Genomic DNA, 110,122 nt, shown 5'->3' with positions numbered 1-110,122 from the left:
CCGCATAACCCCAACCACCCCAAACCCGACAGGGGCGCCTTGACGAAGGACATAGAGGCACCCCCCCCCGCGCGGGTGTCGGCACGCGCAACCCCTGGCCCGGCGAGGGACGCAGCCCGCCGGGAGGATCACCCGATTGTGTCCTTCCGGTCCGCGCCCACGGGCCCCTCCCCTCGTACACAGGTCGCCGCCCGGCGCTGCCGCCGGTACAGCACTGACGCCTTCCCACGTCGTCGCTGTGCGGGGATGCGCCTGTGCGTTCCCGCACCGTGCCGCTGCGGCCGGCGGCGCGTCATGCTCTCGCCGGCGTCAAGACCGTCCAGCGCCACCGGGCGAACCTGCTGCGCGAGCTCGGCCTGCGGGACCGTCCGGAACTGACCCGGTACGCGGTCAGGGCCGGTCTGATCGAGCCCTGAGGGGCGCAGCGGTGCCGGCACCCGGGGCCGCTGCGAGGACCTCGCGGGCCACCTCCTACACTCGGTGCCTGCTCTCGGCCGCGGTCGGCGCGGACACGAGGCCACCTGCGAAAGGATCTGTTCCGGATGAGCTCCGCAGACCGTACCGAGGCCCCGATCTACGCGGACCTGGTGGACGAGCGCGGCGACGTGCCCGCCGACGCCCGCCGCACCGCCGAGGAGACCCTGCGGGAGATGGGCCGCGTCATGGACTTCAGCGACGTCTTCGCGGGCCGCTAGACCTGTCCGGCCGGTCGTCCCGTGCGGTCGGCGGGCCGGTCACAGTCCGTTCAGCAGCCGCAGCAGCGGCTGTGGCACCCCGGCGAGGTCGAGTTCCTCGACGAGCGTCCGCCCGTAGTGGATCTTGCGACCGCTGGTCGTGCCGAGGAAGCGCCGGAGCTGCCTGTCGACGGGCCGCTCCCGCTGGGCGGGCTGCTTCTGGAACGTACGGAACGACCGTAGATCGCCCTGCGCGGCGAGCACCCGCTCCATGCCGACCGGGCCCAGGGCCCGGATGAGCTCGTCCTCGAGATCGGCGACGCACACCTGGAAACCGCGGCGTTCCAGCGCGTCGCGATCCGGATGAGGACCCAGACCTGCCCGCTCCAGGGCACGGCGGAAGAAAACCTCCTCGGCGGCGTCGCACAGTCCCGCCGGCTCGGCGTCGAGCCCCCGCGGCCCGAGCAGGCCCAGGAAGCGGCCGATGCTCGTCGCGCCGCCCATCGCAACGACCGAGACGCCCTGGGAGCCGAGGTCCCGGCCCAGGCGCAGCGCCAGCGCCTCGATCGCGGCCCGGTCGCTGTCGCCCTCGACCAGCACGATCTTGCGCAGCCCGACGCTGTGGGCCAGCCCGCGCGCCGCGTCAGCCGCCGCGGCGGCACCACGTCCGCCGGCCGCCCACGCGGCGAACGCCGATCCGAAGCGCTCCATGCTCATGACCCCTCCATCGCGCCGGAGCCTACGGGAGGCGGCACGGCGGGCCCACCGGATTACCGGCTGCTCCGGCGGATCACGAGCCTCCGGGGCCGTGGAGGCCGCCGCAGGGCAGGGCCCTGTCGAGAGGGGAGCGATCACGGGATATCTTGATGTCGAGCAATGTTGCAGACGTGGAGAGCGGAGCACCCGGTGACTGACTCGACCATCATTTACACGCACACTGACGAGGCGCCCGCCCTGGCGACGTACTCGTTCCTGCCTGTGATCCAGGCGTACGCATCGACGGCCGGTGTCACCGTGGAGACCCGTGACATCTCGCTCGCGGGACGGATCATCTCGCAGTTCCCCGAGTACCTCGAAGAGGGACAGCGCATCGACGACGCCCTCGCCGAGCTCGGAGCCCTGGCCAAGACGCCGGGCGCCAACATCATCAAGCTGCCCAACATCTCGGCCTCGATCCCGCAGCTGAAGGCCGCCGTCGCCGAGCTGCAGGAGCAGGGCTACGCGCTGCCGGCCTACCCGGACGACCCGAAGACCGACGAGGAGCGCGACATCCGCGCCCGTTACGACAAGGTCAAGGGCAGCGCCGTCAACCCCGTCCTGCGCGAGGGCAACTCCGACCGCCGCGCCCCCGCCTCGGTCAAGAACTACGCCAAGGCGCACCCGCACCGCATGGGCGCCTGGAGCACCGACTCCAAGACGAACGTCGCCACCATGGGCGCCGACGACTTCCGCTCCACCGAGAAGTCCGCGGTGATCGGCGAGGCCGGTTCGCTGCGCATCGAGCTCAAGGGCGACGACGGCTCCACCACCGTGCTGCGCGAGTCGGTTCCGGTGCTCGCCGGCGAGGTCGTCGACGCGTCCGTCATGCGCGTGGCCGCCCTTCGCGAGTTCCTCACGCAGCAGGTCGCCCGCGCCAAGGCAGAGGACGTGTTGTTCTCCGTGCACCTGAAGGCCACGATGATGAAGGTCTCCGACCCGATCATCTTCGGCCACGTCGTACGGGCCTTCTTCCCGAAGACCTTCGCGCAGTACGGCGAGTCGCTCGCCAAGGCCGGCCTCACCCCGAACGACGGACTCGGCGGCATTTACAAGGGCCTCGAGTCGCTCGCCGACGGCGCCGAGATCAAGGCTTCGTTCGACGCCGAGCTGGCCGAGGGGCCGGCCCTCGCGATGGTCGACTCCGACCGTGGCATCACCAACCTGCATGTGCCGTCCGACGTCATCGTCGACGCGTCCATGCCGGCGATGATCCGCACCTCCGGCCACATGTGGGGCCCGGACGGCCAGGAGGCCGACACCGTCGCCGTCCTCCCGGACAGCAGCTACGCCGGTGTCTACCAGGTCGTCATCGACGACTGCCGCGCCAACGGCGCCTTCGACCCGTCCACCATGGGCTCGGTGCCGAACGTCGGCCTGATGGCGCAGAAGGCCGAGGAGTACGGCAGCCACGACAAGACCTTCGAGGTCCCGGTCACCGGCACCGTGCGGGTCGTCGACGGCGCCGGCAACGCCGTGCTGGAGCAGGTCGTCAGCGCCGGTGACATCTTCCGCATGTGCCAGACCAAGGACGCGCCCATCAAGGACTGGGTCAAGCTCGCGGTCACCCGCGCCCGCGCGACCGGTGACCCGGCCGTCTTCTGGCTCGACGAGGGCCGCGCGCACGACGCGCAGCTGATCGAGAAGGTCAAGGCGTACCTGCCCGAGCACGATACCGAGGGCCTCGAGATCAAGATCCTCTCGCCGGTCGAGGCGACCGCGTTCTCCCTGGAGCGCATCCGCCGGGGCGAGAACACGATCTCCGTCACCGGCAACGTGCTGCGTGACTACCTGACGGACCTGTTCCCCATCCTTGAGCTCGGCACCAGCGCCAAGATGCTCTCGGTCGTCCCGCTGATGAACGGCGGCGGCCTGTTCGAGACCGGCGCCGGCGGCTCCGCGCCGAAGCACGTCCAGCAGCTCGTCAAGGAGAACTACCTCCGCTGGGACAGCCTCGGCGAGTTCCTCGCGCTGGCCGTGAGCTTCGAGCACCTCGCGACGACCACCGGCAACGCCCGTGCCAAGGTCCTCGCCGACACGCTCGACCGCGCCACCGGCACCTTCCTCAACGAGGACAAGTCGCCGAGCCGCAAGCTGGGCGGCATCGACAACCGCGGCAGCCACTTCTACCTGGCCCTGTACTGGGCCCAGGAGCTGGCAGCGCAGACCGACGACACGCAGCTCGCGAAGGCGTTCGAGTCGCTCGCCAGGACGCTCGGCGAGCAGGAGCGGACCATCGTCGACGAGCTGATCGCCGTGCAGGGCTCGCCGGCCGACATCGGCGGCTACTACCAGCCCGACGTCACCAAGGCGGCGGCCGTGATGCGCCCGTCGAAGACCTTCAACCAGGCTCTGTCCACCCTGGCCTGACAGGGCGGCGGGCAGCCGCCCGTCTCGGCACCGCCCCGGCCGGCACTCGTGCCCGGCCGGGGCGGTTTTCGTGCGCGTCGGGAACACCGCGGGGCTGTGCGGCAGTTGCCATGGGACATGAGCCGGGTCGGCACCCGCCGGCCCCGGCGGCCGACCGCGTACGAAGGAGGAATCTGTGGCACTCACCCGTGATGACCGCGAGAAGTTCCTGGCGGAGCCGCTCGTCGCCGCGCTGGCTGTCGACGCGATCGAGGACGGCCGGGCGCCGCTCATGGTGCCGATCTGGTACCAGTACGAACCCGGCGGCGACATCTGGATCATGACCGGCAGGAACTCCCGCAAGGCGGCGGCGATCCGGGCCGCCGGGCGGTTCGCCCTCATGGTCGACCGCCTCGAGCCGACGGTCCGCTACGTCTCGGTCGAGGGCCCGGTCGTCGACACGGTCCAGGCCACCCGGGAGCAACTGGTGGAGCTCTCGGCCCGCTATCTCGAGCCGGGGAAGGTGGAGGCGTACGTCGACTTCCTCTGGAACGACGACAGCGACCAGGTGGTCATCCGGATGCGGCCGCAGCGCTGGATCAGCTCGGATCTGGGCGAGGCCTGAGCGATATGCAGCGGCGGGCGGTGCCGGCCGGCACCGCCCGCCGAAGGCCGTGTGATCCTCGCTCTCAGTCGCGTCGGACCATCGGCGGTCCGACGTAGCGCGAGCCGGAGAGGCCGAGCGTCGCGTCGTACGCCAGCTTGTAGTCACCGTTCTCGTCGTGCGCCTGGAGGGCGTCGGAGACGGCGTAACGCAGCGCCTTGTCGCCCTTGGCCATGCCGATCCCGTACGGCTCCTCGGTGAACGGCTGGCCTACGACCTTCAGCTTGTCCGGGTACTGGGCCGCGTAGCCCTTGAGGATCGCGTCGTCCGTGGTCACCGCGTCGACCTCGCCGGCGAGCAGCCGCTGGACGCACTCGGTGTACTTGGGCGTCTCGACCGTCCGTGTGTTGTACTCCGGCTTCTTGATCTCCCGCAGCGCCGTGGAGCCCTTGGCCGAGCAGACCGTCTTGCCCTCCAGCGAGAACGGACCGGCGATCGTCCGGTCGTCCTCGCGGATCAGCAGGTCGGCACCGGCCATGTAGTAGGGGCCGGCGAACGCGACCTTCTTCTTGCGCTCCTCGTTGATCGTGTACGTCCCGACGTACAGATCGACCTCTCCGCTGGAGAGCGCGGCCTCGCGGACGCCCGTGTCCACCGTCTTGAACTCGATCTGCCGGGCGGAGAAGCCGAGATCGGCGGCGATCATCTTGGCGATCTCGATGTCGAAGCCGGAGCGCTCTCCGTTCTCGTTCTCGAAGCCGAGGAACGGCTGGTCGTTCTTGGCGCCGATGACGAGCTTGCCGGCCTTCTTCGCCTTCTCCCATGTCGGTGAGTCGATGTCGACGTCCGTGGCGACCTTGTACGTCGGCAGCCGGGGCAGGTCCTTGGCGTTCACCGTGCGGGTCGGCCCACCGCCGGCGCCCTCGGAGTCGCCGGCGCACCCGGTTGCGGTGAGGGCGGCGGCGAGCGCGGTGATCACCGCGGCAGCGGCGGACTGGTAGGCCTTCATGGTGCGACATCCTTCACTCGATTTTGCGAGGAGGGTAAGGAGTCGATGTGCTAAAAGTCATTACATCTGAGCGGAACTTGAGCATCACATTCCGGAAACGACGCCAGATGCGGGGCGTACCCGGCGGGGGTTGCCGGATACGCCCGAATGGTGTCAGCGGACCTGGAAGGTCCGGGTGGTGCCGGTGAAGGCGGTGATCCTGCCGAACAGGCTCCTGGAGTCGCCGAAGTGCACGATCCGGTACGTGCCGACCGGCGTCCCCGGGGCCACCTGCCAGGTGATGACCGCCTTGGACGTGCCCGTCACGCCGTCCAGCCGTACCCAGCGGTACTTGGTGTCCCAGTCGCCGTCGTCCAGGTGGCGGACCCACTCGCCGTCCACCTGCCGCTGCACCTCGAGGAAGGTCCCGTTGCGGTGCAGATCGTTCTTCGGGTGACCGGTCACGAACTCGGCCGTGACGGTGGACCCCGCCCCGTACGACTCGGCGGGCTGCGACAGGACGTCGCCGAACTGCCTGCCCGCCGGCGGGTTGTCCATCACCACGCCGGTCTGCAGGGACGTCTGCCGGCCGGAGTGGTCGGGCGGCGTGGGGCCGCCGTCGATCGGTGTGCCGTCCCTCAGGGAGGCCGCGACCGCGGCGAACTCCTGCTGGTGGGCGGGGAGCGTGTACCTGCCGAAGAGGGTTGAACCGCCCTCGTACTGCTGCAGGTCGTACTCCTCCGGCGTCGTCACATACTGGCTGTAGGCGTTGGCGTAGCCCTGCATCAGCACGTTCTCCAGCGGTACGTCGAGCTCCTCGGCGACCGAGCGGCGGATGCGCAGGCCTGAGACGATCGTGTACTCGGCGGGTCCTGCCACCAGGTGGAACTGGCCGATCTTGACGATCTGCACCGGCAGGACCGTCGGAGTCGTCGGCGTCACCGCGTTGACCAGCCCCGTGGGTACCAGGTTCGCCTTCGGGTACTGGCAGCTCACCAGCCACTCGGGCGGGTCGATGTCGAACGGCTCCAGCAGCCTGGCCACCGGGCTGTTCATGCCCTCCGTGAACCCGGGGATCGCCGGCCCGTCCTCCACACTGCCGGCGAGCGTCGAGGCGCCGACCACGGCCGGGCAGGTGCGGTGCTCCTTGCCGTCCGGCGTGTACTTCCCGTCGACGGTCACCTTCTCCATGTGCACGTACCGCAGCCGCGAGTCCACGCTGCCGCTCACCGGGGTCGCCGCCGCGTCGTGGATCCGCTGCGCCGCCCGGAACTGCCGGTCGCCGATGATGCGGGTGTTCTCGAACTCGTCCTCCGTCGGGCCGGAGCCGGGCTTGAGGTTCAGATTGGGCGACATGTCACCGGCGTTGGTGTTGGGGAACGCCGCGACGAAGCCCTTCCGGTCCTCCAGGTAGCGCACGCCCTTGGCGTCGTGCTCCCACTCGTACGCCGCATAGCCCTTGTTGTCCGCACTGAGCAGTGTGTTCGTGTTGGTGAGCGACGTGTTGTGCGTGGCGAACCAGCTGATGGCCCCGATGTCGGTGCCGCCCTGCCGGAAGCGGAGCACGGTCACCGCGGGGTCGATGGCATCGGGGAAGGTTGCCCTGTCGCGGGCGGGGTTCCGCTCGAACGCGGTCCGTGAGCGGTTGACGCTCGCGTTCTTCAACTCGCCTCTGCCGAGGGTGATCGTGCCCGGTTCCAGGTCGTCGTGGGCCTCGGTCACGGACTCGACGATGCCGTCGACGATCGCCCGGTACGTGTCCTTCTGGAAACCCAGCGAGGCCAGGTTGTAGGCGAGGTGGTGGGAGTGGCCGCCGGAGCCGGCGTGCGTATGGGTCGCGGACAGCAGCACGTTCTGCTCGTTGTAGAGCGAGCCGTAGCGCTGCCCGAGCTTCGCGATGACGCCCTGCCGCACGGACTGGAAGATCATGGCCAGGTCGGCGTTGACGTACACGACCCGCTTCCCGTTCGCCCGGTCGGCCACGATGAACGCCCGCGAGCGCTGCCGCTGATGGATGCCGGTCGCCTTCTGCTCGAAGCTCGAGTAGCCCATCATGCCGACCTCGGCGGCCTCTCCGGTCACATCCGAGATGCCCCGGCCGACGAGATACGTCGTGGACCCGGACGCCGCCGCCGTCCCGGCCGCCGCGCCGGCCGGGACGGCTCCCGGTACGGCCGCCAGGGTCAGCGCGCCCAGCGACCCCGCGAGCAGCAGGGAGACCGCCTTGGACCTGGTTGTGGGGAACCGCATGCCTTCTCCTCGTACGCCCTCGTACCCGTGACAGGTGTGACCGAAGGTAACCGCGGTGGGCGGCAGAGGAAGAGGACCCGACCGGCCAGTAACGGGACTTCAGCGGCCACCGGCCCTGTCCTCCCGCCGCCGCAGTCCCTACAGTGACCGCCCGGAGGTGAGGCAATGGCGCGGCACGAACCCGGACCCACCCCGCCCACGGAGGGCCCGTCGAGTGCACCGCTCACCGCACGGCTCGCCGACCCGCGCCACGGGTCCGCGACCATCACCCCTCACCTCCTGCGATACCTCACCCTGGTGGCCGCCGAACGCGGGCACGACCTCGGCCCGGCCCTGCGCCGCGCGGGACTCAGCGAGGCCGCCCTGAGCGCGGTCGGCCAGCGGGTGTCCTACCGGCAGGGCAGCTCCGTGATCAGGGAGGCGATACGGGACCTCGGCGATCCCGCGCTCGGCCTGGCGGTGGGGCGCCGGCAGCGGGTGACCGCATGGGGACTGGTCGGTCTGGGCCTCCAGGCCAGCCCCTCCCTCCACGACGCCCTGCGCCTCGGCGTCCGGCACCACGGCGTCACCGGGTCCATGCTCGACTACCGCTTCGAGACCGTGCCGGCCGGCGCCGCGATCCTCGCGACCGCCCGCTACACCGACTCCGGACTGCGGGCGTTCCTCCTCGAAGAGGCCTTCGGCAGCATCGTCGCCCTGATCAGGGACGCCTGGCACGAAGAGTTCACGCCGCACTCGGTCGCCGTACGGCACCCCCGCCCCTCGTACGGGGAGGAGTACGAGCGCTGGTTCCGCTGCCCCGTCACCTTCGACGCGCCCGACGACCGGCTCGTCTTCGCCGCCGAGACCCTGGAGCGCCCGCTGCCCGGCGCCGACCCGTACACCCTTGCCCAGGTCACAGGGCTCCTCGACGCGGCCCGTGCCCAAGGACGGGAACGGCAGGACCTGGTACAGGGGTTGGAGGTCTCCGTCGCCCGCGCGCTGCCCCATGTGCCGCCGCTGGGCCGGCAGGCGCTGGAGCGCGGTATGAGCGAACGGACACTGCGCAGACGACTCGCCGAGCACGGCACCAGTTACGAGGCGCTCGTCGACTCGGTCCGGCTGGTACGGGCCGAGGAGCTGATGCTGACCAGCGACCTGCCCCTGCACAGGATCGCGCGCATGCTCGGCTTCAGCGACGCCCGGACCCTGCGCCGTGCGGTGGCCCGGTGGTTCGGCACCAACCCCTCCGCGATGCGCGGCTCCACGGCTCGCAGGCGGTGAGGCGACGGCGCAGCACGTGCGTTCGCCGGTGGTCCGGCCCCCGCCGCCTCCGCGACCCGCGGACTCGTGGTGGAACACCTGGCCGGACGGGACTTCGACGGCCTCGTCGACACCACGGAGCCCGTCGCCGGCGAAGTGGTCGGCAGCGCCCCGCGCCACGGCGCCGGCCCGGAGAGCCAGGTCTGCTGCGCCCGAGCGCCGTCCTGCGGGAACCAGCAGCGGCCGTACGCCGTGGTACCGGCGGAGACGTACCGGGACGAGGGGAGTTCACCGTGGCCGCGAGCGCCGTGCGGATCGAGGGAAGCAGTCTGCTGCTGGGCGGGGGAGTGCGGGTCCGCTTCATCAGGACGCTTCGCCTGCCGGAATCGGGCACGCATCCACTGCCGCCGGGGCTCGGCGAGTTCCCGGTGCGGCGCGTCGAGGACCACCTGGACGCCGTGCCGCCGCAGATGCGCGAGCGCGGCGGCGTGATGCTGCCCGTCCATCTGCGCGAGGCGATGTGGCTCAGCTTCGCCGGCAGCGGCGAGCCGGCCGCCCTTCAGGTCGGCGTCGGCAAGGTGTGCGCCGTCTCCGGCGAGCCGTGGCGCGGCACCCTGACGCGCACGCCACAGAACTATGTGGTGCTGCCCCGCCAGCCGTGGCTGGACGGCATCAACTCCGGCAAGGGCACGGTCCGTCAGTTCGTCGCCGTGCCCATGGGGATGGGCGCCACCGTCGAGGGTCAGCTCACCGGCGAGGAGACCTGGGGCGGCGTACAGCTGCAGGCGTTCGGACTCTGCGCCGCGGCGCTGGACGCCTGGCGCGAGGAGGAGCGGGCCCGCGCCGAGCGTGCCGCTTCCACCGCGTGGGCGGGCGGACCGCCTGCCCACGCGGTGGCCTTCGGAGCCGCGCCGCCGGCGCCCGGGTCGGCGCCGTCCGCGCCCGGGGGAACGCCGCGTGCCCGGTCGGCGGCGATGGGCCTCGGTGTGGGCGGCTCCATGCGCCAGGAGGTCTACCGCGACGAAAGGCGCTTCACCGACTGGGCCGAGGAGCCCTGCGGCCGGGTCTTCGTGCACCTGGTCACCCCACCGGAGTGGCGCCGTATCACCGGGGAGGACGCACCCCCGTCGCCCGCCGACCGCGCCGCCTACACCCGGGCGGGCCTGCCCTGGTACGACTACTACGACGAGAGCGCCGCCGACCTGGCGCCGGCCGATCCCCTCAGCGACGTGCGGCCGGTCGGCGACTGGCTCGGCGACGACCACACCCCGTGGCAGCCACCGGCCCCCGGGCAGGTCCTGTCGCTCGGCGACGCGCCCGAGCCGGGGCAGGCGGTCACGGACGGCGACTGGTGATCCGCCGCCGTCCGTGGCCCCGGGCCGCCCGGGCCGGTGGCGGGTGTCAGGGTAGTTGGGCGAACGGCGACAGGAACGCCCGTGCGCCAGGCGTGTCCAGACGGTACGTCACGTTGGTGGCGTAGCAGGGCGTGTCACCGGTGATGGTCGTGGACACCAGGGTGCGCTCGCCGTCCAGGACGGCGAAGTTCGGGCCGCCGGAGTCGCCGTAGCATGCGCCGCCGTTGCCCTGAGGGGCGGTCATGGCGAGTCGCACCCAGGACTCGTTGAGGGCGTCGAAGGAGACGGGCGCCTTCATCCGGACGCCGCCGCCGGTGTGCGTGTGGCCGCCCGGTCCGCGGGCGGCCTCCCGGGTGCCGTAACCGGCGACCGTGAACGGCGTGTCGTTCAGACCCTGCGGCCCGAGCGCGTCGAGCGCCCCCGCTTCGGGCAGCGCTGCGGGCGTGAACGTCCAGCGGGCGCGCACCTGTGCGGCGGGCAGTTCCACGACGGAGATGTCGTGGGTGTCCGCCGCAGGGCCCGGGTACCCGGGATGGCTGTGCGCGGTGCCCCGGACGCCCACGGCGTCCGCCACGGCCCCGGGGTCGCCGGGATGCTGCGCGGCGGCCTTGTCGAGGCCGGCCTGCACGTCCTGGTCGAGGGAGACGTAGAACTTCACGTTCTCCGGCCAGTCGGTGGTGCAGTGCGCGGCGGTGAGGAACGTGTCCGCGTCGATCATCGTTCCGGAGCAGACCCAGTCCACCCGGTCGGGTGTGGCCGCATCGCCGTCGGCGTCCCAGGTGGCGACGAGCGCACCGACCTCGGTCCGTTCGGGCGCGGGCGCCGCGTTGTACGAGTTGATCGCCGACGACGGCAGGGCCGCGCAGAGGACGAGGGCGCAGGCGGCGGCGGTGACGCCGGTCAGACGTATGGGTACGGCAGTCAAGGGAAACCCTTCGGTGTCACGGTACGGGACTCTGCTGTGCGGTGATCGACAGTGAAGCGTCCCGCGAACGGCGCGGCAAGAGCCCGGACGCCCGCAGCGGAGCCCGGAACGGAAAAGTGCGAGCGCTCGACCTCCGCACCGCACCGCACGCGGGCCGGGCGGGACCCGGCGCGGTGGCCGCCCTGGTGAGACTCCCGGCGTGGGTGATGGCCCGGATCGTCTTCGGTGCGGCAACCCCCGTGGCATACCGGCGGCTTGAAGGACAGACTGGGCCGCCGCACGAAGCAGGTGCGGACCGAAGCCGCGGCCGTCCGGCTTCCTCACGGGGAGCCGGGCTACAGAAGCGTCTCGGGACCCGGTCCGCCGAGCAGCGGGGGCAGGGTCTGCTCCGTCCAGACCGTCTTGCCCTCCCGCGTGTGCCGGGTGCCCCATCGTGCCGTGAGCTGCGCGACCAACAGCAGTCCCCGCCCGCCCTCGTCGGTGCTGCGGGCCCGCCGCAGGTGCGGCGAGGTGCTGCTCGGGTCGGAGACCTCGCAGATGAGCCGCTGATGGTGGATCAGCCGCAGGGTCACGGGCCCGCCCGCGTACCGGTAGGCGTTGGTGACCAGTTCACTGACGATCAGCTCCGTGGAGAACGCCATGTCCGCAAGCCCCCACGCCGCCAGCTGCTCAGCGGTGAGATGCCTGGCCCGGGAGGGCGCCGTCGGCTCGGCGGGCAGCTCCCAGGTGGCGACCAGCTCGGGCGCCAGGGTGAGCGTCTGCGCCAGCAGCAGCGCGACGTCGTCGGTCGGCCGGGCGGGCAGCAGTTCGTCGACCACCGCTTGTGCCATCTCCTCCACCGGCCGGCCCGGACCGGCCAGCGTCGCGCACAGTTTGGAGAGACCGGCCTCCATGTCCTGCTGGGCGACGTCCAGCAGTCCGTTGGTGTAGAGAGCGAGCACGCTGCCCTCCGCCAGCGTCAGCTCCGCCGCCTCGAAGGGCAGCCCGCCCAGGCCCAGCGGTGGTCCCGCGGGCAGGTCCGTGATGCTCACCTCGCCCTCCGGTGTCACCACGGCTGGCGGCGGATGGCCGGCACGGGCGACGGCACAATGGCGGGTCACCGGGTCGTACACGGCGTACAGACACGTCGCGCCCACCACCTGCTCGCCCGGGGCGCCTTCGATGTCCTCCTCCTGCTCCCCGGCGAGACGGGTCACCAGATCGTCGAGGTGGGACAGCACCTCGTCGGGCTCGAGATCGAGGTCGGCGAGCGTGTGGACCGCGGTACGCAGGCGGCCCATGGTGGCCGCGGCGTTGATGCCGTGCCCGACGACGTCGCCGACGACGAGGGCGACGCGGGCGCCGGAGAGCGGTATGACGTCGAACCAGTCCCCGCCGACCCCGGTCGCACCGCCGGCGGGCATGTACCGGTGGGCGACGACGACCGCCGGGTGCGCGGGCAGCTCGCGCGGCAGCAGCCGCCGCTGCAGAGCCAGTGCCGCCCGGTGCTGCTGAGTGAAGCGGCGGGCGTTGTCCAGGGAGACCGCGGCCCGGGACGCCAGCTCGCCGGCCAGGGTGAGGTCGTCGTCCTCGAACGGCTCCGGCAGCCGGGAGCGCCACAGACTCACGAACCCGAGGACCAGCCCGCGCGCCGTCAGCGGGACCACCATCAGCGAGTGGACGGCGTGGGCCGCCTCCGGCACCTCGTCTCCCGGGGCGGTGACCCTGTCCGAGATGTCGATGAACGGCTCCAGCACCGGACGCCCGGTCGCGAGGCACCGCGCCTGCGGCGACTCCTTCGGGAACGAGTTGACCGTACCCACCGGGAACAGCAGATGCTCCGTCTCCGGCGTGACGCTTCGGTACGCCGTCCTGCGGACCGGTCCGACGCCCCCGTCCGCGACCGGTTCCTCACCGCGGCTGATCGCCTCCAGCAGATCCACGGACACACAGTCCGCCAGCCCGGGCACAGCTGCCTGCACCAGCTCCTGCGCCGTCGTCTGCACGTCCAGGGTGGTACCGATGGTGGCGCCGGCCTCCGTGAGCAGAGCGAGCCGGCGGCGGGCCTGATGGCCGTCGGTGACGTCCTCGACCAGCTGCGTCACCCCCAGCACCCGGCCGGCCGAGTCCTCCATGCGGAAGGCGGACACGGAGACGTACCGCTCCTTGCCCGATGCGCCGGGCACCCGACACGGCTGCTCCGTGAAGATCATCGGTGTGCCGGTGCGCAGCACCTCACGCAGCCCCATGTCCACGGTCTCCGCGTCCGCGCGGATGAGGAAGTCGCCGATGCGATGTCCGCGGGCCTGCTCGGTGCTGACACCGCCGAGGCGTGCGATCGCCCGGTTGATCCGCAGGATGTTCAGCTCGGGGTCGTGCACCGACAGGCCGATCGGCGATCTGCGGAAAAGCCCGTCCAACACCGAGCGGTCGATCTCCCACTGCACCACCTCCTCCGCAGGCGCGGCCACGAGGTACCACTCGCGGATCCCTTCGTCCCGCGTCACCTGGCGGACCCGGATGCCGAAGCCCCGCCTGTGGCCGTCACGTGCCCGTACGGGCACGACCCCGAACCAGCCCCGCTGCCGGACACAGGCCGCACTGGCCGCCAGGACGAGGTCCTGGTCGGCAGGGTCCACCAGCAGCTCCACCGCCCGGTGGCCGAGCACCTCCTCGGCCGAATAGCCGACGAGGGTGCGGGCACGTTCACTCCAGCCGGTCACCAGGCCGTGCCGGTCCAGCACCACGGAGGCGGCTCGACCGTGCGAGTACGGGTCCTCCGGGCTCTCACTGATCAGGGTCACGGATCCGGTCATCGGTCCTATCCTCCGCCCGGTCCTGCGGGCACGCGAGCGATGAGTTCCGGCAGGCACGGCGGTCACAACCGGGACGGCAGGCGAAACGCCGCCACCGACCACGTCAGGAGCGCACCATGCCGCGCATCACCCCCAACCTCTGGTTCGACACCGAGGGCCAGGAGGCAGCCGAGTTCTACGTCTCGGTGTTCCCGAACTCGCGGATCAAGCACATCTCGTACTACGGCGAGGCGGGCCCGAGGCCGGCCGGCACCGTGCTGACCGTCGACTTCGTCCTCGACGGCCAGGAGTACACCGCGATCAACGGCGGCCCCGAGTTCACCTTCAACGAGGCGATCTCCCTGCTGATCAACTGCAAGGACCAGGAGGAGGTCGACCACTACTGGAACAAGCTGGGTGAGGGCGGACAGGAAGGCCCCTGCGGCTGGCTGAAGGACCAGTACGGTCTGTCCTGGCAGGTCGTCCCCGCAGCGCTGGGGGAGCTCCTGGAGGACGAGGACCAGGGGCGGGCCCAGCGCGCCATGTCGGCCATGCTGGGCATGAAGAAGATCGATGTGGCGGCTCTCCACGAGGCCGCCGACCGCGTGTGACCCTTGAGCCCTACTCCGCGGGAGGTGAGGGGAACACGTAGAGGACCTGTGGCTCGTCCCATTCGACGAAGGTGTCCTCCACCGTGGCCCCGAGGCCCTCGAGCAGCCGCCGGGACCGGAGATTGGCCTGCTGCGTCAGGGCGACCACTCCGGGCGCGCTCGAGGGGGACCCGTCCCGCGCCCAGGTCACGGCTGCGGCGACGGCCTCGCGGCCGTAGCCCCGGCCCCAGTGCTCGGGGAGCAGTTGGTACGAGACCTCGGTCCTGCCGTCCCTGGCCCCGGGTTCCACCGTCACCAGGCCGACGACCGCCTGGTCCGCCTGCCGTACCACGGCGAAGGCGCCTGGGGCGCCGACGCACCGCTTCTCGCGGATGCGGACGACGTTGCGGTCGACCGGCCCGCCGAGGTGCCGTCGCACCTCGGGGTCGGTCCACAGGCGGGCGATCGCCCCTACGTCCGCGGCGGCGACGGGACGCAGCGCCAGGCGGCGGGTCGCAAGGGCGGCGGGCCAGACGGTGGAGCCGGGTGCGGAAGCCATGACGGCGATCATGACACGGGCCGGTGCGGCCACGGGTGCGGCCGGGCCGGGCGGCGGCCCTCGCACCCGCCGCCGGTCAACGTCCCGCGCACCGCACCGCACCGACTGACACGGCCGGGACGCGATGCGACCCTGGAAGCGGCACGGTGTCCGGCGGGGGAGGGACCGTAAGGAGCCCGGTGGATCTGGAGAGCACCCTCGACGAGCTGTACGCGCTACGGCCCCAGGAGTTCACCGCGGCCCGCAACGAACGTGCGGCGCAGGCACGCCGGGCCGGCGACCGTGAACTGGCCGACCGGATTCGTGCACTGCGCAAGCCGACCATATCCGCGTGGGCCGGCAACCTGCTGGTACGCCGGGAGCCGGAGAAGATCCAGCCGCTGATCAGCCTCGGCGAAGGACTGCGCGACGCCCACCGCAACCTCGACGGCGAGCAGCTGCGCGAGCTCGGCAGACAGCAGCACCTCCTGGTCGGGGCGCTGGCCCGGGAAGCCCGGCAGCTGGCGGCGGAGGCCGGACAGGTGGTCGGCGAGTCCGCTCTCCAGGAGATCGAGGCCACTCTGCACGCGGTGCTGGCGGACCCGGACGCCGCGCGCCGCTGGGCCGCCGGGCACCTCCACAAGCCGCTCAGCGCCCCCGTCGGCTTCGTCGGTCTCGATGCCGGCGCCGGTGTCACGCCGAAGCCGGCCCCGTCGCCCGGGCCACCCGAGCCGGCGGAGCGGCGCCACCGCAAGGAGGGCCCTGACCGGCGGCGCCGCGAGAAGCTCGACCGTGCCGGACGGGACGCCGAGGAGGCCGAGCAGCAGGCCCGGGAAAGCGAACAGGCGCGTGAAGAGGCGGTGTCGGCGCTCGAGCGGTCGAAGGCCGAATACGACGACGCGCGTGAGCGGGTGGACGCGCTGGCCCGGGAGCTGGAGGAGGCGAAGGCGCGGCAGCGGCGGGCGGAGCGCGGGCTGCACGAGGCGCGGGACCGGGCGGGGGAGGCGGACCGGACCGCCCGGGACGCGCGGCGCCGTGCGCACAGGACGGCCGCGGTGGTGGAACGGTTGTCGGCCGGCGACAGCTGAGACCGCCCTACGTCGCGGGCCCGGTCCGCCACGCCTCTCCGATGCTTCGCATCAGCGGCGGGTACACGAACACGTGCCGGAACGGGGCGATGGCAGCCATATAGGCCCTTCCGAACGGGCCGTTCGGCTTCACCAGAACCGCCATCTGACCCCGGTGGCCCCCGGCGCCGTCCGGTACCCAGCTCAGGTGCATCACCCCGTGCACCGTGCTGTTCGCCATTTCGGCCGCCCACTCGTCGTTCGTCAGATACACCGGCCGGAAGGGCAGCCGTTCGAACTCCGGGCCGGACGGGCCGTCGCGCAGGTCGTCCGGCAAGCGGTCGCGCAGCGTCGGCACCCGGGAGCCGAGGCCGGCGCCCGGTGAGTCCCAGCCGAGCAGCGCCCCGAGCTTCCAGCGGATGGCGAAGAGGGCACGGGCGACCGGGGAGGGGTTGTTCGCCGTGTCGCCCCCGGCCGTCCGTTGCACCAGGCGCGGGAAGTCGTCGGGGCCTCCCGGCGTCGGCAGCGCCCAGACGTCGTAGACGCGGAAGTCGGGCGCGATCTCGTGGATCCGCCAGGGCCGGGAGGTGTGCGCGGTGTTCGGGAGCTTCATTCGTGGACCTCCACCTGGTCGGTGACGTGCCCCGGGCGTGGGCACGGGCGCCGGGTCAGTCCCGCCCGGCCGGGCCCGGATCCCTGTCGGTACCAGTGATCCGCACCGAAAAGTCTGCCCGACGCCACGGTGCGGGACGTCGGCCCGCAGGCTGATCCCGTCCTCCCCCGCGCGGGCGAGAACGGCCCGCGGGACGGGTGCGACGCCGTACGGCCGCACGGGGCGCCCCCTTCGGTGGAGCGCCCAGCGGGTTCGCCGCCAGTGCCTTCGCCGTGGCGAACGGATCGGCCGCCATCCTGCGGCCCGTTCTGGAGGCACCGGCACACCGGGCGCCGGGCCGATCGGGTGAGACGGCGAGGTTTCCGCCGGCGCCCCACGGTTACCCAGGACAGGCCGGTACAGCGGCGCAACACGGCACAGTCAGGAGCGGAACACCGATGGCCAGTACGAAAGTGTCCGACCACATCCTCCGGCGGTTGCGCGAGTGGGACGTGACCCATGTCTTCTCCTACGCGGGGGACGGCATCAACGGGCTGCTCGCGGCCTGGGGGCGGGCCGGTAACCGACCGAAGTTCGTCCAGTCCCGCCACGAGGAGATGTCGGCCCTCCAGGCCGTCGGATACGCGAAGTTCTCCGGCAAGGTCGGCGTCTGCGCAGCCACTTCCGGCCCGGGCGCCATCCACCTGCTCAACGGGCTCTACGACGCGAAACTCGACCACGTCCCGGTGGTCGCGATCGTCGGGCAGACCAACCGCAGTGCCATGGGCGGCTCGTACCAGCAGGAGGTGGACCTGCACACCCTCTACAAGGACGTCGCCTCCGACTTCTGCGAAACCGCGATGGTCCCCGAGCAGCTGCCCAACCTCATCGACCGTGCGATGCGCACCGCCTACGCCCGGCGCACCGTGACGGCCGTCATCGTCCCTGCCGACGTGCAGGAACTGGATTACAGTCCGCCGAAGCACGCCTTCAAGATGGTCCCCTCCAGCATGGGCATCGGACGGTACGCACCCGTGCCCGTCGACGAGGACCTCGAACGTGCCGCCGAAGTCCTCAACGCGGGCGAGAAAGTGGCCGTCCTCCTGGGCCAGGGCGCGCGCGGCGCCCGGGCCGAGGTCGAACGGCTCGCCGACGTCCTCGGCGCCGGGGTCGCCAAGGCCCTGCTCGGCAAGGACGTCCTCCCCGACGACCTGCCGTATGTGACCGGCTCGATCGGATTGCTCGGCACCCGCCCCTCGTACGAACTGATGCAGGGCTGCGACACCCTGCTGGTGATCGGCTCCAGCTTCCCGTACACCCAGTTCATGCCCGAGTTCGACCAGGCCAGGGCCGTGCAGATCGACATCGACCCGCACATGATCGGCCTGCGCTACCCGTTCGAGGTGAATCTCGTCGGCGACGCCCGCGAAACCCTGAGGCGGCTCCTTCCTCGCCTGCACCGCAAGGAGAGCCGTACCTGGCGCGACGAGATCGAGCAGAGCGTCGACCGCTGGTGGGAGGTCATGCAGCGCAGGGCGGCCGTCGACGCCGACCCGATCAACCCCGAGTACGTGGTCCACGCGCTCGACGGGCTGCTGCCGGACGACGCCGTCGTCACCGCGGACTCCGGTTCCGCCGCGAACTGGTACGCCCGGCACCTGCGGCTGCGGGGCCGGATGCGCGGCTCCCTGTCGGGGACGCTCGCCACCATGGGCCCCGGTGTCCCGTATGCCATCGGCGCCAAGTTCGCCCACCCCGACCGGCCCGCGATCGCCCTCGTCGGCGACGGCGCCATGCAGATGAACGGCATGATGGAGCTGGTCACGGCCGCGAAGTACCGGAGCGAGTGGTCCGACCCGCGGCTGATCGTGGCCGTGCTCAACAACGGCGACCTCAACCAGGTCACCTGGGAGATGCGCGCCATGTCCGGCGCACCGCAGTTCGAGGAGTCGCAGCACATCCCCGACGTGCCGTATGCCGAGATCGCCGAACGTATCGGCCTGCGGGGCGTCCGGGTCGAGAAGCCCAAGCATGTCGAAAGCGCCTGGGAGCAGGCGCTCGCCGCCGACCGGCCCTTCGTCATCGACTTCCGCACCGACCCGGCCGTCCCGCCGATCCCCCCGCACGCCTCGCTCGACCAGATCGAGTCCGCGGCGGCGGCGATCCTGCGTGGCGACAGCGACCGCGGCTCGATGATCAAGCAGGGCTTCAAGGCGAAGGTGCAGGACTTCCTCCCCGGCACCCGCCACCGCGCGGACCGTCCGGGTGCCACGAACGACAGCGCCGACGACGAGAGGTGACGCCGCCTCTTCGCGCGCCGCGCGACGGGGCCGGCCCACGCAACGCCTGGCCGTCTCCGACGGCGGCCACCCACCGGTGACCCATGTCTCTCCTTGCGAGGGGCACCGGACCGGTGCATCCGGCGCGCTCCTGCCGGAACCTGCGCTTCCCCTGCTCGCACGCCGGCGGCGCCCGGGGGATTCTGGGGACATGACCACCACCACGATCGGAGCGGAGGAGGAGTTCTTCCTCGTCAGGACCGACAGCCGGACCGTCGAACCCGCGGGCAGCCGTGTCGTGGCACGCGCTCGCCGAACCGTCGGGGACCTGGTCTCCGGCGAGTTCCACGAAGGCCAGCTCGAGGTGCGGACCCCGCCGTGCGACGACACCGGCGAACTGCTGCGGCAGCTGACCGCCCTACGGACGGCGGCGGGCGACGCCTGCGGCGCGGACTCGCTCGGCCCGTGCGCCACGGGCACGCCCGTCCTCGGCGGCGCAGGAGCCCGCGTCCTGGGCGACCACCCTCGTTACCGGGCCGGGGTCCGCCAGTTCGGGACCATGCTCGACGACTTCACCATCTGCTCCGCGCATGTCCATGTGCATGTGCCGGAACGGGAGGTAGCCGTGCTGGCCGCGAACCATCTGCGCCCCTGGCTGCCCCTGCTGGTGGCCATGAGCGCCAACTCGCCGTTCTTCGAGGGCCGTGACACGGGCTACGCGAGCTGGCGGATCGTCATCCGCGGCCGCTTCCCCGCGCTGAGCGCCCCGCCGTACGTCGCCTCGCTCGCCCACTACGAACGGCTGACGACGGCACTTCAGGAGTCGGAGGCGCTGCTGGACGCGAGTCTCCCCTTCTGGGACGTGCGGCCCAATCCACGGGTGCCGACGCTGGAGATCCGGGTCATGGACGTCCCGGCGGACGCCGCGGACACCGCCGCGCTGACCGCCCTCGTCAGAGCACTGGTCGTCTGCGCGGTCGAGCGGGTACGGGACGGCGACGCCGGGCCGCGCACCTGTGGCGAGCTGCTGCGCGCCGCCTACTGGCGTGCGGCGCGCGACGGCTGGCCGGGCAGCGGCCCGGACGCGCTCACCGGACGGATCCTGCCGTTCGGCACGCAGGCGCAGCGCCTGCTCGACCACGTACGGCCGCAACTGGAGCTGTACGGCGACCTCCAGCGGGTGGACGCATTTCTGCGGCGGCTGACCCGGTACGGCTGCGGTGCGCAGCGGCAGCGGACCTCGTGGGCACGCCGGTCACGCCTGACCGACGTCGTCGACGATCTCCTCGCCGTGACGGCCGGCAGGGGCGGCGTCAGCCCGGCGTGAGGGTGGTCACCAGGACGTCGCGGCGGGCCGGGGCGTCGTCGTGGACCGGCCTGATGGGCGACACACCGTGCAAGGTGCCCCGGTCGTCGGACAGCAGCAGGCTCGCCGGTTCTTCGAGCGTCACCGACAGCACCTCTGCCCCCTCGGGGCTGTACACCGTGCTCTCACCGCCCCTGGCGTTGTCGCGGCCGACGAGCAGCGAGGAGACCAGTGTGACGCCGTCCCGGTGCCTGCCCTCCGGCGTGGGCTCCCCGCCGCCGTCCGCCGTGGTGAGGACCCGGAAGGGATGCACCTTGACGCTCCACCACTCGGCGGCGTCCAACGCGTCGGCCACCCGGCCGAGCAGCGCGAGGACGGAGAGCAGGACCGGATCGGTGACGAAGGCATCGGTCAGCGGCTCGAAATGACGGTCCACCGTCTCGTACAGCGGATTGGTGTTGTCGGGCTGGACGAACACCGTGTGCGGCAGCAGTCTCAGGACCCCGGTCGCGGGCGCGAGGGAGAAGTGGCCGTAGCGGCGCAGTCTGTGGGTACCGCGCCGGGCCGCGTAGGCGTCCTGCGACAGGTCCTCCCAGTGGGCCGCGAAGCGCGCCCAGGCGGCCGCGTCGGCGCCGGTCCAGGCCAGCACGTCGGCCGCCGGCATCAAGTGCACTCCCTCGCCGGCCAGCGCGGTGCGGGCCGCCTCCACGGCGGGCCACACCGCGGCGGCCCGCCCGGGCGCCGGTTCGGGGAAGTCGGGGTGGGGATACATGGTCGGCCGCCGCCCTTTCTCCGGTGGTGCTCGGGTCTGTGACCGGTGCCATCATCGACCGGCCCCGCACGGGTCGCACCCGCGCGCACGGCCGTGCTTCCCGGGCCGCCGCTCATGATTGGCTTCCGCAGGTCGGGGAACCCGCCGATCTGTGCCGCCCGGCGGACGGATTTCCGGTGTCACGGCATCCGGCACCAGGACGCGGCATCCGGCTCCGACGGTGAGGAGTGGTCCCATGAGCGAGCAGACGCCCTCGCAGGCCGAGGGCGAGCGACCGGAGGACGAGATCGGCCCCAACTTCGCCCGTACGACTCCGTCGCAGGCGGAGGGGGAACGGGAAGAGGAGAGCGAGCCGGTGCAGGAGGAGAGGACTGGTCCCGACCGGCGCGGTCCCAAGAGCTGACGTTCTTGGCGCGCCTTCCGCACCGGAGACGGAGGCCGTGGCGGAAGGCCCGAGGGCGGCCGTCCTGCTGCACGTACACGGCGTGTCGCGTGGAGTCAGGTGTTGTGCGTGGCGCCCGCGGCCGGCTCCGGGCGTCGCCGCAGGGCGGAGCCGGCGAGGAGCGCGGTCGCCCCGGCGCACAGCACGGCAGCCGCTCTCGCCCAGCCGACGGAAGCGCCCAGGCTGCTCTGCATCAGGTTCAATGTGCCCATGCCCGCCAGCGCGTGCAGGGCGATGACGCCGACCGCGAGTCCGGAGGCGGCCGCCCAGACCGGTGGGGTGTCCCGTAGGGCGAGCCAGACGGCGACGACCAGGCAGAGCGCCGTGACCGCCACCGAGAGCGTCTCGGCGTAGCCGCCGGACCGCAGACCGGCGACGTCGGCCGGCAAGTGGATGACACCGCACGCGAAGAGAACCAGTGCGGTGGGCCGGCGCAGCCCTGAACGCAGGGCCGGGGAGACGACGTGGCTGTCAGGGCCGTCGGCCAGGGCGCCGTTCAGTGCCGCGACGGGCCACGGCGACTTCTGCGACGGCTCGGCGGCGGCGACCGCGCCCGCCTCGTTGTCCAGCGCGGCGAAGGCGCCGGTCGGGGGCGCGTCCAGGGCGGCCTCCTGCGCCGCCGGACGCCGTTCGCCGGCGTCGGTTCCGATCATCTTCATGAGTGGCACGACGTCCTCGATCGGCCTGCCCACGGCGGCGGACCGCAGCGTCGTGTCGGCCTCGTGCAGCGGGTGCGGGTCGTTGAGAAGGGCGACCAGCTGCCGCACCTCCTCGAGCGGGCGGGAGACCGCCGCCGCCCGAAGGGCCAGGTCACCGGGGCTGTCGACCTCGCCGGTGCGCGTGAGCCGGCTCACCAGGGCCGCGACCTCCTCCACCGGGCGTTCGGTGGCGGCCGTCCACAGCAGCGTGTGTATGGGCTGCTCGCTGTCGTGCGGCGCCGCGTCCTCGGCCGGGTCGAGGGGAAGGGCAGCGTCGGTGTCGCCGGGGAGGGCCGCCCTGCCGCGGTCCGGCAGGGGCGTCGGCATCCGTGTCGGCGACTCCTTGCGGAGCGGACGCGGGTCCTCGATGGCGTCGCGTACGGGCGTCGGTTCCCCGGCGACCTCCGGCGCCGGCCCAGGGGCGCCGTGGTCGCGCACGGACACGGGCGCGTCGAACGGCCCGGGCGCGGGTGTCCGGCCCCCGTCCGGGCAACCGGAATGCGCCTCGCTCCCGCCGCCGGGCTGCGGCGTCCGCGGCCTCTCGGCCGGGGTACGGACGGGGGACGGCCTTTGTGCGGGGTCCGGCCCCGTCGTCTTCGGTCCGCTCATACCGACGCCCGTGCCCGTTCCCGTCTCGTGGACGGGGAACGGCTCCGAGTCCGGGCAGGGCGCCCCGGGCGCGGGGTGGACGGGGTCGAGGCCGGCGGGACCCGCCGGGGCGGCGGAGACCACTCCGAACGCCGGGAAGACGGGCGGATGCGGGGGAAGCGGCGGAATGGGCGGAACGGCGTGGGTGGGACAGGTCGAAGCGGCGAACCCCGCGTCAGGGCTCCTGCCGGGCGGCCGCGATCGGTCGTCCTGGCGGTCGGACGGGGAGGGGGCGCTGGGGTCGGTGGTCATGGCGCGGGCTCCGTTCGCGGAACATCCGGGTGGGCGTACACCGTGTCGTTCGTCGTGCGCCGCCTGAGCGCGCACATGTCGTTACATCTAATGGGCATGAAGTGACATTGCGCCATCCGGGAACGGCCGGGGCTGCTCCGCTCGACGGATTCCCGGACGGAGCAGCCAGGCCCAGGTCAGCAGCCGCCTTCCCCGCGTGATAGATCTCCGCGGACCGGGCACTCGCGTGTGGACGAGCGCCCCTTCCACGCGCTGGAGGACCCATGGCCGTGCATCATCAGCTGATCAGAAGGCCGCCCGACGCCGTGTGGTCGGTCCTGCGTGACCGGGACCGGTACAGCGACTGGGTCGTCGGCACCTCGGACAGTCGGCCCGCACACGGCCACTGGCCGGAGGTCGGCTCCGCCCTGCAGTACACCGTGCGGATCGGTCCCTGGACCCTGAACGGCCGGACCGTAGTGCGCCGGTGCGAGCAGCCGCGCGCGCTGGAACTCGAAGCAGAGAGTGGCAAGTTGGGCACCGCAAGGATCGCCATCGATGTCCGGCCCTGGGGCGAGGACACCCTGGTCATCGTCGACGAGCATCCGCTGACCGGCACCGGAGGAACCCTCCACAACACCGTGTTCGACGCGTTCCTCGTCGTGCGCCACCGCAGGATGCTCGATCGTCTGGCCGATGTCGTCGAGAGTTCAGGAGCCGGTGATGCCGGACGCAGTGGTGATCGGAGCAGGACCTAACGGTCTCGTCGCCGCCAACCTCCTGGCGGACGCGGGCTGGAGCGTCGAAGTCCTGGAGGAACAGCCGGAACCCGGCGGCGCCGTGCGCAGCGACCGGGGCGTCCACCCCGACTTCGTCAGCGATGTGTGCAGCTCCTTCTACCCGCTGGCGGCAGCCTCCCCGGTGCTCGCCGGCCTCGAGCTGTATCGGGAGGGGCTGCGCTGGAGCCATGCGCCCCGCGTGGTGGCCCATCCGCTCACCGACGGCCGGTGCGCCGTCCTCGAACGCCGCGCCGACGCCACCGCCGCCGGCCTGGACTCCTTCGCGCCCGGTGACGGCGCCGCCTGGCAGGACCTCTACGACGTGTGGGACCGGCTGCGTCCGGACATCCTGGACCTGCTGTTCACCCCCTTCCCGCCGGTGCTCCCCTCCCTGCGGCTGGCCGCCCGGCTGGGCGCCGGGGACGGGCTGCGCCTCGCGCGGACCCTGCTGCTTCCAGTACGGCGGCTGGGGGAGGAGGAGTTCGAGGCGGAGGCGGGCCGGCTGCTCCTCGCGGGCAACGCGCTGCATGCCGACCTCGCGCCCGAGGCCGCCGGCAGCGGTGGCTACGGCTGGCTGCTGTCCATGCTCGGCCAGAGCGACGGATTTCCCGTGCCCGTCGGCGGTGCCGGGATGCTGACCGAGGCACTGGTGCGCCGGCTCGAACACCGCCGCGGTGCGCTGCGATGCGGTGAACGGGCCGTCGAAGTCGTCGTGCGCGCGGGCCGTGCGGTGGCCGTACGGACGGCGGCGGGTGAGTCGGTGCCCGCCCGCCGGGCCGTGCTGGCCGACGTGTCGGTCCCGGCCCTGTACGGGGAGTTGGTGGACGAGCGGCATCTGCCGTCCCGGCTCCTGCGCGATCTGCACCGGTTCCAGTGGGACTTCGCCACCTGCAAGGTCGACTGGGCCCTGGACGGAGCTGTTCCGTGGACCGCGGGTGAGGCGTCCACCGCCGGCACCGTGCACCTGGCCGACGGCGTCGACGGGCTCACCCGGTTCGCCGCCCAGTTGGCGATGGGACAGGTCCCCGACCGGCCGTTCATGCTCTTCGGCCAGATGACCACTGCGGACGCCACCCGCTCACCCGCGGGCACCGAATCGGCCTGGGCCTATACCCACGTTCCCCACCGGATCAAGGGTGACGCGGGCGACGACGGGCTGACCGGCCGGTGGGACCGGCGCGAGCAGGAGGCCGTCGCCGACCGGATGGAGCAGGAAGTGGAGCGGTACGCTCCCGGATTCCGGACGCGGATCATGGCCCGCCGCATCCTTGCCCCGCCGACGCTCGAAGCCCTCGACGCCAATCTGAGCGGCGGAGCAGTCAACGGCGGTACGACAGCGTTCCATCAGCAGCTGCTCTTCCGGCCGATGCCGGGCACCGGGCGCCCCGAGACCCCCGTCGAGGGGCTCTATCTCGCGTCGGCCGGGGCACACCCCGGAGGCGGGGTGCACGGGGCGCCGGGTGCCAACGCGGCGCGCGCCGCGCTGCGGGTGCTGACCCCGGCCCGGCTGCTGGTCCGTACGCGGCGTGCCCTCGCGCGCCGGGACCGCGGCGGGAGGCCGGCGGACCCGGGCGCGCGGGAGCGGTGAGGTCAGCTGCCGCTGCCGTACGGCCGGGTGATGACTTCCATGCCATGGCCGGCCGGGTCGTTGAAGTACATGCCGCGGCCGCCGTCGTTGTGGTTGATCTCGCCGGGCCGCTTGCCGTGCGGGTCGGCGTAATACGTGATACCCGCGGCCTGGATGCGCCCGAAGACCTGGTCGAACTCGTCCTCGGAGATCAGGAACGCGTAGTGCTGCAGCGGGACGTCGTGATCGACGGTGGCGAAGTCCAGCGTGACGTTGTTGCTGAGGGTGAGGGGGATGAACGGGCCCCACTCCTGGCCGAGTTCGAGCCCCAGAATGTGGGCGAGGAATTCGGCGGACTTCCGGTTGTCCCTGGCCAGGACGATGGTGTGGTTCAACTCTACTGACACTGTGGAATGCCTCCGTAAGGCAAACTCACGGGCACCTCCATGCCTCACCCGGTCGGTGACCGACACGCGATGCCGTGCTCATGATCCTAGAGTGGCCCCTGATCGCTGTCACGTTCGATTTTCGGCCCGTCAGTCACGGGACGCCACGAAGCCCGGCTCCGGCGCCTCCCGGGCGGCAGGCCCGCGCTCCGACACCGCTGGGTCACCCCACGTGACCCGGTGACCGAGCCCGGCCGGCTCGCACGCGAGGACCCGGTTCCGCACCCGACGTCGGCCATAGCCGAGCCCGGAAGCTCCTGCCGAGCTCGCGGTGGAACGGGGTGTCGGTAGCGCCGGGTACCAGGCGTCGTGGACGGCAGCGGGACGGGGGTCGGTGAACCCTCGAAGACGGCCATGGCGGCAACCGCGGAGGACCCGGGGCGGCACATGCCTCACCTGATGCCGCCGGCTGTGCCGACGGGCGGCGCCGCACGGTGAGGAGTTCAATGGAGGCGCGGGGTCCACACGCCTGCCGCGTCCGCGGTCCGGACACGGAGCTCGGAGTCGCGACCTGGGAGTGATCGACGCGTGAGCACCAGCGGCCACATCGTGAGCACGGGAACGGCCACATCGTGAGCACGGGAACGGAGCGGCCGGAGGATTCGGCCGTGCTCGTGATCGACCACGACGGTGCGGTGCTCGCCTGCACCGACGGCGCCGTGGAGCTCACCGGACGGCCGGCGGCGGAACTGCAGGGCCGCACCGTGGAGGAGCTTCTGGCGGTCCCGGGCGCCTGGACCGAGCTGCGGAACCACACCCCGGCCCACCGCCCGCGCTCGATGCGTACGGCCTTACAGTGCGCCGACGGCCGCCGATGGGTCCAGCTCGACCTGCTGCCCGTGGAGGGTCTGCCGGCGGCGCGGTTCCTGCTGCGGCTCGTGCCGGCTGCCGTGGCGGACCGGCGGGACGAGAACGACGCGCTGCTCAGGGCTCTCTTCTCGCAGACCGGCGTCGGGCTCGCCGTCCACGACAGCGAACTGCGGCTGATCAGAGGCAACGCGCTGCCGAGCGACCCTCGGCCGTCCGCCGACCCCGCGGGCCGGCGGCTCGACGAGGTGCTGGTGCCGGAGGACGCGGTGTCGCTCGAGGCACAGCTGCGCCACGTCGTGACCACAGGCGAACCGCTGATCGACTTCGTCACGACGGCCCGGCTCGCCGAGGACCCGGACCGCGAACGGACCGTCTCCCTGTCCGCCCTGCGCATGGCCGGCCGGGACGGCGTCGTCCGCGGTGTCGCCGTGACCTTCACGGACGTGACCGAGCAGGAACGGGCCCGGCGGCGCTCGTCGCTCGTCGGCACGGCGGCGTCCGCGCTGGGCCGCTCCCTGGAGGTCGGACGCAATACGCAGGTGCTGGCCGATCTGCTCGTCCCGGCCTTCGCCGACCTGGCCTGCGTGGACATCACGGAGGCCGTGCTCGTCGGTGAGGAGCCCGGTGAGTTCGTGACCGGGGCGCCGCTGCGCCGGATCTCTGCCGTCGTCAAAGGCGGCGGGTGGCCGGACGAGCTGTATCCGCTGGGGTCCGTCATCCGCGTCAAGGCGTACGAGAGCGATCGTCTGCGCGGTGGTTCGGCCGTCATCGTGCCCGACATCGACGAGCTGCGGCCGAGGATCGCCAAGGACCCCGAGCGCCGCCGGCTGGTGCTGGCGCCGGGCGCCGTCTCCTACATGGTCGTGCCGCTGCAGGCCCGTGGCCATGTCCTCGGCGCGGTGTCGCTGTGGCGTTACCCGGACCAGCCGCCGTTCGACGCGCGTGACGCGGCCGTCGGGGAGGACATCTGCTCCCGCGCCGCGCTCGCCATCGACAACGCCCGGCGCTACACCCGCGAACGCCGCACGGCGGAGAGCCTCCAGCGCAGCCTGCTGCCCCGTCCGGTGCTCAAGGTGACGGCGGCGGAGACCGCAGGCATCTACGTGCCCGGCAGGTCCCTCGCCGGCACGGGCAGCAGCTGGTTCGACGTCATCACGCTCTCCTCGACCCGGGTCGCGTTCGTCGTCGGGAACGTACGGGGCCACGGCCTCAACGCCGCGGCCGTCATGGGCAGTCTGCGCACCGCCGTACGCACCCTCGCCGACCTGGACCCGCCGCCCGACGAACTGCTCACGCACCTGGACGATCTCGTCGTGCGGCTCGCCGACGACGAGCAGCAGAGCAGCGACTTCGACGGCACGGTCCGCGGCGCGACCTGTCTCTATGCCGTCTACGACCCGGTCACCGCGCGGGCGTCGATGGCCAGCGCGGGACATGCCGCGCCCGTGCTGGCCCGCGCCTCGGGGGAGGAGGTGGCCCGGGTGGAGCTGCCACCCGGGCCGGCGCTCGGCCTGGAGGGCGCGCCGTTCGAACCCCTCGACGTGGAGCTGGGGCCCCGGGACCTGCTGGCGTTCACTGCGGGATCGCTGTCACACGCCCCCGGTTCCGGCGCCGGCCACGTCCTCGAGTATCTGCGGAGCCGGCGCGGTACGGCAGCGGGCGGTACGGCAGCGGTGTCGGGCATCGGGCGGGAGATGCTGGCCCCCTTCCTCGCGCAGCCGCCCGACGACGACGCGGCGCTGCTGCTGGCGCGTGTGTCGGCCTCACCGGAAGGGTCGGTCGCCGCCTGGGAGCTCCCCGCCGACGTACGGATCGTCTCCGACGCACGGACCCTGGTGACGGAGCGGCTGGTGGAGTGGGGACTGGACGATCTCGTCTTCACCACCGAACTGATCGTCAGCGAGCTGCTCGCCAACGCCATCCGCTACGCAGGCGGGCCGGTGAGGGTACGGCTCATCAGGGACCAGCGGCTGGTCTGCGAGGTCTCGGACCCGAGCGAGACCCAGCCTCATCTGCGACGGGCGAGGCCGACCGACGAGGGCGGACGTGGACTGTTCCTGATCGCCCAGCTGACGCACCGGTGGGGGAGCCGGTACACGGCTTCAGGGAAGACCATCTGGACGGAGCAGCTGCTGCCCGACTAGGCGCCGCCAGAACCTGTCGGGACAGGGCCTTTCGTGGTCCACTTGTGGCACGGGGAGCGTGGCCGATGGACACGAGACACAGACACAGACGCGAATGCAGGGGTGCACGGCGACGGGGCGGCGCTGTGGTCGCCACGCTCGTCGCTGCCGTGCTGACCGCGTCCCTCTTCGGGTGCACCGGCCCAAAGCCGGGCCCCGAGGGGAGCACGCCACCGCCGTCCCGGCAGGGCACGTCGTTCTTCACCGGCCTGCCGGCACGGCAGGGGCCGGTCCTCGCCGTCAAGATCGACAACGTTCGTCCGGCGCGTCCCCACACCGGCCTCGGCGCGGCCGACATCGTGTACGTCGAGCAGGTCGAGTCCGGCCTCAGCCGGATACTGGCGGTCTTCTCCTCCCGGCTGCCGCAGCGGATCGGCCCCGTACGCAGCGCGCGCGAGTCCGACATCGCGCTGCTGCGGCAGTTCGGCCGGCCCGCGCTCGCCTACTCCGGCGCCCAGTCGGCGCTGAGGCCACTGATCGAGGCGGCTCCCATCGCCGCGCTGGCTCACGGTACGGCCCCCGAAGCGTTCGTCCGCTCCGACGACCGTCTGGCGCCCCACAATCTGTACCTCCGACCCGAACGTGCTCTCGCCGCCGCCCGCGACGTGAGCGACGCCTCGGACATCGGCATGCGCTTCGGCACCGCCCCCGACGGCGGCCGCCCACTCGACGAGCACACGGTGCGCTATCCCTCCGCCCGGTACACCTTCAGCTGGTCGCCCGAGCGGAAACGCTGGCTGGTGGCGATGGACGGGGCCGCCGCGCGGACCACGGACGGCGGTCCGCTCGCACCCGCGACGGTGGTCGTGCAGCACACCGAGGTCCGCCCTTCGCAGTTCCGCGACCGGTCGGGCAGCGTGTCCCCGTACACCGAGACGGTCGGCTCGGGTACGGCGCTGGTGCTGCGCGACGGCCGCGGCTACGACGCCCGGTGGCAGCGGGCGACCGCGGAGGGGGACACCGTCTTCACCGACGCGGCGGGGGAGCGGCTGAACTTCGCCCCCGGCCAGGTGTGGATCCTGCTCACGGCCCGCTGACCCTCCCGCACCGCGCGGAGGACAACGGCTGCCCGCTCGTCCAGACTCGTAGGAGAGAGGGGCGCTGCCCGGTTATGCCGGTCGCCTTGTGAGGACTGCCTCGTGCACGACGTGCCGTACTGGCTGTGGGTCGTCTTTGCCGCCGCGGTGCTTGTTTCGCTGGCGGTCGATCTGCTTGCTCACCGGCAGGCGCATGTCATCGGCTTCCGGGAGGCGGCGGCATGGAGCGGTGTGTGGGTCGGTCTGGCGCTGGTCTTCGGTGCTGTCGTCTTCCTCGTCGTCGGCACGCAGGCCGGGGTCGAGTACACCACCGCCTGGCTGCTGGAGAAGAGTCTGTCGGTGGACAACCTCTTCGTGTTCGCGCTGATCTTCGGGTACTTCAAGGTGCCCCGCGCCTACCAGCACCGTGTGCTCTTCCTCGGCGTGCTGGGGGCCCTGGTCTTCCGAGGCGTCTTCCTTGTTGCCGGAGTGGCCGTCGTCAGCCGCTTCACCGCAGTCCTGTACCTCTTCGCCGCGATCCTCTTCTACAGCACCTACAAGATCCTCAAAGAGGAGGAGGACAGCTTCGATCCCGGCAGGAGCATCGCCGTACGTCTGCTGCGCAGGGTCATGCCGGTGCGGAACTCGTACGCCGACGCGAAATTCTTCCTCAAGGAGGCCGGCCGGTACGTCGCCACGCCGCTGCTGGCCGTCGTGGCCGCGATCGAGGCGGCCGACCTGGTCTTCGCGGTCGACAGCGTGCCGGCCGTCCTGGCGGTCAGCAACGACGCCTTCATCGTCTACACGAGCAACGCGTTCGCCATCCTCGGACTGAGGGCGCTCTACTTCATGCTGGCCGGCCTGCTGGACCGCTTCCACTACCTGAGCAAGGGTCTCGCGCTGATCCTGTCGTTCATCGGCGTCAAGCTGATCCTGCAGGCCTCCCACGAGGTGATCAGCACGGCCGTCCCCGAGATTCCCTCGCCCATCAGCCTGGCTGTCATCGTCGTCGTTCTCACGGTGTCCGTCGCGCTCAGCGTGCTGCGGCCCGAGGCCGGAGACCGGGCGCCCGAGAAGGACGGCTGACGTCACACCAGTGTCACTGAAGCACCCCAGGTCGAGTTCAAAGGCATGCACAGCGGGCGCAAAGCGGGAGCGCGGCCCGGGGCCGGCGGGTGTGCCCGCAAAACAGCGATCAATCCCCTTGCGCGGAACTCGCACCGACGGGTGTGTGAGCCCCGGCAGGATCAGCGGGAGATGCGATCCTCGGAAAGGACGCATCCGCACGCCGTCGGCGCAGGGAGGCCTGACCGCATGTCAGAGAACCGGTCGCAGAGCAGGTCGCAGCAGAGGACGCGACAGCGGTCGCTCGGCAGCGGCTGGGCGAATCCGCTGAGGGACCCGCTCGACCGGCGGCTGCCCCGTATCGCCGGTCCCTCCGGGCTGGTGATCTTCGGCGTCACCGGTGACCTGTCGCGCAAGAAACTGATGCCCGCCGTGTACGACCTGGCCAACCGGGGGCTGCTGCCGCCGGGCTTCTCGCTCGTCGGCTTCGCCCGCCGGGAATGGCAGGACCAGGACTTCGCGGCGGAGGTCCACCAGGCCGTCAGGGACCATGCCCGCACCCCGTTCCGTGAGGAGGTCTGGCGTCAGCTCTCACAGGGAATGCGTTTCGTCCAGGGCGACTTCGGCGACGACGCCGCGTTCGAGCAGCTGAAGGCCACCGTCGAGGACCTCGACAAGGCTCAGGGCACCGGTGGCAATTTCGCCTTCTACCTCTCCGTACCACCGAAGTTCTTCCCTGAGGTCGTCCAGCAACTGAAGGACCACTCACTGTCAAACGCGCCCAAGGGGTCCTGGCGCCGGGCGGTCATCGAGAAGCCGTTCGGCCATGACCTGGAGAGCGCCCGCGACCTCAACGAGATCGTGCACGAGGTGTTCGCGCCGGACGAGGTCTTCCGTATCGACCACTATCTGGGCAAGGAGACCGTCCAGAACATCCTGGCGCTGCGGTTCGCCAACACGCTCTTCGAACCGATCTGGAACCGGTCGTACGTCGACCATGTGCAGATCACGATGGCCGAGGACATCGGCATCGGCGGCCGCGCCGGCTACTACGACGGCATCGGCGCCGCCCGTGACGTGATCCAGAACCACCTCCTCCAGCTGCTGGCGCTGACCGCGATGGAAGAGCCGGCCTCCTTCGACGCCGCCTCCCTCGTCACCGAGAAGCTCAAGGTCTTCAAGGCCGTCAAGGTCCCGGCGGACTTGGCCGGACACACCGTGCGGGCGCAGTACGCGGCCGACTGGCAGGGGGGCGAGAAGGTCCTCGGGTATCTCCAGGAGGAGGGCATCGCCCCCGACTCCCGGACCGACACCTACGCCGCGATCAAGCTGGAGATCGACAACCGCCGCTGGGCGGGGGTCCCCTTCTATCTGCGGACCGGCAAGCGGCTGGGCCGCCGCGTCACCGAGATCGCGGTCGTCTTCCAGCGCGCCCCGCACTCGCCGTTCGACTCCACCGCCACGGCGGAACTCGGCGAGAACGCGCTGGTCATCCGCGTCCAGCCGGACGAAGGCGTGACCGTGCGGTTCGGCTCCAAGGTGCCGGGTACATCGATGGAGCTGCGCGACGTGACGATGGACTTCGCCTACGGGGAGTCGTTCACGGAGTCCAGCCCCGAGGCGTACGAACGCCTCATCCTCGACGTGCTGCTGGGGGATGCCAATCTCTTCCCGCGGACCGAGGAGGTGGAGGAGTCCTGGCGGATCCTCGACCCCGTCGAGGAGTTCTGGGACCGCAGCGGCAGGCCGGCGCAGTACCCGGCCGGCACCTGGGGGCCCGCCGAAGCGGACGAAATGCTCGCACGAGACGGACGGAGCTGGCGAAGGCCATGAAGACCGACCTCACCGACACCACGGCCAGCAAGATCAACAAGGCGCTCGTCAGGGGACGTCGTGCGATCGGCACCCCGGCCGTCGGCATGGTGCTCACCCTGGTCATCGTCACCGACGAGGAGAACGCCTACGACGCGATCAAGGCAGCGGGAGACGCCTCCCGTGAACACCCCTCCCGCACCCTGGTCGTCATCAAGCGCCATGCCCGCTCGCCGCGGGAGCGCCACGAAACCCGCCTCGACGCCGAGGTACGCATCGGCAGCGACGCCGGAGCCGGCGAGACCGTGCTGCTGCGGCTCCACGGTGAACTCACCCACCGCGCCGACTCGGTGGTGCTTCCGCTGCTGCTGCCCGACGCCCCCGTCGTCGTCTGGTGGCCGGTGGACGCACCGCCCGTGCCCGCCAAGGACCCGCTGGGGGCGCTCGCCCAGCGGCGCATCACCGACGCGTACGCGGTGGAGCGGCCGATCGAGGAGCTCGACGCCCGCGCCGCCGGGTACGAGCCGGGTGACACCGACCTCGCCTGGACCAGACTCACGCCGTGGCGCTCCATGCTCGCCGCGGCGCTCGACCAGGCCCGTTCGGAGGTCGTCTCCGCCGTGGTCGAGAGCGAGGCCGACAACCCCAGCGCCGAACTGCTCGCCCGCTGGTTCTCCGACCGGCTGCAGGTGCCGGTCGAACAGGTCGTCACCGACGGGCCGGTCGTCACCGCCGTCCGGCTCCACACGGTGGACGGCGAGATCCACATCGACCGGCCGGAAGGGCCGGTGGCCCGGCTCAGCATCCCCGGGCAGCCCACCCGGGTCCTCGCGCTGAAAGTGCGCAGTACGGCCGAACTGATCGCCGAGGAACTGCGCCGGCTCGACCCGGACGAGGCATACGCCGCGGCACTTCGCGCCGAGATCACCGCACCTGCGCAGAGAGCGGCCGCGGACACCGCCTGAGGTAACGCTCCGCACTTGCGTGATTACTCGTCCCGGGGTGGAGTGCATTGTCGCTCCACCCCGGTGTGAAGGCTTTGTGAGGTGCCGTCAAGAAACCTCGACCTCCCGTGAATCTGCACACTCAATACTCATGCGGCACACGGTCTGCCCTCGCTGTCTTCCGTCCTGACCTGCCGGCATCTGCCTCTGTGCGGGAATGTCCACTTCGCCGTGAAGCGGCCGCGTGTCTTCTGTGCGCGCGAGTTTGACGGTCCGGTGAAGAAGGTGGCGTCAATTGATGCAGGGCCGTCCACGTGGGGGCAATTGGGTGCCGCTCTCCGCGTGGATCCGCTGTCCGGGATTGGCCGCCCAAGTGCCTCACATGCTTTGATCCTTCGCACCGCGGGATTCGAAGAAGGGTTCCTGGTCCGGGAATCCCCCCACGCCCGCCGGGCGGCCGGCCCACTCCTTTCGCGTGGCCGGTCGCAGCAATTCGCAGTATCCATCCGAAGGGAACTTTCATGAGCTTCGTCCCCACCCAGGAGATCTCCGACTCCGAGCTCGACAACGTGGCCGGCGGCCTCCACAGCCAGACCGTGGACAACGTCGTGGCCGCTGCGAACATCATCGCCCCGGTCTCCGAGACCGTCGCTACCGCCTCCGGTGTCGTCGCGGGTGCCACTGGCATCAACGCGGCCAGCATCGGCGGCCCGGTCTCCGGTGTCGTCGCGGGTCTGTAAGTCCTACGGCTCGCCGGCACCCCGCTCTGCCGGCATCGCCGAGCCGTGTGCCCCGGAGCCTGCCAGGTTCCGGGGCGCGCGGCCGCGCGCGGTTGACCGGTCATGCCGCGCGCCGAACTCCCCGTAGTCCTCGGCAGTTGAGGGAAGAGCAACGTGCAGTTCCGTAAGCAGGCCCTTTCCAAGCTGCAATCGCCGGAAGAAATCGACCTTCCGGTGCGTTTCGCCCGTCCGCAGGGCCAGCTCGTGCTGATCGTCACCGTGGTCGTGATGATCGCCGCGGGCGGGTGGGCCATGACGGGCACCGTGTCCTCCACGCTGGACGCACCCGGCATCCTCACCCACGCGCAGGGCAGTTACGTACTGCAGAGTCCGGTCGCCGGCCAGGTCACCGAGGTCCTCGCGGAGGAGGGCGAACTGGTCCGCGCCGACGCGCCCCTGTTGAAGGTCCGCACCGCACAGGGCGGGACCGTCGTCCGTACCGTCGCCGCCGGCCGGGTGACCGCGCTCGTCGCCACGATCGGGTCCGTCGTCACCCCCGGCTCGGACGTCGCGGCGGTCGAACGGATCGAGGAGGCGGACGACCCGCTGATGGCCGTGGTGTACGTGCCCGCCGAGCGCGGTTCGTCGGTACCCGTCGGCGCGAAGGTCGACCTCAGCGTCCAGTCCGTGGCGACCGAGCAGTACGGAGTCCTGCGCGGCCGCGTCACGTCCGTGGGCAGGACGGCGCAGACCCGGCAGCGGATCGCCGCCTTCCTCGGCAGCAGCCAGCTGGGCGAGCAGTTCTCGCAAGCCGGTCAGCCCGTTGCCGTTCTGGTCGAGCTGGAGCGTACGCAGAGCACCGAGTCCGGCTACCGGTGGTCGTCCTCCGAAGGGCCGCCGTACCCGCTCGAATCCATGACCCTGACCGGCGGTGCCGTCCACCTTGCAGAGCAGCGCCCGATCGATTGGCTGCTGCCGTGACACAGACGAACCACAACGCCCCTGTATCCGGAAGGCAGTTGCCGCCGGCAGCCGGCCGCGGCAGGCACCGGCCGGAGGCGGCGGCGCCGGGCGGACGGCGCGGGTCGCGCCGCGCCGCTCCGCCGCCCCGGCGCAGGCAGCAGCGGCGCGCCGGCAGGCCGGGCACCGTCCGCACGCCCACTGTGCTGCAGATGGAGGCCGTGGAGTGCGGTGCCGCCGCTCTCGCCATGGTCCTCTCCCACTACGGGCGCCATGTGCCGCTCGAGGAGCTCCGGATCGCCTGCGGCGTCTCCCGGGACGGTTCACGCGCCAGCAACGTGCTCAAAGCGGCCCGCAGTTACGGCCTCGCCGCCAAGGGCATGCAGATGGAGGCGACCGCCCTCGCCGAGGTGCAGCCGCCCGCCATCCTGTTCTGGGAGTTCAACCACTACGTCGTCTACGACGGCACGGGACGCCGGTTCGGCCGGCGCGGCGTCCACATCAACGACCCGGACAAGGGGCGCCGGTTCGTAGCCGCGGAGGACTTCGACACCAGCTTCACCGGTGTCGCCCTGGTCTTCGAACCCGACCGCAACTTCCGCAAGGGCGGCCGGAAGCCGGGCATCATGTCGGCCGTCCCGGCCCGGCTCCGCGGAACCACCGGCACCCTGTTCGCCGCCTTCCTGGCCAGTCTGCTCCTCGTCGCGGTCGGCGCGGCGGTCCCGGCGCTCAGCCGTACCTACATCGACATGTTCCTGATCGGCGGCCGAACGTCGCTGCTCGGGACGCTGTTCGCCGCCATGGCCGTGATGGTGGCGCTGACCGCCGTGCTCACCGGGCTGCAACAGGCGAACCTGCTGCGCGGGCGGATCATCTCCTCGACCCTGAGCAGCGCCAGGTTCCTTCGCCATCTGTTGCGGCTGCCCGTCACGTTCTTCGCGCAGCGCAGCCCGGCCGACCTGGTGCAGCGGCTGCAGTCCAACGACGCCGTGGCCGAGACCCTCGCCCGCGACCTGGCGGCGGCCGCCGTCGACGGCGTCGTGGTGATCCTCTACGCCGCGCTGCTGTGGAGCTACGACCCCCAGCTCACCGTGCTCGGCGTGCTCATCGCGCTGCTCAACGTCGTCGCGATGCGCATCGTCATCCGGCTGCGCTCCACACACACCCAGAAGCTGCGCGCCGACAGCGCCCGCCTCACCAACACCTCGTACACCGGCCTCCAGTTGATCGAGACCATGAAGGCGACCGGCGGAGAGAACGGCTTCTTCCGCCGCTGGGCGGGCCAGCACGCCACCACCCTGGACGTCCAGCAGCGCCTCGGCGTGCCCAGCGCGGTCCTGGCCGTCGTCGCGCCCACCCTCGCCACGCTCAACAGCGCCCTCATCCTCTGGATCGGCGGACTGCGGGCCGTCGAAGGCCATATATCGATCGGTCTCCTTGTCGCCTTCCAGGCGCTCGTGGCCCGCTTCACCGCCCCGATCACCCGGCTGAACGGAGTCGCGGGCCGGATCCAGGATTTCGCCGCGGACATGGCCCGCCTCAAGGACGTGGAGAGCTTCCCGGTCGACCCCCTCTACTCCCGCGACGAGCCCGACCCGAGCAGCCGTCGGCTCAAGGGCCATGTGACGCTCGAGAACATCACCTTCGGCTACAGCCCGCTCGACGCGCCGCTGCTGAGCGGTTTCTCCCTCAGCGTCGGGCCCGGCCGGCAGGTGGCCCTTGTCGGCGGCTCCGGCAGCGGCAAGTCGACCGTCTCCCGGCTGATATCGGGCCTCTACCGCCCCTGGGAGGGGACCATCCGCATCGACGGCCGGCTCCTCGAGGACATCCCCCGCGGCGCGCTCGCCGCGTCCGTCTCCTTCGTCGACCAGGACATCTTCCTCTTCGAGGGCACCGTCCGCGACAACGTGACCCTGTGGGACCCCTCCATCCCGGACGAGGCGGTCGAGGCCGCCCTGCGGGACGCGGCCGTCCACGACGTCGTGATGCGACGCCCCGACGGCATCCACAGCCGCGTCGAACAGGACGGCCGCAACTTCTCGGGCGGGCAGCGCCAGCGCCTCGAGATCGCCCGGGCGCTGGTGCGCCGGCCGAGCATCCTGGTGCTCGACGAGGTCACCAGCGCCCTTGACGCGGAGACCGAGCGGATCATCATCGACAACCTCCGTCGGCGCGGCTGCGCATGCGTCGTCATCGCCCACCGGCTGAGCACCGTGCGCGACAGCGACGAGATCGTGGTCCTCGACCATGGCGCCGTCGTCGAACGCGGCCGCCACGAGGAACTGGTCGCCGCGCAGGGGGCGTACGCCGAGCTGGTCAAGGAGCACTGACGTGTCGTCCGTTCACCCCCCGGCCACCGGCCACCAGCCTGCCTTCGCGCAGACCGACCCGGTGATCCACGCGCTCGGCGGCATGGGAACGCCCGTCGACTGCACCGGTCTGCGCAGTCTGCATCTGGAAGGGCCGCTGGTGCTGTGGCTCGTCGTGGGCGGGACGCTGGACCTGTTCGCCGTGGACGCGGCCGAGCAGGGCCACTGGCACTTCCTCGGCCGCCTCGACCCGGGCACCCTGCTCCTCGGCCCGGTCGAGGGCCCCCGGCACACACTGACCGGCCGGCCCTCGCAGGACTGCGTGCTGCGCCGGATCCCGCTGCGGGAGCTGTACGTGCCGGAGTACGCGGAGTACGCCGAGCCGTATCCGTCCGCGTATCAGGACCCGTACGGCCGCACGGCCACCTCCCAACTGGAGTACGCCTTCGGACTGGGTGTCGGTCGCGGCCTCGGGGTGCTGTTCGAGGCGCCGCTCGAGGGCCACTCGGCCGCCGAGACCATGGCCGACGACGACGTCCTGTGGATGCAGGTCGAGCCGGGCAGTGTTCAGTACGGCGCCACCTACAGCGCCGAGGCGGCGGGCGACCTGCTCGTCGAGGGCGCCATGTGGCAGCGCATGGTGAACCAGCAGTACCGGTTGCTGTCCGCGGTGGACGGCTGGATCGAGGAGCTGGAACGGGCCCACGAGGACCGGACCGCCGCCGGTATCAAGGCCGGCGCCGACGCCGGAGCCCGCGCCGACGAGGCGCTGCTCGCCTCCATCGGCAGACCGGACCGGGCCTCGCGCGGCCACGGGGGAGCGGACGGCGACGACACGCTCCTCGCGGTGTGCCGCCACGTCGCCCGCGCCGCCGGGGTCACCCTGGCCGACCCGCCGAAAGGCGGGCCCGCGGAGGACCGCGTGGGCCCCGTCGAACGCATCGCCGTCGCCTCCCGTGTCCGCACCCGTCCGGTCCGCCTCCAGGGCCACTGGTGGCGCACCGACGCCGGTCCGCTCGTCGGCCACCGGGCCGCCTCCGGAGCACCCGTCGCACTGATCTGGCGCCGTGGACGCTACGAGGCGGTCAACCCTCTCACCCGCTCCCGGACCCGGATCGGCAAGGAGAACGCCGGCGAGTTCGGGGAACGCGCCGTCATGTTCTACCGGCCGCTGCCCGAGCGGCCCGCGAGCGTCCGGGGGCTGGTGCGCTTCAGCCTCCGCGGCACCCGCATGGACGTGCGGAACCTGCTGCTCGGCGGCCTCGTCACCGTCGCCCTCGGCGCGCTCGTGCCCATCGCCACCGGACAGGTCCTCGGCGTGTACGTGCCCAAGGCGCAGACGGACCTGATCGTGCAGCTCTCGCTCGCCGTCATGATCACCGGCATCGTCACCGCCGCGTTCATGCTCTTGCAGAACCTGACCATCCTGCGGATGGAGGGACGTATCGAGAGCACCCTTCAACCCGCTGTCTGGGACCGGCTGCTGAGGCTGCCGACCAGGTTCTTCGCCGAGCGGTCGACCGGGGAACTGGCCAGCGCGGCCATGGGCATCTCCTCGATCCGCCGCGTCCTGTCCGGCATCGGCCCGGTGGCCCTGCAGTCCACCACCGTCGGTGCGATGAACGTCGGGCTGCTGCTCTGGTACAGCGTGCCGCTGGCTCTCGCCGCCATCGGCATGCTGCTCGTCATCGGCGCGGTGTTCCTCGGCATGGGGCTCTGGCAGGTCCGCTGGCAGCGCAGGCTGGTGGAACTGAGCAACAAGCTCAACAACCAGGCGTTCCAGACCCTGCGGGGCCTGCCGAAACTCAGGGTCGCGGCGGCGGAGAGCTTCGCGTACGCCGCCTGGGCACGGCGGTTCGCCCGCTCCCGCGAACTCCAGCAACGGGTGGGCCGCATCAAGAACCTGACCACCGTGCTGGACGCCGTCTACCTGCCGCTCTGCTCGCTCATCATGTTCATGCTGCTCGCCGGCCCGGCGCGCGGCTCGATGTCGGCGGGCGAGTTCCTCACCTTCAGCACCGCCGTCACCATGCTGCTGACCTCGGTCACCCAGCTCACCGGTGTGCTGGTGAGCGCGGCGGCCGCGCTGCCCATGTTCGAGCAGGTGCGCCCGATCCTGGACGAGGCACCGGAGGCGCGCGGGGGGAGCGCCCAGCCCGGCACGCTGTCCGGAGCCGTCGAGGCCAGGAAGCTGACCTTCCGTTACGCCGAGGACGGCCCGCCCGTCCTCGACGACGTGTCGCTCCAGGTGCGGCAGGGGGAGTTCGTGGCGATCGTCGGGCCCAGCGGATGCGGCAAGTCGACCCTGCTGCGGCTGCTCATCGGCTTCGACCGCCCCGCCTCCGGGACCGTCCTCTACGACGGCCAGGACCTGGCGGCCCTCGATCCCGCCGCCGTACGCCGGCAGTGCGGTGTGGTCCTCCAGAACGCGCAGCCCCTCACCGGGTCCATCCTCGACTGCATCTGCGGCGCGGAGACGTTCTCCCAGGAGGAGGTCTGGGAGGCCGCCGAGATGGCGGGCCTCGCGGAGGACATCAGGCGGATGCCGATGGGACTGCACACCCTGATCTCGTCCGGCGGCGCGATCTCGGGCGGCCAGCGCCAGCGGCTGATGATCGCCCAGGCGCTGGTGCGGCGGCCGCGCATCCTCTTCTTCGACGAGGCGACCAGCGCGCTGGACAACGAGACCCAGCGCGTCGTCATCGAGAGCACCCGCCGGCTGGACGCCACCCGCGTGGTGATCGCGCACCGGCTGTCCACCGTCATGGACGCGGACCGGGTGATCGTCATGGAGGAGGGCCGGGTCGTCGAGGAGGGCCGCCCCGCCGACCTCGTCGCGGACACGGCCGGACGCCTGCATGAACTGGTGCGGCGGCAGCTGGCGTGAGCGGAACGGGCAGCGCCCCGTCGGACGGGTTGGGCCTACCGCCTGCGGTGTGTGCCGCCGCCCGTGAGGAGCGCGTCGCCGACGAGCCTGGCGCCGCGGGCGAGGCGGCCGAGCTGCTCGAGTTCGACGGCGTATAGCCGGATCGTGTTCTCGATGACCGTCTCCGCCACGCCCAGTGTGGGCAGTTCCGTCCGGGACGTCTGCATTGCCACGCGTACCGCCCGTATCTCGTGCTGGAGTTGCAGCTGTGCGTGGCGGGCCAGCAGGACGGGGTGCCGGGTGAGCGTCGAGTAGCCGGCGTACCGGGCGGGAAGCAGATCGCGCAGCCAGCGGGCGGCGCTGCGCTCCCAGTCGTGACTGCCGGGGGACTTGACCTGGCAGGGCCAGTCCGGGCTCGCCGTGGAGAGGGGCTGGGACATCGTCGTCGCTCCGGATGGTGCCGATGAACTCTGATCGAGAGAGGTGCGGCGGTCCCGGCCCAGGGGTTGACCGGGACCGCCGAGGGCATCCGCGGCGGAATGCGGAGCCCGGATTGAACACCTTCGGACGGCGCGAGGAGGGAGCGCCGTCCCTGGGTGTCCGCTTTGAGGGGGCTCGGGTCTGGCCCCTCATGGCGACGGAGGACCCGGGTGCCACGAGTAGTAAATATATATACCGTCGAGTAAGCAAGGGTATGAAAAATTTCATGCACCGCCGGGCATGAAAAAGTCCGCTAAGAGACCGGTTCGAGCTGCAAAAGACAGGCGGATCAGTCGTCGATGAAGAAGTCGTGCTGATCGGCCACCTGCTCGTAGCCCTCGAGCCGCAACTGCGTCCGCCCCGGATCCGCGTCGGCCATCGCTTGCAGCACGGCGGCAGAGAGCACGCCGGGCGCCGCGTAGGAGTCGAAGACCAGCCGTGAGCCCGTCCCGGCCGTCAGCGTCACTTCGGCCTCCTCCACCAGTGGCCCGAGCGTCAGGTCGGTGATCAGCGCGACCCGCAGTCCGGTGCGGCGGGCGGCCCGCAGGGCCGCCAGCGTCTCGTTGGCGTGCCGCGGCATCGCGAAGGCCAGCACCCACGTCCCGCCGGCCGCGCGGGACTGCAGCAGCGCGTCGTAGGCCACGCTCCCGCCGCGGGTCACGAGCCGCACATCGGGGTGGATCCGGCGTGCGGCATAGGCGAAGTACTCCGCGAGCGACACCGAGATACGCAGGCCCAGGACCGTCAGGGGCACCGACAGCGCCAGCTCCCGTCCGATGTCGAGCACCCGGTCGGTGTCCGCGAGCACCCGCCGCAGGTTCTCCAGGTTCTGGATCTCGGCGTCGACGGCGGCCTGCAGCTCGTTCCGGCGGATCTCCGCCCGGCTCTCCGGAGACCCGGCGACCGCGCTGAGCGCGATCGGCTGCAGCGCCTCCCGCAGCGCCGGATAGCCGGTGTAGCCGAGGGACGTGGCGAACCGGGTCACCGACGGCTGGCTCACACCGACACGTTCCGCGAGGTCGGTGATCGACAGGAACGCCGCCTCCGGCAGATGGTCGATGATGTACTGGGCGATGCGCCGCTGACCGGGGGAGAGCCGGTGGCCGCCGAGCAGTGCGAGGACCCGCTCAGCGGGAGTGGGCTCCTGCTCCTCGGGCTGCCCGCCCGGGGTGATCGCGGCCGCCTGCGCACGTTCCTGCTGCCCTGATGGCACCGGTGTGCCCCCTTCTGTGTCAAGCCCGTGCTCAACATAGCCCACCTGTCGCGCCCGTCAGGCCCCTTGTCCGTACGGCAGGCGGCCCCGCGCCCGGCACTCGGGGGCCGCGCCCGTCAGGCCGCTTGTCCGTACGGCAGGCGGCCCCGCGCCCGGCACTCGGGGGCCGTGGCCGGACGGTTACGCAGCCCGTGCGGCAGGACCGGAGGAGATGCGGCCCCCGGCCGCCGGGGAGCATGCTGGCAGGGTGACCTGGTACGGCGAGGGCGGGCCCGGGCCGCCCGCCGAGCACGGTTCGGATCCCGTGGGCAGGGACGGGGGCGACCCGCAGTCGGACGAGCTCGCCATGGTCCTCGCCCAGGCGGAGGCCGGCGCCGTCGAGGCCGTCGGAGGGTTCGCGGGCGGCCTCTACCTGCGGTCCCGCGCACGGGAACAGCTGCACCTCGCGGTGATCGCGGGGCTTCCGCCCCAATTGTTCCGTCAGTGGTGGAACATGCATGTGAACCGCCCCTTCCCCCACTCGGACGTCTACCGCACCGGACAGCCCGTCTACCTCGGCGACGCCGAGGAGGCCATGCGCCGCTACCCGCAGCTCATGGCGGGCCTGCCCTTCCCCTTCGCGTCGCTCTACGTGCCGATCTCCCACGAGCGGGAATGCTTCGGCGTCCTTGCGGTGCTGCGCCCGGCCACCCCCGGCGTGCCGGTCTCCGACGCCGACCGGCGGCGTATCCACCAGGTGGGCACCCGGCTGGGCGCCACGCTGGCCGCCATGGTGGACCGACCGCGTATCGAATGGGACGCCGAACCACTCGCCGTGACCCTGCAGTCCCTGACCTCGCCGCCGCTTCGCATCGGTGCCTTCGACTGGAACCTCGAGGCAGGCACCGTGACCGGTGACGAAGGCTGGCGCGCCATCCTCGCAGTCCGGCCGGAGGACCTCCCGCTCACTGCGGACGCGGTGGCCGCGCGAATCGATCCGGAGGACGCGTACGGGCTGTGGGCACTCGGCCGCCGGTCGGCCGAGTCGGACCAGCCGGTGACCCGCAGAATGCGGCTGCAGGGAGCCGACGGCCGACCGCACCTGCTCGAACTCACCGGGCGTCGCAGACGGCCCTCCGACGAGGCGGGCGCCACGCATCTGACCGGCTACCTGATCGACCTCGGCGCCGGCCCGGTCGTCGCCGAATCCGCCGACCGGCTCCCGTTCGGTGTCTGTTCGCTCGACCGCCTCGGTCGCATCTCCTACCTGAACGACCACGCGGAGCGGCTCCTCGGACGGCAACGGGCCGATCTGATCGGACGCGCGCTGTGGGAAGCCGTCGACCTGTTCGGACCCGCGCACGAGGACCACTTCCGGGCCGCCATGCTGTCGCCCGACGCGGTCCACTTCATCGTCCGGCACACCGACGAATGGCTCTCCGTCACCCTCCATCCGGGCCTCGACGGGCTGACCGTCACCTTCAGCAGCAAGGAGCAGCCCGCCTACGCCCCCAGCTCCGCGGACAGTCCCGGAACCGGTGTCGGATCACCGGAGGACCGGACGGTCGCCCTGTACCGCCCGGTCGCCCTCGCCATCGCGCTGACCGAGGCGGTGACGGCCCGGCAGGTCTCCGCCGTGGTCACGGAGGAACTGTTGCCCGCCTTCGGTGGCCGCCAGCTGGCGATCTACCTGCTGAGCAATCGTCACCTCCACCTCGCCTGGGAAACCGGGTTCCCTCGAGGGTTCCTCAACCGTTTCGAGGGCGTGGGACTCGATGCGAAGCTGCCGGGCGTCGAGACCCTCACCACGGGCCGTCCGCTCTTCTTCGAGTCGATGCAGCATCTCGCCGGCGCCTACCCGGGCATCCCCCTCGACGCCCACGTCGGCGCCCGGGCCTTTCTGCCGCTGATCGCCTCCGGCCGCCCCGTCGGCTCGTGCATCCTCGGCTTCGACCAGCCACGCGACTTCAGCCCGGAGGAGCGCACGGTCCTCACCGCGCTCGCCGGACTCATCGCCCAGGCCCTCGAACGCGCCCAGCGCTACGACTCCGAGGCTGCGCTCGCACGGGGCCTCCAGGACGCACTCCTGCCGCACCGGCTGCCCGTGGTCGAACACCTCGACACCGTCGGCCGGTATCTCCCGGGCACCCAGGGCATGGAGGTCGGCGGTGACTGGTACGACGTCATCGACACCGGTCGGGGACCGGCCATCATCATCGGCGACGTACAGGGCCACGGGGTGCAGGCCGCCGCCACCATGGGGCAACTGCGCAGTGCCGTCAGGGCGCTTGCCGTCAGCGGTCACACCCCCGTGGAGGTGATGAGCGGGACCAACCGGCTGCTGATCGACCTCGATACCGGTCTGTTCGCCAGCTGCTGCTACATCGTCCTCGATCCGGCCACGGGCCGCGCCCAGGCGGTGCGCGCGGGCCACCCCCAGCCCTTGCTGCGGCACCCGGACGGGAGCACCGAAGTCCTCGACCTGTCCGGCGGCGTCGTTCTGGGCGTCGACGCAAATGCCCCCTATCCGGCCACCGAGCTGACCCTGGAGCCCGGTGCGGTGCTCGCCCTGTTCACCGACGGCCTCGTCGAACAGCCCGGGACGGACATCGACCTCGGCATCGAACGGCTGCGCCGCACGCTGGCCGACATGGGCCCCGTCCCCTTGGCGGACACCGCGGACCGGCTGATCAACGAGGCCTGTCAGACACCCGACCGCCCCGACGACATCGCCCTGCTGCTCGCGGCCCGCTGGTCGACACCGGCATGACCCGAAAGACAGGGACTAGCGTGGACGCATGCCCAGCCATCGCGCGCCCGCCCCGCCCCCAGGTCCGGCGGACGACGACTTCCCCGCCCGGACGGCCCCGGGCTGCACCGGTCTCGCCGAGCTCGACGCAGCGGTCGGCCGGTGCCGTGCCTGCCCGAGACTGGTTGTCTGGCGGGAACAGGTCGCCCGGGCCCGGCGGCCGGCGTTCGCCGACTGGGAGTACTGGGGCAGGCCGGTCCCCGGCTTCGGACCCGCCGACGCGTCGCTCGCGGTCGTCGGACTGGCGCCCGCCGCCCACGGCGGCAACCGCACCGGCCGGATGTTCACCGGCGACGACTCCGGCGACCTGCTCTTCGCCGCCCTGCACGCCGTCGGTCTCGCCTCGCAGCCGACGTCCACGCACCCCGGCGACGGCCTCGTCCTGAACGGCGTACGCGTCACCGCACCCGTCCACTGCGCCCCGCCGGAGAACCGGCCCACCCCCGACGAGCGGAACACCTGCCGCCCCTGGCTGGCACGGGAGTTGTCGCTGCTGACGGGACTGCGCGCCGTCGTCGTCCTCGGCGGCTTCGGATGGCAGGCGCTGCTGCCCGTCCTGGAAGCCGCCGGCCACCGGCTGCCGAGGCCGCGGCCCGTGTTCGGTCACGGCGCCCATGTCGTGCTGCCCGGGGACGACGACCGGTCCGCGCTGCATGTGCTCGGCTGCTACCACCCGAGCCGCCGCAACGTGTTCACCGGCCGGCTCACCCTTCCGATGCTCGTCGACGTGCTCCGGCACGCCGCGCGCGTCAGCGGCCTCAGCAGCTGATCGACCGTCAGCCGAGCGACTCCAACACCTTGTCCGGGGTGAGCGGCAGATTCCTGAGGCGGACGCCCGTCGCATGGCGCACCGCGTTGGCCACGGCCGCGGCGGTGCCGACGATGCCGATCTCCCCGATGCCCTTGCTGCCCATCGGGTTGAGATGCGGGTCGTCCTCCTCGATCCACTGCGCCTCGATCGACCGTACGTCGGCGCAGACGGGCACGTGGTACGAGGCCAGGTCGCACTCCGCGAAGTCCCCGAACCGCTCGTCCATCGTGCTGCCCTCCATCAGCGCCATCCCGATGCCCATCGTCATTCCGCCGATGAACTGCGAGCGTGCGGTACGGGCGTTGAGAATGCGGCCCGCCGCATACACCCCGAGCATCCGGCGCACCCCCACCTCGCCCGTCACCGTGTCCACCTGCACCTCGCAGAAGACGGCACCGAACGCGTGCCGGGCGTGGGCTGGCTCCGCGCCGGTCTCCTCCCTGGTGTCCGCCGTGACGGTCACACCCTCCGGCGGCAGTTCGCCGCTCAGATCCGCGAGGCGCCCGGCGAGCTGCGAACAGGCCTTGTGAACCGCCCAACCCCAGGACGCGGTACCGGACGAGCCGCCTGCCAGCGGGGCCTTCGGCAGATCCGAGCTGCCGATCTCGACGATGACCGACTCCAGCGGCACGTTCAGCGCCTGTGCCGCGATCTGTGCGAGTACGGTCCTCGCCCCGGTGCCGATGTCGGTGGCGTTGACCCGGATCCGGTGGACGCCGCCGGGGCCCGCGTGGGCCGAGGCGGAGGACGGGGCGATGTAGACGGGATAGGTGGCGGCCGCGACGCCGCTGCCGATCATCAGATCGCCCTCGCGGGTGACGCCCGGCCGGGGATCCCGGCGCTGCCAGCCGAAGAGGTCCTGGCCCCGGCGGAGGCATTCGCCGAGGTGCCTGCTGCTGAACGGCAGGCCCGAGTCCGGCTCGGTGTCCGGTTCGTTGCGCAGCCGCAGCTCGATTGGATCCAGTCCCGTGGCGACGGCGAGTTCGTCCATCGCACACTCCAGGGCGTACATGCCCGGTGTCTCGCCCGGGGCCCGCATCCATGACGGGGTCGGCACGTCGAGCGCGGTCACCCGGTGCACGGTGCGGCTGTTGGGGGAGACGTACATGACACGGGCCGGGACCGCGGCCTGCTCCACGAACTCCCTCACCCGCGAGGTCTGGGTGACCACCTCGTGGGCGAGGGCCGTCATCCTCCCGTCCGCGCCGGCGCCGAGCCGGACACGATGCAAGGTCGGCGCCCGGTGGCCGACGACCGCGGGCATCTGCCGCCGCGGCAGGGACACCTTGACGGGACGCCCCGTGTGCCGGGCGGCCATCGCGGCCAGCACCACCGGCGGCCGCGCCGTCCCCTTCGACCCGAAGCCGCCCCCGACGTGCTCCGACACCGCGGTGATCTGCTTCCTGTCCAACCCGAACAGCTGGGCCAGGGCGTCCCTGACGGAACCCGAGCCCTGGCTGGAGTCCCACACGGTCAGCCGGCCGTCGTGCCAGTGGGCCGTAGCGGCGTGCGGCTCCATCGGATGGTTGTGCAGCGCGGTGAGGTCGTACGCGGCGTCGACGCGGACGTCGGCCGAGTCGTACGCGCCGTCGAAGTCGCCGCGCTCGCGCACGGCCGGAAAGCCGCCGTTGACCTCCTCGGGTGTATAGAGCCCGGGATGCCGGTCGGTGAGCCGTAGGTCGTGCTCCTCGGTCTCGTAGTCGACACGCAGGGCGGCGGCCGCCGCCCGGGCGTTCTCGAGGGTGTCGGCCACGGCCAGGGCGATGTGCCAGCCGCGGTGCGGGACACGGTCGTCCTGCAGGAGCCGGAGCGTGGGATCGTCCGGCTCCCCGAGGCGGGGCGCGTTCTCGTGGGTGAGCACCGCGATCACGCCGGGCATGTCGAGCACGTCCGCCGTGCCGAGCGCCGTCACCCGGCCTCTGGCGACGGCCGCCGGCACCGGCCAGCCGTACGCGCAGCCCGACGGCGTGTGTTCGGCGGCGTACCGCGCATGGCCGGCCGCCTTCTCGCGGGCCTCCAGCCGTTCCGCGGGCGCACCCAGCACCGTGGTGGCCGTCCTGCTCATGACTGCTCCCCGGTGTCGTCGCCGGCCAGCCCGCTGAGAACGTCCACCGCGAGATTGCGTGCGAGCTGCACCTTGAACGCGTTGTCCCGCAACGGCTCCGCCGCCGCGAGCTCCGCCTCCGCCGCCTGCGCGAAGGTGGCCGGGGTGGCCGGCGCCCCCGCGAGCAGTTCCTCCGCCCGGCGGGCGCGCCAGGGCCGGTGGGCGAGACCGCCGAAGGCCAGCGCCGCGTGCCGGATCCGCCCGTCCTCGACCGCGAGGACCGCGGCGACGGAAACCAGGGCGAAGGCGTACGAGGCACGGTCGCGGGCCTTGCGGTACGCCGATCGGGCGCCGGGCGGCACCGGCGGCAGCTCCACGTTCGTGATCAGCTCGCCGACGCGGATCTCGGTGTCCACCTGAGGACGGTCACCCGGCAGCCGGTGGAAGTCGGTGACCGGCAGCGACCGGTCTCCGTCGGTGGAGTGCAGATGGACCGAGGCGTCGAACGCGGCGAGCGCCACGGCCATGTCAGAGGGGTGGGTGGCGACGCAGTGTTCCGAGTGGCCGAACACGGCGAGGTCGCGGTGGACCCCTTCCCTGGCCGGGCAACCGGTGCCCGGAGCGCGCTTGTTGCAGGGCTTGGAGATGTCCTGGAAGTAGGTGCAGCGTGTGCGCTGGAGGAGATTTCCGCCGGTGGTCGCCGCGTTGCGCAACTGGTCGGAGGCTCCGGAGAGCAGTGCCTGCGACAGCGCGAAGTAGCGCGTCCGCACCGCCGGATGGGCCGCGAGATCGCTGTTGCGCACGGCGGCGCCGATGAGGAGGCCGCCTCCCGGGACTCCCTCGACGGTGTCGAGCGGCAGCCGGCTCACATCGATGAGCACGTCCGGGGTCGCGACGCCGAGTTTCATCAGATCGACGAGGTTGGTGCCGCCCGCCAGGTACTGCGCGCCGGTGTGCGCGGCGAACGCGGCGACGGCTTCCGCGGCCGTGCCGGGTCGGACATAGGCGAAGGGCTTCACAGGGTCACGTCCTCGATGGCCGCCACGATGTTGGGGTACGCGCCGCAGCGGCACAGATTGCCGCTCATGCGCTCGCTGATCTCCTGGGGTGTCAGTTCCACGGGTCCCTCCGGCCGCTGCCGGCCGGTCACCAGGGAGGGCCGGCCGTCGGCCGCCTCCGCCAGCATCGCGACCGCGGAGCAGACCTGGCCGGGAGTGCAGTAGCCGCACTGGAGGGCGTCCCTGGCGACGAACGCCTCCTGCACGGGATGGAGTTCGCCGCCGGGTCCGAGTCCCTCGGCCGTGGTGATGTGCGCGTCGTCGTGGGACACGGCCGGCATCAGACAGCTGTTGACCCGCCGCCCGTCGGTGATGACGGTGCACGAGCCGCACTGGCCGTGGTCGCACCCCTTCTTCGGGCCCGTCAGATCCAGGTGCTCGCGCAGGGCGTCCAGGACGGTGGTGCGGTGGTCGAGTGTCAGGGTGTGCCTGACTCCGTTGACATGCAGGGTGACCGCGGACTGATGGGCGCCCTCCCCGGTCGGGGCGCCCGAGGTCTCCGGTCGGCTGGTTGCGTCCACGCCGCAGCCCTTCCGGTCGGGTGATGACGTTTTGCTCTACTTCCTACCAGCATGTGGAGGATCGCGCGGGTCGATGACTCAGGATCCGTCCACGCCGTCCGAGCCGTCGACGTGCCGCACTTCGAGGGGCCGGAGCGCCGGGCCGTTCAGTACCGAGCCGTCCACGGCGAACCTGGAGCCGTGGCAGGGGCAGTCCCAGCTGCGCTCCGCCTCGTTGAACGACACCAGGCACCCCAGATGGGTGCAGCGGGCCGACACCGCATGGCAGACGCCCTCGTCGTCGCGGTACACGGCGCAGCGCCGCCCGCCCAGACGCACGACCGCACCCGTCCCGGGGGCGATGTCGGACGCGGAGTCCACATGGGTGGTACGCAGCCGGTCCCCGACGAAGTGCCTGCCGACCTCCGCCTGCTGGGAGATCAGGGTCGGCGCCTCCCGCAGGGTGCTCCACAGCCGGCGCGGGTCGTACAGGTCCGTCCACGGGGGTCGCACGGCACAGATCAGGCCGGTCAGCAACCGCCCGGCCAGTACGCCGCCGCTCATGCCCCAGCCGCCGAAGCCGGTCGCCACATAGGTGTGCCGGGCACCCGGGTGGAAGGGACCGATCAGCGGCACGCGGTCGCTCGGGTCGTTGTCCTGCGCGGCCCAGCGGTACCTGGTCTCCTCCACGGCGAAATGCGTGTGCATCCACTCGTCGAGGCGTTCGATCCGCTCCGGGACGTCCGCCGTGCCGGGCGTGAAGTGCTCCCCGGTGACGATCAGCAGCCGGCGGCCGTCGCCCAGCGGTGCCGTCCGCACCGACCGTTTGTCGCCGTCCTCGGTGATGTACATGCCTGCCGGGTCGCGGTCGGTGGGCAGCGGCGCCGCCACCACCAGCTCGCGGCGCGGCGACATCCGGGCGAACAGCAGTGCCCGGTCGAAGACGGGGAAGTGCGTGGCGACGACGACGTCACGCGCAGTCACACGGAATCCGCTCTCCGTGGTGAGCCGGCAGGGTGTGCCCTCCTGCAGACCGGTCACCCTGGTCCGCTCATGGATGGTGTTGCCGTACGCGGTGAGGTCGTGGGCGAGAGCGAGGAGGTACTTACGCGGGTGGAACTGCGCCTGCTCCTCCACCCGCACCGCACCGGCGACCGGGAACGGCAGCCCGGTGTCCTCCACGTACGCCGCGTCCAGACCCGCCTCGGCCGCGGCCTCTGCCTCGCTCTTCAGTGAGGAGCGCTCGGCACCGTCCCGGGAGTAGACATAGGACGGGCCGCGCTCGAACTCGCACTCGATGCCGAGCGCGGAGGCGACCTCGGCGACGCGTTCCACGGCTGCCTGCTGGGACCGTGCGTAGAGCCGGGCGCCCTCTGTGCCCCTGGTCCGCCGCAGCCGGTCGTAGATCATGCCGTGCTGTGCCGTGACCTTCGCCGTCGTGAAGCCCGTCACGCCGGTCGCGATCCGGTCCGCCTCGAGCACCACCACCGACCGGCCGCCCTCACGGGTCAGTTCCCATGCCGTGCTCAGACCGGCGATCCCGCCGCCCACGACGGCCACGTCGACCTCGAGGTCGGTGGTCAGCGGAGGGTAGGAGGTGGTGTCGCTGGTGCGGATCCAGTGCGAGTCCGTCGTACGCGTGCGGGAGTGCGTTCCCTCGGCCACACGCGGAGAATGAGAGTCGTTCGACATGCCGTCCGAGTGCCCCGCAACCGGCCGCCGAAGCGTTCGCGGCCAAGCGGCTCGCCGAGTGACTGACGTGAGGCGGACGGGGTACTCGGAAGAACACATATCCGGCAGGCCAGGCACTTCGCCGGCACCGAGAACCAAGAGGAGGTGTCAGCCGTGGAGACCCGGTCCGACACCGAAAGGATCACCAGTCGCATCTCCGAGCAGGAACGGGTACGCACCTGCAGACCCGCCGTCGTGACGCGGGGAGAGTCCGACCGCCAGGGGGAGAACAACCCGGAGGCCAACATCGTCCGGGGCGAGGACTGAACCGAAGGCCCGACAGCGTACGGAGGTGCCAGCCATGGACGGACCCGGACTCTCCGAGCCGGAACGGCTGATCCTCGCCGAGATCGAACGGGATCTGCGCACCGACGAGTTCCTGGACCGTCGTCTGCGGACGATGAGTCCGGGGCCGCCGCTGGTGCGGGTCACCCACCGGTTCCGGTCGCATCTGCTCGCCGTCGGCGTCTGCGTGCTGGCGGCACTGACATGCGTCCTGCTGGTGATGGCGGCGTCCACCTCGGCACCCGGCCTCATCTGGGCGTTCGCCACCACCTGGGCACTGACCCTGGTCGGTCTGCTGCTGCTCGTCTGCCGCTGGTCCAAACGGCTGGCAGGCCGCCGCCGCGAGCGCGGGCCGGGCCGGGCCTGAACGGCGGCGGTCGATGGGGATAGCGCGCACCGGCCCGGGAGGGCGCCGCGAGAGCGATCAAGAACGCTTGAACCGACTGTGGGGAGAGCTGTTGCGCGAGGTGAGGGTCGCCCTCGCCGCCGTGCAGCTGCTCTTCGCCTTTTTGCTGGCCGTCGCGTTCACCCCGCTCTTCTCCGCCCTCGGCGATGGCGACCGCGCCATGTACGTGGCCTCCTTGATGCTGGGAGCGGCCGCGACCGGCGTGCTGATCGCACCCGTCGGCATTCACCGTATGGTCACCGGCCGTGGACTGAAGTACGAGGCGGCCAGGTGGGCCTCACGGCTCACCCTGGTGGGGCTGGCGCTGCTTCTGTGCATGGTGGCGCTCGCCCTGCTCCTCGTGCTGCGCAGTGTCGCGGCGCTCGGCGACACGACCGCGCTGGTCATGGCCGCTGCCGTCGTCGTCGGCCTCGCGCTCTGCTGGCTGGTGCCGGCGGCCGTGATACGCCACGGCAACGGTCCCGCACCCGAGAGCGGGCGGGATCCGAACGAGAGCGGGCGGGATCCGAGGAAGAGCCCTGCCGAGGGCTGAGTGTGCCCGGCCCCAGCGGGCCGGGCAGGGCTGAACGCCGCCGGCCCCAGTGCCGGCGGCGCTGCGGATCCCGGGGGGCCTCAGCCTCCGTGGCCGCCACTGCCGAAGGCGCCACCGCTCTCGTCGGAGTCACGCGGCGGCTTCTTCTCGGGCACCGGGCGCGACCCCATGTTTCCGTAACCGTGGAGTTCGTGAGGCGTCAGCCGGCCCGGGACCTCATGACCTTCGCTGATGTCGAAGTCGTCGGGTTCCAGACGGCTCTCGTAGTGGGTCTGGTGATCGGGGCGCCTCGGCTGCTCGTCCGCCTGCGGCGGCGCGTCACGCCGTCGGCGCGCGCCCACCTGCCAGACGATCCATACGAGCAGCACCAAAAGACCGATCACGATCAGGCCGAAGACAATGACCGCGGGTGCTCCCTCACCGGCCGCGAGGAGGGTCTCGACGTCCCCGGCCGGCTGGTTGAAAGTGACCATGCATACCGGGTACCCAATCTCACCGGTATATCCGCCGGTGGATCCCCGGGCGCCACGCCGCATGGAGTGGGTCCGCCTCGGGCGGCCCGCCCGGACCTGCGGACGGCGGGTCACTCCATGGCGGCTGCCAGGGCCGATGCCGGGCGGGCGGCGGGGCCGTTGGTCCCGATGCTGTGCAGGGCCTCGACGCGTGCGGAGACGGCTCGCGGGCCCACCGATCATCCGCGCGCCGGCAGCGGCGGCCGCCGGGCATGCCGCCCGCGCCTCGCGCCGCGCATGGCGCTACGCCGGACGGGTCCCTACCAGCCCGGACGTGAGCGGCGCCCGTGCGCATGCGGCCCATCCTGTGGGGCGAACCGCGCCGTCAGCTCGCGGGCGCGGTGCTCTCGCGCTCGATCAGCTCCGGCAGCGGCACCTGGACGGAGCGGGCCACGCCGCCGTCCAGCAGGGCGGTCGGCTCCCGGGCCGAGATCCGCCCGAAGACCACCGGGTCACGGGAGAGCGCGGTGAGGAACGCCCGACACGGTCGTCGAGCTCACCCACCGGGCCGAGGCCGGCCACGTCACCGTCGAACTCGTCGTCGCCACGGCCGAAACCGCCGCGCCGGGCGAGGCCCATCCGTACACGTATGTGCCGGTGGGCACCGCCGGCCCCGGCCGGGCCACCCGGACCGTGCGGCTGACCGGCCTCACCTGGACGGCGCACGCGCTCGGCGTACGGATCACCGGCGACGGCGGCCCGATTCGGTGGCGCCTCGGCGCGCCGGCCGTACGGCGCGGCGCCGCCTCCGCTCCCGCCGCCCCGGCCGCGCTGCGGGTCACCGACGTGACCGGGCAGGGCTGCGCTTCGCCTGGCAGGGTCCGGCCGGAGCCGTCCGCCACTGCACGCTGCACCGGGCTCCTGCCCGAAGGCAGCCGGCGCTTCCTCGCCGCGACCTGTCAGCGCGCCTTCTCCATACCGGACCTGGCGCCGAACAGGGCGAGCGCGCCGCACGGTTCGAAGTGCGCGTGGTGGGGGAGCTCTACACCGCGTCCACCCCCGCGACCGCCGTCCACCGCTGGTGACAACGCCCCCGAGAACCCGGAGCACCCCTCATGCATGACGACCGCACGCTCGTCGAAGGACGACTCAAGCGTGTCCTCGACGAACGCATCCGCCCCGCCGTGTATCCCGAGTCCGTGCCGCTCGACGTCGCCCTGTGGAACGCGCCGGGCGAGCCCGTCCCGGTCGAAGAGGGCATCGGCGCCGCGCCGGAGCCGGTCGCGGTGGGCGACATGTGGGGTGCTCCGTGGGGCACCAGCTGGTTCACCGTCACCGGGACGGTGCCAGAGGAGTGGGCCGGCCGCACGGTCGAGGCGATCCTCGACCTCGGATTCGACGAGAACATGCCCGGCTTCCAGTGCGAGGGCCTCGTCTACCGCCCCGACGGCACCCCGGTGAAGGGCCTCAACCCGCGCAACCAGTGGGTCCGCATCGGCGCGCCCGTCGAAGGCGGCGAGGAGGTGCGTCTGCACATCGAGGCCGCGTCCAACCCGGTGATCCTCGACTACCACCCCTTCCTGCCGACGCGGCTCGGCGACAAGGAGACGGCGGGCAGCGACCCGCAGTACCGGATCGCCCGCATGGACCTCGCCGTTCTCGACGAGAGCGTGTGGCAGCTCGTCCTCGACCTGGAGGTGCTGGGCGAGCTGATGCACGAGCTGCCCACCGACGGCGCCCGACGGCACCACATCCTGCGTGCCGTCGGCCGCGCCCTCGACCGGGTCGACCTGCAGGACGTGAACGGCACGGCGGCCGCCGCCCGCGCCGAGCTCTCCGGCGTCCTGACAACGCCGGCCGAGCCGTCCGCCCACCGCATCAGCGCGGTCGGGCACGCCCACATCGACTCGGCGTGGCTGTGGCCGCTGCGAGAGACGGTGCGCAAGGTCGCCCGTACGACCGCCAACATGACGGCCCTCCTGGAGGACGAGCCGGACTTCGTCTTCGCCATGTCACAGGCCCAGCAGTTCGCCTGGATCAAGGAACACCGCCCCGAGGTGTACGCGAAGGTGAAGAAGGCGGTCACCGACGGCAGATTCCTGCCGGCCGGTGGAATGTGGGTCGAATCGGACACCAACATGCCGGGTTCGGAGGCGATGGCGCGTCAATTCGTCCACGGCAAGCGGTTCTTCCTCGACGAGTTCGGCATCGAGAACGAGGAGGCATGGCTCCCCGACACCTTCGGATTCGCCGCCGGGCTGCCGCAGATCATCAAGGCCGCCGGCTCCAAGTGGCTGCTCACCCAGAAGATCTCCTGGTCGCAGACGAACAGGTTCCCCCATCACACCTTCCAGTGGGAGGGCATCGACGGCACCCGTATCTTCACCCACTTCCCGCCCGTCGACACCTACAACTGCTCCATGAAGGGCAGCGAGATCGCCCACGCGGCGAAGAACTTCAAGGACAAGGGGGTCGCCAGGCACTCGCTCGCACCCACCGGCTGGGGCGACGGCGGTGGCGGCACCACCCGCGAAATGGTCGCCAAGGCCGCCCGGCTGCGCGACCTCGAAGGCTCCGCCACCGTGACGTGGGAGACCCCCGGGGAGTTCTTCACCAAGGCGGAGGCCGAGTACCCCGGTCCGCCCGTATGGGTCGGCGAGCTCTATCTGGAGCTGCACCGCGCCACCCTCACCAGCCAGGCGAAGACCAAGCAGGGCAACCGGCGCAGCGAACACCTGCTGCGCGAGGCCGAACTGTGGGCCGCCACCGCCGCCGTGCGCACCGGACACCCCTACCCCTACGAGCCTTTGGACCGGATCTGGAAGACGGTGCTGCTGCACCAGTTCCACGACATCCTGCCCGGCTCCTCCATCGCCTGGGTGCACCGCGAGGCGCAGACGACATACGCCACGGTGGCCGAGGAGCTGAACGGGATCATCGGCTCCGCGCAGCGCGCCCTCGCCGGTGACCCGGCCGCCGGACGCGAGCTGGTGTTCAACGCCGCCCCGCACGAGCGGCACGGCGTCGCGGCCGGCGCCGCTGCCGCCCCCACCGACGGCGGCAGCGCCCAGCTGACCGAACGCGACGGCGGCGGCTTCGTCCTCGACAACGGACTCCTCCGGGTCGAGATCGACGCCCGCGGGCTGGTGGTCTCCGCGTACGACATCGGCGCCGAACGCGAGACCGTCGCGCCGGGGCAGGCCGCCAACCTCCTCCAGGTCCATCCCGACTTCCCCAACATGTGGGACGCCTGGGACGTCGACGAGTTCTACCGCAACACCGTCATCGACCTCACCGACGCCGACGAGGTCACCACCGCCGACTCCTCCGGCGCGGCGGTTCGCGTGACGCGCACCTTCGGCGACTCCAGGGTCACCCAACTGCTCACCCTGTCCGCCGGCGCCAAGCGCCTCGACATCGACACCGAGGTCGACTGGCACGAGACGGAGAAGTTCCTCAAGGCGTCCTTCCCGCTGGACGTCCACGCGGAGCGGTACGCCTCCGAGACCCAATTCGGCCACTTCCACCGGGCCACCCACACCAACACCAGCTGGGAGGCGGCCAAGTTCGAGGCGTGCAACCACCGATTCGTCCACATGGAGGAGCCCGGCTGGGGCGTCGCCCTGGTCAACGACTCGACGTACGGACACGACGTCACGCGCACCGTCCGTCCGACCGACTCGGGTACCACGACCACGCTGCGCGTGTCCCTGTTGCGGGCCCCGCGCTTCCCCGACCCCGAGACCGACCAGGGCGTCCACCGCTTCCGCCACGCCCTCGTACCGGGCGCCTCGATCGGCGACGCCGTACGGGAGGGCTACCGCGTCAACCTGCCGGAGCGCCGCGTCCCCGGTGATGCGGAGGTCACGCCGCTGGTGACCGTCGACAACGACGCCGTGGTCGTCAGCGCGGTGAAACTGGCCGACGACGGCAGTGGCGACGTCGTGGTGCGCCTCTACGAGTCGACGGGCGGCCGCGCACGCGCCCGGCTGACACCCGGTTTCACGGCTGCCTCGGTGGCGGCCACGGACCTGCTGGAGCGTCCGCTCACGGACGCCCGCCGGACCGAACTTCAGGCAGGGTGCGTGCAGTTGGCGCTGCGCCCGTTCGAGCTGGTCACGCTGCGCCTGGTCCGCGAGGCCTGACCGCAGGCGACGGACTGCCGGTCCGCCCCCTCCTCGAGGCGGACCGGCGGGCCGTCGCCGCTACCGGTGTCAGAGCCGGCAGTCCGTGAGCAGATCCCGCCCGTCGCCGGGCATGACCACCGTGTGGCTCGCCGCCGGCCTGCCGCGATGCCCGAGCCAGTCCTCCATCGCCGTGAACGCCGAGCGGTGACACGGCGTCAGAGGCCGTAGCCGGTCGGGGAAGGCGTCGTACAGCGAGTCGACGTGTGTCCCGCCCTCGATCCGGTAGTAGCGGAACAGCCCGTCCCGCCCGGCGTCGCGCACCATCCGCGCGTACACGTCGGACCCCTCACCGATCGGCAGCAGCACGTCCAGCGTGCCGTGCAGCGTGATCAGCGGCTTCCCGATCCGGCCCGTCAGCGCGATCCGGTCCACGGCCCGGTGCACCTCACCGGGCCGCGAGGCGTAGTCGTAGTCCGCGTCGCAGGAGGGCGTCCCCGGAGCGCAGAACGGTGTCCCGGCCTCCGTGGAACCGTCGAAGCCGGGGTCCAGCTCCTCACGGTAGATCCGCTGCGTCAGGTCCCAGTAGTACCGGTGGTGGTAGGGCCACAGGAACTCCGAGCCCGCCGGATACCCGGCCGCGACCATCTCCCGGTGCGCCTGCTCGGCCCCGGCGCCACCGGCCGCGTACACGGGGTGGCTGCGCAGCGCGGGCGGCAGGAACGTCAGCAGGTTGGGACCTTCGGTGCGCCACAGCGCGCCCTCCCAGTCCACCCCGCCGTCGTACAGCTCCGGACGGTTCTCCAGCTGCCAGCGCACCAGGTAGCCGCCGTTCGACATGCCGGTGGCGAGGGTGCGCCGCGGCGGGCGGTGGTAGTGCTGGGCGACGACCGCGCGGGCGGCCCTGGTCAGCTGGGTGACCCGGTCGTTCCACTCGGCGATCGCCTCGCCGGGACGCCGCCCGTCCTGGTGGAAGGCGGCACCGGTGTTGCCCTTGTCGGTCGCGGCGAAGGCGTAGCCCCGGGAAAGCACCCAGTCCGAGATCGCCCGGTCGTTGGCGTACTGCTCGCGCACACCCGGAGATCCGGCGACGACCAGGCCGCCGTTCCAGCGGTCGGGGAGCCGGATGACGAACTGGGAGTCGTGCATCCAGCCGTGGTTGTTGTTCGTGGCCGAGTGGTCGGGGAAGTAGCCGTCGATCTGGATGCCCGGGACGCCGCTGGGCGTCTCGAGCCCCGCCGGGGTCAGGCCCGCCCAGTCGGCCTGGTCCGTGTGCCCGGACGCGATCGTCCCCGCGGTCGTCAACTCGCCGAGGCAGGACAGCTTCTGGTGCTCGGCGCCGGGCACCCGCACGGTGTGCTGCCGGGCGCAGTGGCCGGGTTCCCGGGCCTCTGCGGCGGGGACGACGGCCAGTCCGATCAGCAGCGCGGCCCCGGCGACCGCCCGTACGGCACGTCCGCTCCGGCCGGAGCGTCTGCGGCGCGTGGGCGAGATGCCTGGGGGAAGGGCGAGCGGCACGGAAAGGCCTCCTGGTGAGAAGTGGTTGAAGGGGAGATGTGCGGTTCAGGGGCAGTTGTCGTCGGCGACGACGTAGTGCCCTGCCGGTGACTCCTTGAGGGTGTGCGTGACGAAGGTGTTGTAGAGGCCCATGTTCTGACCGGACCCCTTGGCGTACGTGTAGCCGCCGGTGGTCGTCGCCCGGCCGGCCTGGACGTGCGTGTGGTTGCTGTCGCTCCAGCACACCGGGGCGTCAGGGTCGTCCGGGTCAGGGTCCGGGCCGGTGGCGCCGGTCAGCCCGAAGAACTCGCTCACCCAGAGGCTGGAGCAGATCGAGTCGATGAAGTGCGCGGTGCCCGTGCGCCCGCACTGCTGCGGGCCGCTGCCCGGGTCCACCGGCGTTCCGTGCCCGATCGACGGCACCCGGTCCACCTCGACGGCGACCTGACCCGTCCCCTTCGAATACTGCTCCCTGCGGGTGCTGTTCGGGCCGATCACCGACGTCCTGTCCGGAGTCTGGTCGATCCCGTGGACAGCGGTCCACTGGTCCCTCAGCTCCCGGGCGTTCACCGGAGCGACCGTGGTGTCGTCGTCGCCGTGCCAGACGGCCACCCGCGGCCAGGGACCCGTGTACGACGGATACGCGTCCCGCACCCGCCGCGCCCACTCCGCCGGCGTACGGTCCGTGCCCGGGCTCATGCAGAGGAACGGACCGGTGTCCTTGGTGCAGTCGTACGGGATCCCGGCGATCACCGCGCCCGCTTCGAAGACGTCCGGGTAGGCGGCGAGCATGACCGAGGTCATCGCACCGCCTGCGGAGAGACCGGTCACGTACGTGCGCGCGGGATCGGCGCCGTAGGCGGACTCGGCGTGCGCGACCATCTGCCGGATCGACGCGGCCTCGCCCTGCCCGCGCCGGTTGTCCGTCGCCTGGAACCAGTTGAAGCAACTGTTGACGTTGTTCGCCGACGTGGTGCCGGCGAGTACCAGCAGGAAGCCGTGCCGGTCGGCGAAGGCCGTCAGTCCCGAGTTGTCGGCGTACACCTGGGCGCTCTGGGTGCAGCCGTGCAGGGCCACCACGACGGCCGGGTCCGGTGCGAGGGACGCCGGCCGGTACACGTACATGTCGAGGTTGCCCGGATCGGAGCCGAAGTCGCCGACACGCTCGAGGGGCACGGCGGCGTGCGCGGCGGGAGCGGGGGAGAACAGCAGACCGCCTGCCGCCACGGCGAGTGCGGCACACAACCGGCCGGCCGTACGGCGCAGTCGGCGCACTACCGGCCGTGCGCCGACGGGCTCGGACGGGCGTTCACGACGGTGACGGAGCGGCATCCGGACCTCCCACGGGTGACGGGGTGTTACCGGTCACAGTAGGAACGGCCCGTGCGAGGAGTAATGGTGACGCCACCCATAGCCACGCACGCCGACGGCGGTGCACGCCCTCTTGTGCCGGGAGGCGAACCGCTGCTACGGAGTCTCGCCGAGTGCGGGGGTCACGAGGGGCGTCGGGAGCAGGCCCTTCGGGGACCGGGTCGTCCGGGGCGCCCGGCTCGGGAGCAGAGCGGCGGGGGAGACCCGCAAGCCGACGCGGTCGGCCCGCTCGGGGAGCGCACCGCAGTTGCCGTGCATAGCGTGGCGGCGTGAGTCAGCAGGCACCGAGCAGCCCCGGCAGCGCGACACGTCCCGCTCACGGCTGGCCCCACGCACTCGCCTCGGTACTTGCCGGCCTCGCCGTCATGGCCGCCTGCGCGGCACTCGGGCTGTGGGCGGCCGGTGCGGCGGATCTGCCGGACGGCGGTTTCCTCCCGGTCCTCCCGGTCCTCCCGGTCCTCGCGGCGCTCGTCGTGATGGCGGCCGGCGGGACCGTCGAAGTCGCCGGGGACGCCGGAGTCATCGCCGAGACCAGCGCCGGTTGCCGCTGCCTGGGGGCTGGTCACCGGTCTGATCGGCGGGCTCTTGGCCTCACGGGTCCGTCGGCGGGGCCAGGCGGTCCCGCGTTCTCGGTGACGGCGGCCCGAAGGCGGCCGGACAGGACGGGCAGAGCCCGGCGCGGCGGATCCGGCGGGAGATGGCCGGTGGCCACGAACTCCTGCACCGGGTGCCAGGACGCGCGCGTCATGGATGACGATGTGGCTCAGGAATCACGCCCGACGCGATACGCCCGGATCGGATCCGTGACCGTGTAACCGGCGTCATCCACAAGGAGTGCGGGCGCGGTCGGCGCGCCCCGCTCCGCCAAGTTCGAATTCTAGCGATATGTACGGTGTTGTGCTCCGTGGTATTCGACGCAACGGAGCCCCGTGCCGACGGTTGACACGGCATGGAACTTCCGCGTCCCCCTGCGGCCGCGTGTTGCGAACGGCGGAAGGTCGGTGCACCCTAAGGGTTACCCAGAAGCGACACAGGCTCACTCTTCGTACTCGGGGGCCGTATGCGAATGACGGGCCGTCGCGGTGAGGAGCCACGGTCATGAACGTTCCGGTTGCCTGCCAGTACAGAATCGAAGTACCGGCCTCCCCTGAGCGCATTCCTCAGATCCGCCGCATCCTCGCGGCGCATCTGAAGTACTGGGGCCTCGACGCCCATGTCATGCCGGTTTGCAGCGCCGTCGACGAACTCGTCGGCAATGTCGTCGACCATGTCGAAGGCGACAAGACGTGTGTGGTCGAGCTGCGTTGGACGGGTCGCCATCTGGGCGCCTCCGTCTCCGACCGCGACCGCACCCTTCCCAGACTGCACACCTCGTCCCCCACCAGTGGCGGACTCGCCAGGGTGGCCAGGCTCAGCGACAGCTGGGGCACCTGCGCCACGGAGGAGGGCAAGGTGATCTGGTTCAGCCGGCGCGTCAAGGAGCCGCAGCGCGTGCTGTCCGGTCCGCAGGTGCCACAGTCGCCGGTGCGGGAGTTCAAGCCGCTGCCGCTGGAGTCGGTGCCCGCCGAACGGTTCGACGCACCCGCCCTTCATGTACACGCCGTTCGATGACGCGTCCACGTGCTGCCCCGCGACAAAATCTCCCGTGACGCACGGGTCTGCCTGCGGGACCGACATGGTGAACGGCACCGGTCAGGCCACCGGGAGACATGCACGCTCCCTCTGGGACATCCGGGTCCGGCGAGCCCGCCCGGGACCCGCTGGGCGTCCGGAGCCGCGGAACCGCCGGGCACGGGGGTTCCCGTGCGTTTCCGGTTGGTGCGCGTCTTGCCCCCGCACAGGCGCCGCCGTCCATCGGCGCCTGCTGCATGAAGGTGTGATTCCCGGCGTACTCGGGATCCTCCGGCTGTGAGTCGTCGGCTTGCAAGCCGTCCTTGGCCATGCGGGACGGTGAGGGCTCACGGACTCCGCGCGGCCCGTCCAGCGGGCCGCGACGTCCTTGAACATCCGGTCGTGCCGCTCCCGCGCCTCGGGTCTCCGCCTCCGCCGCCTCCTGTCGGGCCTGCGTGCCGCTGCCGGATCCCGGCGCAGTGCGCGTCCCGTCCCGCATCCAGGAGGATCAACCATCATGGACCGTTCGGTCGAGGACGAGCGGGAGCTGCGCGGCGAGATCGCCCGGCGCGGCCCTCTCGGCGTCGGTCGGCGTGTTCCGCCGGGTGCTCGGCTCAGAACACCGGCTCGCCGACGCCCAGCAGGTTCCCCTCGCTGTCGCGGAACCAGGCGCCGCGTTCACCCCGTGCGCCCTTGCTCGGGTAGTTCCCTTCGATCTCGGCGATCCCGTCCCTCGTTCGAAACCCAGGTACATCGATCTCCTCGAACACCACGCCGTGCCGTCTGAGTTCCGACACGACTGTCTCGATGCCGTCGACCTCCCACGCCATCTGAGTGAAGGTGCCGGGAGAGGCTCCCGTCGACCGGAACAGTACGAACTCCGCGCCTCCGCACCGATACAGCAGCCCGCCCGGCCGTTCCTCGACGGGGTCCAGGCCGAGCTGCTCGGAGTAGAAACGCCGCGCCCGGTCGAGGTCCTGCGCGGGAAGCCTGGTTGCCACGCGGCTGGGGGCCAGACCGGTCCTTTCGTGTGCGTGCATGCCGCCAGTGTGCCGTGATCAGTGGCCGAAAGGCCGGCAGAAGCCGCGCCCGGCCGCGGTGCAACTCTTCCCGAGCACGGCGCATGCGCGTGGAGGTGGAGCCGCCCACGTACGTGGCGTGTCGCTGGACCAGGCGTTCCCCGCATCGAGTCCCGGCGGCGAGTGCGCCCTCGCTTGAACACGACGAACTCGGGCGTGGGCCGCCGGCGGTCACGCCGCCCTTCTCTCCTCCGGGCCGGCGGGATGCAGTGTCGCGACCAATCGGAAGAAGTCCGCCTCGTTGCCCGCGAGCCCGACGGCTCGCAGCGCGTCGTCCGCCTCCGCCATCGGCACCGCCAGCAGCGGGACCGCGAGCGGCGCCTGCTGCGGGTCGGCGAGAACGGCCCTGGCGGTCTGCAGCAGTCGTACGTATGCCTGGGCGGCTGTGGTCCCGGGATCGGTCATCCTGCGTTTCCCCTCGTGACGGTGTCGACCCGTCAAGCATCGCCGACCCCACTGACAACCGCGAAGACCGGCGGACCGCCCAGGGGTTGGCGGACCGCCGGCCACAGGCCGAGGGCGAGCTAGAAGACGCTCACGCCGTACGCGCCGAGTGCCTCGGTGACGGGCTGGAAGAACGTGGTGCCGCCCGAGGAGCAGTTGCCGCTGCCGCCGGAGGTCAGGCCGAGGGCCGTGCTGCCCGAGAACAGCGCGCCGCCACTGTCGCCGGGCTCGGCGCAGACGTTGGTCTGGATCATGCCGTAGACCACGTCGCCGCCGCCGTAGTTGACCGTCGCGTTGAGACCGGTGACCCGGCCGCTGTGCAGACCGGTGGTGCTGCCGCTGCGCTGGACGCTCTGGCCGACATAGGCGTTGCCGGCGCCGGTGATATCGCGGTAGCTGCCGTTGTACAGGTAGACGCGGCCGTCCGCCGCGGAGGCGTTGGAGTGACGGATGATGCCGTAGTCGTTGTTCGGGAAGCTGGAGCCGGCCCGTGTGCCGAGCAGTGTGGTGTTCGACGAGTTGGTGTACCAGGTGGAGCCGATGTTGGTGCAGTGACCGGCCGTCAGGGCGTAGTACGTGCTGCCGCTGCGGACGTTGAAGCCGAGCGAGCAGCGCCCGCCGCCGGTGTAGATGGCCTGACCGCCCGCGATGAGCTTGCTGAAGGTGCCGGGGGTTCGCTTGATTTCGAGGGCGCCGGCACGATCGCCCGCGGCCTTCTTGATCTTGGCGATCTCGGCTGCCGAGACGGTGGAGTCGGCCGTGACGACGAGCTTTCCGCTCTCCTTGTCGGTGTACCAGGCGGTGCCGGCCACGTCGGCCCCGAGGACCGCTTCACCGGCCTGGGCGAGCTGGCCGGTGGTGGCCCGCGGTGAGTCGGCCGGTTCGGCCATGGCGGACGGGACTGCAAGCGCGGAGGCGGCCACGAGCGCGGAAGCGACGGCGATCAGCCGCGCACCTCTCGAGACGCTGCCGAGGGGGGAAAGGCGCTTGATCTTCACTGCATCCTCCGGTGGGGGAATCCGGGGCCCGCTGGGTGGGCGGGCCCGTCGAACGACGGCTGCAGGACGTGACACGAAAGGACTTGGTCATGAGCCTGACAACCCCCGCGGAAGGAATCCTCCGGTCCCGGCCGCGTCGCGGCAAGGTCGTCTTTCGGCCGCTCCGGCACGTCCCACGGCCGCGCCGCATCTCGGAACCGCGCGTTGCTCCTGCGCGGGCCTCTCCTCCCGCGGCGGGGCCGCACGGCGGCCCGGCCCGGCAAGGGCGCGCCTTGGCCACGGGAGCAAAGGGCATGAGCCGTTTGCTGACCAGGGCTCAGCGGAGGTGTACGCCGGGGGCGATGCAGCCCGGGTGGCCGTCAGGCCTCCCGGCAAAGCGGGACGGTGCCTGCCGACCTGGCTGCTCGGCGTCGAGCGGGGTCCCCGCCCGTGAGGAGCCGCCCCGCCGCTGCCACACGATTGCTCACCGCAACGTTTCACCGGGGCCGGCGAACCGTTGCAGTGGATCCCGCACATCCCGGGCACCACGCCCGCAGCCGGAACCGTCCGGATGCCGCTCCGGCCTACCGTGATGCCCGGACGCGGACTGCCGACCCGCGAACTCTGCGCCGGTCACTCCCGAGGCCCCGGCAGCAACTCCTTTATGCCTCAATCACTCCCGTTCGCGCAGCGGCCGCAGGTGTCCGGATCCCGACCGTCGTACCGTGAGCGGCATGTGCTGGAGTGCGACGGCCGACCTCATGGCCGGCACGGGCGTCGCCGCCGTCGGCGTGATCGCCGTGGCGGTCACCGCGCAGCGCCGCCGGCCCCGCGACCTGTTACTTGCCGCGCTGCCGCTCCTGCTCGGCGCACACCAGATCGTGGAGGCCGTCATATGGCGCTCCGGCGGCGGCGCCGGACCCGCCACCACCGCCTGGGCCGTCATCGCCCTGCCCGTACTCGCCCTCTGGGTCCCCCTCGGCGTACGGCTCGCCGCGCCGCCCGAGGCACGCCGACGGCTGCTCGTGCCGGCCGCCGTCGGCGCCGCGACCGCCGCCGTCCTGACCCTGCGGCTCGCCACGGGCACCGTCACCGCCGATGTCCGCCGGCACACCGTGGGCTACGCCATCGACCTCCCGTACGCCCCGCTGCTGATCGCCGCCTACCTGGTGGCCACCCTCGGCGCCCTGCTCCTCGCCCCGGACCGCGCACTGCGGATCCTCGGCGCGCTCGTGGCCGCCGGAGCCCTCGTGTGCGCCGTGCTGTGGAACACCGCCTTCGTCTCCACCTGGTGCGCCGTCGCGGCGCTCGCCTCCGTCACCCTTCTCGTCCGGACCGTCCGGCGCCCACCGGTCCCGGACCCTCACCGCCCCGGCCCGCTCGCCGCCCCGTGAGGTTCCGGCCGGGAGCCACTGGGTACTCGGCGCTCCCCACGGCCCGTCGCCGCCCCGTGTGCAACCGGCCCAGGTCCGGTCGCACACGGGGGGCCACCGGGTCAGGCTGGAGCACGGGGGCACGTTCCGAGAGGCGGGAAACACGGTGAACAGTGCACACGAATCCGCGACGTCCGTCGTGGTGACGCTCAGCGGCTGCTCGAGGGAGGACGCCGACGCGGTCTTCCGCACCCTCGGCAGGTCGTTCGAATCGGACCGCGCGGCGGGTGACGCACCCCAGTACGTCTCGGAAGGCCACGCGACCGTGTGGACCACCACCTTCGACGTGGCCCGGATCCAGGAGGACGCCGAACCCGTGCGGCTCGCGGCACCTGTGACGGCGGAGCTCCAGGGCGGCTACTGGGCGGTGGACCGGATCCAGGCGATGCTTGCCGCCGCCTTCGACCTGCTCGAGGAAGGCATGGCCGCAGGGGACCAGGAGAAGGACGTCCAGCTCCGGCTCAGCAGCGGCGTCCACCAGGAAGAGATCTGAGCAGCCGCGCGTACGGCCGGCATCCGAGCCCGAGGAGCACCGCCCATGCCCATCGCCACCGTCAACCCCGCGACCGGCGAAACACTCAGGACCTACGAATCCCTGTCACCCGAGGAGATCGAGCGCCGCCTCGACCTCGCCAGGACCGCCTTCGCGGAGCACCGCACCCGGCCCTTCGGCGAGCGGGCGGCACTGCTGAACCGGGCCGCCGACCTCCTGGACGGGGACCAGCAGGATGTCGCCCGGGTGATGACCACGGAAATGGGCAAACCGATCGCAGCCGCCCGCGCCGAAGCCGCCAAGTGCGCCAAAGCCATGCGCTGGTACGCCGCCCGGGCGGAGAGCCTGCTGGCCGACGAACACCCCGCCGCCGGCGACGTCGAGGACTCCGGCGCCGTACGCGCCACCGTCCGCTACCGGCCGCTCGGCGTCGTCCTCGCCGTCATGCCCTGGAACTTCCCCCTCTGGCAGGTGATCCGCTTCGCCGCCCCCGCTCTCATGGCGGGAAACGTGGGACTGCTCAAGCACGCCTCCAACGTGCCGCAGACCGCGCTCTACCTGGAGGACCTGTTCACCCGCGCCGGGTACCCCCGAGGGTGCTTCCAGACGCTGCTCGTCGGCTCGGACGCGATCGAATCCGTCCTGCGCGACCCCCGGGTGGCCGCCGCCACCCTGACCGGCAGCGAAGGCGCCGGCCGCTCCGTCGCCTCCGTCGCCGGTGACGAGGTCAAGAAGACGGTCCTCGAACTCGGCGGCAGCGACGCCTACGTCGTCATGCCCTCCGCGGACCTCGACGCAGCCGTCAGCACAGCCGTCACCGCCCGGGTCCAGAACAACGGCCAGTCCTGCATCGCCGCCAAACGGTTCATCGTCCACACCGACGTCTACGACCGGTTCTGCGACCGCTTCACCGCGGCGATGAAGGACCTCACCGTCGGTGACCCCTTGGACGAGTCCATCGACGTCGGCCCCCTCGCGAGCGAACGCGGCCGGGCCGACCTCGAAGAACTCGTCGACGACGCCCTCGGCAACGGCGCCACCGCACGGTGCGGCGGCCGCCGGCCCGCCCACCTCGAGCGCGGCTGGTACTACGAGCCCACCGTCCTGACCGACGTCACCGACACCATGCGCATCCACCGCGAGGAAGCATTCGGTCCTGTCGCATCCGTCTACCGGGTCGCCGACGCGGGACAAGCAGTCGCCGTGGCCAACGACAGCCCCTTCGGGCTCAGCTCCAACGCCTGGACCCGCGACAGTACAGAGGTGGAACTCTTCTCCCGGGACCTCGAAGCGGGCGGCGTGTTCTTCAACGGAATGACCGCCTCACACCCGGCGCTGCCCTTCGGCGGAGTCAAACGGTCCGGCTACGGCCGCGAGTTGTCGGGACACGGCATCCGGGAATTCTGCAATGTCACGACCCTGTGGCACGGCACGGACACGGAGAAGTAGACCATGGCGCAGTTCGGCTACACGATGATGACCGAGCAGGCAGGACCCCGCGAACTCGTGGGACATGTGGTCGGCGCGGAGAACGCCGGATTCGACTTCTCCGTCATCTCCGACCACTACTTCCCCTGGCTCGCCTCCCAGGGCCACGCCCCCTACGCCTGGAGCGTCCTCGGAGCCGCCGCCCAGGCCACCTCGCGGATCCCGCTCATGACGTTCGTCACCTGCCCCACCATCCGCTACCACCCGGCAGTCGTCGCCCAGAAAGCGGCCACCGTGCAACTGCTGTCCCAGGGACGCTTCCGGCTCGGACTCGGCACGGGCGAGAACCTCAACGAACACGTCGTCGGCGCCGACTGGCCCCCCGCCCACGTACGCCTCGACCTGCTCGACGAAGCCGCCGGTATCATCCGCAGGCTCCTCGACGGTGAACACGTCACCCACCACGGCGCCCACTTCGACGTCGTCGACGCCAAACTGTGGGACGTACCGGAAGACCGGGTGCCCATCGGCGTCGCCGTCTCCGGCGACAGGTCCTGCGCCGTCGCCGGCCGCACCGCCGACCTCGTCATCGCCACCGAACCGAAAGGCGAACTCCTCGACGCCTTCGACCGCTACGGCGGCACCGGCAAACCCCGCGTCGGTCAACTGCCCGTCTGCTACGACACCGACCGCGACGCCGCCGTGAAACGCGCCCACGACCAGTTCCGCTGGGCCCTCGGCGGCTGGCGCGTCAACGCCGAACTGCCCGGCCCCAAGTCCTTCGAGCAGGCCACCGAACTCGTCACCCCCGACGACATCGCCGAAGCCATCCCCTGCGGCGACGACATCGGCGCCTTCACCGAAGCCGTCCGCGCCTACGTCGACGCCGGATTCACCGAGATCGCCCTCGTGCAGATCGGCGGCGACCAGCAGGAACCCTTCCTCCGATGGGCGCGGAACGAACTGCTGCCCGCCCTGCGCGAACTGTGAGGTGACTCATGGGCAGCAGCGCACTCGTCGTCATCGACATGATCAACACCTACGACCACGCCGACGCCGACCTGCTGCTGCCCTCCGTCACCCAGGCCGTCCCCGCCGTCGTACGACTCCTCGACCGCGCACGCAGCCAGCAGGTGCCCGTCATCTACGTCAACGACAACTTCGGCGAATGGCGCTCCCACCACGGAGAGATCCTGCGCACCGCACTCTCGGGCGACCACGCCGACCTGGTCGAACCGCTACGGCCCGACGACGACTCGCTGTTCGTCGTCAAGGCCCGCCACTCGATCTTCTTCGAGACGCCGCTGGCCTATTTGCTCGGCCAACTCGACGTCCGGCACGTGGTGCTCTGCGGGCAGGTCACCGAGCAGTGCATCCTCTACTCGGCTCTCGACGCCCACATCCGCCACCTCGACGTCAGCGTGCCGCGTGATGCCGTCGCACACATCCACGAGGACCTGGCCGACGCGGCACTGCGCATGATGGAACGGAACATGGGCGCCGAGATCGTCACCGTCGACACCGTCCACTTCTGACGAGCGGGCGGCAGGCAGCCCCGCGTGTGGCGCACGGGACCACCCGCGCCACCGGTCAGACGTTGGGGACCTTCAGCTTGTCCCAACTGGTCTTTCCCGGAATGCCGTCGGCGTCGCTGCCCGAGTAGCCGAGCTTGCGCTGCCACGCCGCGTACGACTTGCGGTCCGCCTCTGTCCAGCTGGGGCCGGGGCCCACCTCGTAGCGCCCGCACCCCTCGGCCACCAGGCGCCTGCCCATTGCCGTGATGATCGCGCTGCGCCGGCCCACCTGGAAGAACGCGGCTCCGGGAAACGGCTCGTACGTCGGCGCGGGCGGCGGCCCTGGCGGATCGCCGCCCAGCCTCTCCCTGATGCGGCTGCGCATCGAGTCCATGCCGAAGCCCCGTGGATCGACCTTTCCCGGCTGCCACTCCAAGTGCCCGATGACGCTGCGGTGTGTCCAACCGTGGGCCCGGCAGATGGCCGCCGCCGCCTTCTCGATGGCCTCCAACTGCGCTGCCGGCCAAGGGTCCTTGCCGTCACCGAGGTTGATGCACTCGAAGCCGTAGAAGTGCCTGTTGCCGTCCGTGTTGGCCTCGTTGTCGGCAGGCAGTGTCGCGGACTCGTTGATCACGGCGCGCAGCACGTCGTCGTCCCCGAGCCCGGCATGATTCGCCCTGCCGTTGCCGACGAGGTACACCGTGCCGTCCTTGGCGATCACGCCGTGGCAGAGCGGACCGGGCAGGCTCGAGTGGCCGTCGTAGCACAGGTCCACGGAGTTGGACGTGCCCGATGTCACCGTGTGATGGATCATCACACCGTTCACCGGTCCCCACGGGCCCTTGTGATTCCGGTTGTGTGTGCGCCAGTTCCGGTGTTCGACGACGCGCAGTCCTTCGTTGCGTAACGCAGTGAGAAGTTTGTCGGCGGACAGAGGCGTTGCCATCGTGGTGCTCCTTCCCGGACGACCCGCAGCTCACGGGCCGCTCCTGGTCGTCCTGCCCGGTGACGGGGCCCCTCGAACCGCCCACGGGTTCACGCTGCGTGGCGACGGACGCGATCTGTCTCCGGTACGAACGGCGGCGGGCGGTGGCCGGCCCCGACCACCGCCCCGCTTCCGGAAAGGATCAGATGCCCTGCCAGTCGGGCTTCGCCGCGTACGTCGCGCGGAAGTAGTCGGCGAGCTTCAGGCCGGAGGCCGCCGCCTCGTCGACGACGACGGTGGCGTGCGGGTGGAGTTGCAGCGCGGAGGCGGGCACCAGCGCGGAGAGCGGGCCCTCGACGGCGAGGGCGACGGCGTCGGCCTTGGCATCCCCGGTGGCGAGCAGCACCAGGTGCCGGGCCTCCAGGATGGTGCCGATGCCCTGGGTGATGACGTGGTGGGGGACCTGCTCGATGTCGCCGCCGAAGAAACGGGCGTTGTCGACGCGGGTCTGCTGGGTGAGTGTCTTGATCCTGGTGCGGGAGGCGAGCGAGGAGCAGGGTTCGTTGAAACCGATGTGCCCGTCCGTGCCGATGCCGAGCAGTTGGAGGTCCACACCGCCGGCCTCGGCGAACGCACGATCGTAGGCGGCGCAGGCGGCGGCGACGTCCTTGGCCGCGCCGTCTGGGCCCATGAAGGAGTCCTGGTCCAGTCCGAGCGGCTCCACGACCTCACGCAGAACCACGGAGCGGTACGACTCGGGGTGCCCGGCCGGAAGGCCCACGTACTCGTCGAGCTGGCAGATACGGGCCCGGGACGCGTCGACCTCCTTGGCCGCGACCTTCGCCGCGAGTGCCTGGTAGATCGGCAGCGGCGTCGATCCCGTGGCGACACCGAGGAGGGCGTCGGGCTTGCGTCGCAGCAGGTCGGCCATGGCTTCGGCGATCAGCTCGCCACCCGCGGCGGAATCCGGAACGATGACAACTTCCACGAAGATCCCTGTCTCTGTATGCACACCCGGTCAGTGGTGTAGACCAATCTACCCGCTGGCGGGGGTTTCTGTCCTGTTCGGACAGTATGTGGACGCACCCACTCCGCCCGGTGCGGAGCGGATGTGGCAAGGGGCTGCTCAGAACAGGGGGAGCTGCCCGGGAACACCGTCGCCAAGCGGCCGTCGAGGGACGGCTGCAGTGCAGGATCGAGCGGCGCCTGCCGCCGGGACCCCGGGCAGGACACCAGCTCCGCGCCCGCTCGCGAACCGGCCGGATCGTGGCGGGCGAACCGTCCCGCCACCACGGCGATCTCGCGGCGGCACGTCGGGCACGGACGACGGGTAGCGGACATGCACCCAGTCTGCCAGGGGGTGCCGGACCCGCCGCGATGCACGGGGAGGCGCCGGGCCGGGGGTGTGGTCGGCATGCGTCCAGTGGGCGTATGGACGGTGCGACGGGCGCCCCTGAAGGTCGCGGGGTCGCCTGCGCGCCGCCGACGGCTCACCCGGACGGGCCGTGCGAAGGTCGTCGACGGCTCACCCGGACGGGCCGTGCGGAGGGCCGTCGCGTCAACGGCGTGCCGCAGGGCCCTCGGTGCCGGCCGTTCCGGGCGTGTCCCGTGTGCCGAGCCGGAGGTGCTCGATGTGATAGACGGCCTCGTCGAGGAGTTGGGCGACATGGTTGTCGTAGAGGCTGTACTCGATGCGGCGGCCCTGGCGGGTGCCCGACACCAGGCTCAGGGCGCGCAGCAGACGCAACTGGTGGGAGACGGCGGACTGCTCCATGTCGACGGCCTCTGCCAGCTCGGTGACTCCGCAGGGTCCCTGGCGCAGCCGGGTGAGGATCATCAGGCGGGAGGGCGTCGCCAGCGCTTGGAGAGTGGCCGCGATGGTCGCCGCGGAGTCCGCGTCCAAGTGGGCGGCCGGGGTGGCCTTCTCGTCGCTGACTCCGTGTCCCATGGTGCACATCGTAACCACGCGTCGGAACGGATGAATGAAGAGCTCTTCATGTGTTCCGCTATGGTGGTCGGGTTCCGCTCGCATCCCCGTGCCCGGAATCCGAGGAAGAGGTGTGCTCCCGATGGTCCCCCCGACGTCTCCGACGTCCTCGCCCGCCGCGCCGGTACGCGACACCGCCGCGCCCGCCCTGACACCGGCGCCGCCGCCGGGCAGACGGCGCACCCGGCTGTTCGCGCTCCCCGAGGTCCGCTGGGCGGCGCTGTCCGCGGCCGCGTTCCTGTGCGCCTTTCCCCTCGATCTCCAAGGCGCCCCGGCGTGGGCATGGGGTCCGCTCTACGCGCTGTGTTACGCAGCCGGCGGCTGGGAGCCGGGCTGGGCCGGCCTGCAGGCCCTGCGCGACAGGACCCTCGACGTGGACCTGCTGATGGTCGTGGCAGCCGGCGGGGCAGCGGCGATCGGGCAGTTCCTCGACGGCGGGCTGCTCATCGTCATCTTCGCGGTGTCCGGCGCGCTGGAGGCGCTCGCCACCCGGCGCACCGCCGACTCCGTCAGCGGTCTGCTCGACCTCGCCCCGGCCCGTGCCGTACGCCTCACGGTCGCCGCACAGGAGGTGGTGCCCGTCGCAGAGCTGCGGGTCGGTGACACCGTGCTCGTACGGCCGGGCGAGCGGCTGCCCGCCGACGGGACCGTGCTGGAGGGCGCGAGCGAGATCGACCAGGCCACCATCACCGGCGAGCCGCTTCCCGTCGAGCGCACCACCGGCGACACCGTCTTCGCCGGCACCCTGAACGGCACCGGCTCGCTGAGCGTCCGTGTCGAGGCGGACGCCGCCGAGTCCGTGATCGCACGGATCGTGGCCATGGTCGAGGAGGCGAGCGCGACCAAGGCTCCCACCCAGCTGCTCATCGAGAAGATCGAACAGCGCTACTCCGCCGCCGTCGTGGTCGCCACGCTCGCCCTGCTGGCAGTGCCGCTCGTCTTCGGCGCCGACTTCAACAGCACACTGCTGCGCGCCATGACGTTCATGATCGTCGCCTCGCCGTGCGCCGTCGTGCTCGCCACGATGCCGCCGCTGCTGTCGGCGATCGCCAACGCGGGCCGGCACGGAGTGCTCGTCAAGTCCGCCGTGGCCATGGAGCGTCTGGCCTCCGTCACCCGCGTCGCGATCGACAAGACGGGCACACTGACCGAGGGCGCCCCCCGAGTGGCCCAGGTGCACCTGCTGCCGTCGGGCGGCCTCGATGAGGACGCGGCGCTGACGCTCGCCGCGGCGGCGGAGCTGCACAGCGAGCATCCGCTCGGACGCGCCGTCGTCGCCGCGGCGCTCGAACGCGGCCTGCGGCCGCCCGCGGCGCGGGAGTTCGACTCGGTGCCCGGTCGGGGAGTGTCCGCACTCGTCTCGGGCCGCGCCGTGCGCGTCGGCAGTCCGGCCGCCCTGCTCACCGGCGCATGCCCGGCGGTCACGGACGCGGAGGCCGAAGGCCGCACGGCTGTCGTGGTCGAGGTGAACGGCGAGCCGGTCGCCGTGCTGGCCGTCGACGACCGGCTCAGGGCCGGCGCGCCGGAGGCCGTCGCCGCCCTCGCCCGGCTCACCGGCACCGGTCCGACGCTGCTCACCGGCGACAACGGGCGGGCGGCGGCGCGTGTCGCGGCCGAGGTCGGCATCACCGACGTCAGGGCCGGACTGCTGCCGCAGGACAAGGTCGCGGCGGTACGCGAGTGGGAACGGGCCGGCGACAAGGTCCTCGTCGTCGGCGACGGCGTCAACGACGCCCCCGCACTGGCCGCGGCGAGCGCCGGCGTCGCCATGGGGCGCGCCGGTTCCGACCTGGCGCTGGAGAGCGCGGACGCGGTCGTCGTGCGCGACGAGGCCGCCGCGGTGCCCGCCGTCGTGGCCCTGTCACGCCGGGCCCGCCGACTCGTCGTGCAGAACCTCGTCATCGCATCCCTGTGCATCGGCGTCCTGGTCGTCTGGGACCTGGCCTGGCACCTGCCGCTCCCCCTCGGCGTGGCAGGGCACGAGGGCTCCACCGTCCTGGTGGGCCTCAACGGCCTGCGCCTGCTCCGCGAGTCGGCCTGGCGTGACGCGACGGGGGCGTGACGCGACGGGGGCGTGACGTGCGTTCCGGGCGCGGCGGGCCGGGGCGGCCCACCGCCGGCGGGTGCGGCTTTTCAACAGGGCGGGGCGGGTGCTACCGCTGTCGGCGTTTGTGGAGCTCTGACGGGAGCGGAACGGCTGAGCGGAGCAAGGGGACTGGGACGCGTCGTGTCCGGGACATGAGGGACGCAACGCGCGCGAGCCTCCGACCGCGCGGCGGACCGCACACGTGATGCAGCGCAGTGCCGGACGTGAGCGCCGGAGCACCTGGCCGCCACGCACGCGGGCCCGACGCCCGGGCGCGCAACCGGACTCATGTACCCGTACCGGAAGGCGTGGTACCCGGATGCCACCCGGGCCGGGCCGGAGGCGCCCGCCTCATACCGCCCCGCCCGGGGCGCGCATTCGGCATGCGTCGCGCGCCGGCCCGCAAGGACGGCGCCCAGAGCTGCGAGGGGCGTCCGCCCCCGCGCGCCGTTGGGACCGGGGCGGAGGCCTGTGTCGCCCGCCGCCTCCAGCCTGCTCGCCGGCCGCGCGGTGGCCCCCAGCGGGTGCGGGGCCTCAGTGCCGGGACGGGGACCGGGGCGGAGCCCCGGGTTCGGGGAGGGGCACGGTGGGGGAAAGCCCCCGGCGCGCCACGCCCCGTGTCCATGCCGCCAACTCCTCCGCGGTCCGCGGACCTTCGCCCTCGTCGAGCAGCCCCTGCGTCCGCAGCAGCTCCGCGACCGCCGTGCCCCACGGCCTCCGCAGTCGCGCCGTATCCAGCAGCTCCTGGTCCGCGAGGAGTTCGCCCACCGCCCCGGTCCGCAACCCGCCCGGTGTCAGCACGGCGGCATCGTCGGCCCACCGCAGGGCGAGGTCGACGTCGTGCGTGGCCATGACGACCGTGGTTCCCGCCGTGCGCAGACCGTCCAGGACATCGAGCAGCCGCTCCTGCCCGTGCGGATCGAGCCCTGCGGTGGGCTCGTCCAGGATCAGGACACGCGGCCGCATCGCCACCGCGCCCGCGATCGCGGCCCGTTTGCGCTGACCGTACGACAGCAGATGCGTCGGCCGGTCCCGCAGCGCCACGATGTCCATCGCGGCCAGGGACTCGTCCACCCGAGCCCGCACCTCCGCCTCGTCCAGCCCGAGGTTCATCGGACCGAACGACACGTCCTGTTCGACGGACGCCGCGAACAATTGGTCGTCCGGGTCCTGGAGCACCAGCTGCACCGTCGTACGCAGACGGGTCAGTCCGGCCCGGTCGTACGTCACCGGCTCCCCGTGCAGCCGCAGTCGGCCGGCCTGGGGCCGCAGCCCGCCGCTCAGCAGCCGCAGCAGGGTCGTCTTGCCGCTGCCGTTGCGTCCCAGCAACGCGGTCGACCTGCCCTCCGCGAGGCCGAGGCCGACGCCGCTGAGCACGGCGGGCCCGTCCTCGTAGGCGTAACCGGCGCCGACGAGTTCCACGATCACAGGACATACCTTTCGAGCGTGAGGGTGGCGAACACGATCCCGGACAGCAGCGCGGCGACCGCGAAGAGGAACGGCCGCGACACCGTGGCGGGCGGCACCATCACCCGCAGTGTCCCGTCGTAGCCGCGGCCCGCGAGCCCCGCCTGCAGCCGGCTCGCCCGGTCGAAGGCGCGCACGAACGCGGTCGCACCGAGGCCCGCCAGCGAACGCCACGCGGCCGCCCTGCTCGTGTGTCCGAGACGGGCGGCCTGCGCCTGGCGGACGTTGCCGACGGCGTCCAGCAGCAGAAAGCTGATCCGGTACATCACGAGCGCCACGTCCACCACGGCCGGCGGCACCCCCGCCTTCACCAGCCGCGGCAGCACGTCGGACACCGGCGTCGTGAACGCGAACAGCAGCACGCCCAGTGAGGCGGCCGAGGTGCGCAGCAGGAGCCGCACCGCATCCGCCGGCCCGCTCGGTGCGAGTGCGACGAGGCCGTCCGGGCCACCCACCGCGAACAGCAGCGGTACGGCCCCGGTGAAACAGAACCCCAGCGGGACGCGGAACGCCCGCCAGAGCCGGCGGGGCGCCACACCGGCGGGGCCGAGCAGCACGGTGAGCGTCGCCGCGGCGACCAGGACGGCGCCCGGCCACGGCGGGAGGCAGACGGCCGTGACCGTCAGACCGAGGCCGAGGACGGCCTTCTCGCACGGATGGCGGCGGCGCCAGCGGCTGCTGTGCGCCGCAGCGTCGATGGGCAGCATCGGCGGTCACGCAGCCGGCGTGGCGGTGTCGGAGTCCTCTGTGGCCGCCTTCGCCCGCTCCTCGCCCTGGCGCCGGCCCCTGTGCAGCCCGAAGTAGTACGCCAGCACACCCGCGCCGAGCGCCGCCTGCAGGGAGAACAGTGCCGACTCGATCTCGCCGGAGGGCGGTTCGTACAGCGGGGAGAACCACGGCTCGTAGTCCGGCTCGAGTTCCGTGATCGCCGCCTCCGCCTCCCCGTCGGAGCCGGTGAACGGCTCCTCCTTGTGGTCACCGAGCCCCAGGACGAGGGGCAGGACGGCCAGGGCCGCCACGGCCAGCAGCAGCAGCGTGTTGATCCTCGCGTTACGGCTCATCGGACCGTGGCCTCCTTCTTCTCGCCGGCGACCAGGACGCCGAGCCTGGTCAGTTCTCCCTTGCTGGAGCGGCTGAGCAGCCGCATCACGAGCACGGTGAGCAGGCCCTCACTGACCGCCAGCGGAAGCTGTGTCACGGCGAAGATCCCGCCGAACTTCGCCAGTGCGCCCGGCACGCCGCTGCCCGGGTCGGGGAACGCCAGCGCCAGTTGCATGCTGGTGACGCAGTACGTGGACAGGTCGGCGACGAACGCGCCGAAGAACACGCTCACCATCAGCGGCACCTCGAACCGGCGCAGCAGCCGGTACACGGCGTACCCCGCCCACGGACCGACGACCGCCATCGAGAACACGTTGGCGCCGAGCGTGGTGAGACCACCGTGTGCCAGCAGCAGCGCCTGGAACAGCAGGGTGATGGTGCCGAGCACCGCCATGATCGGCGGTCTGAAAAGGATCGCGCCGAGACCGGTGCCGGTCGGGTGCGAACAGCTGCCGGTCACCGACGGGATCTTCAGTGCCGACAGGACGAAGGTGAAGGCGCCTGACGCACCGAGCAGCAGGGTCGAATCGGGATTGGCCTTGACCTCCCGGGTCAGTGCGCGCACGCCGTGGACGACGAACGGGGCCGACGCGACGCCCCAGGCGGCAGCGTGCAGCGGGGGCAGATACCCCTCGGCAATATGCATGATGTGGGAGACCCTCTCCAGCACCTCGTGGATGGACAGCGCACCCCGGCCGGTCTCCTGGCTGACGGGTCATGCCGCCCGGACTCCGCCTTCCCGGGCACCACGCGCAGGCGCGATGTCCCAGTGGCTCCCCGCGAGGGGTTGGAACCGGACTTCCCGATCACAGTGGCGAGGGCCGCACCGGTACCGCACCGGTTTCCCGAACACCAAGGCCCCGTGACAGTAATGCGCCGACCAGCGACATCACAAGCCGCGCACAGGCGCACCGGCCCGCGGCCGGGTGAGCCGTTCGCCACATTCCGGCCACGGGCCGCCTTGCGTCACTGCTTCCGGTAGGCGTATGCCTCCGACGCCGCGGCCTCGACCGCGTCCAGGTCGCCACCCGCGGAGGCGGTCACCACTGCCGCCACCGCGCCTTCCACGAACGGCGCGTCCACCAGCCGAGTGCCGGCGGGCAGCTCGTCGCCCTCGGCCAGCAGCGCCTTGACGGTCAGTACGGCGCTGCCCAGGTCCACCAGGACCGCGACACCCGCGCCGCCGTCGACCTCCTCCGCCGCGGCGGTGATCAGCTCCGCGCTGGTGCCGAGGCCGCCGTCCGGTGTGCCGCCGGCGGACGCAACCGGGGCCGCCCCGCCGCCCGAGAGCCCCTTGGCGAGCTCGGCGACGGCCGCGGCGACCTCCTTGCTGTGCGAGACCAGCACGATCCCGACCTGCTTGCCGTCGCTCACGCCGCCGCCTCCGCCGTCTCGGCGAGCGCGGCGACCAGCAGGGCGGACGAGGTGGCTCCGGGGTCCTGGTGTCCGATGCTGCGCTCACCGAGGTAGCTCGCCCTGCCCTTGCGGGCGAGCAGAGGCACGGTCGCCAGTGCTCCCTGTTCGGCCGCCACGCGGGCCGCCGCGAACGACTCCGTCCTGTCGCCGAGCGCCGCCACGGCCGGTTCGAGGGCGTCCAGCATGGTCTTGTCGCCCGCCTTCGCGCCGCCCAGCTGCGCCACCGCGGCGACGCCCGCCCGCAGCGCCTGTGCGAGCTGCGCCGGTGTCACCTCGGCGTCGTCGCCCAGTGCCTTGCCGGTACGTCGCAGCAGCGTCCCGTACAGCGGACCGGACGCGCCACCGACCGTCGAGACCAGCTGCCGTCCGGCCAGCATCAGGACCGCACCGGGCGTCGCCGGCGGCTCCTTCTCCAGAGCGGCGCCGACGGCCGTGAACCCGCGCCGGAGATTGCTGCCGTGGTCCGCGTCGCCGATCGCCGAGTCCAGCTCGGTCAGTCGATCCGCCTCCCGGTCCACCAAGGCGGCGACGGCGGCCAGCCAGCGGCGGAAGAATTCGGCGTCGAGCACAGGAACTCCCTGGGTGAGTCGGTCTGTTCGAGCGGTAACGGTACGGCGGCCCGTCACAGGCCCCATCGCAGCGCCGGCGTCCGCACCGGCGCGTCCCACAGCCTGAGCAGTTCCTCGTCCACCTCGCAGAGCGTCACCGAGACGCCTGCCATGTCGAGCGATGTCACGTAATTGCCCACGAGGGTACGGGCCACGGCCACGTCCCGCTCCGCAAGCACCCGCTGGACCTCCGCGTTGAAGCCGTACAGCTCCAGCAGCGGTGTCGCCCCCATGCCGTTGACGAGCGCGATCACCGGGCCGGAGGGGCGCAGATCCTCCAGCACGGCCTCCACGGCGAAGTCGGCGATCTCCCGCGACGTCATCATCGGGCGCCGCTCCCGCCCCGGCTCGCCGTGGATGCCGACGCCCAGCTCCAGTTCGCCGGGCGGCAGATCGAAGGTGGGGCCGCCCTTGGCCGGTGTGCTGCAGGCGCTCAGCGCGACGCCGAAGCTGCGGGACGACCCGTTCACCTGCCGGCCGATCGCCTCCACCCGCTCCAGCGGAGCCCGCTCCTCGGCGGCAGCCCCGGCGATCTTCTCCACGAACAGGGTCGCCCCGGTGCCGCGCCGCCCGGCCGTGTACAGACTGTCGGTCACGGCCACGTCGTCGTCGACCAGGACCTTGCCCAGCCGTACACCTTCGTCCTCGGCGAGCTCGACGGCCATGTCGAAGTTCAGCACGTCACCGGTGTAGTTCTTCACGACCAACAGCACGCCCTCGCCGCTGTCGACCGCGGCGGCGGCCCGCACCATCTGGTCGGGCACCGGGCTGGTGAACACCTCTCCGGGACAGGCCCCGTCGAGCATCCCGGGCCCGACGAAACCACCGTGCAAGGGCTCGTGCCCCGACCCGCCGCCGGATACCAGCGCCACCTTCCCCGCGACGGGCGCGTCCCGCCGCACGATCACCCGGTTCTCGATGTCCACGGCCAACTCGGGGTGCGCCGCCGCCATCCCGCGCAGCGCGTCCGCGACCACGGTCTCCGGCACATTGATGAGCATCCTCAACGGTTCCTCCCGGGAAAGTTGCAGCCAGGTTCCTGGACAGGGTTCTGCCTGATCAGCAGGTAGTAAGAAGCTGTGGCTGTTGACGGCGGCGTACGGTGGTTTCCGGCAGAGCTGATGATGACGTGACGCTCAGTTCCTGACGAACCATCAGGAGTCGAGCGTCCGACGCCGGCAAACGGGGCGACAACATCCAGTATCGAAGAGGGATGCCTGATCGGGGAACGACGCGGCGACCGCGTTTGGGTAATCGGCGTGTCGTCCGGGGGGTGGGTGGCGGTGCGGCGTGAGGAGACCATTCGCGAACCTGACGGTCCTTGATCCCGCCAGTGGCTCGGCTCGCATCGTCGGCCGGGTGATCGACGGGCCGCCTGGTGGTCGGCAGACCGTGTCCAGGATGATCCTGGAGGTGGTCGTGGGCCGTCGACAGAGTGTGTTCATCCGGCCGGTCAGGGTGGAGAAAGGCCACCGGGCCGGACACGCGGGTGCTCGACTCGGCGCGGCGAAAGTGGCACCTTTCGGCACATGGAATGTCGCACTGGCGCCCGGGGAATTCGCGGAAAACTAATGCTGGCCAGCGCGACCATGCTGTTCGTCGAATTGGCACTGATCCGCTGGGCTGGTGCCAACATCGTCCATCTGAGTTACTTCTCGAACTTCATTCTCCTCGGCTCGTTCCTCGGTATCGGCCTTGGATTCCTCATTCCGGCCCGACGAGGGCAGTGGCTGAAGCTCTGGGCGCCCGTCCCGCTGGCCGTCCTGGTCGTCCTGGTACGGGCATTTCCGGTCCAGGTGCAGCAGACCAGCGGTGAGGTCATCTACTTCACCGCCGTGAAAACCACAGGACTGCCCCAATGGGTCACCCTCCCGGTCCTCTTCCTGTTGGCCGCGGTCGTCATGGCAGCCATCGGCAAGATCACCGCAGACCTGTTCCGGCAGCTGCCGTCCCTGGAGGCGTACCAGTACGACCTCCTCGGCGCCCTCTCCGGGTGCGTGGCGTTCGCCCTGCTGTCCTGGCTGAGCGCCCCCTCGGTCGCCTGGGGAGTGATCGCCGGACTGGCCATGCTCGTGCTCGGCGGACGACGCAACAGCATGCGCTACGCCGTACCGCTCACCGTGATGGTGGCGGTCCTGGCCTTCGAATCGGCGGCGCAGGGCGTCTCCTGGTCGCCGTACTACAAGATCGAGGTCGAGCGGCCCCCGGCGGGCAGCAGCACCCGCGACTACAAGATCTCCGCCAACGGCGTGCCGCACCAGAGCATCGCGCCGCTCAGTGCCCTGATGAGGCCGGACTCGCCGTACGGCCGGCCGTATCGCGAAACGCCTGGCAACCCCTATCGCAGGGTCCTCGTCATCGGCGCCGGCAACGGCAACGACGTCGCCGTCGCGCTGGCCCACGGGGCGCGGCGCGTGGACGCCGTCGAAATCGACCCGGAACTGCGGGAGATCGGCGCGCGGCTGCATCCCGAGAAGCCGTACGACGACCCCAGGGTGCACACATATATCGACGACGGCCGCGCTTTTCTCGAACGGACCAACGCCCGCTACGACTTGATCGTCCTCGCGCTGCCGGATTCACTGACACTCGTCTCGGGTGCAAGCAATCTCCGGCTGGAAAGCTATCTGTTCACCCGGGAGGCATTCGAGGCCGCGCGCGAACACCTGGCCCCGCACGGCGCGTTCACGATGTACAACTACTATCGCAAGGAGTGGCTGATCGACCGGTTCGCCGGTGATCTCACCACGGTGTTCGGACACGCCCCCTGCATGACCGATTACGGTGGCCGACAAGCCGTGTTCGTGGCCGGCCGGACCACGGCCGACCAGTCCTGCGCGAAGACCTGGCGGGCCAGTGGCCCCGTCCCGGAGCCCGCGACCGACGACCACCCCTTCCCCTATCTGCTCCAGCGCTCCATCCCCAGCCTGTACCTTGGCGCACTCGGGGGCATCCTGCTGGTCACCGTGCTGTCCGTGCGCCTCACCGGGGTCCGCGTCCGGCGCACCGTCCGCTACGCCGACATGTTCCTCCTCGGCGCCGCGTTCATGCTGCTGGAGACCAAGAGCGTCATCGGCTTCGCCCTCTATTTCGGCACCACCTGGCTGGTCAACGCCCTGGTCTTCATCGGCGTACTGCTCGCCGTGCTGGCCGGCGTCGAAGTACGCCGCCGGATGCGGCGGCTCAACCAGCCCGTCATGACGCTCGTCCTGCTCGCCACCCTGGCCGTGGCCTGGCTGGTCCCCGCGGAGTCCGTCCTCGCGCTGCCCTTCGCCGGACGGCTCGCCGCTGCGATCGCCCTCGCCTTCGCGCCCATCTTCTGCGCCAACCTGATCTTCTCCGACCGGCTGGCCTCCGCCCCCGACCCCACGGCCGCCTTCGGCGCCAACCTGCTCGGCGCCCTCACCGGCGGCACCCTGGAGTATCTCGCGCTGCTGACGGGTTATCAGACGCTGCTGCTGATCGTCGCCGCGCTCTACCTGGGTGCCTACGCGGCGATGCGCCTGAACGGCAACGGCCCGGACGCGCCCGCGCTGCCCGAGCCACGGCCGCTGGAGTCAGAGACGCGGTCCTAGTGGGCGGCAAGGTCATCGCCTACGACTCGCCGAGCGGAAGGACGGGAGCGAGGGGCGGCTGCGGCTGGTCACCGCGCTGGTCGGCGGCGCGGAGGTCTGACCCCGACGCCGTGCGGGCCACCGGCTGAGCTGCGGGAAGCCGGGCCGTGGCATCCACGGGCATCGCAGGGGACGACAATGGCAGCGTGCCGAAACGTAATGTGCCCAACAGCAGCGCGTCGGCCGGCAGCGTGCCGGCCGACGGCAAGAAGAAGACGGTGAGCTCCTCGCCCGAGCGGCGGAGCGAACTGCTCGGCGTCGCCGCCGAAGTCTTCGCCGAGCTGGGCTACAACGCCACCACCGTCCGCAAGATCGCTGACGCGGCCGGAATGCTGGCAGGGAGCCTCTATTACCACTTCGACTCCAAGGAGTCGATGCTCGACGAGATCCTCTCCACCTTCCTCGACGAACTCTGGGCCGGGTACGACGCCGTGCTGGCCGCGGATCTCGGCCCGAGGGAGACCATCGAGGCGCTCGTCGTCGAGTCCTTCCGGGAGATCGATCGGCACCGTGCGGCCGTGGCGATCTACCAGAAGGAGTCCAGGTACCTCTCGGCCCAGCCCCGCTTCACATATCTCGCCGAGTCGCAGCAGAAGTTCGAGAAGGCCTGGCTGGGAACGCTGGAGCGAGGGGTCGCCGCCCAGGTCTTCCGCGCCGACCTGGACGTCCGGCTCACCTACCGCTTCGTGCGTGACACCGTCTGGGTCGCCGCGTCCTGGTACCGGCCCGGCGGCCTGCACAGCCCCGACGAGATCGCCCGTCAGTACCTGTCCATGGTCCTCGACGGCATCGCCCTCAGGAGCGGCCACCCCTGGCAGCAGCCCTAGCAGGAGACGAAGTCCTGCCCGAAGGAGTACGTCGGCGACGTGGTTTGATCGACCAGGAGCCCTGAACCGCCGGTCACGCCCTAGACTCGGCGGATGGCGAAGTACTTCGACGTGCACCCCGAGAACCCTCACCGACGCACCATCGGCACCGTGGTCGACAGCATCAGAGCCGACGGGCTCGTGGTGTACCCGACGGACTCCTGCTTCGCACTGGGATGCCGGCTGGGCAGTCGTGACGGCATCGGCCGGATCCGGACCATCCGCAATCTGGACGACCGTCACCACTTCACGCTGGTGTGTCAGAACTTCGCGCAGCTGGGGCAGTTCGTGCACGTCGACAACGACGTGTTCCGCGCGATCAAAGCGGCGACGCCCGGCAGTTACACCTTCATCCTTCCCGCGACGAAGGAGGTGCCGCGCCAGCTGCTGCACCCGAAGAAGAAGACCGTCGGCGTCCGGATCCCCGACCACGTCGTCGCCCAGGCACTGGTCGCCGAGCTCGGTGAGCCGTTGCTCTCCAGCACACTGCTCCTGCCCGACGAGGAGGAGCCGATGACTCAGGGCTGGGAGATCAAGGAGCGGCTCGACCATGTGGTGGACGCCGTGGTCGACTCCGGCGACTGCGGCACCGAGCCGACGACGGTCATCGACTTCTCCGGCGGCGAACCCGAGATCGTACGCCGAGGGGCGGGCGACACCTCGCGGTTCGAGTAGCCGCCGAACGCGCCGGCCGCGACCGGATGGGACCCCGCCCGGTCCGGTCAGGCCCATAGGCCGTCGGCGGGCCCCGCGCCGCCGGCCGCCCATGGCCGAAACGCCCGCGGCCCTCCCGGCGTTCTTCGGCGGTCCCGGATTTCCTGGCGCTCCCGGAGGTCGCGCGGCCGGTGTCGCTCGTGATCGGTGGATCACCGGGCCGCCCCTTGCCGTTCTCCGCCGTGATGTCCGAACAGCGGAGGACGGGCAGAATTGCAGCTGAGGCCCGGGCGCCGCGGGGCGGGCGCATTCGGCGCCGCCTGCAGTGCCTGAAAGGGGGCCCATGGTGCCGACGGACAGGCCGGGGGGAGGTCAGTCGTCCGGCTCGCTGCGCTCGGAGCCGGGAACCCTGCTGGAGCACGTCCCGGTGGCCGTGCTCGGTATCGACGAGGAAGACCGGATCTGCTACTGGGGGCCCGGTGCGCAGCGCCTCTTCGGCCATGACTCCGCGGCGGTGCTGTCCCGGCCCGCCGCGCTGCTCTTCCCGCGGGAGCCGGGCGGCGGACCCGGCGCGGCCGTTCGGTTGGCGGAACGCGGCCGGACCCTGGGCTACTGGCGTGTCCGGATGCCGGCGGTGCATGCGGAAGGCTCCGTCTTCGACTGCGGATTCCGGGTCTTCCCCCTGACCGGCGAGGACGGCCGGTCCGTGATCGTGGGGCTTGCGAGCAGGGGCGACGAACTGGACCGGGTGAAGACCAACCTGACGTTCCTCGACGCCCTCTTCGAGACGTGCCCCATCGGCCTGGTGATGCTCGACGAGAACCTGCGCTACATCCATCTCAACCAGGCCCTCGCCGACATGGACGGACTGCCGATCGAGGACCACATCGGGCGGCGCATGGACGAGCTCATGGTCACCTCCGACGGAGGCGCGTACGGGCGCATGCTGCGCGCCGTCGCCGACGAAGGCCGTCCGGTCGTCGGCGCCCTCGTGGGGCTGCGCACGCCGGGCCGTCCGGACCGGGACCAGGTCCGGTCGGTGAGCCTGTTCCCCCTCAGTGGGGCGGGCGACACACGCCGCGGAGTGGGCGGCCTGTTGGTCGACGTGACCGACCGTGAGCAGGCGATCGTCGAGGCGACCGCGGGGCGCCGACGGCTGGCCCTGCTCGACCGGGCCGCCGCCGGCATCGGCACCACCCTGGACGTGAAGGTCACCGCCCGGGAACTCGTCGAGGCCGCGGTCCCCGATTTCTCCGACGCGTCCGTGGTGGAGGTCGTGGACTGGATGGACGAGCCGGAGGTCTTCGACCCCCGGCTGCCGCTGGTCACCCGCCGGATCGCGGCCGGAACGACCTTGCCGCCGCCCGCGCCGGAGCTGGTGAGCGGACTCGAGAGCGTGGTCTACCCGCCCGGATCCACCATCCACGCCATGATGCAGACCGGCCGGCCCGTCGCCGTCCCCGTGAACGACGAGTTCATGTCACGGACCGTCATCCGTCAGGCCCGCGCACAGCTGCTGGCCGACAGCGGCCTGACCTGCCTGCTCATCGCCCCCCTGATCGCGCGCGGGACGGTGCAGGGGCTCACGATGTTCGGCCGGTCCGCCGCACGCCCGGCCTTCGACGATCAGGACATCAGCCTCGCCGGAGAGCTGGCCTCGCGCGCCGCGCTGTGCCTGGACAACGCCCGCCTCTACAGCCATGTGCGGCGCATCGCCCTCACCCTGCAACGCGCGCTGCTCCCCACCGCCCTCGGCAGCAGCCCCCACATCGACATCGCCCACCGGTACCTGCCCGCGAGCCAGGTCACGGAGGTCGGCGGCGACTGGTACGACGTGATCACCCTGCCCGGCGACCGGGTGGCGCTCGTCGTGGGCGATGTGATGGGACACGGCGTACGGGCCGCGGCGGCGATGGGCCGACTGCGCATCACGGCCAAAGCCGTGGCCCGCCACACCCGGGAACCCGGGGACGTCCTCACGGAGCTCGACGCCTGCGCCCAGGAGGCCGGCATCGAACTGGCGACGTGCCTCTACCTCCTCTACGACCCGGCGACCGGCCGCGCCCGCATGGCCAACGCAGGCCACCCGCCGTTGCTGGTGCGCAATCCGGACGGCACGGTGGTGACCTTCGACGACGTGCTGGGCATCCCGCTGGGAGTCGGCGGCTTCCCCTTCCGTACGGCAGAGATCGAACTCGCCGAGGGCGCCACCCTGGCGCTGTACACCGACGGCCTGATCGAGGCCCGCGGCCACGACATCGAGGACCGCATGGAGGCGCTCCGCGGCCATCTGCGCGGCGCGACCGGGTCACTGGAGGCGACGGCGGACCGGATTCTCGCGAGCCTGCTGCCCGATGTGCCGATGGACGACGCGGTGATCGTTCTGGCGCAGGTCCACCGCGCTCCGGGGCCCGGTCAGGGCCTCGTCGTGTGACACCGCGCATAGGGGCCAGATCACGTCCTAAGCGGGGTAGTGGAAACCGCACCCCATGACGAGTGGGCATCGTTGGGCGAGTCCGGCATTCCTCTGTAGTCGGGTAGTAGGTCACATTCTTGCCAGCTGCCTCGGCTGCCTCTAACCATTGCTGACGTCCCGGAGAGCACGTGCCGGACAGGGCGGATCTCCGCCCGCCCCGACCGCGCCGGGCCCACGCGGAGATGTCTCCGCCGCCCGCCGAACCGCACCTGGTCGGTCCCCCGACGTCCCACCTTGGAGATTCCTTCCGTATGACCGCCTTCACCCAGTCCAGCACCGCCCGTTTCCGCAAGCTGTCGTTCACCGGCCTGGCCACCGCGGGTGCCGCGGCACTGGCCCTGACCCTGGCCCCTTCCCCCGCTCACGCCGCCCCGGCCGCGGCGGCCTCGGTCTCTTCCGAGGCGCCGGCCGCGAAGAAGGCGGACAAGCCGAAGAAGGCCAAGAAGGTCTACGCCGACAACCTGGACGGCTGGATCAAGGAGGCGCTCGACATCATGAAGGCCGAGGGCATACCCGGCACCTACGAGGGCCTGCACCGCAACATCATGCGAGAGTCGAGCGGAAACCCGAACGCCCAGAACAACTGGGACGTCAACGCGCAGAACGGCACGCCGTCCAAGGGTCTGCTGCAGGTCATCCAGCCGACCTTCGACGCGTACCACGTCCCCGGCACCCCGGACGACCTGACCGACCCGGTCGCCAACATCACCGCGGCCGCGAACTACGCCGCCGACAAGTACGGCTCCATCGACAACGTCGACTCCGCCTACTGATCCACCCGGCGAAACGCGGACACGACCCGCACATCACCACCCCCGAGCGCGTTCAGCCGCTCGGGGGTGGCGCCGTCTCCACGGCGGTGCCGCCGTCTCAGTCCTCGGGCCGCAGCAGTCCGCGTTCGTAGGCCCTGACCAGCCGCTGCGGGACCATCAGGGTCGAGCCGTCGACCGTCACCGGTACGAGCTGGGCCGTCGTGGCCCTCCACTGGGCGCGGCGGTGCCGGGTGTTGCTGCGAGACATCTTCCGCTTGGGAACGGCCATCGTTGTCCTCCTCGGGTCGGGGTGAGCGAGGAGACGCTACATGAAAATGAATGCCATTAACAAAGCGTGGCTACCGGTCCTGGCGCATCTCGCGCTCGGGCGGCGGCCACAGATGCGCCGTCTCGCCCGGCGCGAGTTGGTCCACGACATCGGCGAGGGCCCAGCAGGCCTCCTCGACCTTTCGGCGGACGGCGATCTGCTCGGAGACGATCGCCGCCAGCAGCAGCCCCGTCAGTGCCGCACAGCCATTGAGGGCCTGCAGTATGACCATGACCTCCAGCATGGAGCGACCGGCGAAGGCGCCGTAGCCCTCGGTCGCCGCCGAGATCGCCAGCACCGAGATCAGCACCGCGCACGGCGCGGAGCCGGGCAACTGGAACCGCAGAGCCGCCCAGATCAGCACCGGGAACACCAGGAACAGCAGCGACAGATCGACCCGGGTGGCCACCAGCACCACGGCCACCGACGTCACACAGAGCGCCACCGCCTCCGTCCACCACCACGCCCGAGTGTCGCGGGGGAGTCGGGCCCGGCGCAGCACCAACAACAGCGGGGTGATCACGAGGACACCCATCGCGTCCCCGACCCACCACGCGGACCACACCGGCCAGAACTCGCCGAGCGACAGCGAGCCGCTCAGCACCAACGTCCCGGCGCCGAGCGTCGCGCTGACGAGCATCCCGCCCAGCGCACCAAGGAACACCAGCGCCAGTCCGTCCCGGAGCCGGTCGAGCCGGGTGTGGAAGCCGATCCACCGAAGCATCAGATACGCCGCCAGCGGGGCCAGCGTGTTGCCGGCCAGGATGCCGACGGCCGCGGGGTCGACCGAGTCGATCGTGGCGATGGTGAGGAGCGCGCCGAGCGCGATGCCGGGCCACACCCCGGCCCCGGCCCACAGCAGACAGCTCAGGGCGATGCCCGTGGGCGGCCACAGAGGCGTGACGACCGCCCCCTCGATCACCAGTTGCTGGAGCAGGCCGATTCGCGCGCCGACCAGGTAGGCACCGGCGACGGCGAGGATACGCAGCAGTGCTGCGGCGGGGCGTAGGGCTTGTTCGCTGCGGACCACGCACGTCATCACACAGCGTCCTCGTCGCCGCGTCTTCCTGACACGCGCTGTCAGCGCCGGGAACTTGCCGGGAGCCGCTCCGCGCGGGACCCGGCGGCTACGCAGTGTTGTGGAGCAGAACGAGGACCGCTGCGTCGTCCGTGTGATCGGTCAGCGCCGTGGTGCCCATCACCTGCGCGGCCAGCTCTCCGGCCTCCGTCCCCCGGCGGGCCGCGGAGAGGACCAGAGCGGCCACCGCTTCCAGGCCGGCCTCGACGGGAAACGAGGGACCTTCCACAACACCGTCGGTGACCAGCACGAACGCGCCACCGGTGGACAGGCGCCGAGTCGCCACCGGATACACCTCGCCGGGCAGAATGCCGAGCGGCACGCCCGCCTCGTCCTCGACGACCCCGCCCTGTCCGTCTATCGTCGCCCAGACGGCCGGGACATGGCCCGCCCGGGCGCTCTGGAGCTCACTGGCGACCGGGTCGTACCGCAGGAAGCTGCAGGTGGCGAAGAGCCCCTGGTTCACGGAGAGCAGCAGCTCGTTGGCACGGCCAAGCACCTCGCCCGGGTCGGTGGTGGCTGTCGCGACCGCACGCAGCCCGATGCGGACCTGCCCCATGAAGGCGGCGGCCTCCACGTCGTGGCCCTGCACGTCACCTATCGAGAAGCCCAGGGAGCCGTCGGGGAGGACGAAGCCGTCGTACCAGTCGCCGCCGATGTCCAGACCGTTCCTGGCCGGTAGGTACCGGGCGGCGACCCGTAGGCCCGGCACGAAGGGGAGTCCGGCCGGGAGCATCGACCGCTGCAGTGCCTCGGCCAGTTCGACCCGGGCCTTCTGCCGCTCAGCGCCCTGTCGCGCGCGGTCGGTGAGCCGCCCGAGCGTGACCAGCATCTCGTCCGCGGTTGCCGATCGCAGGGGACGACGCCGGGTCATGGACCTCCCCGAACTGCGTCCGAAGGTCGACCGGCCCGGTGCCCGTGCGGCGCACGGCGGAACCCGGCCCGGCTGGGCCCTTCCGGCCCGCGTTCATTCTATTTCCGACGGCCGGGGGCCGCGCGGGGTGCATCCCCGCCCCGGTCAGGCGTCTTCGGAGTTCGGGCGAGGGGCTGCCATGGCCCATCGGATGGTGCCGGTCAGCGCGGTCCCGGTCGGGAGTACGCAGCGCCGCTCGAGCGCCGGTGCGTACGGCAGACCGAGCGGCTCCCTCGCCCAGGGCGGCAGCAGCGCGACGGCGTTCGCGGCCAGGAGGGCGTACGGCGGGCGGGCGGCCCACGGCAGCGGCGGGTGCACGAGCATGAAGCGGGCGGCCTCGCGGGCCTCGCGCGAAGCCCGGAGTTCCGGGCGGTAGGCGGCGAGCCGCGCGGCCAGCCCGGCACGGTCGCGCGGCGGGTCGATCACCCCGAGGGCCTCGGCGACGCACGCCGTGTCGGCCACGTACCCGTCGCAGCCGGCGGCGTCCAGCGGCCGCTTTCCGTAGCGCTGATGGGCGCGGAGGAAGCTGTGGACCTCCGCGACGTGCACCCACCCGAGGAGATGCGGGTCCGAGGCACGGTACGGCTCGCCCGAAGCGGTCCTGCCCGCCACCCGCCCGTGGACGGCCCGCACCGACTCCACCGCGTCCCGCGCGTCGTCCGCGGTGCCGTACGTCGTCACCGCGAGGAACGTGCTGGTGCGCTGCAGCCGCCCCCAGGGGTCGCCGCGGTAACCGGAGTGCGCCGCGACGGCGGCCATGGCCAGCGGATGCAGCGACTGAAGCAGCAGGGCGCTCAGCCCGCCGATGAACATGGAGGCGTCGCCGTGGACGGTACGGATCGGCCGGTCGGGCCCGAACCAGCGCGGTCCCGGTGTGTCATGGATGCGGGCACGGGTCTCGGCCCCCGAGGGGCCGGCGACCCGGGCGAAGAGACTGCTGCCCAGTTGCCGACGCACGTTCGGGATCCGGCGCACCGACCTGTTCATCCCACAAGTATCGCGCCGGTGGCGGCAAATCCTTCGGCCCGTGTCAGCGCCGCGCGGCCAGCAGCCCCGCGAGCACGCACAGGGCCGTCGACCCGAGCAGTGCCGCGACGCTCGCGCAGAGCAGCCGGCGCCTGAGCTCCTCGTAACGCGCGGTGTACTCCGCCCGCAGCTCGTGCGCCCGCGACACAAGGGCCTCCAGGACCTGCCGGGACAGCGCGATGCGGTCCTGGGTGTAGACGCGGACGACCTCCTCGCGCTGCGCGGTGGTCAGCCACGGCATCCGGCCGGCGAACGCCTCCGCCTCCCGCTCGGCCTCCTGCACCTTGCTCTGCGCGAGCAGATAGCCCTCGAGCCGGGCGATCCCCGCGGCGACGTCCGGCTCGGGCTGCCGCACCGGCCCCCTCACCTGCCGTCCTTGTCCTCGCCGAGTGGCGGGGCGACCCCCCGGCCCGGCTCGTAGACGTCCCGCCGGCCCGCGTCCGTGACCTCGTCCAGGGTCGCGATGCCCGGGTGGTGCAGGTCGAACGCCGGGGACTCGCTGCGGATGCGCGGCAGCGTGGTGAAGTTGTGCCGCGGGGGCGGGCAGGACGTGGCCCACTCGAGCGAACGGCCGTAGCCCCACGGGTCGTCGACCTCGAGCTTCCTGCCGTACTTCGCCGTCTTCCAGACGTTGTACAGGAAGGGCAGCATCGACAGACCGAGCAGGAACGAGGCGATCGTCGAGACCGTGTTCAGCGCGGTGAAGCCGTCGACGTCGAGGTAGTCCGCGTAGCGGCGGGGCATGCCCTCCGCGCCCAGCCAGTGCTGCACCAGGAACGTGCCGTGGAAGCCGATGAACAGCGTCCAGAAGGTGATCTTGCCGAGCCGCTCGTCCAGCATCTTGCCCGTGAACTTCGGCCACCAGAAGTGGAATCCGGCGAACATCGCGAACACCACGGTGCCGAAGACGACGTAGTGGAAGTGCGCGACGACGAAGTACGAGTCGGAGACGTGGAAGTCCAGCGGCGGTGAGGCCAGGATGATGCCCGTCAGACCGCCGAAGAGGAACGTCACGAGGAACCCGATCGCCCAGAGCATCGGAGTCTCGAACGACAAAGTCCCCTTCCACATCGTTCCGATCCAGTTGAAGAACTTCACACCGGTCGGTACGGCGATGAGGAACGTCATGAAGGAGAAGAACGGCAGCAGCACTGCTCCGGTGACGAACATGTGGTGCGCCCACACCGTCACGGACAGACCGGCGATCGCGATCGTCGCGCCCACCAGACCGATGTAACCGAACAGCGGCTTGCGGGAGAAGACCGGGATGATCTCAGAGACGATGCCGAAGAACGGCAGGGCGATGATGTACACCTCCGGATGGCCGAAGAACCAGAAGAGGTGCTGCCACAGGATCGCGCCGCCGTTCGCCGAGTCGAAGATGTGGGCGCCGAACTTGCGGTCCGCCTCCAGCCCGAGCAGCGCGGCCGCCAGTACCGGGAAGGCCAGCAGGACCAGCACACCGGTCAGCAGGATGGTCCAGGTGAACATCGGCATCCGGAACATCGTCATGCCGGGAGCGCGCATGCAGATGATCGTGGTGATGAAGTTGACCGAGCCGAGGATCGTGCCGAAGCCGGAGAAGGCCAGACCCATGATCCACATGTCGCCGCCGATGCCTGGCGTGTGCTCGATGTTCGACAGCGGATTGTAGGCGAACCAGCCGAAGTCGGCCGCACCCTGGGGGGTGAGGAAGCCGGCCACCGCGATCAGCGAGCCGAAGAGGTACAGCCAGTACGCGAACATGTTCAGCCGTGGGAACGCCACATCGGGCGCGCCGATCTGCAGCGGCATGATCCAGTTCGCGAATCCGGCGAACAGCGGCGTCGCGAACATCAGCAGCATGACGGTGCCGTGCATCGTGAACGACTGGTTGTACTGCTCGTTCGACATGATCTGGATGCCCGGCCGGGCCAGCTCGGCGCGAATGAAGAGCGCCATCAGACCGCCGATGAGGAAGAAGCCGAACGATGTCGACATGTACAGCGTGCCGATCGTCTTGTGGTCGGTGGTCGTCAGCCACTTGATCACGACGTTGCCGGGCTCCCTGCGCTGCAGGGGCAGCTCGTTCTCGTACGCGTCCTCCGACTCCACGTCGAGGCGAGGACCTGACTCAGATGCCACACGAACTCCCGTACGTTCGGGTGCCTTCTGCTCTGGTTCAGGCGCGGATGCACCCAGAGGCGGAGACCCCAATGACCTATACCGGTGCAATGTATATGTGTGGGCGCTTACGGGTTGTTCACGACATCCGCCATTGCGGTGACGGGCCGCGCACGGGCGGGCGTTACGACTCCGGGATGCCGGGTACTTCTGTGCGGTCGGTACGCCCCGTACCGGCCGCATGGCACGGGAGGTACGACGTGGATGCTCGGGTGGACCGGATCGCGCGGCCCTGGGGAGGCCGTACTCCGTATGCGCGGCACGGGCAGTGGCCGACGCGAGTGGACACCCACCTGGTCGACGGGGTGACGGCGGACGAGGTGGAACGGTGGGTGCAGACGGCATCCGTTCTTCACTCGGGCGGGGACGCCATGGACATCGCCGTACGGGACGGCCGCATGGTCGGCGTGCGCGGCCGGGCGATCGACAGGGTCAACCGGGGCAGGCTCGGGCCCAAGGACCTCTTCGCCTGGCAGGCAGGCGCCTCGCCCGACCGGCTGACCAGACCGCTGATCCGGGAGGGCGGGCGGCTGGTGGAGACCGACTGGGAGACCGCGATGAACCGCGTCGTCTCCCGCTCGCGCGAACTGCTCGGCGAACGGGGCCCGGGCTCCATCGGCTTCTACACCTCCGGCCAGTTGTTCCTGGAGGAGTACTACACGCTCGCCGTGCTCGCCCGGGCCGGCATCGGGACGAACCACCTCGACGGCAACACCCGTCTGTGCACCTCCACCGCCGCCGAGGCGCTCAAGGAGTCCTTCGGCTGCGACGGCCAGCCCGGCAGCTTCGACGACATCGACCACGCCGATGTGATCGCACTGTTCGGCCACAACCTCGCGGAGACGCAGCCCGTGCAGTGGATGCGTGTCCTGGACCGGCTGGAGGGCGCGGATCCGCCGCGCCTGGTGTGCGTCGACCCGCGGCCCACCCAGGTGGCCCGCAGGGCGACGGTCCATCTGGCGCCGCGCATCGGCACGAACGTGGCCCTGCTCAACGCCCTGCTGCACGAGACAATCCGTCACGAACGCATCGACCACGCGTACATCGAGGCTCATACGGTCGGCTTCGAGGAACTGGCCGCCCGGGTCGCAAACTGCACCGCGGAATGGGCGGCCGCGATCTGTGACGTCCCCGCCCGGCTGATCGTCCAAGCGGCGGAGGTCATCGGCACCACCGGCCGGCTGCTGTCCACGGTGCTGCAGGGCATCTACCAGTCCCACCAGTCCACGGCGGCCGCCGTCCAGATCAACAACCTCCACCTGATCCGGGGCATGCTCGGCAGGCCGGGCGCCGGCGTCCTGCAGATGAACGGACAGCCCACCGCCCAGAACACCCGTGAATGCGGGGCCAACGGGGACCTGCCCGGCTTCCGCAACTGGGAGAACGACGACCACGTGGCCGAACTGGCGAAGGTGTGGAACGTCGAGCCCACCACCATTCCGCACTACGCGCCGCCCACTCACGCGATGCAGATGTTCCGCTATGCCGAGCAGGGCTCGATCCGCATGCTGTGGATCAGCGGCACCAACCCGGCCGTCTCCCTGCCCGAGCTCACCCGCATCCGCTCGATTCTTTCCCAGGACCGGCTGTTCACGGTCGTGCAGGACCTGTTCCCGACCGAGACCGCACAACTCGCGGACGTCGTCCTGCCCGCCGCGGCCTGGGGCGAGAAGACCGGCACGTTCACCAACGCGGACCGCACGGTCCACCTCTCGGACAAGGCGGTCGAGCCGCCGGGTGAGGCACGGCCGGACCTTGACATCTTCCTGGACTACGCGGCGCGCATGGACTTCCGCGACAAGGACGGCGGACCGCTGCTCCCCTGGCACGACCCGGAGTCGGCGTTCGAGGCGTGGAAGCGCTGCAGCGCCGGCCGGCCGTGCGACTACACGGGTCTGACGTACGGCAGGCTGCGCGGCGGCAGCGGTATCCAGTGGCCGTGCACCGAAGAGGCGCCGGACGGCACGCCGCGCCTGCACACCGACGGCATCGGATGGGCGCACCCCGACGAGTGCGAGTCCTACGGCAAGGACCTGCTGACCGGCGCGTCCGCCGGTGTCGTCGAGTACCGCTCCCTGAACCCGGACGGCAAGGCGATGATCAAGGCTGCCGAGTTCCTGCCGCTGCACGAGGCGCCGAGCCAGGAGCACCCCTTCCAGCTGACCACCGGGCGCACCGCCTACCACTTCCACACCCGCACCAAGACGGGCCGCACACCGCAGTTGAACGCGGCGGCGCCCGACGTGTGGGTCGAGATCTCAGAGGCCGACGCCGCCGCGCGGGACCTCGAGGAGGGGGACCTCGTGGAGGTCACCTCGCCGCGCGGCGCCCTGCGGGGGCGGCTGCGCGTCACCGATCTGCGGCGAGGAGCCCTGTTCGTGCCCTTCCACTACGGCTACTGGGACACTCCCGCCGGCTCGGGCCCGGACGGCAGGACACCGGGGCGCGCCGCGAACGAGGCGACCGTCACCGACTGGGACCCGGTCTCCAAGCAGCCGCTGTTCAAGACCGCAGCCGCCGGACTCACCCTGGTGGAGAAGGGCGGCGGGCAGCCCTCCCCGGCTCCCACCACCACCGCCTCCGAACCCCGCCCGGGCTCCCGCGTACCCGCGACAGAAGGCGGGCCGAGCGCCCGTGTGCTGCAGACGACCGCCACGGACCGGGCCTCGCAGGAAGGGGCGCGATGAACGGCATCACCCTCACCCTGCGCCTCCTCCACCACGGGGAGCAGCATCTCGCCGGGGAACTGCTCGCGGTGGCCGACCGCCACCGCACCGAGCACGAGGTCCACCACGTGGCCAAGGACCTCGCCGGCTGGTCCAGGGAGCATGTCGAACGGCTGGCCGGCACCGGCCGCTCGTACGGTCTCGAGCTGGGCGCGCCCCCCTCGAAGCCGTCGCCGGCGCTGCTGACGATGGTGCGGGAGAGGGCGGCGCAGGCCGTCGGACACCGCCCGGAACCGGGCCTGCTGCTCCTGCGCGACCTGCGTGAGCTGCATCTGGACGCAACCGGGAACTCCCTCCACTGGGAGATGCTGGCGCAGGCCGCACAGGCCGCGAGGGACACACGGCTGCTGGAGCTCGCCTCGTCGTGCCATCCGCGGACGCTTCGGCAGATGCGCTGGACCAACACCATGATCAAGAACATCTCGCCGCAGCTTCTGACGAGCCTGTGATGCCCGTGGCGCCTGCGAGGTCCGAAGTGCCCGAGGGATCGACGAGAAGACCGGAAGGGCCGGTGGTGCTGATCACCGGCGCGTCCTCGGGGATCGGCGCGGCCGTCGCGGACCGCTTCGCCGCCGCCCCGGGCTGGCACCTGCTGCTCCACGGACGCGACAAGGAGCGCCTGGAGGAGGTGGCAAGCCGCACCGGCGGGGCCGTGCTGCGGGCCGACCTCGCCGACCCGGCGAGCGCCGAGCACATCGCCTGCAGGGCCGTCGAGTCCGCCGGGCACGTGGACGTCCTCGTGGCGGCGGCGGGCATCGGCTGGGCGGGGCCGTTCACCGCCATACCGCCTGCGGCGATCGACGAGGTGCTCTCGGTCGACCTGGCATCCGTGGTGCACCTGGTGCGCCGGCTGTTGCCGCAGATGGTCGCCCGGGGCAGGGGGCGGGTCGTGCTGCTCGGCTCGATCGCCGGTGCGGTGGGCGTCGCGGACGAAGCGGTGTACTCGGCGGCCAAGGCGGCGCTGGGCGCCTTCGCCGACAGCCTGCGCTACGAACTCAAAGGCAGCGGTGTGGAGATCTGCCTGGTGATCCCAGGCATCGTCGACACGCCGTTCTTCGAACGGCGCGGCGCTCCCTGCCTGCGGTCCAGGCCGAAGCCGGTCCCCGCCGAGCAGGTCGCCGAAGCGGTCTGGCGCATGGTCGTGGGCCGCAACAGGGCCGAGGTCTTCATCCCGCCGTGGCTCAGGCTCCCGGCGCGAATCCACGGTGCGGTGCCGGTGGTCTTCCGACGCCTGGCCGAACGCTTCGGCTGAGGGGGCCGGCCGTTGCTTCAGACGGCCGCCAGTTCCGCGACGAAGCGTGCCGCGTCGTCGCGGAACAAGGCAGCGGCGCGCGCGAGCTGCCGCTCCCGCACTGGACCCGGCATCAGCAACTCGTCCACCCACCACAGCAGTTCGCCGAGGCTGCTCGCCGACGCCGTGACCCCTTCCGCCGACATCGCGCGTACGCCGGTGGCCCCGTGGCCCGCCATGGGCCGGTAGCCGACGACGGGAAGACCCGCGGCGAGGGCCTGCACCGCAGTCTGGCCGGCGGCATTGTCGATGAGGAGCCGTGCGGAAGCCATCCGCTGCGGCAGATCGTTCACCCAGCCGAGCGCGACCGCGCCGGGCACGGCGGCCGCCCTGCGACGGAGCCTTTCGTCCCGGCCGCACAGCAGCGCCGGCAGGCAGCCATGGTCGGCCAGCGCCTGTGCGGTACGCGTCAGCCCGGAGCCGACGCCCCACGCTCCCGTGCAGATCAGCACCGTGGGCCGGCTCCCCGGCGGGCCGGTCGTGCCAGGGCCGGCCGGCCGGCCGAACTCCGGTGGCACCACCGGCCCGGAAACGGCGGCCCGGGCGCCGGTCGCCGAGCGAACCGCCTCCGCACAGCTTGCCGTCACGCACAGGTAAAGGTCGTTGCCCGGCTGGAGCCAGCCGCGGTGCACGGCGAAGTCCGTGACGAACACCGCGCTGGGGACGCGCAGCGTGCCACGGTCGCGCATCCGGCCGGTGATCTGGGCGGCGAGATGGAACGTCGAGACGACGGCGTCCGGCTTCCAGTCGCGCACCAGTGCACCGAGCCGGCCTTCGGCCAGCGCGGGCAGCGGCGACATTTCCAGGAGCCGGCCCCGCTGCCCGCTCGCCGCCTCGTCCCCCTCCGCCGTTTCACCCGGCGCGAGAAAAAGAGCGTGAACTCCCGCGTAGAGAAGGGGGACGTGGCGTACCGAGAATCGGTACGAGGAGCGCAGTGCCCGCCCGACGCCGACCGGCAGCAGGGCCAGCACATCGCGTACCAGCACCTCGTGCCCCTTTGCGGCGAGCCTGCGGGCCAGTTCGCCCGCGACCGCGTCGTGACCTGCCCCCATACCGGCACTGAGCACCATGAAGCGCCGGGCCATGTGGCACCTCCTCGGCACCAGTGCGCCGGACGGACCCTTGTGTGTCCATGGTGGCCCCGACCCGTCCGTACCGGCGCCCGTGGGGCCGGAACGGCGGGACCGATCGGGTGAATCGGCGGCCTCGGCGCCCGCTCCCGGGGGGCGGCGGAGCGAATACTCGACAGGCTGGACGTGCTCGGTCGTGACGTCGGGAGGTCCGCATGTGCCGTTGGCTTTGCCGGTTCCGGGCGGCTGCGCGCCGCCCCGGCGAGGAGGAGCGGGCAGGACGCCGACCGCGCCGGCAAGACCCGTCCCGATGATGGCGCTGTCCGTCTGCCTGGCGCTGCTCGCCGCGCTCGGCAACGCGGCGTCCTCCGTGCTGCAGCGGCGAGCGGCGGCGAAGGTCGGTCGTGCGAAGAACGGGACGTCGCCGACGGCGGCTCTGCTGCGCCAGCGCGTATGGATCTGGGGCGCGGCACTGCTGGCGGTGTCGGGCATCTGCCAGGCGCTGGCCCTGGCGACGGGACCGCTCTCCGTGGTGCAGCCGGTGATGAGCACGGAGCTGCTGTTCACCCTGGTCGTCGGGGGCATCGTGTTCCGGCGGCGGCCCGACCGGCGGGCCCGGGTGGCGTTCGCCGCCATGGCGGTGGGCCTGGGCGTCTTCCTCGCGTTGGCCGCGCCCTCCGGGGCGCGGGAGACCGTGCTGCTGGTGCACTGGCTGTGGACCGCGGTCGCCGTCGCGGTTGCCGTCGGCCTGCTGGGTCTCGTTTCCCTGCGGCTGCCGTCCGCCGCCCGCGCCGCGGTGCTGGGCACCGCGACCGCGATCGGGTTCGCCTGCACCGCGGCGCTGTTGAAGGACGCGTTCGGCCGGCTGCCGGACGGGATCGGCGAGGTGCTGACGACATGGCAGCCGTACGCGGCCGTGGCTCTGGGACTCGGCAGTTTCGTGCTGCTGCAGGTGACGCTCCGGGCCGGCTCGCTGGCGGCCTCGCAGCCCGCTCTCACGCTGGGCGACGCGTTGCTGAGCGTGGTTCTGGGCGTGGTGCTGTTCGACGAGCGCGTACAGCTGGGCTGGCGGGCACCGTTCGAATTGGTGGCCCTCGGCCTGCTGGTGGCGGGGTGTCTGGAGCTGGCCAGGTCGCCACTGCTGGCGGAGGACCGTGACGGCGGGGCGAAGTGGTGACGCACAGGAAAAGTGGACCCGCCGCCGGCGCTCTGGCGGCGGCACTCGCAGTGGCCGGCGCACACATCGGGCCCGCCGCGACCTGGCTCCCCGGTGTCCGCGGCGCGCTCGCCCCGGTGTTCGACGGGCGAGGAGATCCGGGGCGGGTGGCGCTCACCTTCGACGACGGCCCCGATCCGCGTACCACCCCGTACTTTCTCCGGGCCCTGGACGAGCTCTCCGTACGAGCGACCTTCTTCGTCCTGGGCAGTCGGCTGGCGGAGCACCCCCGGCTGGGGATGCGTATGGCGGCGGAAGGCCATGAACTGGCGGTCCACGGCTGGCGCCACGAGAGGCCGTGGTGGCCCCGGCCCTGGCGGGACGTCCGGGACCTGGCGCGGACGGCGTGGCTGATCACGGAGGTCGGCGGCGATCGGCCGCTCTGGTACCGGCCGCCGTACGGAATCCTCACCGGCGGCCGGTGGAACGCGGCCCGTGCGACCGGCTTGCGCCCGGTGCTGTGGACGTCCTGGGGCCGCGACTGGACGGCAGTGGCCACACCGGACAGCGTGCGCGCGGAGGTGAACCGGACCCTGAGGGGCGGGGCAACGGTGCTGCTGCACGACTCCGACGTGACGAGCGCCCAAGGGTCGTGGCGTGCGGCGCTGGGGGCGCTGCCGAGGATCGTCGCCGACTGCCGGGCACGCGGTCTGTCCGTGGGCCGGCTCCGCGATCACGGGCTGCCCGGCCGCTGACCCCGTCCGTACGGGTGCGGCGGCCGCCAGAGCCTGTCTCTGCCCGGTTGCATGCCCGAATCTGTTTACTTCTCGGTGGCGTGGGCGTAGCATCGGTAAAAACCACAGACTCGGTCATGGAAACGGATGTAAAACCACATGTTCGCAGCGGAGCGTCAGCAGGAGATCATGCGCCTGGCCCGTGAAAGCGGTCGGGTGGATGTGCTGTCCCTCGCCGAGGAGTTCCAGGTCACCGCCGAGACGGTGCGGCGCGACCTCAAGGCGCTCGACCGGGCGGGGCTGGTGCGGCGTGTGCACGGCGGGGCCATCCCGGCAGGCCATCTCGACTTCGAGCCCGACCTCGCGGAGCGCGATGCGGTCGCCGCCGAGGAGAAGGAGCGCATCGCGCGGGCCGCACTCGCCGAACTCCCCGTCGACGGCAGCATCATCCTGGACGCCGGCACCACGGCGGCGCGGCTGGCCGCAGACCTCCCGGCGGATTCGCCACTGACGGTCGTGACCCATGCCCTCCCCGTCGCCGCCCGGCTCGCCGACCATCCGGGCATCGCCCTCCACCTCGTCGGAGGCCGGGTCAGGCACCGTACCCGCGCCGCGGTCGATGCCTGGGCGCTGCGGGCGTACGCGGAGATCAAGGCCGACGTCGTCTTCCTCGCCACCAACGGATTCGCCGTCGACGGCGGCCTGACCACCCCCGACCTGGCGGAGGCGGCGGTCAAGCGGGCCGCCATCGCCGCCGCCCGCAGGGTCGTACTGCTTGCCGACTCCGCCAAGTTCGGACAGCAGCACTTCGCCCGCTTCGGCGACCTCGCCGACGTGGACCTGCTGATCACCGACACCGGTCTCAGCCCCGAAGACGCCCGCGCCATCGAGGCGCAGGGCACGGAGGTCGTCCGCGCATGATCCTCACCATCACCCCGAACCCGAGCCTGGACCGCACCTACGAACTGCCGTCCCTGGACCGTGGCGCCGTGCTGCGAGCGGCCAGGGACCGGGTCGACCCCGGCGGCAAGGGCGTCAATGTCTCGCGGGCCGTGGCCGCGGCCGGCCGGCGCACCGTGGCCGTCGTCCCGCTGGGAGGCCCCGAGGGCGCACTGCTCGACCGGCTCCTCGGTGAACACGGCATCGAGGCCGCCGGCGTCCCCGTCGCCGGTTCGACCCGCGTCAACATCACGCTCGTCGAACCCGACGGCACTCTCACCAAGATCAACGCGGCCGGCCCCGACCTCGCCCCCGCCGAGGCCGAGGCGCTGCTGGAGGCCGTACGGACCCGTTCCGCCGATGCCGACTGGATCGCCTGCTGCGGCAGCCTGCCGCGTGGTCTGCGCCCCGAGTGGTACGCCGAACTGGTGGCCCGCATCCACGGGGCCGGCGCCAGGGTCGCCCTCGACACCTCCGGCGCCGCCCTGACCGCCGCGCTGCGGGAACGGCCCGATGTGGTCAAGCCCAACGCGGAGGAACTCGCCGAAGCCGTCGGCCGCCCCCTCGCCACCGTCGGCGACGCCGTCAAGGCGGCGGAGGAACTGCGCGAGCGGGGAGCGCGGGCGGTCCTCGCCAGCCTGGGCGCGGACGGTCAACTGCTCGTGGACGACACCGGCGTCTGGTTCGGCCACGCGCCCGCCGGCGCGGTCCGCAGCAACGTCGGCGCGGGAGACGCCTCTTTGGCGGGCTTCCTCGCCGCCGGGGGCAGTGGCCCCGCGGCCCTCGCGGCCGCCGTCGCCCATGGGACCGCCGCCGTCCAGCTGCCGGGCAGCGTCATGCCGACACCGGCCGACCTGAACCCGGCGGTGGTCACGATCACCGAGTCCGTCCCCTTGGACCGCGTCCTCGGGGAGCCGGCGCCATGACCGTCCGTCCGGGCCGGAACCACCGTCCCCCTCGTACCGGAGGGCGGTCCCACCGCACCGTCCCCGGCACAACCGGCCCGACGGCTGCCGCACCACCCAGTCCCACCACCGCCGCCCCGGCGGTTCGCGAGCAAGGAGCCGCGCGATGAGTGAGTTGATCACCGCAGGACTGGTCGACGTCGACCTGTCCGCCGAGACCAAGCAGGCCGCCGCACGGTCCCTCGCCGAGCGGATGGTGGCTGCCGGACGCGTCACGGACATCGAAGGCTTCCTCGCCGACGTGGCGGCCCGCGAGGCCCAGATGCCGACCGGCCTCGACGGCGGCATCGGCATTCCGCACTGCCGCAGCGAGCACGTCACCGCGCCGACGCTCGCCTTCGGCCGCAGCGGGTCCGGCATCGACTTCGGCGCCCCTGACGGGCCCGCCGACCTGATCTTCCTGATAGCCGCGCCGGCGGGCGCGGACGACGACCATCTGACGATCCTGTCGTCGCTGGCCCGGCGGCTCATGGACGCCGAGTTCACCGACGCGCTGCGTGCAGAGCGCGACCCGGCGGCGGTCGCGGCCCTGATCCGCGGGGAGGAGGCGGCGGTGCCGGGCGGCCCCGCGCGTGAGTCCGCGCCCGTCTCCGTGCAGGCCGCCGGTGAGACTCCGGCCACGGGCGCCCCCGCGCAGGCCGCGGCCGCGCCCTTCCGGATCGTGGTCGTCACCTCCTGTCCCACCGGGATCGCCCACACCTACATGGCCGCCGAGTCGCTTCAGAAGGCCGGCGAGGCCGTGGGCGTCGAACTCGTCGTCGAGACACAGGGCTCGGCCGGATTCACCCGCCTCGACCCGCGGGTGATCGCGGCCGCCGACGCCGTGATCCTCGCGCACGACGTGGAGGTCAGGGAGAAGGACCGGTTCGCCGGCAAGCCGACCGTCGACGTCGGCGTGAAGGCGGCCATCAACCGGCCCGCCGAACTCATCGCCGACGTACGCGGCAAGGCCGCCCGCGGCGAGACCACCACCGCGGCCACCGCCACGGCACCCATGGACACCGGCGCCCCCGGCGACCACTTCGGCACCCGTCTGCGCAAGTGGCTGATGACCGGCGTCAGTTACATGGTGCCGTTCGTCGCCGCGGGCGGTCTGCTCATCGCGCTCGCCTTCGCCATCGGCGGATACGAGATCAACACCGCCCCATCGGTCGCCGAGCACTTCGTATGGACCGAGGTAGCGAGCTGGGCGGCCCTGCTGTTCCAGATCGGCGGCGCCGCGTTCGGCTTCCTGGTGCCCGTCCTCGCCGGATACATCGCCTACGGCATGGTCGACCGGCCCGGGCTCGTGCCCGGCATCGTGGGCGGCGCCATCGCGGTCACCATCAACGCCGGCTTCCTCGGCGGACTCGCCGCCGGTCTCATCGCGGGCGCGGTGGTGATGGCGATCCAGCGCGTCAACGTCCCGCCCGTGCTGCGCGGTGTGATGCCGGTGGTCGTGATCCCGCTGATCTCGTCCGCCGTGGTCGGATTCCTGATGTTCGTCGTCGTCGGCAAGCCGATCGCCTCCCTGCAGAAGGGCATGACCGACTGGCTGAGCGGCCTCTCCGGCGGCAACGCCGTACTGCTGGGGGTCCTGCTCGGTCTCATGATGTGCTTCGACCTCGGCGGGCCGGTCAACAAGGTGGCCTACGCCTTCGCGGTCGGTGGCCTGGCGACGCCCACCGACGGCAGCCTCAAGGTCATGGCCGCCGTGATGGCGGCGGGCATGGTCCCGCCGCTGGGCATGGCCCTCGCGACGACCGTACGCGGGAAGCTGTTCACGAAGACCGAGCGGGACAACGGCAAGGCTGCCTGGGTCCTCGGTGCCTCCTTCATCAGCGAGGGCGCCATCCCGTTCGCCGCTGCGGACCCGCTGCGCGTGATCCCGTCCGCGATGGTCGGCGGAGCGGTCACCGGCGCCCTGTCGATGGCCTTCGACGCCACGCTGCGCGCCCCGCACGGCGGCATCTTCGTCGTCCCGCTGATCGGGCAGCCGCTGCTCTACCTGCTGGCGATCGCGGCCGGCACCGTGGTCACCGCCACGCTCGTGGTCCTCCTCAAGAGCCGTCGCAAGGCGGAGACCGCCGCGGCCGCTCCCGCCGCCCCGGCCGCGGAAGCCAAGGTTCCCGCAGCCGCCTGACAGCCCAGGCCCGGGGCGCCGCCCCGGGCCGGCCCCGGGTCACGTACCGCCTGCCGGACCGGCTTGCCTTCCCGCGGCGGACACACACCCCACCTCCAGCCTCGTCTCCCATCCCCGTAGGAGTGTCATCACCATGCCCCAGCGCACTGTCGTCATCGGTTCCCCTTCCGGACTGCACGCCCGTCCCGCCTCGCTCTTCGTCCAGGCCGCCGCCCGCCAGCCGGTCAGGGTGACCGTGGCCCGCGACGGCGGCGCCCCGGTCGACGCCCGGAGCCTGCTGTCCGTGCTGGCCCTCGGCGCCAAGCACGGCGACCCCCTGGTGCTGTCGGCCGACGGCGACGGCGCGGAAGCCGCCATCGAGGAACTCGCCGCACTGGTCGCCGCCGACCTCGACGCCGCCCGCGACGTCCAGGAGCAGCGGTGACCGACACGACCACCAGCACCGCCGTGCTGCGCGGCATCGGTATCGGGGGCGGCAGCGCCACCGGCCCCGTGGCCCGCATGGCGCCCCCGTCCGCCGTACCGCCCCCGCGCACCGTGGCGCCGGCCGACGTACCCGCCGAGGTCGCGGCGGCGCTGGGGGCGCTGGCGTGGGTCGCCGCCGACCTCGAGGGACGGGCGGCCGCCGCCGGTGGCGACGCGGCCGCGGTCCTGTCCGCGCAGGCGATGATGGCCACCGACCCGACCCTCGCGGACCAGGTCGGGGCGCTCGTAGTCGGCGGGAGAGACGCGGCCCACGCACTGGACCAGGCGTTCCGATTCTTCCGCGCGTCGCTCCAGGCGGCGGGCGGCTACTTCGCGGAGCGCGTCGCCGACCTCGACGATCTTCGCGATCGTGCGGTGGCGCGCGCCCGCGGACTCCCGATGCCGGGCCTCCCCGACCCCGGCCGGCCGTACGTCCTCGTCGCCGACGACCTGGCGCCCGCGGACACCGCCCTCCTCGACCCCGCCAAGGTCCTCGCGCTGGTCACCGAGCGGGGCGGACCCACCAGCCACACCGCCATCCTGGCGAAGATCCTCGGCCTGCCCGCCGTCGTCGGCTGCGCCGGCGCCGCGGCGCTCACGGACGGCACACCGGTCCTCGTCGACCCCACCGACGGTACGGTCGTGACCGACCCCGACCCCGACACCGTCGCAGCGGCCGCCGCCCGTGACGAGCGCCGTCGCAGCCTCTCCGCACAGGTCAGTGGACCGGGCCGGACGGCCGACGGCCACCCGGTCAAACTGCTGGTCAATCTGGGCGCGCTGCCGGAGTTGCCGGCCGCCGCGGCGGCCGACAGCGAAGGCGTCGGGCTGTTCCGTACCGAATTCCTCTACCTCGACCGCGACGAGGCCCCCACCGTGGAGGAGCAGACCGCCGCCTACCGCGAGGTGTTCGCCGCCTTCGCGGGGCGCCGCGTCGTCGTACGCACCCTGGACGCCGGGGCCGACAAGCCGCTGCCGTTCGCGACGGCGGCCGACGAGCAGAACCCGGCGCTGGGCGTGCGCGGCCTGCGCACGGCGCGCCGGGACCCGCAGCTCCTCGAGACACAGCTGACCGCGATCGCCGCGGCGGCGCAGGACGCCGAGGCCGAGGTGTGGGTGATGGCGCCGATGGTCTCGGTCCCCGGTGAGGCAGCCGCCTTCGCCGAACGGGCGAAGGCCCACGGGCTGCGCACCGCGGGCGCCATGGTGGAGGTGCCCGCCGCGGCGCTGCGCGCCCGGTACGTCGCGCAGCAGTGCGACTTCCTCAGCATCGGGACCAACGACCTGGCCCAATACGCGTTCGCCGCCGACCGCACGCTGGGCAGCCTGGCCCAATTCCTGGACCCGTGGCAGCCGGCCCTGCTCGAACTCGTGCGCACGGCCGCCGAGGCGGGAGCGGGCCAGGGCAGGCCCGTCGGAGTGTGCGGCGAGGCCGCGGCGGACCCGCTGCTCGCCCTGGTCCTCGTCGGCCTCGGCGTCACGAGCCTCTCGGCCGCGCCGGGCTGCCTCGGCGACGTCCGGGCCTCGCTGGCCTCGCACAGCCTGGACGACTGCCGTCGGCTCGCAGGGCTCGCGCTCGCGGCGCCGGATGCGGCGGCGGCCCGCGAGGCCGTACGGACCTCGACGGCCTGAGTCTGCCCGGGAGGAACGGCGCGGCGCCGGCGTGCGCCCGCCGTTCCTCCCGGCGCCTCCCGCCCCTCGAAGCGGCGCCACAGCGGTGTCCGGAGCAGCGGACGGCGGCCACGGGTGCGAGCATGGCGAGAGGGCCGTCGAGCACGGGCCGGCATCGTTGTGGACCGGGAACAACGAGCGGCCGAGGGATGGTGGGGCAGTTGAACGCCGCTGACCGGCCGTGGGACCTCGACTTCCTGCGCGCCGTGTTCGAAAGCCTGGGTGCCGGGCTCTGCGTCACCGACACCTCCGGACGGGTCACGGCCACCAATCCGTGGGCCCGGGAACTCCTGGACCGGACCGAGGAGCAATTGCTCGGCCTGGACATGCACGATGCGCTGCACCGCCAGGCGGACGGCACGGAGATCCCCCGGGAGGAGTGCCGCGTTCTGACCGTGCTCGGCAACGGCCGTCCGGCCGAGGGCAGCGACGAGTACTTCCTCAGGGCCGACGGCACCACCGTCCCGATCATCTGGGCCGTGACCCCCTTGAGACGGCAGGGGCGGATGGACGGCGCGGTGGTCGTCTTCCACGACTTCAGCCTGCACCGGCAGGCCGCCGACCAGCGGGCGACGCACCTTGCGGCTCTCGAGGAGCTCACCGAGCGGCTGACCATGGTCGCGGAGATCTCCGCGGTGCTCAGCTCCACACTGGAGGTCCCCACGATGCTGCACCGCCTGGTCCGTCTGCTGGTGCCGGACCTGGCCGACTGGGCGGCCGTCGATCTCCGCGGCTGGGACCCGGGCCAGGACATGGAGCGGATCGCCGTGCGCACCTGCGACGAGGACGGCGACGTCGAGGCACTGCTGGGACCCCTCCCGTCCCTGGCGGAGACGCCGTCGTCATCGGCCCTCGCACGGGTGATGCGGGGAAGTCGGCCCCTGCGGCTGCATCCCGGCGACCGCTCCCGCGCCGAGGACACACCGCCGGCGCCCGCGCACCAGGAACTCTTCGACCGGCTCGGGGGGCACTCGGCCCTCGTCGTGCCCCTGAGCACCCGTCGGCAGGTGTTCGGAGCCCTTACCGTCGGGCGCACCGGAGAACGCCCGCCGTGCACCGAGGCCGAGCTCCTCGTGCTGGCCGACATCGGCCGCCGGGGCGGGCTGGTGCTGGACAACGCCCAATTGTTCGACCAGCAACGGCACGTGGCCGAGACCATGCAGCGTCAGCTGCTCACCCCGCTGCCCCAGGTCGACCATCTGCGGATGGCGGCCCGCTACCAGCCCGCCCAGAGCGCAGCGGAGATCGGCGGCGACTGGTACGACGCCTTCCTGCTGGCCGACGGTGTCACCACGATGGTCATCGGCGACGTCGTCGGCCACGATCTGCAGGCCGCCGCCCATATGGCCGAGGTGCGCAACATGCTCCGCGCACTGGCCTGGGACCGTCAGGAGCCGCCCAGTCTCATCATGCGCCGACTGGACGAGGCCATGACCAACACCAGCGACGCTCCCATGGCCACCGCCGTCTTCGCCCGGATCGAGGGCCCCGAGGGCGGTCCGTGGCAGTTGCACTGGGTCAACGCCGGCCATCCACCGCCGCTGCTGGTCACATCCGACGGTCACGCCCGTTTCCTCGAGGAGGGCCACGGTCCACTGCTCGGCATGGACTCGGCCCTGCACCTGGGTCTCGGCTGGCCGGACGCCCGCGAGGAGCTTCCCGCCCGGTCCACCCTGCTGCTCTACACCGACGGGCTGGTCGAGAGCCGAACCCGCCCCATCGACGCCGGCCTCGCCCAGCTCCGCGTCCACGCCGCCGCCCTCGCCCACCGGGACGTGGAGGACTTCTGCGACGAGCTGCTCGCACGCATCGGACCCAGCGGCGACGACGTCGCCCTGCTCGCCCTCCGTATCCCGGCACGCGGCGAGGGCACGGAGGGCGACACACCGCCGCGGTTGCACGCTCACAACCCCGCCGCCGTGGGGCGTGCGGCTCCCGGATCCCAGGTGGAGGACACCCCCGTACGGAACACGTCCTCCTGAGCCGTCCGCGGCCTCCACGGCGCCCTGCGGTCAGCGCCCTGCGGTCATTCGTGCGGGACGACCGCGACGGGGCACGGCGCGTGGTGGAGCGCCGCGTGCCCGACGGAGCCGATTCGGGTGCCGACCGGGGAGCGGCGCACCCGCCGCCCCACCGGGCCGGGTCGGGACGGGCCGGTCACCGGTGTTTCCACCTTCATGGTGCCGGACCCGCCGGGCTGGGCGGATCCTGTAAGCAGACCTGCCCCCACAGGCTGGGAGAGTGCGTCATGACGAGGACGCTGGAGTGGAAGATCAGACTGTTCCTCTCGGAGGAGGACGGTACGACGAAGGCCAAGGCGGTGCTGGACACCGGAACGACGACCCTCACCGGCCACGGGACGGCCCACCGCAGCCCCGAGGACCTGGACGTCCCGGAGATCGGCGACGACCTAGCCGCGGGCCGCGCGATGCACAGCCTCGCACGGCAGCTGATGAAGACCGCCGACCGCGAACTGGAAGCGATGGGCGCGGGCCCGCCCGCCCCGGGCTACGGCCCGTACACGGCGCCCTGAACCGGGGTGCCCACAGGCCGCCACGCTTCGGCGCGCACGGACGGGGTAAGCGGCCATCCCGGACCGCGCGGCTCCGCCCGCCGGGCGGCACGCCGCTCCGGGGTGCGCCGGTGCAGACCGCTGACCAGGGAGGATCGACATGGCCGTGAGCGTGGGCCCCGCACCACCGGACCACAGCGGCGACCGGGACAAGCGCCCGTGAGCCCGCCCGGCCGGGCCGGATGGCGTGGTGTCGACGCGGTCGTCCTGGACACCGACGGCGTCATCACCGACTCGGCCCGGATCCACGCCGCCGCGTGGAAGACCGCCTTCGACGCCTGCCTGCGTGCCAATCCGCCGGACGATCCTGCCGCTCGCCGTCCCTTCGACATCCGGGACGACTACCTGCGCCATGTCGACGGACGCTCCCGCCAGGACGGCGCCGCCGCGTTCCTCGCCTCGCGCGGACTGAGGCTGCCGCGGGGCAGTCCGGACGACGCGCCGGGCACGGACACCGTCGGAGCTGTCGCGGCGTACAAGGAGGAGCTGTTCACGGCACGGCTGCGCGAGGACGGCATCCAGCCCTACCCGGGGACCCTACGGCTGCTGAAGCTGCTGCATGCCCGGTCCGTACCGCTCGCGGCCGTGTCCGCCTCCCGTCACGCGCGGGAACTGCTCACCCGCGCCGGGGTCCTGCCCAGCTTCGACGCGCTCGTGGACGGCGTGGAGGCCGCCCGGCTGGGGCTCCCCGGCAAGCCGGAGCCCGCGCTGTTCCTGGAGGCCGCCCACCGGCTCGGCGTCCCTGCGGACCGGGCGGCGGTCGTCGAGGACGCCCTTGCCGGTGTCGAGGCGGGCAGGCGCGGCGGCTTCGCCCTGGTGATCGGCGTCGACCGCACGGCCGGCCCGGGGACCGGGGCCGCTCTGCTCGAACGCGGTGCCGACCTCGTCGTACGGGACCTCGCCGAACTGCTGCCGGACGGCCCCGGCGCCCCACCACGCCCACGCGACCTCGAGGACTGACGATGCACGAGTGGATCTGGACGTACGAGGGGTACGACCCCACTCGCGAGCGGCTGCGCGAGGCGCTGTGCACGCTCGGCAACGGCTACTTCGCCACACGCGGGGCCGCCCCCGAGTGCGCCGCCGACGACACGCACTACCCGGGCACGTACGCCGCGGGCTGCTACAACCGCCTCACCTCGACCGTCGCGGGCCGCCAGGTCGAGAACGAGGACATGGTCAATCTGCCCAACTGGCTTCCGCTGCGCTTCCGTATGTACACCGGCGGGGGTGACGCGGCCTGGTTCACTCCGGACGGGTCGGCCCTGCGCGAACACCGTCAGAGCCTCGATCTGCGCGCCGGCACGCTCGAACGGACCATGTGCTACGTGGCCGACGACGGCCGCGCGCTGCACGTCCGCCAGATCCGCATGGTCCACATGGCGGAGCCGCATCTCGCCGTGCTCCGCACCCAGTTCACGGCAGAGGGCTGGTCGGGCGACATCGAGGTGGAGGTCGCGCTCGACGGCTCGGTCACCAACAGCGGCGTGGCGCGCTACCGGGACCTCAACGGCAACCACCTCGTGCACGTCAACGCCGGGGACGGCGAGAGCGACACGATGTGGCTGCGCTGCCGCACTGCGACCTCCGACATCCGGATCGGCATGGCCGCCCGCACCCTCGCCGACGACCCCTCCGACGAGGAGCGCGCCCGCACCGTCCACGAACCCCTGCGCGCCGTGCAGGTCCTCAGGCTGGCGCTGCCCGCAGGCATCACACGTACCGTCGACAAGACCGTGGCCCTGCACACCTCGCGGGACGCCGCCATCAGCGACCCGCTGCACGCGGCCGTCGACCGGGTCGGCAGGGCGCCCGGCTTCGAGGTCCTGCTGGAGAGCCACCGGGCGGCATGGCGCCAGCTGTGGCGCAGGGGCGAGCTGGACGTGCAGGGGGAGGCGGGGAGCATCCTGCGGCTGCACCTCTTCCACGTCCTGCAGACGCTCTCGCCGCACACCGCCGACCTCGACGTCGGCGTTCCGGCCCGGGGACTGCACGGCGAGGCCTACCGCGGCCACATCTTCTGGGACGAGCTGTTCGTACTGCCGTATCTCAATCTGCACTTCCCGGAGGTCTCCCGAGCGCTGCTCATGTACCGCTACCGCCGGCTGGAACAGGCCCGTGGTC

93 protein-coding genes, 3 pseudogenes and 1 riboswitch (1 of these 97 only partly in view) are annotated in these 110,122 nt (G+C 71.8%); of the genes and pseudogenes, 55 read left to right on the top strand and 41 right to left on the bottom strand.

What is annotated here, in order from left to right; all coding sequences use genetic code 11:
* Positions 1-305: 305 nt before the first annotated feature.
* A pseudogene (locus IE198_RS13290) lies at positions 306-416 on the top strand (DNA-binding response regulator); the annotation flags it as partial.
* A 126-nt stretch (positions 417-542) separates the two neighbouring features.
* Positions 543-695 carry a hypothetical protein gene (locus tag IE198_RS13285; RefSeq protein ID WP_189886034.1) on the top strand — a complete coding sequence of 51 codons (153 nt, stop codon included), beginning with the start codon at positions 543-545 and terminating at the stop codon, positions 693-695.
* Between the two features lie 39 nt (positions 696-734).
* Here IE198_RS13285 and IE198_RS13280 read toward each other — a convergent pair whose 3' ends face one another.
* On the bottom strand, positions 735-1,391 hold the full coding sequence (locus IE198_RS13280) for an ATP-dependent endonuclease (RefSeq protein ID WP_373299849.1): 657 nt from the start codon (positions 1,389-1,391) through the stop codon (positions 735-737).
* Between the two features lie 189 nt (positions 1,392-1,580).
* Between IE198_RS13280 and IE198_RS13275 the strand changes: the two genes are divergently transcribed.
* On the top strand, positions 1,581-3,800 hold the full coding sequence (locus IE198_RS13275; protein WP_189886032.1) for an NADP-dependent isocitrate dehydrogenase: 2,220 nt from the start codon (positions 1,581-1,583) through the stop codon (positions 3,798-3,800).
* Between the two features lie 175 nt (positions 3,801-3,975).
* The gene (locus IE198_RS13270) at positions 3,976-4,404 is read left to right on the top strand and encodes a pyridoxamine 5'-phosphate oxidase family protein (RefSeq protein ID WP_189886030.1); all 429 of its coding nucleotides are present in this window, start codon (positions 3,976-3,978) and stop codon (positions 4,402-4,404) included.
* Positions 4,405-4,468: 64 nt separating this feature from the next.
* On the opposite strand, the gene IE198_RS13265 is transcribed toward IE198_RS13270, so the two are convergent.
* Both IE198_RS13265 and IE198_RS13260 read right to left on the bottom strand, forming a co-directional pair.
* Positions 4,469-5,392 carry a glutamate ABC transporter substrate-binding protein gene (locus tag IE198_RS13265; protein WP_189886028.1) on the bottom strand — a complete coding sequence of 308 codons (924 nt, stop codon included), beginning with the start codon at positions 5,390-5,392 and terminating at the stop codon, positions 4,469-4,471.
* Between the two features lie 153 nt (positions 5,393-5,545).
* Positions 5,546-7,621, bottom strand: coding sequence for a neutral/alkaline ceramidase (locus IE198_RS13260; RefSeq protein WP_189886026.1), 2,076 nt, complete (start codon positions 7,619-7,621; stop codon positions 5,546-5,548).
* A 165-nt stretch (positions 7,622-7,786) separates the two neighbouring features.
* Between IE198_RS13260 and IE198_RS13255 the strand changes: the two genes are divergently transcribed.
* Together IE198_RS13255 and IE198_RS13250 are read left to right on the top strand one after the other, a co-directional pair.
* The gene (locus tag IE198_RS13255; protein WP_189886024.1) at positions 7,787-8,884 is read left to right on the top strand and encodes an AraC family transcriptional regulator; all 1,098 of its coding nucleotides are present in this window, start codon (positions 7,787-7,789) and stop codon (positions 8,882-8,884) included.
* Positions 8,885-9,156: 272 nt separating this feature from the next.
* Complete coding sequence (locus IE198_RS13250) at positions 9,157-10,218, top strand: hypothetical protein (protein ID WP_189886022.1); 1,062 nt, start codon at positions 9,157-9,159, stop codon at positions 10,216-10,218.
* 46 nt (positions 10,219-10,264) lie between these two features.
* Here IE198_RS13250 and IE198_RS13245 read toward each other — a convergent pair whose 3' ends face one another.
* Both IE198_RS13245 and IE198_RS13240 read right to left on the bottom strand, forming a co-directional pair.
* A complete protein-coding gene (locus IE198_RS13245; RefSeq protein ID WP_189886020.1) occupies positions 10,265-11,143 on the bottom strand; it encodes a trypsin-like serine protease in 879 nt (292 codons plus the stop codon).
* Between the two features lie 335 nt (positions 11,144-11,478).
* Positions 11,479-13,938, bottom strand: coding sequence for a SpoIIE family protein phosphatase (locus IE198_RS13240; protein WP_189886019.1), 2,460 nt, complete (start codon positions 13,936-13,938; stop codon positions 11,479-11,481).
* Between the two features lie 116 nt (positions 13,939-14,054).
* On the opposite strand from IE198_RS13240, the gene IE198_RS13235 reads away from it, so the two are divergent.
* A complete protein-coding gene (locus IE198_RS13235; RefSeq protein ID WP_189886018.1) occupies positions 14,055-14,528 on the top strand; it encodes a VOC family protein in 474 nt (157 codons plus the stop codon).
* A 10-nt stretch (positions 14,529-14,538) separates the two neighbouring features.
* On the opposite strand, the gene IE198_RS13230 is transcribed toward IE198_RS13235, so the two are convergent.
* Complete coding sequence (locus IE198_RS13230; protein ID WP_229833890.1) at positions 14,539-15,066, bottom strand: GNAT family N-acetyltransferase; 528 nt, start codon at positions 15,064-15,066, stop codon at positions 14,539-14,541.
* Between the two features lie 179 nt (positions 15,067-15,245).
* Here IE198_RS13230 and IE198_RS13225 point away from each other — a divergent pair, with 179 nt between their 5' ends.
* Entirely contained in the window at positions 15,246-16,133 is an 888-nt protein-coding gene (locus tag IE198_RS13225) for a hypothetical protein (RefSeq protein WP_189886016.1), read from the top strand.
* A gap of 7 nt (positions 16,134-16,140) precedes the next feature.
* Here IE198_RS13225 and IE198_RS13220 read toward each other — a convergent pair whose 3' ends face one another.
* Positions 16,141-16,725 (bottom strand): DUF2867 domain-containing protein, encoded by a 585-nt coding sequence (locus IE198_RS13220; RefSeq protein WP_189886015.1) that lies wholly within the window; start codon positions 16,723-16,725, stop codon positions 16,141-16,143.
* A gap of 437 nt (positions 16,726-17,162) precedes the next feature.
* Between IE198_RS13220 and IE198_RS13215 the strand changes: the two genes are divergently transcribed.
* Positions 17,163-19,004, top strand: coding sequence for a thiamine pyrophosphate-requiring protein (locus tag IE198_RS13215; RefSeq protein WP_189886013.1), 1,842 nt, complete (start codon positions 17,163-17,165; stop codon positions 19,002-19,004).
* Positions 19,005-19,194: 190 nt separating this feature from the next.
* On the top strand, positions 19,195-20,310 hold the full coding sequence (locus IE198_RS13210) for a carboxylate-amine ligase (protein WP_189886011.1): 1,116 nt from the start codon (positions 19,195-19,197) through the stop codon (positions 20,308-20,310).
* Here IE198_RS13210 and IE198_RS13205 read toward each other — a convergent pair.
* Complete coding sequence (locus IE198_RS13205) at positions 20,297-21,061, bottom strand: 2OG-Fe dioxygenase family protein (protein WP_189886009.1); 765 nt, start codon at positions 21,059-21,061, stop codon at positions 20,297-20,299. The two genes, IE198_RS13210 and IE198_RS13205, sit on opposite strands and share 14 nt — an antisense overlap.
* 235 nt (positions 21,062-21,296) lie before the next feature.
* Here IE198_RS13205 and IE198_RS13200 point away from each other — a divergent pair, with 235 nt between their 5' ends.
* Positions 21,297-21,464, top strand: a complete 168-nt coding sequence (locus IE198_RS13200; protein ID WP_189886007.1) for a hypothetical protein — start codon at positions 21,297-21,299, stop codon at positions 21,462-21,464.
* A 95-nt stretch (positions 21,465-21,559) separates the two neighbouring features.
* Here the strand turns inward: IE198_RS13200 and IE198_RS35145 are convergent, their stop codons facing one another.
* The gene (locus IE198_RS35145; RefSeq protein WP_229833889.1) at positions 21,560-23,101 is read right to left on the bottom strand and encodes a hypothetical protein; all 1,542 of its coding nucleotides are present in this window, start codon (positions 23,099-23,101) and stop codon (positions 21,560-21,562) included.
* Positions 23,102-23,364: 263 nt separating this feature from the next.
* On the opposite strand from IE198_RS35145, the gene IE198_RS13190 reads away from it, so the two are divergent.
* Together IE198_RS13190 and IE198_RS13185 are read left to right on the top strand one after the other, a co-directional pair.
* Positions 23,365-23,838, top strand: coding sequence for an SRPBCC family protein (locus IE198_RS13190; RefSeq protein WP_189886005.1), 474 nt, complete (start codon positions 23,365-23,367; stop codon positions 23,836-23,838).
* Positions 23,804-25,447: a phytoene desaturase family protein gene (locus tag IE198_RS13185; RefSeq protein WP_189886004.1), complete on the top strand. Its 1,644-nt coding sequence runs from the start codon at positions 23,804-23,806 to the stop codon at positions 25,445-25,447. The genes IE198_RS13190 and IE198_RS13185 overlap by 35 nt, the downstream gene beginning before the upstream one ends.
* Positions 25,448-25,449: 2 nt before the next feature.
* Here the strand turns inward: IE198_RS13185 and IE198_RS13180 are convergent, their stop codons facing one another.
* Positions 25,450-25,833, bottom strand: coding sequence for a VOC family protein (locus tag IE198_RS13180; protein WP_189886002.1), 384 nt, complete (start codon positions 25,831-25,833; stop codon positions 25,450-25,452).
* Positions 25,834-26,444: 611 nt separating this feature from the next.
* Here IE198_RS13180 and IE198_RS13175 point away from each other — a divergent pair.
* The 9 genes from IE198_RS13175 (at position 26,445) to IE198_RS13135 (ending at position 40,577) form a co-directional block, all read left to right on the top strand.
* Positions 26,445-28,826: an ATP-binding SpoIIE family protein phosphatase gene (locus IE198_RS13175; RefSeq protein WP_189886000.1), complete on the top strand. Its 2,382-nt coding sequence runs from the start codon at positions 26,445-26,447 to the stop codon at positions 28,824-28,826.
* A 65-nt stretch (positions 28,827-28,891) separates the two neighbouring features.
* Positions 28,892-29,902: a DUF3048 domain-containing protein gene (locus tag IE198_RS13170; protein WP_189885998.1), complete on the top strand. Its 1,011-nt coding sequence runs from the start codon at positions 28,892-28,894 to the stop codon at positions 29,900-29,902.
* A gap of 102 nt (positions 29,903-30,004) precedes the next feature.
* Positions 30,005-30,967 carry a TerC family protein gene (locus IE198_RS13165; protein ID WP_189885996.1) on the top strand — a complete coding sequence of 321 codons (963 nt, stop codon included), beginning with the start codon at positions 30,005-30,007 and terminating at the stop codon, positions 30,965-30,967.
* 228 nt (positions 30,968-31,195) lie between these two features.
* Complete coding sequence (gene zwf / locus IE198_RS13160; protein WP_229833888.1) at positions 31,196-32,779, top strand: glucose-6-phosphate dehydrogenase; 1,584 nt, start codon at positions 31,196-31,198, stop codon at positions 32,777-32,779.
* Positions 32,776-33,723, top strand: a complete 948-nt coding sequence (gene opcA / locus IE198_RS13155; RefSeq protein ID WP_189885994.1) for a glucose-6-phosphate dehydrogenase assembly protein OpcA — start codon at positions 32,776-32,778, stop codon at positions 33,721-33,723. The genes zwf and opcA overlap by 4 nt, the downstream gene beginning before the upstream one ends.
* 500 nt (positions 33,724-34,223) lie before the next feature.
* Positions 34,224-34,442: a type A2 lantipeptide gene (locus IE198_RS13150; RefSeq protein ID WP_189885992.1), complete on the top strand. Its 219-nt coding sequence runs from the start codon at positions 34,224-34,226 to the stop codon at positions 34,440-34,442.
* Positions 34,443-34,595: 153 nt separating this feature from the next.
* Positions 34,596-35,402, top strand: a complete 807-nt coding sequence (locus IE198_RS13145) for an HlyD family efflux transporter periplasmic adaptor subunit (protein ID WP_189885990.1) — start codon at positions 34,596-34,598, stop codon at positions 35,400-35,402.
* A complete protein-coding gene (locus IE198_RS13140; RefSeq protein ID WP_189885989.1) occupies positions 35,399-37,711 on the top strand; it encodes an NHLP family bacteriocin export ABC transporter peptidase/permease/ATPase subunit in 2,313 nt (770 codons plus the stop codon). Before IE198_RS13145 ends, IE198_RS13140 begins: the two co-directional genes overlap by 4 nt.
* Before the next feature lies 1 nt (position 37,712).
* Positions 37,713-40,577: an NHLP bacteriocin export ABC transporter permease/ATPase subunit gene (locus IE198_RS13135; protein WP_373299848.1), complete on the top strand. Its 2,865-nt coding sequence runs from the start codon at positions 37,713-37,715 to the stop codon at positions 40,575-40,577.
* A 35-nt stretch (positions 40,578-40,612) separates the two neighbouring features.
* Here IE198_RS13135 and IE198_RS13130 read toward each other — a convergent pair whose 3' ends face one another.
* Entirely contained in the window at positions 40,613-40,996 is a 384-nt protein-coding gene (locus IE198_RS13130) for a hypothetical protein (protein ID WP_189885985.1), read from the bottom strand.
* Between the two features lie 329 nt (positions 40,997-41,325).
* On the bottom strand, positions 41,326-42,249 hold the full coding sequence (locus IE198_RS13125) for a MurR/RpiR family transcriptional regulator (RefSeq protein WP_189885983.1): 924 nt from the start codon (positions 42,247-42,249) through the stop codon (positions 41,326-41,328).
* A 211-nt stretch (positions 42,250-42,460) separates the two neighbouring features.
* On the opposite strand from IE198_RS13125, the gene IE198_RS13120 reads away from it, so the two are divergent.
* A complete protein-coding gene (locus IE198_RS13120; protein WP_189885981.1) occupies positions 42,461-44,998 on the top strand; it encodes a SpoIIE family protein phosphatase in 2,538 nt (845 codons plus the stop codon).
* Between the two features lie 28 nt (positions 44,999-45,026).
* Positions 45,027-45,806: a uracil-DNA glycosylase gene (locus IE198_RS13115; protein WP_189885979.1), complete on the top strand. Its 780-nt coding sequence runs from the start codon at positions 45,027-45,029 to the stop codon at positions 45,804-45,806.
* 7 nt (positions 45,807-45,813) lie between these two features.
* On the opposite strand, the gene IE198_RS13110 is transcribed toward IE198_RS13115, so the two are convergent.
* The 4 genes from IE198_RS13110 to IE198_RS13095 all read right to left on the bottom strand — a co-directional run bounded on the left by IE198_RS13110 (position 45,814) and on the right by IE198_RS13095 (position 51,142).
* On the bottom strand, positions 45,814-47,913 hold the full coding sequence (locus tag IE198_RS13110) for a xanthine dehydrogenase family protein molybdopterin-binding subunit (protein ID WP_189885977.1): 2,100 nt from the start codon (positions 47,911-47,913) through the stop codon (positions 45,814-45,816).
* Positions 47,910-48,911, bottom strand: coding sequence for an FAD binding domain-containing protein (locus IE198_RS13105; protein ID WP_189885975.1), 1,002 nt, complete (start codon positions 48,909-48,911; stop codon positions 47,910-47,912). Before IE198_RS13105 ends, IE198_RS13110 begins: the two co-directional genes overlap by 4 nt.
* Positions 48,908-49,471: a 2Fe-2S iron-sulfur cluster-binding protein gene (locus IE198_RS13100; protein ID WP_189885973.1), complete on the bottom strand. Its 564-nt coding sequence runs from the start codon at positions 49,469-49,471 to the stop codon at positions 48,908-48,910. Before IE198_RS13100 ends, IE198_RS13105 begins: the two co-directional genes overlap by 4 nt.
* Before the next feature lie 78 nt (positions 49,472-49,549).
* Positions 49,550-51,142: an FAD-dependent oxidoreductase gene (locus IE198_RS13095; RefSeq protein ID WP_189885972.1), complete on the bottom strand. Its 1,593-nt coding sequence runs from the start codon at positions 51,140-51,142 to the stop codon at positions 49,550-49,552.
* A 153-nt stretch (positions 51,143-51,295) separates the two neighbouring features.
* On the opposite strand from IE198_RS13095, the gene IE198_RS13090 reads away from it, so the two are divergent.
* The 3 genes from IE198_RS13090 to IE198_RS13080 are packed head-to-tail and all read left to right on the top strand — an operon-like array spanning position 51,296 to position 52,404.
* Positions 51,296-51,448, top strand: a complete 153-nt coding sequence (locus IE198_RS13090) for a hypothetical protein (RefSeq protein ID WP_189885970.1) — start codon at positions 51,296-51,298, stop codon at positions 51,446-51,448.
* A 34-nt stretch (positions 51,449-51,482) separates the two neighbouring features.
* On the top strand, positions 51,483-51,833 hold the full coding sequence (locus IE198_RS13085; protein WP_189885968.1) for a DUF3040 domain-containing protein: 351 nt from the start codon (positions 51,483-51,485) through the stop codon (positions 51,831-51,833).
* A gap of 13 nt (positions 51,834-51,846) precedes the next feature.
* The gene (locus IE198_RS13080; protein WP_268246471.1) at positions 51,847-52,404 is read left to right on the top strand and encodes a DUF6328 family protein; all 558 of its coding nucleotides are present in this window, start codon (positions 51,847-51,849) and stop codon (positions 52,402-52,404) included.
* An 80-nt stretch (positions 52,405-52,484) separates the two neighbouring features.
* Here IE198_RS13080 and IE198_RS13075 read toward each other — a convergent pair whose 3' ends face one another.
* Complete coding sequence (locus IE198_RS13075) at positions 52,485-52,877, bottom strand: DUF6479 family protein (protein WP_189885964.1); 393 nt, start codon at positions 52,875-52,877, stop codon at positions 52,485-52,487.
* Positions 52,878-53,241: 364 nt separating this feature from the next.
* A pseudogene (locus tag IE198_RS13070) lies at positions 53,242-53,391 on the bottom strand (LacI family transcriptional regulator); the annotation flags it as partial.
* A gap of 580 nt (positions 53,392-53,971) precedes the next feature.
* Here IE198_RS13070 and IE198_RS13065 point away from each other — a divergent pair.
* Positions 53,972-57,001: an alpha-mannosidase gene (locus tag IE198_RS13065; RefSeq protein WP_189885963.1), complete on the top strand. Its 3,030-nt coding sequence runs from the start codon at positions 53,972-53,974 to the stop codon at positions 56,999-57,001.
* A 69-nt stretch (positions 57,002-57,070) separates the two neighbouring features.
* Here the strand turns inward: IE198_RS13065 and IE198_RS13060 are convergent, their stop codons facing one another.
* The gene (locus tag IE198_RS13060; RefSeq protein ID WP_373299846.1) at positions 57,071-58,498 is read right to left on the bottom strand and encodes a tannase/feruloyl esterase family alpha/beta hydrolase; all 1,428 of its coding nucleotides are present in this window, start codon (positions 58,496-58,498) and stop codon (positions 57,071-57,073) included.
* 45 nt (positions 58,499-58,543) lie between these two features.
* Entirely contained in the window at positions 58,544-59,809 is a 1,266-nt protein-coding gene (locus IE198_RS13055) for an extracellular catalytic domain type 1 short-chain-length polyhydroxyalkanoate depolymerase (protein ID WP_189885961.1), read from the bottom strand.
* Between the two features lie 308 nt (positions 59,810-60,117).
* Here IE198_RS13055 and IE198_RS36585 point away from each other — a divergent pair, with 308 nt between their 5' ends.
* Both IE198_RS36585 and IE198_RS13050 read left to right on the top strand, forming a co-directional pair.
* A complete protein-coding gene (locus IE198_RS36585) occupies positions 60,118-60,663 on the top strand; it encodes a streptophobe family protein (RefSeq protein WP_373299845.1) in 546 nt (181 codons plus the stop codon).
* Between the two features lie 283 nt (positions 60,664-60,946).
* On the top strand, positions 60,947-61,459 hold the full coding sequence (locus IE198_RS13050; RefSeq protein WP_189885959.1) for an ATP-binding protein: 513 nt from the start codon (positions 60,947-60,949) through the stop codon (positions 61,457-61,459).
* A 614-nt stretch (positions 61,460-62,073) separates the two neighbouring features.
* On the opposite strand, the gene IE198_RS13045 is transcribed toward IE198_RS13050, so the two are convergent.
* The 3 genes from IE198_RS13045 to IE198_RS13035 form a co-directional block, all read right to left on the bottom strand.
* Positions 62,074-62,499, bottom strand: coding sequence for a VOC family protein (locus tag IE198_RS13045; RefSeq protein WP_189885957.1), 426 nt, complete (start codon positions 62,497-62,499; stop codon positions 62,074-62,076).
* A 210-nt stretch (positions 62,500-62,709) separates the two neighbouring features.
* Positions 62,710-62,943: a hypothetical protein gene (locus IE198_RS13040; protein WP_189885955.1), complete on the bottom strand. Its 234-nt coding sequence runs from the start codon at positions 62,941-62,943 to the stop codon at positions 62,710-62,712.
* A gap of 119 nt (positions 62,944-63,062) precedes the next feature.
* A complete protein-coding gene (locus tag IE198_RS13035) occupies positions 63,063-63,980 on the bottom strand; it encodes a S1 family peptidase (protein WP_189885953.1) in 918 nt (305 codons plus the stop codon).
* A 713-nt stretch (positions 63,981-64,693) separates the two neighbouring features.
* On the opposite strand from IE198_RS13035, the gene IE198_RS13030 reads away from it, so the two are divergent.
* From IE198_RS13030 to IE198_RS13010, 5 genes are all read left to right on the top strand, one after another.
* Positions 64,694-65,353 carry a DUF6629 family protein gene (locus IE198_RS13030; RefSeq protein ID WP_189885951.1) on the top strand — a complete coding sequence of 220 codons (660 nt, stop codon included), beginning with the start codon at positions 64,694-64,696 and terminating at the stop codon, positions 65,351-65,353.
* A gap of 145 nt (positions 65,354-65,498) precedes the next feature.
* Positions 65,499-65,885, top strand: a complete 387-nt coding sequence (locus IE198_RS13025; protein WP_189885949.1) for a hypothetical protein — start codon at positions 65,499-65,501, stop codon at positions 65,883-65,885.
* Between the two features lie 45 nt (positions 65,886-65,930).
* Complete coding sequence (locus tag IE198_RS13020; RefSeq protein ID WP_189885947.1) at positions 65,931-67,334, top strand: NADP-dependent succinic semialdehyde dehydrogenase; 1,404 nt, start codon at positions 65,931-65,933, stop codon at positions 67,332-67,334.
* A gap of 3 nt (positions 67,335-67,337) precedes the next feature.
* The gene (locus tag IE198_RS13015; RefSeq protein WP_189885945.1) at positions 67,338-68,303 is read left to right on the top strand and encodes an LLM class F420-dependent oxidoreductase; all 966 of its coding nucleotides are present in this window, start codon (positions 67,338-67,340) and stop codon (positions 68,301-68,303) included.
* A gap of 8 nt (positions 68,304-68,311) precedes the next feature.
* The gene (locus IE198_RS13010; protein WP_189885943.1) at positions 68,312-68,848 is read left to right on the top strand and encodes a cysteine hydrolase family protein; all 537 of its coding nucleotides are present in this window, start codon (positions 68,312-68,314) and stop codon (positions 68,846-68,848) included.
* A 55-nt stretch (positions 68,849-68,903) separates the two neighbouring features.
* On the opposite strand, the gene IE198_RS13005 is transcribed toward IE198_RS13010, so the two are convergent.
* The 3 genes from IE198_RS13005 to IE198_RS12995 form a co-directional block, all read right to left on the bottom strand.
* On the bottom strand, positions 68,904-69,773 hold the full coding sequence (locus tag IE198_RS13005) for a peptidoglycan-binding protein (protein ID WP_189885942.1): 870 nt from the start codon (positions 69,771-69,773) through the stop codon (positions 68,904-68,906).
* A gap of 181 nt (positions 69,774-69,954) precedes the next feature.
* A complete protein-coding gene (gene nagB, locus IE198_RS13000) occupies positions 69,955-70,740 on the bottom strand; it encodes a glucosamine-6-phosphate deaminase (RefSeq protein WP_189885940.1) in 786 nt (261 codons plus the stop codon).
* A 570-nt stretch (positions 70,741-71,310) separates the two neighbouring features.
* A complete protein-coding gene (locus IE198_RS12995; protein WP_189885938.1) occupies positions 71,311-71,700 on the bottom strand; it encodes an ArsR/SmtB family transcription factor in 390 nt (129 codons plus the stop codon).
* A 121-nt stretch (positions 71,701-71,821) separates the two neighbouring features.
* On the opposite strand from IE198_RS12995, the gene IE198_RS12990 reads away from it, so the two are divergent.
* Positions 71,822-73,801: a heavy metal translocating P-type ATPase gene (locus IE198_RS12990; protein ID WP_189885936.1), complete on the top strand. Its 1,980-nt coding sequence runs from the start codon at positions 71,822-71,824 to the stop codon at positions 73,799-73,801.
* 558 nt (positions 73,802-74,359) lie between these two features.
* Here the strand turns inward: IE198_RS12990 and IE198_RS12985 are convergent.
* From IE198_RS12985 to dhaK, 7 genes are all read right to left on the bottom strand, one after another.
* A complete protein-coding gene (locus IE198_RS12985; protein WP_373299843.1) occupies positions 74,360-75,253 on the bottom strand; it encodes an energy-coupling factor ABC transporter ATP-binding protein in 894 nt (297 codons plus the stop codon).
* Positions 75,250-75,999, bottom strand: a complete 750-nt coding sequence (gene cbiQ, locus IE198_RS12980; RefSeq protein WP_189885934.1) for a cobalt ECF transporter T component CbiQ — start codon at positions 75,997-75,999, stop codon at positions 75,250-75,252. Before cbiQ ends, IE198_RS12985 begins: the two co-directional genes overlap by 4 nt.
* A gap of 6 nt (positions 76,000-76,005) precedes the next feature.
* Positions 76,006-76,353 carry an energy-coupling factor ABC transporter substrate-binding protein gene (locus tag IE198_RS12975; protein WP_189885932.1) on the bottom strand — a complete coding sequence of 116 codons (348 nt, stop codon included), beginning with the start codon at positions 76,351-76,353 and terminating at the stop codon, positions 76,006-76,008.
* A complete protein-coding gene (locus IE198_RS12970) occupies positions 76,350-77,039 on the bottom strand; it encodes an energy-coupling factor ABC transporter permease (RefSeq protein WP_189885930.1) in 690 nt (229 codons plus the stop codon). Before IE198_RS12970 ends, IE198_RS12975 begins: the two co-directional genes overlap by 4 nt.
* A gap of 30 nt (positions 77,040-77,069) precedes the next feature.
* Positions 77,070-77,265: riboswitch (cobalamin riboswitch) on the bottom strand.
* A 94-nt stretch (positions 77,266-77,359) separates the two neighbouring features.
* A complete protein-coding gene (gene dhaM / locus IE198_RS12965) occupies positions 77,360-77,767 on the bottom strand; it encodes a dihydroxyacetone kinase phosphoryl donor subunit DhaM (protein ID WP_189885928.1) in 408 nt (135 codons plus the stop codon).
* Positions 77,764-78,378, bottom strand: a complete 615-nt coding sequence (gene dhaL, locus IE198_RS12960; protein WP_189885926.1) for a dihydroxyacetone kinase subunit DhaL — start codon at positions 78,376-78,378, stop codon at positions 77,764-77,766. Before dhaL ends, dhaM begins: the two co-directional genes overlap by 4 nt.
* Positions 78,379-78,431: 53 nt before the next feature.
* Entirely contained in the window at positions 78,432-79,424 is a 993-nt protein-coding gene (dhaK, locus tag IE198_RS12955) for a dihydroxyacetone kinase subunit DhaK (protein ID WP_189885924.1), read from the bottom strand.
* 564 nt (positions 79,425-79,988) lie between these two features.
* Between dhaK and IE198_RS12950 the strand changes: the two genes are divergently transcribed.
* The 5 genes from IE198_RS12950 to IE198_RS12930 all read left to right on the top strand — a co-directional run bounded on the left by IE198_RS12950 (position 79,989) and on the right by IE198_RS12930 (position 86,800).
* On the top strand, positions 79,989-81,992 hold the full coding sequence (locus IE198_RS12950) for a spermine/spermidine synthase domain-containing protein (RefSeq protein ID WP_229833887.1): 2,004 nt from the start codon (positions 79,989-79,991) through the stop codon (positions 81,990-81,992).
* A gap of 230 nt (positions 81,993-82,222) precedes the next feature.
* Complete coding sequence (locus IE198_RS12945) at positions 82,223-82,858, top strand: TetR/AcrR family transcriptional regulator (protein WP_189886070.1); 636 nt, start codon at positions 82,223-82,225, stop codon at positions 82,856-82,858.
* Positions 82,859-82,951: 93 nt separating this feature from the next.
* Entirely contained in the window at positions 82,952-83,572 is a 621-nt protein-coding gene (locus IE198_RS12940; RefSeq protein ID WP_189885920.1) for an L-threonylcarbamoyladenylate synthase, read from the top strand.
* Between the two features lie 322 nt (positions 83,573-83,894).
* Positions 83,895-85,985 carry a SpoIIE family protein phosphatase gene (locus IE198_RS12935; protein ID WP_229833885.1) on the top strand — a complete coding sequence of 697 codons (2,091 nt, stop codon included), beginning with the start codon at positions 83,895-83,897 and terminating at the stop codon, positions 85,983-85,985.
* Between the two features lie 293 nt (positions 85,986-86,278).
* Positions 86,279-86,800, top strand: coding sequence for a transglycosylase SLT domain-containing protein (locus tag IE198_RS12930; RefSeq protein ID WP_189885918.1), 522 nt, complete (start codon positions 86,279-86,281; stop codon positions 86,798-86,800).
* Between the two features lie 97 nt (positions 86,801-86,897).
* Here IE198_RS12930 and rpmF read toward each other — a convergent pair whose 3' ends face one another.
* The 6 genes from rpmF to ctaD all read right to left on the bottom strand — a co-directional run bounded on the left by rpmF (position 86,898) and on the right by ctaD (position 92,248).
* The gene (gene rpmF / locus IE198_RS12925; protein ID WP_189885916.1) at positions 86,898-87,068 is read right to left on the bottom strand and encodes a 50S ribosomal protein L32; all 171 of its coding nucleotides are present in this window, start codon (positions 87,066-87,068) and stop codon (positions 86,898-86,900) included.
* Positions 87,069-87,138: 70 nt separating this feature from the next.
* Positions 87,139-88,137, bottom strand: coding sequence for an MASE1 domain-containing protein (locus IE198_RS12920; protein ID WP_189886066.1), 999 nt, complete (start codon positions 88,135-88,137; stop codon positions 87,139-87,141).
* Positions 88,138-88,234: 97 nt separating this feature from the next.
* Positions 88,235-89,059: a PP2C family protein-serine/threonine phosphatase gene (locus IE198_RS12915; protein WP_189885914.1), complete on the bottom strand. Its 825-nt coding sequence runs from the start codon at positions 89,057-89,059 to the stop codon at positions 88,235-88,237.
* A 144-nt stretch (positions 89,060-89,203) separates the two neighbouring features.
* The gene (locus IE198_RS12910) at positions 89,204-90,085 is read right to left on the bottom strand and encodes an oxygenase MpaB family protein (protein WP_189885913.1); all 882 of its coding nucleotides are present in this window, start codon (positions 90,083-90,085) and stop codon (positions 89,204-89,206) included.
* A gap of 43 nt (positions 90,086-90,128) precedes the next feature.
* Entirely contained in the window at positions 90,129-90,479 is a 351-nt protein-coding gene (locus IE198_RS12905) for a hypothetical protein (RefSeq protein ID WP_229833883.1), read from the bottom strand.
* 8 nt (positions 90,480-90,487) lie between these two features.
* Positions 90,488-92,248, bottom strand: a complete 1,761-nt coding sequence (gene ctaD, locus IE198_RS12900) for an aa3-type cytochrome oxidase subunit I (RefSeq protein ID WP_189885908.1) — start codon at positions 92,246-92,248, stop codon at positions 90,488-90,490.
* A 239-nt stretch (positions 92,249-92,487) separates the two neighbouring features.
* On the opposite strand from ctaD, the gene IE198_RS12895 reads away from it, so the two are divergent.
* From IE198_RS12895 to IE198_RS12885, 3 genes are read left to right on the top strand one after another with little or no spacing between them, the layout of a single operon-like run.
* Complete coding sequence (locus IE198_RS12895) at positions 92,488-94,974, top strand: molybdopterin oxidoreductase family protein (RefSeq protein WP_189885906.1); 2,487 nt, start codon at positions 92,488-92,490, stop codon at positions 94,972-94,974.
* Positions 94,971-95,462, top strand: coding sequence for a hypothetical protein (locus IE198_RS12890; RefSeq protein WP_189885904.1), 492 nt, complete (start codon positions 94,971-94,973; stop codon positions 95,460-95,462). The genes IE198_RS12895 and IE198_RS12890 overlap by 4 nt, the downstream gene beginning before the upstream one ends.
* A complete protein-coding gene (locus IE198_RS12885; protein WP_189885902.1) occupies positions 95,462-96,265 on the top strand; it encodes an SDR family NAD(P)-dependent oxidoreductase in 804 nt (267 codons plus the stop codon). The genes IE198_RS12890 and IE198_RS12885 overlap by 1 nt, the downstream gene beginning before the upstream one ends.
* Positions 96,266-96,282: 17 nt before the next feature.
* Here IE198_RS12885 and IE198_RS12880 read toward each other — a convergent pair whose 3' ends face one another.
* Positions 96,283-97,389 (bottom strand): MGDG synthase family glycosyltransferase, encoded by a 1,107-nt coding sequence (locus IE198_RS12880; protein ID WP_189885900.1) that lies wholly within the window; start codon positions 97,387-97,389, stop codon positions 96,283-96,285.
* A 295-nt stretch (positions 97,390-97,684) separates the two neighbouring features.
* On the opposite strand from IE198_RS12880, the gene IE198_RS12875 reads away from it, so the two are divergent.
* From IE198_RS12875 to IE198_RS12840, 8 genes are all read left to right on the top strand, one after another.
* Positions 97,685-98,551, top strand: coding sequence for a DMT family transporter (locus IE198_RS12875; RefSeq protein ID WP_189885898.1), 867 nt, complete (start codon positions 97,685-97,687; stop codon positions 98,549-98,551).
* Positions 98,548-99,285, top strand: a complete 738-nt coding sequence (locus IE198_RS12870; protein ID WP_189885896.1) for a polysaccharide deacetylase family protein — start codon at positions 98,548-98,550, stop codon at positions 99,283-99,285. The genes IE198_RS12875 and IE198_RS12870 overlap by 4 nt, the downstream gene beginning before the upstream one ends.
* Before the next feature lie 138 nt (positions 99,286-99,423).
* Positions 99,424-100,185, top strand: coding sequence for a DeoR/GlpR family DNA-binding transcription regulator (locus IE198_RS12865; RefSeq protein ID WP_189885894.1), 762 nt, complete (start codon positions 99,424-99,426; stop codon positions 100,183-100,185).
* Entirely contained in the window at positions 100,182-101,129 is a 948-nt protein-coding gene (gene pfkB / locus IE198_RS12860) for a 1-phosphofructokinase (RefSeq protein ID WP_189885892.1), read from the top strand. Before IE198_RS12865 ends, pfkB begins: the two co-directional genes overlap by 4 nt.
* A 145-nt stretch (positions 101,130-101,274) precedes the next feature.
* Entirely contained in the window at positions 101,275-103,290 is a 2,016-nt protein-coding gene (locus IE198_RS12855) for a PTS fructose transporter subunit IIABC (protein WP_189885890.1), read from the top strand.
* A 133-nt stretch (positions 103,291-103,423) separates the two neighbouring features.
* On the top strand, positions 103,424-103,714 hold the full coding sequence (locus IE198_RS12850) for an HPr family phosphocarrier protein (RefSeq protein WP_189885888.1): 291 nt from the start codon (positions 103,424-103,426) through the stop codon (positions 103,712-103,714).
* Complete coding sequence (gene ptsP / locus IE198_RS12845) at positions 103,711-105,387, top strand: phosphoenolpyruvate--protein phosphotransferase (protein ID WP_189885886.1); 1,677 nt, start codon at positions 103,711-103,713, stop codon at positions 105,385-105,387. The genes IE198_RS12850 and ptsP overlap by 4 nt, the downstream gene beginning before the upstream one ends.
* 188 nt (positions 105,388-105,575) lie before the next feature.
* Positions 105,576-107,408: a SpoIIE family protein phosphatase gene (locus IE198_RS12840; RefSeq protein ID WP_189885885.1), complete on the top strand. Its 1,833-nt coding sequence runs from the start codon at positions 105,576-105,578 to the stop codon at positions 107,406-107,408.
* 44 nt (positions 107,409-107,452) lie between these two features.
* Here the strand turns inward: IE198_RS12840 and IE198_RS35130 are convergent.
* Positions 107,453-107,563 (bottom strand): annotated as a pseudogene (locus IE198_RS35130) (universal stress protein); the annotation flags it as partial.
* Between the two features lie 111 nt (positions 107,564-107,674).
* Between IE198_RS35130 and IE198_RS12835 the strand changes: the two are divergent.
* The 3 genes from IE198_RS12835 to IE198_RS12825 form a co-directional block, all read left to right on the top strand.
* Entirely contained in the window at positions 107,675-107,959 is a 285-nt protein-coding gene (locus IE198_RS12835; protein WP_189885883.1) for a dsRBD fold-containing protein, read from the top strand.
* A gap of 198 nt (positions 107,960-108,157) precedes the next feature.
* Positions 108,158-108,958, top strand: a complete 801-nt coding sequence (locus IE198_RS12830; RefSeq protein ID WP_189885881.1) for an HAD family hydrolase — start codon at positions 108,158-108,160, stop codon at positions 108,956-108,958.
* Between the two features lie 2 nt (positions 108,959-108,960).
* A protein-coding gene (locus IE198_RS12825; protein WP_189885879.1) for a glycoside hydrolase family 65 protein crosses the window boundary here: on the top strand, positions 108,961-110,122 show its start. The gene runs 1,256 nt beyond the window's last position; 1,162 of the gene's 2,418 nt are visible here — the first part of the coding sequence; the start codon lies at positions 108,961-108,963; its stop codon lies beyond the right edge, outside the window.

The organism is Streptomyces xantholiticus, from assembly GCF_014651015.1.
Classification (GTDB): domain Bacteria; phylum Actinomycetota; class Actinomycetes; order Streptomycetales; family Streptomycetaceae; genus Streptomyces; species Streptomyces xantholiticus.
Note: the sequence above shows the minus strand (reverse complement) of the source record. Positions and strands in the feature narration are given on the sequence as shown.

Excerpts from the sequence above, each read along its gene's own strand:
- IE198_RS35145 (WP_229833889.1), bottom strand. The coding sequence starts at position 23,101 with ATGACCACCGACCCCAGCGCCCCCTCCCCGTCCGACCGCCAGGACGAC.
- IE198_RS12990 (WP_189885936.1), top strand. The coding sequence starts at position 71,822 with ATGGTCCCCCCGACGTCTCCGACGTCCTCGCCCGCCGCGCCGGTACGC.
- IE198_RS12835 (WP_189885883.1), top strand. The coding sequence starts at position 107,675 with ATGACGAGGACGCTGGAGTGGAAGATCAGACTGTTCCTCTCGGAGGAG.
- IE198_RS13240 (WP_189886019.1), bottom strand. The coding sequence starts at position 13,938 with ATGACCGGATCCGTGACCCTGATCAGTGAGAGCCCGGAGGACCCGTAC.
- IE198_RS13210 (WP_189886011.1), top strand. The coding sequence starts at position 19,195 with ATGACCACCACCACGATCGGAGCGGAGGAGGAGTTCTTCCTCGTCAGG.
- IE198_RS13130 (WP_189885985.1), bottom strand. The coding sequence starts at position 40,996 with ATGTCCCAGCCCCTCTCCACGGCGAGCCCGGACTGGCCCTGCCAGGTC.
- IE198_RS13280 (WP_373299849.1), bottom strand. The coding sequence starts at position 1,391 with ATGAGCATGGAGCGCTTCGGATCGGCGTTCGCCGCGTGGGCGGCCGGC.
- IE198_RS13055 (WP_189885961.1), bottom strand. The coding sequence starts at position 59,809 with ATGCCGCTCCGTCACCGTCGTGAACGCCCGTCCGAGCCCGTCGGCGCA.
- IE198_RS12910 (WP_189885913.1), bottom strand. The coding sequence starts at position 90,085 with ATGAACAGGTCGGTGCGCCGGATCCCGAACGTGCGTCGGCAACTGGGC.
- IE198_RS13265 (WP_189886028.1), bottom strand. The coding sequence starts at position 5,392 with ATGAAGGCCTACCAGTCCGCCGCTGCCGCGGTGATCACCGCGCTCGCC.
- IE198_RS13005 (WP_189885942.1), bottom strand. The coding sequence starts at position 69,773 with ATGGCAACGCCTCTGTCCGCCGACAAACTTCTCACTGCGTTACGCAAC.
- IE198_RS12885 (WP_189885902.1), top strand. The coding sequence starts at position 95,462 with ATGCCCGTGGCGCCTGCGAGGTCCGAAGTGCCCGAGGGATCGACGAGA.
- IE198_RS13220 (WP_189886015.1), bottom strand. The coding sequence starts at position 16,725 with ATGAAGCTCCCGAACACCGCGCACACCTCCCGGCCCTGGCGGATCCAC.
- zwf (WP_229833888.1), top strand. The coding sequence starts at position 31,196 with ATGTCAGAGAACCGGTCGCAGAGCAGGTCGCAGCAGAGGACGCGACAG.
- IE198_RS12930 (WP_189885918.1), top strand. The coding sequence starts at position 86,279 with ATGACCGCCTTCACCCAGTCCAGCACCGCCCGTTTCCGCAAGCTGTCG.
- IE198_RS13065 (WP_189885963.1), top strand. The coding sequence starts at position 53,972 with ATGCATGACGACCGCACGCTCGTCGAAGGACGACTCAAGCGTGTCCTC.
- cbiQ (WP_189885934.1), bottom strand. The coding sequence starts at position 75,999 with ATGCTGCCCATCGACGCTGCGGCGCACAGCAGCCGCTGGCGCCGCCGC.
- IE198_RS13080 (WP_268246471.1), top strand. The coding sequence starts at position 51,847 with ATGGGGATAGCGCGCACCGGCCCGGGAGGGCGCCGCGAGAGCGATCAA.
- IE198_RS12890 (WP_189885904.1), top strand. The coding sequence starts at position 94,971 with ATGAACGGCATCACCCTCACCCTGCGCCTCCTCCACCACGGGGAGCAG.
- IE198_RS13020 (WP_189885947.1), top strand. The coding sequence starts at position 65,931 with ATGCCCATCGCCACCGTCAACCCCGCGACCGGCGAAACACTCAGGACC.
- IE198_RS13205 (WP_189886009.1), bottom strand. The coding sequence starts at position 21,061 with ATGTATCCCCACCCCGACTTCCCCGAACCGGCGCCCGGGCGGGCCGCC.
- IE198_RS13120 (WP_189885981.1), top strand. The coding sequence starts at position 42,461 with ATGCGGCCCCCGGCCGCCGGGGAGCATGCTGGCAGGGTGACCTGGTAC.
- rpmF (WP_189885916.1), bottom strand. The coding sequence starts at position 87,068 with ATGGCCGTTCCCAAGCGGAAGATGTCTCGCAGCAACACCCGGCACCGC.
- IE198_RS12875 (WP_189885898.1), top strand. The coding sequence starts at position 97,685 with ATGATGGCGCTGTCCGTCTGCCTGGCGCTGCTCGCCGCGCTCGGCAAC.
- IE198_RS13050 (WP_189885959.1), top strand. The coding sequence starts at position 60,947 with ATGAACGTTCCGGTTGCCTGCCAGTACAGAATCGAAGTACCGGCCTCC.
- IE198_RS13230 (WP_229833890.1), bottom strand. The coding sequence starts at position 15,066 with ATGGCTTCCGCACCCGGCTCCACCGTCTGGCCCGCCGCCCTTGCGACC.
- IE198_RS13200 (WP_189886007.1), top strand. The coding sequence starts at position 21,297 with ATGAGCGAGCAGACGCCCTCGCAGGCCGAGGGCGAGCGACCGGAGGAC.
- IE198_RS13085 (WP_189885968.1), top strand. The coding sequence starts at position 51,483 with ATGGACGGACCCGGACTCTCCGAGCCGGAACGGCTGATCCTCGCCGAG.
- IE198_RS13010 (WP_189885943.1), top strand. The coding sequence starts at position 68,312 with ATGGGCAGCAGCGCACTCGTCGTCATCGACATGATCAACACCTACGAC.
- IE198_RS13185 (WP_189886004.1), top strand. The coding sequence starts at position 23,804 with ATGCCGGACGCAGTGGTGATCGGAGCAGGACCTAACGGTCTCGTCGCC.
- IE198_RS12975 (WP_189885932.1), bottom strand. The coding sequence starts at position 76,353 with ATGAGCCGTAACGCGAGGATCAACACGCTGCTGCTGCTGGCCGTGGCG.
- IE198_RS12970 (WP_189885930.1), bottom strand. The coding sequence starts at position 77,039 with ATGCATATTGCCGAGGGGTATCTGCCCCCGCTGCACGCTGCCGCCTGG.
- IE198_RS13285 (WP_189886034.1), top strand. The coding sequence starts at position 543 with ATGAGCTCCGCAGACCGTACCGAGGCCCCGATCTACGCGGACCTGGTG.
- IE198_RS12865 (WP_189885894.1), top strand. The coding sequence starts at position 99,424 with ATGTTCGCAGCGGAGCGTCAGCAGGAGATCATGCGCCTGGCCCGTGAA.
- IE198_RS13015 (WP_189885945.1), top strand. The coding sequence starts at position 67,338 with ATGGCGCAGTTCGGCTACACGATGATGACCGAGCAGGCAGGACCCCGC.
- IE198_RS12950 (WP_229833887.1), top strand. The coding sequence starts at position 79,989 with ATGCTGGCCAGCGCGACCATGCTGTTCGTCGAATTGGCACTGATCCGC.
- IE198_RS12995 (WP_189885938.1), bottom strand. The coding sequence starts at position 71,700 with ATGGGACACGGAGTCAGCGACGAGAAGGCCACCCCGGCCGCCCACTTG.
- IE198_RS13095 (WP_189885972.1), bottom strand. The coding sequence starts at position 51,142 with ATGTCGAACGACTCTCATTCTCCGCGTGTGGCCGAGGGAACGCACTCC.
- IE198_RS12840 (WP_189885885.1), top strand. The coding sequence starts at position 105,576 with ATGGTGGGGCAGTTGAACGCCGCTGACCGGCCGTGGGACCTCGACTTC.
- IE198_RS13190 (WP_189886005.1), top strand. The coding sequence starts at position 23,365 with ATGGCCGTGCATCATCAGCTGATCAGAAGGCCGCCCGACGCCGTGTGG.
- IE198_RS12880 (WP_189885900.1), bottom strand. The coding sequence starts at position 97,389 with ATGGCCCGGCGCTTCATGGTGCTCAGTGCCGGTATGGGGGCAGGTCAC.
- IE198_RS13260 (WP_189886026.1), bottom strand. The coding sequence starts at position 7,621 with ATGCGGTTCCCCACAACCAGGTCCAAGGCGGTCTCCCTGCTGCTCGCG.
- IE198_RS13170 (WP_189885998.1), top strand. The coding sequence starts at position 28,892 with ATGGACACGAGACACAGACACAGACGCGAATGCAGGGGTGCACGGCGA.
- IE198_RS12855 (WP_189885890.1), top strand. The coding sequence starts at position 101,275 with ATGAGTGAGTTGATCACCGCAGGACTGGTCGACGTCGACCTGTCCGCC.
- IE198_RS13075 (WP_189885964.1), bottom strand. The coding sequence starts at position 52,877 with ATGGTCACTTTCAACCAGCCGGCCGGGGACGTCGAGACCCTCCTCGCG.
- IE198_RS13115 (WP_189885979.1), top strand. The coding sequence starts at position 45,027 with ATGCCCAGCCATCGCGCGCCCGCCCCGCCCCCAGGTCCGGCGGACGAC.
- IE198_RS13110 (WP_189885977.1), bottom strand. The coding sequence starts at position 47,913 with ATGAGCAGGACGGCCACCACGGTGCTGGGTGCGCCCGCGGAACGGCTG.
- IE198_RS13045 (WP_189885957.1), bottom strand. The coding sequence starts at position 62,499 with ATGCACGCACACGAAAGGACCGGTCTGGCCCCCAGCCGCGTGGCAACC.
- IE198_RS13215 (WP_189886013.1), top strand. The coding sequence starts at position 17,163 with ATGGCCAGTACGAAAGTGTCCGACCACATCCTCCGGCGGTTGCGCGAG.
- opcA (WP_189885994.1), top strand. The coding sequence starts at position 32,776 with ATGAAGACCGACCTCACCGACACCACGGCCAGCAAGATCAACAAGGCG.
- IE198_RS12940 (WP_189885920.1), top strand. The coding sequence starts at position 82,952 with ATGGCGAAGTACTTCGACGTGCACCCCGAGAACCCTCACCGACGCACC.
- IE198_RS13235 (WP_189886018.1), top strand. The coding sequence starts at position 14,055 with ATGCCGCGCATCACCCCCAACCTCTGGTTCGACACCGAGGGCCAGGAG.
- IE198_RS13255 (WP_189886024.1), top strand. The coding sequence starts at position 7,787 with ATGGCGCGGCACGAACCCGGACCCACCCCGCCCACGGAGGGCCCGTCG.
- IE198_RS13030 (WP_189885951.1), top strand. The coding sequence starts at position 64,694 with ATGTGCTGGAGTGCGACGGCCGACCTCATGGCCGGCACGGGCGTCGCC.
- IE198_RS12915 (WP_189885914.1), bottom strand. The coding sequence starts at position 89,059 with ATGACCCGGCGTCGTCCCCTGCGATCGGCAACCGCGGACGAGATGCTG.
- IE198_RS12935 (WP_229833885.1), top strand. The coding sequence starts at position 83,895 with ATGGTGCCGACGGACAGGCCGGGGGGAGGTCAGTCGTCCGGCTCGCTG.
- IE198_RS12850 (WP_189885888.1), top strand. The coding sequence starts at position 103,424 with ATGCCCCAGCGCACTGTCGTCATCGGTTCCCCTTCCGGACTGCACGCC.
- IE198_RS13040 (WP_189885955.1), bottom strand. The coding sequence starts at position 62,943 with ATGACCGATCCCGGGACCACAGCCGCCCAGGCATACGTACGACTGCTG.
- pfkB (WP_189885892.1), top strand. The coding sequence starts at position 100,182 with ATGATCCTCACCATCACCCCGAACCCGAGCCTGGACCGCACCTACGAA.
- IE198_RS13150 (WP_189885992.1), top strand. The coding sequence starts at position 34,224 with ATGAGCTTCGTCCCCACCCAGGAGATCTCCGACTCCGAGCTCGACAAC.